Source organism: Nitrospira sp., assembly GCA_035968315.1.
In the GTDB taxonomy this organism is placed as follows: domain Bacteria; phylum Nitrospirota; class Nitrospiria; order Nitrospirales; family Nitrospiraceae; genus Nitrospira_D.
In genome coordinates, this window is record JAVYIN010000009.1 from 114,335 (window position 1) to 227,423 (window position 113,089).

119 protein-coding genes, 5 tRNA genes and 1 other RNA gene (2 of these 125 cut by a window edge) are annotated in these 113,089 nt (G+C 59.0%); 47 read left to right on the forward strand and 78 right to left on the reverse strand.

The window, feature by feature from the left end; genetic code table 11:
- The 8 genes from dapB to RI101_13865 form a co-directional block, all read right to left on the reverse strand.
- Positions 1–585, reverse strand: the 5' portion of a protein-coding gene (gene dapB / locus RI101_13830) for a 4-hydroxy-tetrahydrodipicolinate reductase (GenBank protein MEC4891130.1). 219 nt of this gene lie to the left of the window's left edge; only the first 585 of its 804 coding nucleotides appear in the window; the start codon lies at positions 583–585; its stop codon lies off the left edge, out of view.
- A gap of 29 nt (positions 586–614) precedes the next feature.
- The gene (gene dapA / locus RI101_13835; GenBank protein ID MEC4891131.1) at positions 615–1,487 is read right to left on the reverse strand and encodes a 4-hydroxy-tetrahydrodipicolinate synthase; all 873 of its coding nucleotides are present in this window, start codon (positions 1,485–1,487) and stop codon (positions 615–617) included.
- A 50-nt stretch (positions 1,488–1,537) separates the two neighbouring features.
- Positions 1,538–2,800, reverse strand: a complete 1,263-nt coding sequence (gene lysA / locus RI101_13840; GenBank protein MEC4891132.1) for a diaminopimelate decarboxylase — start codon at positions 2,798–2,800, stop codon at positions 1,538–1,540.
- A 148-nt stretch (positions 2,801–2,948) separates the two neighbouring features.
- On the reverse strand, positions 2,949–3,212 hold the full coding sequence (locus RI101_13845; GenBank protein ID MEC4891133.1) for a hypothetical protein: 264 nt from the start codon (positions 3,210–3,212) through the stop codon (positions 2,949–2,951).
- Positions 3,209–4,621 (reverse strand): argininosuccinate lyase, encoded by a 1,413-nt coding sequence (argH, locus tag RI101_13850; protein ID MEC4891134.1) that lies wholly within the window; start codon positions 4,619–4,621, stop codon positions 3,209–3,211. Before argH ends, RI101_13845 begins: the two co-directional genes overlap by 4 nt.
- Entirely contained in the window at positions 4,621–5,835 is a 1,215-nt protein-coding gene (locus RI101_13855) for an argininosuccinate synthase (protein MEC4891135.1), read from the reverse strand. The genes argH and RI101_13855 overlap by 1 nt, the downstream gene beginning before the upstream one ends.
- 9 nt (positions 5,836–5,844) lie before the next feature.
- On the reverse strand, positions 5,845–6,822 hold the full coding sequence (argF, locus tag RI101_13860) for an ornithine carbamoyltransferase (protein MEC4891136.1): 978 nt from the start codon (positions 6,820–6,822) through the stop codon (positions 5,845–5,847).
- A gap of 1 nt (position 6,823) precedes the next feature.
- The gene (locus RI101_13865; GenBank protein ID MEC4891137.1) at positions 6,824–8,041 is read right to left on the reverse strand and encodes an acetylornithine transaminase; all 1,218 of its coding nucleotides are present in this window, start codon (positions 8,039–8,041) and stop codon (positions 6,824–6,826) included.
- A 272-nt stretch (positions 8,042–8,313) separates the two neighbouring features.
- Between RI101_13865 and RI101_13870 the strand changes: the two genes are divergently transcribed.
- Positions 8,314–8,883, forward strand: coding sequence for a DUF2628 domain-containing protein (locus RI101_13870; GenBank protein MEC4891138.1), 570 nt, complete (start codon positions 8,314–8,316; stop codon positions 8,881–8,883).
- Positions 8,884–8,901: 18 nt separating this feature from the next.
- On the opposite strand, the gene RI101_13875 is transcribed toward RI101_13870, so the two are convergent.
- The gene (locus tag RI101_13875) at positions 8,902–9,729 is read right to left on the reverse strand and encodes a hypothetical protein (protein ID MEC4891139.1); all 828 of its coding nucleotides are present in this window, start codon (positions 9,727–9,729) and stop codon (positions 8,902–8,904) included.
- A gap of 140 nt (positions 9,730–9,869) precedes the next feature.
- On the opposite strand from RI101_13875, the gene RI101_13880 reads away from it, so the two are divergent.
- Entirely contained in the window at positions 9,870–10,475 is a 606-nt protein-coding gene (locus RI101_13880; protein ID MEC4891140.1) for a 2,3-bisphosphoglycerate-dependent phosphoglycerate mutase, read from the forward strand.
- 39 nt (positions 10,476–10,514) lie between these two features.
- Here RI101_13880 and RI101_13885 read toward each other — a convergent pair whose 3' ends face one another.
- Positions 10,515–10,991: a hypothetical protein gene (locus tag RI101_13885; GenBank protein MEC4891141.1), complete on the reverse strand. Its 477-nt coding sequence runs from the start codon at positions 10,989–10,991 to the stop codon at positions 10,515–10,517.
- A gap of 113 nt (positions 10,992–11,104) precedes the next feature.
- Here RI101_13885 and RI101_13890 point away from each other — a divergent pair, with 113 nt between their 5' ends.
- Entirely contained in the window at positions 11,105–11,674 is a 570-nt protein-coding gene (locus tag RI101_13890; GenBank protein ID MEC4891142.1) for a hypothetical protein, read from the forward strand.
- 61 nt (positions 11,675–11,735) lie between these two features.
- Here the strand turns inward: RI101_13890 and RI101_13895 are convergent, their stop codons facing one another.
- Both RI101_13895 and RI101_13900 read right to left on the reverse strand, forming a co-directional pair.
- The gene (locus RI101_13895) at positions 11,736–12,758 is read right to left on the reverse strand and encodes an ATP-grasp domain-containing protein (GenBank protein MEC4891143.1); all 1,023 of its coding nucleotides are present in this window, start codon (positions 12,756–12,758) and stop codon (positions 11,736–11,738) included.
- On the reverse strand, positions 12,755–13,816 hold the full coding sequence (locus RI101_13900) for a putative zinc-binding metallopeptidase (GenBank protein ID MEC4891144.1): 1,062 nt from the start codon (positions 13,814–13,816) through the stop codon (positions 12,755–12,757). The genes RI101_13895 and RI101_13900 overlap by 4 nt, the downstream gene beginning before the upstream one ends.
- 239 nt (positions 13,817–14,055) lie before the next feature.
- Between RI101_13900 and ttcA the strand changes: the two genes are divergently transcribed.
- Positions 14,056–14,928 carry a tRNA 2-thiocytidine(32) synthetase TtcA gene (ttcA, locus tag RI101_13905; protein MEC4891145.1) on the forward strand — a complete coding sequence of 291 codons (873 nt, stop codon included), beginning with the start codon at positions 14,056–14,058 and terminating at the stop codon, positions 14,926–14,928.
- A gap of 57 nt (positions 14,929–14,985) precedes the next feature.
- The gene (locus RI101_13910; protein ID MEC4891146.1) at positions 14,986–15,420 is read left to right on the forward strand and encodes a hypothetical protein; all 435 of its coding nucleotides are present in this window, start codon (positions 14,986–14,988) and stop codon (positions 15,418–15,420) included.
- A 17-nt stretch (positions 15,421–15,437) separates the two neighbouring features.
- Here RI101_13910 and msrA read toward each other — a convergent pair whose 3' ends face one another.
- From msrA to RI101_13965, 11 genes are all read right to left on the reverse strand, one after another.
- Positions 15,438–15,983 carry a peptide-methionine (S)-S-oxide reductase MsrA gene (msrA, locus tag RI101_13915; GenBank protein ID MEC4891147.1) on the reverse strand — a complete coding sequence of 182 codons (546 nt, stop codon included), beginning with the start codon at positions 15,981–15,983 and terminating at the stop codon, positions 15,438–15,440.
- 78 nt (positions 15,984–16,061) lie between these two features.
- The gene (locus tag RI101_13920) at positions 16,062–16,223 is read right to left on the reverse strand and encodes a hypothetical protein (GenBank protein ID MEC4891148.1); all 162 of its coding nucleotides are present in this window, start codon (positions 16,221–16,223) and stop codon (positions 16,062–16,064) included.
- Between the two features lie 270 nt (positions 16,224–16,493).
- Positions 16,494–16,886, reverse strand: coding sequence for a PilZ domain-containing protein (locus RI101_13925; protein ID MEC4891149.1), 393 nt, complete (start codon positions 16,884–16,886; stop codon positions 16,494–16,496).
- 99 nt (positions 16,887–16,985) lie between these two features.
- A complete protein-coding gene (locus RI101_13930) occupies positions 16,986–17,672 on the reverse strand; it encodes an OmpA family protein (GenBank protein MEC4891150.1) in 687 nt (228 codons plus the stop codon).
- A 360-nt stretch (positions 17,673–18,032) separates the two neighbouring features.
- Positions 18,033–18,176 carry a hypothetical protein gene (locus RI101_13935; GenBank protein ID MEC4891151.1) on the reverse strand — a complete coding sequence of 48 codons (144 nt, stop codon included), beginning with the start codon at positions 18,174–18,176 and terminating at the stop codon, positions 18,033–18,035.
- Between the two features lie 282 nt (positions 18,177–18,458).
- Positions 18,459–18,535, reverse strand: a tRNA-Arg gene (locus tag RI101_13940).
- Between the two features lie 66 nt (positions 18,536–18,601).
- Positions 18,602–19,102: a shikimate kinase gene (locus RI101_13945; protein MEC4891152.1), complete on the reverse strand. Its 501-nt coding sequence runs from the start codon at positions 19,100–19,102 to the stop codon at positions 18,602–18,604.
- The gene (locus RI101_13950; GenBank protein MEC4891153.1) at positions 19,099–19,953 is read right to left on the reverse strand and encodes a shikimate dehydrogenase; all 855 of its coding nucleotides are present in this window, start codon (positions 19,951–19,953) and stop codon (positions 19,099–19,101) included. Before RI101_13950 ends, RI101_13945 begins: the two co-directional genes overlap by 4 nt.
- A 38-nt stretch (positions 19,954–19,991) precedes the next feature.
- A complete protein-coding gene (locus tag RI101_13955; GenBank protein ID MEC4891154.1) occupies positions 19,992–20,747 on the reverse strand; it encodes an SDR family oxidoreductase in 756 nt (251 codons plus the stop codon).
- Complete coding sequence (locus tag RI101_13960; protein ID MEC4891155.1) at positions 20,744–21,622, reverse strand: tRNA (adenine-N1)-methyltransferase; 879 nt, start codon at positions 21,620–21,622, stop codon at positions 20,744–20,746. Before RI101_13960 ends, RI101_13955 begins: the two co-directional genes overlap by 4 nt.
- Before the next feature lie 11 nt (positions 21,623–21,633).
- Positions 21,634–21,888, reverse strand: coding sequence for a hypothetical protein (locus tag RI101_13965; GenBank protein MEC4891156.1), 255 nt, complete (start codon positions 21,886–21,888; stop codon positions 21,634–21,636).
- 145 nt (positions 21,889–22,033) lie between these two features.
- On the opposite strand from RI101_13965, the gene RI101_13970 reads away from it, so the two are divergent.
- The 6 genes from RI101_13970 to RI101_13995 all read left to right on the forward strand — a co-directional run bounded on the left by RI101_13970 (position 22,034) and on the right by RI101_13995 (position 27,238).
- A complete protein-coding gene (locus tag RI101_13970; GenBank protein ID MEC4891157.1) occupies positions 22,034–23,293 on the forward strand; it encodes a sigma-70 family RNA polymerase sigma factor in 1,260 nt (419 codons plus the stop codon).
- A 132-nt stretch (positions 23,294–23,425) separates the two neighbouring features.
- Positions 23,426–24,472 carry a trypsin-like peptidase domain-containing protein gene (locus RI101_13975; GenBank protein MEC4891158.1) on the forward strand — a complete coding sequence of 349 codons (1,047 nt, stop codon included), beginning with the start codon at positions 23,426–23,428 and terminating at the stop codon, positions 24,470–24,472.
- A 59-nt stretch (positions 24,473–24,531) separates the two neighbouring features.
- Positions 24,532–25,224 (forward strand): lipoyl(octanoyl) transferase LipB, encoded by a 693-nt coding sequence (gene lipB / locus RI101_13980; GenBank protein ID MEC4891159.1) that lies wholly within the window; start codon positions 24,532–24,534, stop codon positions 25,222–25,224.
- Positions 25,225–25,231: 7 nt separating this feature from the next.
- The gene (locus RI101_13985) at positions 25,232–26,488 is read left to right on the forward strand and encodes a Glu/Leu/Phe/Val dehydrogenase (GenBank protein ID MEC4891160.1); all 1,257 of its coding nucleotides are present in this window, start codon (positions 25,232–25,234) and stop codon (positions 26,486–26,488) included.
- A gap of 40 nt (positions 26,489–26,528) precedes the next feature.
- A complete protein-coding gene (locus RI101_13990; protein ID MEC4891161.1) occupies positions 26,529–26,918 on the forward strand; it encodes a hypothetical protein in 390 nt (129 codons plus the stop codon).
- A 23-nt stretch (positions 26,919–26,941) separates the two neighbouring features.
- Positions 26,942–27,238, forward strand: coding sequence for a hypothetical protein (locus RI101_13995; protein ID MEC4891162.1), 297 nt, complete (start codon positions 26,942–26,944; stop codon positions 27,236–27,238).
- A 57-nt stretch (positions 27,239–27,295) separates the two neighbouring features.
- Here RI101_13995 and RI101_14000 read toward each other — a convergent pair whose 3' ends face one another.
- Entirely contained in the window at positions 27,296–27,742 is a 447-nt protein-coding gene (locus RI101_14000) for a group 1 truncated hemoglobin (GenBank protein ID MEC4891163.1), read from the reverse strand.
- Positions 27,743–27,944: 202 nt separating this feature from the next.
- Here RI101_14000 and RI101_14005 point away from each other — a divergent pair, with 202 nt between their 5' ends.
- Both RI101_14005 and RI101_14010 read left to right on the forward strand, forming a co-directional pair.
- The gene (locus tag RI101_14005; protein ID MEC4891164.1) at positions 27,945–28,883 is read left to right on the forward strand and encodes a LysR substrate-binding domain-containing protein; all 939 of its coding nucleotides are present in this window, start codon (positions 27,945–27,947) and stop codon (positions 28,881–28,883) included.
- Between the two features lie 137 nt (positions 28,884–29,020).
- Complete coding sequence (locus tag RI101_14010) at positions 29,021–29,554, forward strand: hypothetical protein (protein MEC4891165.1); 534 nt, start codon at positions 29,021–29,023, stop codon at positions 29,552–29,554.
- A gap of 245 nt (positions 29,555–29,799) precedes the next feature.
- On the opposite strand, the gene RI101_14015 is transcribed toward RI101_14010, so the two are convergent.
- From RI101_14015 to RI101_14030, 4 genes are all read right to left on the reverse strand, one after another.
- The gene (locus RI101_14015; GenBank protein ID MEC4891166.1) at positions 29,800–30,684 is read right to left on the reverse strand and encodes a D-alanyl-D-alanine carboxypeptidase family protein; all 885 of its coding nucleotides are present in this window, start codon (positions 30,682–30,684) and stop codon (positions 29,800–29,802) included.
- Positions 30,685–30,742: 58 nt separating this feature from the next.
- On the reverse strand, positions 30,743–30,931 hold the full coding sequence (locus tag RI101_14020; GenBank protein MEC4891167.1) for a hypothetical protein: 189 nt from the start codon (positions 30,929–30,931) through the stop codon (positions 30,743–30,745).
- Between the two features lie 19 nt (positions 30,932–30,950).
- Positions 30,951–31,115 (reverse strand): hypothetical protein, encoded by a 165-nt coding sequence (locus tag RI101_14025; protein MEC4891168.1) that lies wholly within the window; start codon positions 31,113–31,115, stop codon positions 30,951–30,953.
- 150 nt (positions 31,116–31,265) lie between these two features.
- On the reverse strand, positions 31,266–32,447 hold the full coding sequence (locus RI101_14030; protein ID MEC4891169.1) for a VCBS repeat-containing protein: 1,182 nt from the start codon (positions 32,445–32,447) through the stop codon (positions 31,266–31,268).
- Between the two features lie 238 nt (positions 32,448–32,685).
- Between RI101_14030 and RI101_14035 the strand changes: the two genes are divergently transcribed.
- A complete protein-coding gene (locus RI101_14035; protein ID MEC4891170.1) occupies positions 32,686–33,006 on the forward strand; it encodes a hypothetical protein in 321 nt (106 codons plus the stop codon).
- 139 nt (positions 33,007–33,145) lie between these two features.
- Here RI101_14035 and RI101_14040 read toward each other — a convergent pair whose 3' ends face one another.
- From RI101_14040 to RI101_14155, 24 genes are all read right to left on the reverse strand, one after another.
- Positions 33,146–34,147, reverse strand: a complete 1,002-nt coding sequence (locus tag RI101_14040) for a PCP reductase family protein (GenBank protein ID MEC4891171.1) — start codon at positions 34,145–34,147, stop codon at positions 33,146–33,148.
- An 18-nt stretch (positions 34,148–34,165) separates the two neighbouring features.
- Positions 34,166–34,513: an HU family DNA-binding protein gene (locus RI101_14045; GenBank protein MEC4891172.1), complete on the reverse strand. Its 348-nt coding sequence runs from the start codon at positions 34,511–34,513 to the stop codon at positions 34,166–34,168.
- Positions 34,509–35,405, reverse strand: coding sequence for a signal peptide peptidase SppA (gene sppA / locus RI101_14050; protein ID MEC4891173.1), 897 nt, complete (start codon positions 35,403–35,405; stop codon positions 34,509–34,511). Before sppA ends, RI101_14045 begins: the two co-directional genes overlap by 5 nt.
- A 42-nt stretch (positions 35,406–35,447) precedes the next feature.
- Positions 35,448–37,157, reverse strand: coding sequence for a 30S ribosomal protein S1 (locus tag RI101_14055; GenBank protein MEC4891174.1), 1,710 nt, complete (start codon positions 37,155–37,157; stop codon positions 35,448–35,450).
- A gap of 54 nt (positions 37,158–37,211) precedes the next feature.
- Positions 37,212–37,910 carry a lysophospholipid acyltransferase family protein gene (locus tag RI101_14060; protein ID MEC4891175.1) on the reverse strand — a complete coding sequence of 233 codons (699 nt, stop codon included), beginning with the start codon at positions 37,908–37,910 and terminating at the stop codon, positions 37,212–37,214.
- Positions 37,907–38,566, reverse strand: a complete 660-nt coding sequence (cmk, locus tag RI101_14065; GenBank protein MEC4891176.1) for a (d)CMP kinase — start codon at positions 38,564–38,566, stop codon at positions 37,907–37,909. Before cmk ends, RI101_14060 begins: the two co-directional genes overlap by 4 nt.
- Positions 38,567–38,614: 48 nt before the next feature.
- Positions 38,615–39,937 carry a 3-phosphoshikimate 1-carboxyvinyltransferase gene (gene aroA, locus RI101_14070; GenBank protein MEC4891177.1) on the reverse strand — a complete coding sequence of 441 codons (1,323 nt, stop codon included), beginning with the start codon at positions 39,935–39,937 and terminating at the stop codon, positions 38,615–38,617.
- Positions 39,938–39,944: 7 nt separating this feature from the next.
- Entirely contained in the window at positions 39,945–40,838 is an 894-nt protein-coding gene (locus RI101_14075; protein MEC4891178.1) for a prephenate dehydrogenase/arogenate dehydrogenase family protein, read from the reverse strand.
- Positions 40,839–40,855: 17 nt separating this feature from the next.
- Complete coding sequence (gene aroF, locus RI101_14080) at positions 40,856–41,869, reverse strand: 3-deoxy-7-phosphoheptulonate synthase (protein ID MEC4891179.1); 1,014 nt, start codon at positions 41,867–41,869, stop codon at positions 40,856–40,858.
- Between the two features lie 21 nt (positions 41,870–41,890).
- Positions 41,891–42,970, reverse strand: a complete 1,080-nt coding sequence (gene hisC, locus RI101_14085) for a histidinol-phosphate transaminase (protein MEC4891180.1) — start codon at positions 42,968–42,970, stop codon at positions 41,891–41,893.
- A 4-nt stretch (positions 42,971–42,974) separates the two neighbouring features.
- On the reverse strand, positions 42,975–44,051 hold the full coding sequence (gene pheA, locus RI101_14090; protein ID MEC4891181.1) for a prephenate dehydratase: 1,077 nt from the start codon (positions 44,049–44,051) through the stop codon (positions 42,975–42,977).
- A gap of 288 nt (positions 44,052–44,339) precedes the next feature.
- Positions 44,340–45,344, reverse strand: a complete 1,005-nt coding sequence (gene ruvB, locus RI101_14095) for a Holliday junction branch migration DNA helicase RuvB (GenBank protein MEC4891182.1) — start codon at positions 45,342–45,344, stop codon at positions 44,340–44,342.
- 24 nt (positions 45,345–45,368) lie between these two features.
- Entirely contained in the window at positions 45,369–45,854 is a 486-nt protein-coding gene (locus RI101_14100) for a hypothetical protein (GenBank protein MEC4891183.1), read from the reverse strand.
- A gap of 3 nt (positions 45,855–45,857) precedes the next feature.
- A complete protein-coding gene (gene ruvA / locus RI101_14105; protein ID MEC4891184.1) occupies positions 45,858–46,466 on the reverse strand; it encodes a Holliday junction branch migration protein RuvA in 609 nt (202 codons plus the stop codon).
- Positions 46,467–46,505: 39 nt separating this feature from the next.
- Positions 46,506–47,264 carry a YebC/PmpR family DNA-binding transcriptional regulator gene (locus tag RI101_14110; GenBank protein MEC4891185.1) on the reverse strand — a complete coding sequence of 253 codons (759 nt, stop codon included), beginning with the start codon at positions 47,262–47,264 and terminating at the stop codon, positions 46,506–46,508.
- A 136-nt stretch (positions 47,265–47,400) separates the two neighbouring features.
- The gene (locus RI101_14115; protein ID MEC4891186.1) at positions 47,401–48,120 is read right to left on the reverse strand and encodes a hypothetical protein; all 720 of its coding nucleotides are present in this window, start codon (positions 48,118–48,120) and stop codon (positions 47,401–47,403) included.
- A gap of 136 nt (positions 48,121–48,256) precedes the next feature.
- Positions 48,257–49,012: a PCP reductase family protein gene (locus tag RI101_14120; protein MEC4891187.1), complete on the reverse strand. Its 756-nt coding sequence runs from the start codon at positions 49,010–49,012 to the stop codon at positions 48,257–48,259.
- 25 nt (positions 49,013–49,037) lie between these two features.
- The gene (locus tag RI101_14125) at positions 49,038–49,958 is read right to left on the reverse strand and encodes an Mrp/NBP35 family ATP-binding protein (GenBank protein ID MEC4891188.1); all 921 of its coding nucleotides are present in this window, start codon (positions 49,956–49,958) and stop codon (positions 49,038–49,040) included.
- A gap of 137 nt (positions 49,959–50,095) precedes the next feature.
- Positions 50,096–51,946 (reverse strand): GTP-binding protein, encoded by a 1,851-nt coding sequence (locus tag RI101_14130; GenBank protein ID MEC4891189.1) that lies wholly within the window; start codon positions 51,944–51,946, stop codon positions 50,096–50,098.
- A gap of 2 nt (positions 51,947–51,948) precedes the next feature.
- Positions 51,949–52,746, reverse strand: a complete 798-nt coding sequence (gene cysD / locus RI101_14135; GenBank protein ID MEC4891190.1) for a sulfate adenylyltransferase subunit CysD — start codon at positions 52,744–52,746, stop codon at positions 51,949–51,951.
- 19 nt (positions 52,747–52,765) lie between these two features.
- Complete coding sequence (locus tag RI101_14140) at positions 52,766–53,818, reverse strand: anthranilate phosphoribosyltransferase (protein MEC4891191.1); 1,053 nt, start codon at positions 53,816–53,818, stop codon at positions 52,766–52,768.
- Position 53,819: 1 nt separating this feature from the next.
- Positions 53,820–54,536, reverse strand: coding sequence for a phosphoadenylyl-sulfate reductase (locus RI101_14145; GenBank protein MEC4891192.1), 717 nt, complete (start codon positions 54,534–54,536; stop codon positions 53,820–53,822).
- A gap of 18 nt (positions 54,537–54,554) precedes the next feature.
- Positions 54,555–57,062, reverse strand: coding sequence for a sulfurtransferase TusA family protein (locus tag RI101_14150; GenBank protein MEC4891193.1), 2,508 nt, complete (start codon positions 57,060–57,062; stop codon positions 54,555–54,557).
- Between the two features lie 76 nt (positions 57,063–57,138).
- Complete coding sequence (locus RI101_14155; GenBank protein MEC4891194.1) at positions 57,139–57,588, reverse strand: Rrf2 family transcriptional regulator; 450 nt, start codon at positions 57,586–57,588, stop codon at positions 57,139–57,141.
- A gap of 101 nt (positions 57,589–57,689) precedes the next feature.
- Here RI101_14155 and RI101_14160 point away from each other — a divergent pair, with 101 nt between their 5' ends.
- The 7 genes from RI101_14160 (at position 57,690) to rplT (ending at position 62,141) form a co-directional block, all read left to right on the forward strand.
- Positions 57,690–58,388: a helix-turn-helix domain-containing protein gene (locus RI101_14160; protein ID MEC4891195.1), complete on the forward strand. Its 699-nt coding sequence runs from the start codon at positions 57,690–57,692 to the stop codon at positions 58,386–58,388.
- Positions 58,389–58,471: 83 nt separating this feature from the next.
- Positions 58,472–58,744: an HU family DNA-binding protein gene (locus RI101_14165; GenBank protein ID MEC4891196.1), complete on the forward strand. Its 273-nt coding sequence runs from the start codon at positions 58,472–58,474 to the stop codon at positions 58,742–58,744.
- Between the two features lie 130 nt (positions 58,745–58,874).
- Positions 58,875–58,949 (forward strand) — tRNA-Val (locus tag RI101_14170).
- A gap of 77 nt (positions 58,950–59,026) precedes the next feature.
- Complete coding sequence (gene thrS, locus RI101_14175; protein MEC4891197.1) at positions 59,027–60,961, forward strand: threonine--tRNA ligase; 1,935 nt, start codon at positions 59,027–59,029, stop codon at positions 60,959–60,961.
- The gene (gene infC, locus RI101_14180) at positions 60,921–61,481 is read left to right on the forward strand and encodes a translation initiation factor IF-3 (protein MEC4891198.1); all 561 of its coding nucleotides are present in this window, start codon (positions 60,921–60,923) and stop codon (positions 61,479–61,481) included. The genes thrS and infC overlap by 41 nt, the downstream gene beginning before the upstream one ends.
- A gap of 40 nt (positions 61,482–61,521) precedes the next feature.
- On the forward strand, positions 61,522–61,731 hold the full coding sequence (gene rpmI / locus RI101_14185) for a 50S ribosomal protein L35 (protein MEC4891199.1): 210 nt from the start codon (positions 61,522–61,524) through the stop codon (positions 61,729–61,731).
- A gap of 41 nt (positions 61,732–61,772) precedes the next feature.
- Positions 61,773–62,141, forward strand: coding sequence for a 50S ribosomal protein L20 (gene rplT / locus RI101_14190; protein MEC4891200.1), 369 nt, complete (start codon positions 61,773–61,775; stop codon positions 62,139–62,141).
- A gap of 73 nt (positions 62,142–62,214) precedes the next feature.
- On the opposite strand, the gene pheT is transcribed toward rplT, so the two are convergent.
- The 5 genes from pheT to fmt are packed head-to-tail and all read right to left on the reverse strand — an operon-like array spanning position 62,215 to position 68,646.
- On the reverse strand, positions 62,215–63,936 hold the full coding sequence (pheT, locus tag RI101_14195) for a phenylalanine--tRNA ligase subunit beta (GenBank protein MEC4891201.1): 1,722 nt from the start codon (positions 63,934–63,936) through the stop codon (positions 62,215–62,217).
- An 8-nt stretch (positions 63,937–63,944) separates the two neighbouring features.
- On the reverse strand, positions 63,945–65,510 hold the full coding sequence (locus RI101_14200; GenBank protein ID MEC4891202.1) for a phenylalanine--tRNA ligase subunit alpha: 1,566 nt from the start codon (positions 65,508–65,510) through the stop codon (positions 63,945–63,947).
- 10 nt (positions 65,511–65,520) lie between these two features.
- A complete protein-coding gene (gene rpe / locus RI101_14205) occupies positions 65,521–66,222 on the reverse strand; it encodes a ribulose-phosphate 3-epimerase (protein ID MEC4891203.1) in 702 nt (233 codons plus the stop codon).
- Entirely contained in the window at positions 66,215–67,639 is a 1,425-nt protein-coding gene (gene rsmB / locus RI101_14210) for a 16S rRNA (cytosine(967)-C(5))-methyltransferase RsmB (protein ID MEC4891204.1), read from the reverse strand. Before rsmB ends, rpe begins: the two co-directional genes overlap by 8 nt.
- Positions 67,640–67,674: 35 nt before the next feature.
- Complete coding sequence (gene fmt / locus RI101_14215; GenBank protein ID MEC4891205.1) at positions 67,675–68,646, reverse strand: methionyl-tRNA formyltransferase; 972 nt, start codon at positions 68,644–68,646, stop codon at positions 67,675–67,677.
- Between the two features lie 87 nt (positions 68,647–68,733).
- Between fmt and RI101_14220 the strand changes: the two genes are divergently transcribed.
- Positions 68,734–68,810: transfer RNA gene (locus tag RI101_14220), tRNA-Met, on the forward strand.
- A gap of 290 nt (positions 68,811–69,100) precedes the next feature.
- Here the strand turns inward: RI101_14220 and RI101_14225 are convergent.
- The gene (locus RI101_14225) at positions 69,101–69,805 is read right to left on the reverse strand and encodes a hypothetical protein (GenBank protein MEC4891206.1); all 705 of its coding nucleotides are present in this window, start codon (positions 69,803–69,805) and stop codon (positions 69,101–69,103) included.
- A gap of 427 nt (positions 69,806–70,232) precedes the next feature.
- Between RI101_14225 and RI101_14230 the strand changes: the two genes are divergently transcribed.
- The 4 genes from RI101_14230 to ybgF all read left to right on the forward strand — a co-directional run bounded on the left by RI101_14230 (position 70,233) and on the right by ybgF (position 72,792).
- On the forward strand, positions 70,233–70,430 hold the full coding sequence (locus RI101_14230; protein ID MEC4891207.1) for a hypothetical protein: 198 nt from the start codon (positions 70,233–70,235) through the stop codon (positions 70,428–70,430).
- Between the two features lie 119 nt (positions 70,431–70,549).
- A complete protein-coding gene (locus RI101_14235; GenBank protein MEC4891208.1) occupies positions 70,550–70,897 on the forward strand; it encodes a hypothetical protein in 348 nt (115 codons plus the stop codon).
- 207 nt (positions 70,898–71,104) lie between these two features.
- Positions 71,105–72,043 (forward strand): GGDEF domain-containing response regulator, encoded by a 939-nt coding sequence (locus RI101_14240; GenBank protein ID MEC4891209.1) that lies wholly within the window; start codon positions 71,105–71,107, stop codon positions 72,041–72,043.
- Positions 72,044–72,294: 251 nt separating this feature from the next.
- On the forward strand, positions 72,295–72,792 hold the full coding sequence (ybgF, locus tag RI101_14245; protein MEC4891210.1) for a tol-pal system protein YbgF: 498 nt from the start codon (positions 72,295–72,297) through the stop codon (positions 72,790–72,792).
- A gap of 40 nt (positions 72,793–72,832) precedes the next feature.
- On the opposite strand, the gene RI101_14250 is transcribed toward ybgF, so the two are convergent.
- Together RI101_14250 and RI101_14255 are read right to left on the reverse strand one after the other, a co-directional pair.
- Positions 72,833–73,348 carry a DUF2726 domain-containing protein gene (locus RI101_14250; GenBank protein MEC4891211.1) on the reverse strand — a complete coding sequence of 172 codons (516 nt, stop codon included), beginning with the start codon at positions 73,346–73,348 and terminating at the stop codon, positions 72,833–72,835.
- 9 nt (positions 73,349–73,357) lie between these two features.
- The gene (locus tag RI101_14255; protein ID MEC4891212.1) at positions 73,358–74,551 is read right to left on the reverse strand and encodes an anhydro-N-acetylmuramic acid kinase; all 1,194 of its coding nucleotides are present in this window, start codon (positions 74,549–74,551) and stop codon (positions 73,358–73,360) included.
- Positions 74,552–74,693: 142 nt separating this feature from the next.
- Here RI101_14255 and RI101_14260 point away from each other — a divergent pair, with 142 nt between their 5' ends.
- The 4 genes from RI101_14260 (at position 74,694) to RI101_14275 (ending at position 78,213) form a co-directional block, all read left to right on the forward strand.
- On the forward strand, positions 74,694–75,626 hold the full coding sequence (locus RI101_14260; GenBank protein MEC4891213.1) for a metal ABC transporter substrate-binding protein: 933 nt from the start codon (positions 74,694–74,696) through the stop codon (positions 75,624–75,626).
- Positions 75,627–75,679: 53 nt separating this feature from the next.
- Positions 75,680–76,471, forward strand: a complete 792-nt coding sequence (locus tag RI101_14265; protein MEC4891214.1) for a metal ABC transporter ATP-binding protein — start codon at positions 75,680–75,682, stop codon at positions 76,469–76,471.
- Positions 76,472–76,484: 13 nt separating this feature from the next.
- Positions 76,485–77,330 carry a metal ABC transporter permease gene (locus RI101_14270; protein ID MEC4891215.1) on the forward strand — a complete coding sequence of 282 codons (846 nt, stop codon included), beginning with the start codon at positions 76,485–76,487 and terminating at the stop codon, positions 77,328–77,330.
- Positions 77,331–77,571: 241 nt separating this feature from the next.
- Complete coding sequence (locus RI101_14275; protein ID MEC4891216.1) at positions 77,572–78,213, forward strand: outer membrane beta-barrel protein; 642 nt, start codon at positions 77,572–77,574, stop codon at positions 78,211–78,213.
- Positions 78,214–78,344: 131 nt separating this feature from the next.
- Here the strand turns inward: RI101_14275 and RI101_14280 are convergent, their stop codons facing one another.
- The 10 genes from RI101_14280 to RI101_14325 form a co-directional block, all read right to left on the reverse strand.
- Positions 78,345–78,776: a GNAT family N-acetyltransferase gene (locus tag RI101_14280; protein MEC4891217.1), complete on the reverse strand. Its 432-nt coding sequence runs from the start codon at positions 78,774–78,776 to the stop codon at positions 78,345–78,347.
- A gap of 324 nt (positions 78,777–79,100) precedes the next feature.
- A complete protein-coding gene (locus tag RI101_14285) occupies positions 79,101–79,523 on the reverse strand; it encodes a hypothetical protein (GenBank protein ID MEC4891218.1) in 423 nt (140 codons plus the stop codon).
- A 31-nt stretch (positions 79,524–79,554) separates the two neighbouring features.
- On the reverse strand, positions 79,555–80,520 hold the full coding sequence (locus RI101_14290) for an RluA family pseudouridine synthase (protein MEC4891219.1): 966 nt from the start codon (positions 80,518–80,520) through the stop codon (positions 79,555–79,557).
- Positions 80,521–80,610: 90 nt separating this feature from the next.
- The gene (locus RI101_14295) at positions 80,611–81,468 is read right to left on the reverse strand and encodes a hypothetical protein (protein MEC4891220.1); all 858 of its coding nucleotides are present in this window, start codon (positions 81,466–81,468) and stop codon (positions 80,611–80,613) included.
- An 89-nt stretch (positions 81,469–81,557) separates the two neighbouring features.
- Entirely contained in the window at positions 81,558–81,980 is a 423-nt protein-coding gene (locus RI101_14300; GenBank protein ID MEC4891221.1) for a F0F1 ATP synthase subunit epsilon, read from the reverse strand.
- A 125-nt stretch (positions 81,981–82,105) separates the two neighbouring features.
- A complete protein-coding gene (gene atpD, locus RI101_14305; GenBank protein MEC4891222.1) occupies positions 82,106–83,548 on the reverse strand; it encodes a F0F1 ATP synthase subunit beta in 1,443 nt (480 codons plus the stop codon).
- A gap of 88 nt (positions 83,549–83,636) precedes the next feature.
- The gene (atpG, locus tag RI101_14310) at positions 83,637–84,515 is read right to left on the reverse strand and encodes an ATP synthase F1 subunit gamma (GenBank protein MEC4891223.1); all 879 of its coding nucleotides are present in this window, start codon (positions 84,513–84,515) and stop codon (positions 83,637–83,639) included.
- 45 nt (positions 84,516–84,560) lie between these two features.
- Entirely contained in the window at positions 84,561–86,078 is a 1,518-nt protein-coding gene (atpA, locus tag RI101_14315; GenBank protein MEC4891224.1) for a F0F1 ATP synthase subunit alpha, read from the reverse strand.
- 2 nt (positions 86,079–86,080) lie between these two features.
- Positions 86,081–86,620 carry an ATP synthase F1 subunit delta gene (gene atpH, locus RI101_14320; GenBank protein MEC4891225.1) on the reverse strand — a complete coding sequence of 180 codons (540 nt, stop codon included), beginning with the start codon at positions 86,618–86,620 and terminating at the stop codon, positions 86,081–86,083.
- A 198-nt stretch (positions 86,621–86,818) separates the two neighbouring features.
- Complete coding sequence (locus tag RI101_14325; protein MEC4891226.1) at positions 86,819–88,468, reverse strand: AsmA family protein; 1,650 nt, start codon at positions 88,466–88,468, stop codon at positions 86,819–86,821.
- Positions 88,469–88,598: 130 nt separating this feature from the next.
- Here RI101_14325 and RI101_14330 point away from each other — a divergent pair.
- The 6 genes from RI101_14330 to dksA all read left to right on the forward strand — a co-directional run bounded on the left by RI101_14330 (position 88,599) and on the right by dksA (position 92,498).
- Positions 88,599–88,688 (forward strand) — tRNA-Ser (locus tag RI101_14330).
- Positions 88,689–88,965: 277 nt separating this feature from the next.
- Positions 88,966–89,065, forward strand: an RNA gene (gene ffs / locus RI101_14335) — signal recognition particle sRNA small type.
- A gap of 106 nt (positions 89,066–89,171) precedes the next feature.
- Positions 89,172–91,022: a DNA polymerase III subunit gamma/tau gene (gene dnaX / locus RI101_14340; GenBank protein MEC4891227.1), complete on the forward strand. Its 1,851-nt coding sequence runs from the start codon at positions 89,172–89,174 to the stop codon at positions 91,020–91,022.
- Positions 91,019–91,342: a YbaB/EbfC family nucleoid-associated protein gene (locus RI101_14345; GenBank protein ID MEC4891228.1), complete on the forward strand. Its 324-nt coding sequence runs from the start codon at positions 91,019–91,021 to the stop codon at positions 91,340–91,342. The genes dnaX and RI101_14345 overlap by 4 nt, the downstream gene beginning before the upstream one ends.
- Before the next feature lie 8 nt (positions 91,343–91,350).
- Positions 91,351–91,953: a recombination mediator RecR gene (recR, locus tag RI101_14350; protein ID MEC4891229.1), complete on the forward strand. Its 603-nt coding sequence runs from the start codon at positions 91,351–91,353 to the stop codon at positions 91,951–91,953.
- Positions 91,954–92,042: 89 nt separating this feature from the next.
- Positions 92,043–92,498 carry an RNA polymerase-binding protein DksA gene (gene dksA / locus RI101_14355; protein ID MEC4891230.1) on the forward strand — a complete coding sequence of 152 codons (456 nt, stop codon included), beginning with the start codon at positions 92,043–92,045 and terminating at the stop codon, positions 92,496–92,498.
- A gap of 23 nt (positions 92,499–92,521) precedes the next feature.
- On the opposite strand, the gene RI101_14360 is transcribed toward dksA, so the two are convergent.
- The 3 genes from RI101_14360 to RI101_14370 all read right to left on the reverse strand — a co-directional run bounded on the left by RI101_14360 (position 92,522) and on the right by RI101_14370 (position 94,399).
- Positions 92,522–93,676, reverse strand: coding sequence for a tetratricopeptide repeat protein (locus tag RI101_14360; protein MEC4891231.1), 1,155 nt, complete (start codon positions 93,674–93,676; stop codon positions 92,522–92,524).
- 141 nt (positions 93,677–93,817) lie between these two features.
- Positions 93,818–94,138, reverse strand: a complete 321-nt coding sequence (locus RI101_14365) for a hypothetical protein (GenBank protein MEC4891232.1) — start codon at positions 94,136–94,138, stop codon at positions 93,818–93,820.
- Between the two features lie 186 nt (positions 94,139–94,324).
- Positions 94,325–94,399, reverse strand: a tRNA-Val gene (locus tag RI101_14370).
- A gap of 211 nt (positions 94,400–94,610) precedes the next feature.
- On the opposite strand from RI101_14370, the gene trmFO reads away from it, so the two are divergent.
- Genes trmFO through RI101_14405 form a run of 7 tightly spaced genes read left to right on the forward strand, consistent with a single transcriptional unit; the run spans position 94,611 to position 101,247 of the window.
- Complete coding sequence (gene trmFO / locus RI101_14375) at positions 94,611–95,927, forward strand: methylenetetrahydrofolate--tRNA-(uracil(54)-C(5))-methyltransferase (FADH(2)-oxidizing) TrmFO (GenBank protein ID MEC4891233.1); 1,317 nt, start codon at positions 94,611–94,613, stop codon at positions 95,925–95,927.
- Positions 95,900–96,838 (forward strand): tyrosine recombinase XerC, encoded by a 939-nt coding sequence (gene xerC, locus RI101_14380; GenBank protein MEC4891234.1) that lies wholly within the window; start codon positions 95,900–95,902, stop codon positions 96,836–96,838. The genes trmFO and xerC overlap by 28 nt, the downstream gene beginning before the upstream one ends.
- On the forward strand, positions 96,835–97,371 hold the full coding sequence (hslV, locus tag RI101_14385; GenBank protein ID MEC4891235.1) for an ATP-dependent protease subunit HslV: 537 nt from the start codon (positions 96,835–96,837) through the stop codon (positions 97,369–97,371). The genes xerC and hslV overlap by 4 nt, the downstream gene beginning before the upstream one ends.
- Positions 97,372–97,380: 9 nt before the next feature.
- Complete coding sequence (hslU, locus tag RI101_14390; protein MEC4891236.1) at positions 97,381–98,778, forward strand: ATP-dependent protease ATPase subunit HslU; 1,398 nt, start codon at positions 97,381–97,383, stop codon at positions 98,776–98,778.
- Between the two features lie 20 nt (positions 98,779–98,798).
- The gene (gene argB / locus RI101_14395) at positions 98,799–99,692 is read left to right on the forward strand and encodes an acetylglutamate kinase (protein ID MEC4891237.1); all 894 of its coding nucleotides are present in this window, start codon (positions 98,799–98,801) and stop codon (positions 99,690–99,692) included.
- Between the two features lie 11 nt (positions 99,693–99,703).
- Positions 99,704–100,546, forward strand: a complete 843-nt coding sequence (locus RI101_14400) for a M28 family peptidase (GenBank protein ID MEC4891238.1) — start codon at positions 99,704–99,706, stop codon at positions 100,544–100,546.
- 11 nt (positions 100,547–100,557) lie between these two features.
- Complete coding sequence (locus RI101_14405; GenBank protein MEC4891239.1) at positions 100,558–101,247, forward strand: hypothetical protein; 690 nt, start codon at positions 100,558–100,560, stop codon at positions 101,245–101,247.
- A gap of 25 nt (positions 101,248–101,272) precedes the next feature.
- Here RI101_14405 and RI101_14410 read toward each other — a convergent pair whose 3' ends face one another.
- A complete protein-coding gene (locus RI101_14410; protein ID MEC4891240.1) occupies positions 101,273–101,809 on the reverse strand; it encodes a gamma carbonic anhydrase family protein in 537 nt (178 codons plus the stop codon).
- Between the two features lie 83 nt (positions 101,810–101,892).
- Between RI101_14410 and rimO the strand changes: the two genes are divergently transcribed.
- Together rimO and purU are read left to right on the forward strand one after the other, a co-directional pair.
- Positions 101,893–103,311, forward strand: coding sequence for a 30S ribosomal protein S12 methylthiotransferase RimO (rimO, locus tag RI101_14415; protein ID MEC4891241.1), 1,419 nt, complete (start codon positions 101,893–101,895; stop codon positions 103,309–103,311).
- Between the two features lie 52 nt (positions 103,312–103,363).
- Positions 103,364–104,230: a formyltetrahydrofolate deformylase gene (gene purU, locus RI101_14420; protein MEC4891242.1), complete on the forward strand. Its 867-nt coding sequence runs from the start codon at positions 103,364–103,366 to the stop codon at positions 104,228–104,230.
- 52 nt (positions 104,231–104,282) lie between these two features.
- Here purU and RI101_14425 read toward each other — a convergent pair whose 3' ends face one another.
- From RI101_14425 to RI101_14440, 4 genes are all read right to left on the reverse strand, one after another.
- Positions 104,283–105,779 carry a DegQ family serine endoprotease gene (locus RI101_14425; protein ID MEC4891243.1) on the reverse strand — a complete coding sequence of 499 codons (1,497 nt, stop codon included), beginning with the start codon at positions 105,777–105,779 and terminating at the stop codon, positions 104,283–104,285.
- Between the two features lie 125 nt (positions 105,780–105,904).
- A complete protein-coding gene (locus RI101_14430; protein ID MEC4891244.1) occupies positions 105,905–107,308 on the reverse strand; it encodes a heavy metal sensor histidine kinase in 1,404 nt (467 codons plus the stop codon).
- Positions 107,308–107,982, reverse strand: coding sequence for a response regulator transcription factor (locus RI101_14435; protein MEC4891245.1), 675 nt, complete (start codon positions 107,980–107,982; stop codon positions 107,308–107,310). Before RI101_14435 ends, RI101_14430 begins: the two co-directional genes overlap by 1 nt.
- Before the next feature lie 72 nt (positions 107,983–108,054).
- Positions 108,055–109,725 carry an FAD-binding protein gene (locus tag RI101_14440; GenBank protein MEC4891246.1) on the reverse strand — a complete coding sequence of 557 codons (1,671 nt, stop codon included), beginning with the start codon at positions 109,723–109,725 and terminating at the stop codon, positions 108,055–108,057.
- 181 nt (positions 109,726–109,906) lie between these two features.
- Here RI101_14440 and gcvP point away from each other — a divergent pair, with 181 nt between their 5' ends.
- The gene (gene gcvP / locus RI101_14445) at positions 109,907–112,801 is read left to right on the forward strand and encodes an aminomethyl-transferring glycine dehydrogenase (GenBank protein ID MEC4891247.1); all 2,895 of its coding nucleotides are present in this window, start codon (positions 109,907–109,909) and stop codon (positions 112,799–112,801) included.
- A gap of 41 nt (positions 112,802–112,842) precedes the next feature.
- Positions 112,843–113,089: the 5' portion of a hypothetical protein gene (locus RI101_14450; GenBank protein ID MEC4891248.1), read on the forward strand. The gene runs 335 nt beyond the window's last position; the window shows 247 of its 582 coding nt (coding positions 1–247); its start codon is at positions 112,843–112,845; its stop codon lies off the right edge, out of view.

Consider the following 113,089-nt stretch of genomic DNA (forward strand, 5'->3'; position numbering starts at 1 on the left):
CCCAATCAGGCCCTTCCTGGCATAAACTCCGACTTTGCCGAGATCCCGATTGACGGCACTGGCCAGCACTTCGGCAATCTTCAGGGCCGTGCCGCTGGGCGCATCTTTCTTCAGGCGGTGATGGGCCTCGATCACTTCGATATCGTAGTCGTCGCCCAACGTCTTCGCCATCTCGCCGATCACCTTGCAGATCAGATTCACGCCCACGCTCATATTGGGGGAAAGCACACAAGGCACCTGGCGCGCCAGCGCCTTGATCTCGTCGAGTTCAGCAGGAGAAAACCCGGTCGTGCCAATCACCATCGCCCGCCGGTGCTGGGCCATAATGCGAAAATGTTCGAGCGTCGCTTCGGGGGCTGAAAAGTCGATCAAGACCTCGCCGCGATCCATCAAGGCTCCCAGGTCGTCGGTAATCGCGACCCCGGCCCGTCCGGAGCCGGCCGTCTCTCCGGCATCCTTCCCCAACGCGTGATGGCCTCGGCCTTCAATGGCCCCGGCCAGCATCAATCCGGCCGAATCCCGCACCAGCGACACCAACCGGCACCCCATTCGACCCGCTGCCCCTGCGACAATGACTTTGACCATGACGTCGTCGGTTCCTTTTTCTTCACCCGCTAAATTAAGCCGCTATCCTTCATGACACACGTCAACTTTTCGCGATTCTCCTGAGCCATCGGACAGAGCGGCAGCCGGAGTTCCGGATCGATCTTGCCCATCATCCCCAAGGCCTCTTTGACGGGAATGGGATTCGTTTCAAGAAACAACGCGGAGAAGAGCGGCGAGAGCTTGAAATGGATCCGCCTCGCTTCCTCGACCTGTCCTGCCGCAAAAGACTTGACCAACTTCGCCATATCGGCAGGGAGGAGATTGGCGGTGACGGTAATGACCCCCTTGGCGCCGACCGCCATCATCGGGAGCGTGAGAGCATCATCACCGGCCAGCACCGTCAGGCGATCGCCACACGTCTGCACGATCTCCGACGCCTGTTGGACCGATCCGCTCCCTTCTTTGACCCCGACGATATTCTGAATGGCCGCCAGACGGGCAATGGTCGCCGGAAGCATATTGACGCCCGTTCGCCCAGGGATGTTGTAGAGCACGATGGGAATCTCGACGGCTTCCGCAATGGCCTTGTAGTGGCGATATAACCCCTCTTGCGTAGGCTTGTTGTAGTAGGGCGTAATGAGCAATGCGCCGTCGGCCCCGGCCTCTTTGGCATGTTTCGTCAGAGAAATCGCTTCGTCAGTGCTGTTCGATCCAGTTCCTGCGATCACCGGCACCCGCCGATTGACGACCTCGACCGTCAACTCGATCACCCGGCTGTGCTCTTCATGCGACAGCGTCGCCGATTCCCCGGTGGTTCCGCAGGGCACAATTCCGTCTGTGCCTTGGGCGATCTGCCATTCGATGAGATCGCCAAAAGCCCGTTCGTCGAATTTTCCCTTCCGAAAAGGCGTGACTATCGCAATGTGAGAGCCGGCAAACATGGGTGCTCCTTCTGAAACCACGGAGAGCCGCCCGCCCTCCGGGTACATGGTTACCTCAAAAATCCCGGGATCGCCTCGCCCTTGACCAAATCGTCAAACGTTTCCCGCTTCCGGATGACATGAATCTCCCCATCTTTCACTAACACTTCCGGCACGCGTGGCCTGGAATTGTAATTGGAGGACATGACAAATCCGTACGCACCCGCGCTCATCACCGCCAGCGCCTCGCCCGGCTTGATTTCGGCCAGTGAACGATCCTTCGCCAGAAAATCGCCGGACTCGCAGACCGGCCCGACGATATCCACCTGGTGCTTCGGCCGGTGGCCGGCTGCTTCAAGAACGGGACGAATTTCATGATAGGCCCCGTACAGGCTGGGGCGGATCAGGTCGTTCATCGCCGCATCCACGATGACGAAGCTCTTGGATTCCCCCTCCTTCAGATAGAGGGCCTTTGTCACCAGGATGCCCGCATTCCCGACGATGACCCGGCCCGGCTCCATAATGAGCGTCACCTTGAGATCGCGAACATGCGGGAAAATCGCGTCGGCTAAATCTTGCGGCAGCGGCGGCGTCTCATCCGAATAGGTGATGCCCAAGCCGCCGCCGATATTGAGATACTGAATATTAATGCCGGATTCCTTGAGCGTTTCGACCAGCTTGAGCACTTTCTTCAACGCTTCGACGAACGGCGTCACATCGGTCAACTGCGAACCGATGTGTTTATGAACCCCCACCACCTCGATGTGCTTCAATGATGCCGCGAGCTTGAACTCTTCCAGCGCCCGATCGGCGGCAATCCCGAACTTGCTCTTCTTCAGGCCGGTGGAGATATACGGATGCGTCTTCGGGTCGATGTCCGGATTGATGCGGAGCGCGACGCGCGCACGGCATCCCACGGACGCGGCCACATCGTTGATCGCCCGCAACTCGGCCGACGACTCGACGTTGAACATGAGAATGTCGGCCTTCAAGGCATCCCGAATTTCATCGGGATTCTTGCCGACCCCCGCGAACACGATTTTGGACGTCGGCACCCCCGCCTTCAGTGCCCGATAGAGTTCACCGCCGGACACGATATCGACCCCGCTGCCTTCCTTGGCCATCAAGCTCAACACGGCCAAGTTGGAGTTCGACTTCATGGCAAAGGCAATGATGTGCGGAATATTTTTGAACGCGCCGTCGTAGGCCCGGAAATGCCGCACCAGCGTGGAATAGCTATAGACATAACAGGGGGTGCCGACCTCCTTGACGATCCGGCTGACCGGAACCTGTTCGCAGTACAGCTCCCCCTCCCGATAGACAAAATCATTCATCGTGCACATCCTCGTTGAGTAACTCGACGCCGGGCAACTCGCACACACCTCGAAACACCCGGAATCGAACGGTGATATAAGATACAGCCGTCTTCACGGCCTCGCGCTTCATCATCAACCCTGCGGCCTTCAATCGTCTCCCTCGACCCTACCTGGTCCCGACCGGCCGTAACGGCGGCAACTCTTGGTCTTGCCCCACCGGGGCCAGCGGGGTGCCCTCCCCCGTCACCGGCTCCTCAATCTTTCGTTTTTGGCCTGCCGCCTCGCGCTCATGCTGTTTTTTCTGCTGAGCGATCGTCCGGGCCACTCCCACATCCTCCGGTGGAATGGGCGGACCGACAATCCCGCAGCCCATCAGCGTTCCCAGCGCAAGAAGGCCTGACAGCAGAACGATCGAACCAGCGTAGGTCATGCCAGCGTCTTCATCCATGCCTGAATACGGCGGGCCACCTGTTTTCGCGCGGTGCCGCCGATCTGCGCCTTTCGATCAATCGCCCCCTGCACCGTCAATCGTTGCAACACCGACGGATCGAAGCGGGGAGAAAACGGGCGCAAGTCTTCGACCGAGAGATCCGACAACTCCCGGCCCTCATCAAGCGCCCAGCGGACCACACGGCCGGTGATCGCATGGGCCTCTCTGAATGGTACTCCCTTGATCACCAAATAATCCGCGATCTCCGTGGCCAGCATGCCGCCGCCCGTCAGCGCCCTCGTCAGCGCGTCCCGATCCACCGTCAACCGGCGCATCAACTCCGTCATGACCGCCACGGAATCCTGCGTCGTATCGAGCGCGTCGAAGAGCGCGGGCTTGTCTTCTTGCAGATCACGGTTATAGCTGAGCGGCAAGGCCTTCAAGGTCGTCAAGAGACTCATCAGATGGCCGTACACACGGCCGGTCTTCCCGCGCACCAATTCTGGCACATCAGGATTTTTCTTCTGCGGCATCATGCTGCTGCCCGTGCAGAACCCGTCCGGCAAGTCGACGAAATGAAACTCTTGCGTGGCCCAAATGATCAGCTCCTCGCTCATCCGCGAGAGATGCATCATGATCACGGCCAGCGCCGACGACACTTCGATCATGAAATCCCGATCCGACACCGCATCGAGACTGTTGTGCGTTACAGCGGGGAAATCCAGCAGCGACGCCGTATAGAGCCGATCCACCGGGTAATTGGACCCGGCCAATGCGCCGGACCCCAGCGGCATGACATTCAATCGCGTGCGCGCGTCTCCAAGCCGCCCCTTGTCGCGGTCGAACATTTCGACATAGGCGAGCAAATGATGGGCGAATAACACCGGTTGGGCGCGCTGCAAGTGCGTATAGCCCGGCATCGGGACATCGCCATGAGCCTGCGCCTGCGCGACCAGGACCCGCTGGAATTCGGTCAACCGCCCGATGAGCCTCGCGACCTCATCCCGCAGGTATAAACGGACGTCCAAGGCGACCTGATCGTTCCGGCTCCGCCCCGTATGGAGCTTGCCGCCCAGCGGTCCGATCACTTCGGTCAGCCGCCGCTCGATCGCCATGTGAATATCTTCATCCTCCGGAAGAAACCGGAACCGGTTCTGTTCCAGCTCGCGCAGCACCGACTGCAAGCCTTTGACGATGGCCGCCGTTTCCTTCTTGGTGAGCACCCCGGCCTTTTCGAGGGTACGGCAATGGGCGAGGCTCCCTTGAATGTCGTGCGCGTACAGCCGCCGATCAACCGCCACCGAGCGCGAGAAGTCTTCGACCAGCCGGTTCGTCTGCTCGCGAAACCGGCCGGCCCACGCCTTGTTCGGCTTGCCCTTTCGGGCCCTGTCAGGTGTCCGACTGGCCATTAGGACTTCGCTTTCCGCCTCTGCGCCCGGATCTTGAGCCGCAACGCGTTCAACCGGATAAATCCCTCGGCGTCTTTTTGGTTATAGACGTCGTCTTCCTCAAAGGTCGCGATATCCAGCCGATACAGCGAATTCTTGGACTTGCGGCCCGCGAGCGTGCAGCTGCCCTTGTACAGCTTGACGCGCGCCGTGCCCGACACATCCTTTTGGGCTTCGTCGATCGCCGTCTGAATCATTTCCCGCTCCGGGCTGAACCAGTAGCCGTTGTAAATCAGGTCAGCGAAGCGTGGAATCAAGCTGTCGCGGAAATGCAGCACTTCGCGATCCATCGTCAACGATTCAAGCCCGCGATGCGCCACGTGCAGGATCGTCCCGCCCGGTGTTTCATAGACGCCCCGCGACTTCATCCCGACATAGCGGTTCTCGACCAGATCCACGCGGCCCACTCCGTGCGCGCCGCCCAGTTGATTGAGATGCGCCAGCAGTTTGGCCGGGCTCATCTTCTTGCCGTCCACGGCAACCGGGTTGCCCTGCTCGTACTCGATTTCCACTTCCAGCGGCTTGTTCGGCGCTTTCTCCGGAGACACCGTCATCTGGAAGATTTCATCCGGCGGCGACTTCCAGGGATCTTCGAGAATGCCGCCCTCGTAGCTCACGTGGAAGAGGTTCAGGTCCATGCTGTAGGGCTTCGCCTTCGTCGCCGTCACGGGAATGCCATGCTTGTCGGCATATTCGATACATTCACGCCGCGACCGCAGGGTCCATTCGCGCCACGGGGCGATAATCTTCAGGCCGGGAGCCAGCGCCATATAGGTCAGCTCGAACCGCACCTGATCGTTGCCCTTTCCTGTGGCGCCATGCGATACCGCCTCAGCGCCTTCCTTCAGGGCGATCTCGGCCTGGCGGCGGGCAATCAGCGGACGGGCGATCGACGTCCCCAGCAAGTAGCAGCCTTCGTACATCGCGTTGCCGCGCAGCATTGGAAACACATAGTCCTTCACAAAGGTCTCGCGCAGGTCCTCGACATAGACCTTCTTCACGCCAAGATTCTTCGCTTTCGCCTTGATGGCCTGAAGATCTTCCCCCTGGCCGAGGTCGGCGCAAAAGGCGATCACTTCCGCCTGATAGGTTTCCTGCAGCCACTTCAAAATGACCGAGGTATCGAGCCCGCCGGAATACGCGAGAACTATTTTCTTGATCGATGTCTGTTTCATGATGACCGCTTACGCCCTGCCTTTCTGCTGCCGCAGCAACTGAACCAAAATGGCCTTCTGCATATGGAGCCGGTTTTCCGCTTGATCGATGACGACGGACTGCGGCCCATCCAGCACCTCGGCCGTGATTTCTTCTCCGCGATGCGCCGGCAAACAATGCATCACGATGGCATCCGGCTTGGCCTTCTGGAGCAGCCGCCCGTTCAACTGATAGGGAGACAGCGCGCGCAAGCGCCGGGCTTGCTCCCGCTCGCGGCCCATGCTGATCCACACATCGGTATAGACGACATCGGCTTCTTTCACGGCAATTTGCGGATCGACGCACACCTCGATGGCGCCGCCGGTGCGCGCGGCTTCGAGCCGGGCCCGGTCCACCACATGCTGGTCCGGTTGATAGCCGGCAGGACAGCCGAGCGCGATCTGCATCCCCACCTTGGCGGCCGCTTCGATCAGCGAGTTCGCCACATTGTTGCCATCTCCCACATAGGCGATTTTTATTCCTTTCAGGCGCCGCTTCTGTTCCTTGATCGTCATCAAGTCCGAGAGGGCCTGGCAGGGATGGCTTAAATCGGTGAGTCCGTTGATGACGGGCATCGTGGCCTCGGCTGCCCACTCCTGCACGATGGCATGGTCATAGGTGCGAATGACGATCCCGTCGAGATAGCGCGACAACACCCGTGCCGTATCCGCCACGCTTTCTCCGCGCGACAGCTGAATTTCCGCCATTGGCAAGACCATGGCATGACCGCCCAGCTGATTCATCCCGGCTTCAAACGAGACCCGCGTCCGTGTGGAGGGCTTCTGAAAGAGCAGCCCCAGGGTCTTCCCCGCCAGCAACGAATGCGCCGTGCCGCGCTGCTGCTTGACCTTCAAGGCCGCCGCTAGGCGCAACAACTCCTCGACCTGCGTCCGTGGCATAGTCGCCACATCCAACAGATCCTTGGCATAGGCAGAGGACCGCTTCTGGGAGGGCCGCTTGGTTGCCATATCAGTGATGCGCGTCCTTTTCAGCCAGCGCCCGCTGATTGAAAATGGCCGAGAGGATCTCCAACACCCGGTCAATTTCCTGCTGGGTGATGATCAACGGCGGCACAAAGCGCAGCACCCGCTCGCTGGTCGCATTCACCAGCACGCCCCGGGACAGGCAATCCGCGACGACGGCCTTGGCGTCGATATCCAACTCCAAACATTGCAGCAACCCGATCCCCCGCACATCCCGAACAATCCGATGGCGATCTTTGAGATCCAGCAGGCCTTTCTGAAGATATTCCCCCATGCGGCGCGCCTGATCGAGCACACGTCCTTCGAGCAGCACCCGGCACACGGCTAATCCAGCCGCGCAGGCCAATGGATTGCCCCCGAACGTCGAAGCATGCGTCCCCGCGGTAAAGACCGCGGCCACTGAGTCCTTCGCCAAGCAGGCCCCAATGGGCATCCCGCCCCCGAGTCCCTTCGCCAAGGTCATAATGTCCGGCGCCACCCCCAATTGCTCGTATGCAAAGAGCGTCCCGGTGCGCCCCATGCCGGTCTGCACTTCATCGAAGATGAGCAGAATGTCTTTTTGCGTGCAGAATTCTCTCAGGCTCTGGAGATAGCCTTTTTCGGCGACATGTACGCCCCCTTCGCCCTGAATCGGCTCCAGCATGATTGCCGCAGTCTTCTCGGTCACCAGGCTCTCGATCGCGGCAAAATCATTGAACGGGGCATACACAAACCCCGGCACCAGCGGCTCGAAGCCCTTTTGCACCTTCTCCTGACCGGTGGCCGTGAGGGTCGCCATGGTTCGGCCATGGAAGGAATTCTTCATGGTGATGATCTCAAAGCGGCCGGCTCCATGCTTCTCGTGGCCATAACGCCGGGCGAGCTTGATCGCCGCTTCATTGGCCTCGGCCCCGCTGTTGCAGAAAAAGACTCGGTCGGCAAAGGAATGGTCGACCAGCATCTGCGCCAGCTTCACTTGGGGCTCGGTGTAATAGAGATTCGACACATGGATGAGCTGCGCGGCCTGCCGCTGGATAGCCTGGACCAGATCCGGGTGGCCATGGCCGAGGATATTGACCGCAATCCCACCGACACAGTCGATGTATTCCCGGCCCTCCATATCATAGACTTTGGAGCCACGGCCCCGCACGATAGAAATCGGCTGACGCGCATAGGTTTGCATCAGGTATTTGGCGGCACCATCTTTGAGTTCTTCAGTTGGCATGACAGACGTATCCCCTTAAGAAAGAAGGGGAAAGTTAGCATAGGGATAGCTCGAAAGCAATAAGGAGCGCGGGTGAAACAGGCCTGCGGCCATCGGTCCATTCCGGATCCGGCCATCAGTCATATGGTATTCGCCACGTGCTCCGACTCCCAAATGTGGTAAGCTCTTTCGTCATGCCGTCTTGCAGTCAATGCCAACAGCCCAACTCCGACGACGCGAACTTTTGCGCGCAATGCGGCACGGCTCTCGGATCCGCCGCAACGGCCAGCCCAGTGGAACAGACCACCGCGTCGACGACGATCGACAGTCCGGTCTATGCCCCCGCATCCGACCAGGATCTGTGGCGGCAATTTATCGGCCCCCATGCGGATTATTATCTGGGGCAGTTCAAGAAATTCTCCTCGAACGGCCAGCCGAAATTCGCGCTCAGCTGGAATTGGCCGGCGTTCCTCTATATTTCGTTTCTCTGGTTTCTCTACCGCAAGATGTATCTCCATGCCTTTGTCTATGCCATTGGGCCGATGGTCTCCAGCTATCTCACCGGGGATATCAGCGGGAGCTTGGTCTGGAGCATCATGGCCGGAGCGACGGCCAACTACCTGTACTATTGGCACTGCAAAGAAGGCATTGCGGAGATTAAGAAAGCCGGGCCATTGAATCCGGCGGCGCAGGAAGAGGCGATCAAAGAATCCGGCGGCGTGCAACCCTACGTCATCTATGTCGGCATTGCCCTCTACGTGCTCGCGCTCGCCGGCCTGGTGAAGATGATCCAGGACGGCCCACCGGAGGGAGACAAGACGCTTCCCCGGCCCGCAAAACCAGCCTCAATGATCTCAACATAGGCGCACCCGAGATGCGAACTAGCTTCGCTGCCTCTGCCAGCCAATCCAGGCCTGGAACCACTGAAAGTCCTGTTCGTATGCGGCGCCGCCCGAATCGGCGGCTTCTTGCTTCTGCCCCAATTGTTGATAGGTGCGCGGCCAATTTTTCTGCCACCAGGACTTGAGCTCGTCCGGCGGATAGGGCTGCCCGTTGGCTTGCAGAATGCCCGCCGCGGCGCACACCGGCGCCACGAGCGGCCAATAGCGGTCTTTCCCCAGCCCAAGGCTGCGGAGATGCTCCCGCAGCAGAAACACGACCCACAATTCGGCGCTGTGTTTCTTGTTGTGCTTGAACGGCTGCGTCTGCCGTAACGGAACGGGATCGAACTGCTTCACGATAGAGGTATAGTCCGGGCCTCCGTACGTTCCAGCCGCTTCGGCCAGTCCTTCGATCATGTTGGCCAATTCCACTTCGACCACCGGCGAAGTCCCGATTCGCTTGCCGGACTCTGGATCGGACAGCGGCCCAGGGGTCGTCAGCAGTTCGATCAAAGGCCTCAACTCGCGCAGCCGCTTTGCGGCCGCTTTCAAGATCTGCTCGGACTCCAGCCAGTAATCCGGATCGCTTTTGGTCAGCCGTTCACGCCCCGGCGGCGGGAGCACCGTCGGCACCCAATAGCGCATGAGCACGAAGAGGACGTAGTCCACCTGCCCGCCAACCTGCGCGATACGCTCCAACAGGTTTCCGGATTGCATCGCCTTGAAAAATTCCTGGGCGCGGTCGAGCACGGCCAATCGCGCGGCCATCCGGCACCACCAGGCTTCCAGCAAAGGCCAATCGGTGTCAGAGGCTGAAGACGTCGTCATGAGCTGTTGATTTCCGCATGGAGGGACTCGCGCGACATGGTACTGCCGAGGGCAGACGAAAGCAACCGCTTGACTTGGTGAATCATTCCAGTATTCTTGGGCCAGCTTCAGCCTGTGGCATCGAGAAGAAGGAGAGACTCATGGCTCGCTTGGTCCTGCTGCGTCATGGCGAATCGCAATGGAATCTGGAAAACCGCTTTACCGGGTGGGTCGATGTGCCCCTCTCCCCCCGGGGAATTGAGGAAGCCACGAAAGCCGGTGAGAAATTACGCGGCTTCACCTTCAACCGGGCCTTCACCTCCGTCCTGACGCGGGCGAATGAAACCCTGCGGCTGGCGCTGGAAGTCATCGGGCAAACCAGCATCCCCATCGAAAAAGACAAGGCGCTGAACGAGCGCATGTATGGGGAACTCCAAGGCCTCAACAAAGCGGAAACGGCCAAGAAGTACGGCGAGGATCAGGTCAAGATCTGGCGGCGCAGTTATGACGTCCGCCCGCCGGGGGGGGAGAGCTTGAAGGATACGGCCGAGCGGGTCCTGCCCTACTATGAAAGCAAGATTAAGCCCTTTCTCCTGAAGGACGAGACTATTCTCATCGCCGCGCACGGCAACAGCTTGCGCGCCCTGGTGATGCAGCTGGAACAACTCTCCCGTGAGCAGGTACTAGAGCTGAATATTCCGACCGGCGCGCCGTTGCTCTATGAGCTCGACACGGCGGGAAAAGTGTTGTCGCACAAGTATCTGTAAGCGTTGCGGGTTCAGCTGGCGGTCTTTTTCAACAGCCTGTTAGCGCGTGTCGTCGAGCAAGGCCGCATATTGATCGACCGGCACATAGTCGATAAGCAGCACCAGCAGCTTTTGACGGTCGTCGGAGGACACGGCCCGCTGGTCCTCCACAATGGTCGCGGCCTCCGCGCAGAGCGCCAGCGGACTGAGCCGGTCCTCCATAAGCCGGCAATAATGGCCCAACCGGTCGTCCAGCTCGGCGCGATACTCCGCCCAGGCTCCCAGTCCGAACGTCCCCGCCGTCCACTTCGCCGTCACGGAATCAAAGAGCAATTCCCCGATGACACCCCGGTATTTCTTCAAGATGTGGGCATCGACCGCCGCAAGAATCCAGTAGAGATTCAGCGACAGGATTTCCCGCGCGAGCTGCCGGGCTTGGGCCTCGGTGGCGTCGATGCCATACTCCTGCATCTGGTCCACGGTAACAGGCGGCGGCATCGCATGGAACAGGGCGGTGGCCGCTTCTTTCGGTGTCATGGGCAATCTCCTCGTGGCCGCGATTCAGCGTCGAGAGTGCGAGGATACTGCACCGGCAATTCGACACTCAAGCGCCTTGTTCAACTCATCCGGCTGTGCTAGATTCCCGCCCCATGATCAGACTCGTTAAAACCAGTTCCCAACGCTGTGGCCGCTTCCTCACCGGACTCGTGACCGGCTTGCTTGTGCTGGCAACCCTGATTGCCCCAGCCCAGGCAGAAGACAATCGCTGGGGATTCGGCTCCGATCTCGGGCTGACCACCGGAACGGTGGACGGCACCGTCTTCACGCTGGGCTTCAACCTCGACTACTATGTGGATCGAAACTTTTCGTTCGGACCGATGATGCAGATCAGCCCGACCGGCAATCTGTTTCAATTCGCCTTTGCCGGCGTCGGGAAATACCACGTGCGCTTAAGCAATGGCATCAACCTCGTGCCCTTTACCGGCATCGGATTGATCCACGCGGACCTTGATCGCGGCACCGGAGCCGCCCGCATCGACCGGAACGATACCAGTTGGTATATCCCGATCGGCCTCTCCCTTGAATACCAGGTGATTCACAATATCGCCATCTCCTCCACGCTGATCGTCAATCTGCACGACATCAATCTCTCGCCCTCGCTCCCGGAGAAAGACCGGAACAGCGTGGCGCTCATGTTTGGGTTCCGCTGGGGCCCATAGCAGGCCACCGGCACAGCTCACCACTCGCACTCAGGAAAAGAATAGACGAAAGAGCCAGAGGCTACGCCGCCTTGGCTGGCTGCCAGCGAAGCCCGACGTTGAGGAGTTCCTGGAGCAGATCCTTGTAGCGGTAGTGGGCTTTTTCCGCGGAGTCGGCGAAATCTTCGTCATGGGCAATCTGCGGGTTGGGATTCGCCTCCAGAACATAGACCTGGCCGGCGGCATCCATGCGCAGGTCAATCCGCGCATAGCCGCTGAGCCCAAGAGCGCGGTAGACACGCTTCGCCAGATGCTGGATTTCCTGCGCCTTCCCATCAGGAAGATTCTTCGCCTGCTCTGAACGAATCCCGTATTTCTCCTGATATTTCCGGCTCCACTTCACCCGCTGCGTGGCGATCCGCTTGGCATCCTCCGGCAGCTTGTCCATGATGAGTTCCCATACCGGCAGGACTTGCAAATGCCCGTTGCCCATCACTCCCACATAGAATTCACGCCCCGCGATATACTGTTCGATCAAGGCTCCGGTGCCGACGCTCTGGTGAATAAACGCCACCCGTTCTTTGAGCTTGTCATCGTCTTCGACGATCGACGCTTGCGAAATCCCGAGGGACGCTTCCTCGCTGATCGATTTCACGATCAGCGGAAATTCCAAGCTCTTTGGACGCTTCAGGCTCCGGCCTTGCGGCACGACCATGAAATCGGGATAGGGAATCCGATGGAAAGAGAGCACCTTCTTCGTCAAAGCCTTATCCCGCGCCAGCATCAGCCCGCGCGGATTGCAGCCGGTATAGGGCATGTGCAGCAGCTCCAGATACGACACGACATTCTGGTCATAAATCGCGACCCCGTCGAATTCCTCCAACAGGTTGAAGGCAATGTGCGGATGCCATTCTTCAATCGCCGTCCGAATGACACCTAAATCGCTTTTCACCCCGAGCGGCCGCACCTCATGGCCCAGCTTCCTCAGGGTCGAGACCACATCGTACTCGGTCTTCCACTCGGCCTTGGCGAGGTCCTGGCCGTTCAGGTCATCCGGCGGAACCAGATCCTCATGCATCAGAACCAGAATCCTAAGCCGTCTCATAGCGCCACCCGATGCCGGCCACTGCGCAGATAGTTCATCGTGTGGACGGTCAGCAGAATGGTGAAATCCAGCTTGGCCTGTTCTTCAGGCAGCGTCAAATGCAGATTCAACTGACTGCAACGCCGGATCATATCTTCCAGCACCTGATTGATGGTGTATTGATACTCCCCGGTCCAGCTGGCCACCTTGCGCCGGACTTCGCGCCGGAAGCGGTTTAAGAAGGTCACCGCACTGAGCTTCCCGGCATGGGCCGGCGCGTCTGAAAATAGCCGCTTCAGGTCAGGGTCATAAAACGACGACCGCGCCACGCCATAGTGATTGCGCTTGTGCTCATAATGCTCGCGCAGCGTCGTTTTCAAGCTGGGCAGCGGATCGATCTCTTCTCGTGTCACAACCTTAGGTGACACTCCAGCCAGTTCCTGCATCAACGCATCCACATACCTCAGTTTTTTGAGCACTGGCCAGCCGCGGTACCGGTCTTCCCAAAGGGAGTCGGGTGTCAGCCAGACTGCGAACGTTTCCGCAAAATCTTCATCGGGATGGCTTTGTGCATACCAGACATCAAGATGACGGACAAAGCTCCGGCTATAGGGCCTGGGCGTATAATATTTGGGATAGGCCTGAGACGATTTGCCGAAAATGGCTTGTCTGGTACGGCGGCGGCGGATGCCGTAGGCGTTCTCGATCGCGTGGCCGGCCTCATGGCGCAGAATGCGGAGACACCACTCCGGCGTTCCCCCTTCCACTTCAAGCATCTGGGCCAGCTCCAGTTTCGCCAGCCGGGGATGCACCAAATAGAACGGAATGGCGATGCCGGGAATCCCGTCAGGCGTAAACCATTCGTTCGACAGCCAGTAGTGGGGACGGAACAGCAGTTTGCGATTGTCGAGTTCTCGGTCCAGCTCGGCAATCGGTCCCTCAAGAAAGCTCCCCTTGATGTCCAGATTGAGCTGGGACATCGGCAAGTCGAGCAACTGGTCGTCAGACCAATCAGCCCACTCAGGATCGAGCTGGCCGGATGGCTGGTGTTTGATAATGTCAGACAGTAATCGCTGCATCGGATAATCGCTTACTCTCTTGTCGTCATGTTCAACCTATTTCTTAAGAAACTATAGCAGCAGCCGGGGAATTTTCAGGCCTCCGATGGCGCAGATGTCTGCCTTGTCATGAAAAGAGGACAAGTTTGTCACAGACAGTTCAAGAATGAACCGCGCGAGAGTTCGCTGATCGCTCTCGATCCACAGTCTCGCGAGCAATCCATCGACAGGTATGCGACCGAGCGGGTACAATCGCCGCCATGCAACCAATTCCCTTGCAGGCTTCGCCGTCCGCCAAGCTGGACGACGAAACAGAAAAGCTTCAGACTCGGCTCTGCCGCCTGGTCGGGCAAGCCATTGCCGACTACCGCCTGATCGAGGAGGGCGACAAGGTCATGGTTTGCCTCTCTGGCGGGAAGGACAGTTATGGCCTGCTCGATATCCTGCTTCTGCTCCAGCAGCGCGCCCCGATTCACTTCGACCTCGTGGCAGTGAATCTGGACCAGAAACAACCGGGCTTTCCTGCGCATGTGCTGCCCGACTATCTGACCAGCCGCGGCATCCCGTTTCATATTGAGACCCGCGATACCTATTCGATCGTGAAACGCCTGATTCCCGAAGGCCAGACCACCTGTTCACTCTGCTCACGGCTCCGACGCGGCCATCTCTACCGCATCGCCACGGACCTGGGCGCGACCAAAATTGCGCTTGGCCACCACCGCGACGACATTAACGAAACGCTCTTTTTGAATCTGTTCTTCACCGGCAAACTGAAAGCCATGCCGCCGAAGCTCCGCTCAAAGGATGGGCGCCATCTCGTGATCCGGCCGTTGGCCTATGTGAAGGAAACGGATCTGGCACGGTATGCCGGTCTGCGCTCGTTCCCCATCATTCCCTGCGACCTCTGCGGCTCACAGGAAGACCTCAAGCGAAAAGAGGTAAAGACCTGGCTCCGACAGTGGGAGACACGGGCACCCGGCAGCTCGGACAGCGTGGCCGCCGCCATTGCCAATGTGGCGCCCTCTCTGTTGATGGATCAGCGCCTCTTTGATTTTCAGCACCTGCAGGCCTCTCCTGAACATGCCGGAGAGGGAGATGCCTGGCTGGACGCCGATCACCCCGCGCCACAATAGTCTGCGACCTCCCGGTCGAATTCACGAGCCCCAGGTCACCGACGCCAGAGATGGCCCATGCGCGATTCGCCCCTCTCAGATGATGCGAACCGAACAACACCCTCCTGGTGGCCGATCGGGATTACGATACTCGCCATCCTTGTGGTTCCGCTTGCGCTCTACTCACTCGCGCCGTCAGGCCCGCTTCGTGAGGGGGACACGATTTTCTCCGATGGCCAGCAGCACGTCGTTCAGGCGCTCCGGCCGCCGTCACTCACGGCCGCCCACGAGACCACCTGTCTCCTCGATCCTGGCGCTCCGCTGATTATCGTGCAGCGTCCGAGCGATCGCCAGGATGGGACCATTCTCGCTCTGGTGCAAGGAAACCCTGCCAGTGCGTGGCCCTTCTGCCTCCCCCAGACCGAAGTCGTTCTGAAACCGCATCAGATTGTTCAAAAAACCGAACCGCTTGAAGAGATACGGAAGAGGCTGGCCGGATTGATGGGACGATGACGAGAAGGCCGGATCGACTAGGACTTCAATTGTGTCGCAAACTGCTTTCTGAATTTCGCCACTTTGGGCCCCACCACAAATTGACAGTAGCCCTGAAACGGGTTTCTAGCGAAATACTCTTGATGATACCGCTCCGCCTCATACCACGTGGACGCCGGCACAATCTCCGTCACCAGCGGATTGGCAAATAGGCCCGCCTGCGTAACCTGGGCCTTCACCGCTTCCGCCTCCTGTTGCTGTTCAAGAGAATGAAAGAAGATGGCTGAACGGTATTGCGTCCCCTCATCATTGCCTTGGCGATTCAGCGTCGTGGGGTCATGAATCGCAAAGAAGATCTCCAGCAATTGGCGGTATGTCACGACCTTGGGATCATAGGTGACACGGACCGCCTCGGCATGCCCCGTCCGTCCATCACAAACGGCGTCGTAGGATGGATGCTCGACCGACCCGCCGATATAACCGGATTCGACCGAGAGCACCCCCTTCACCTGATCATACACCGCCTCCAGACACCAGAAGCAGCCGCCGGCAAGGGTTGCGATTTCAGTGATGGCATTGACCAAGACCTGTTGCCTCCTTGCATTGGTTGACTCTCGATGACCGGTCCCACATCCGTCACGGGCAGGCATGCCCCCGTCGGTCTATTCCTCTTCCTCTTCTTCGATATCTTCAATGCCCTCGTAGCTCATTTCAGGGAATGACGCGGTAGCCTTTTCACAAGCCGTTTCGATCATTTCCTCTGCATCTTCCGCTGAATCGGCATTGACCAAAAATTTCACCGTAATGGCATAGCGTTGCTCCACTGCAGACTCCTTTCACACATCGTTGGGATATAGTACCGCGGGAAGTGTTCACTTGATTTGAACGCTGGCTTCCACTTTCGACTGCGCGGGGCTACTTTGAAACACCGAGAGTCGCGCTGTCAATCGGTAGTCCCCCTCAAAGATCTGATCGCGTCCATATTCAGTTGACGAATGGCGTCGCGCCAGGCTGTCCTTTGGCGCCTGAATCATGGGCCTCTAGTGTCACGAGCACGGATTTAGGGGGAGACCGAGAGAGGGGCGGGAGGATGATTATTCTTCTTCGAGTCTTTCGAGCAGCTGCTTGAGCTTCGTTTTCTCCTCCGGACGCATGCGGGTAAAGGCCAGGCCAAACGTCTTACCTTCGACCCATCGAACCGTCGCCTCATCAATGCGCAGAGGCCAATCGAGATCCGGAATATGGAGCCGGCATTCAAACTTGGCCCCTTGCATCGCACCGGTCTCACTTTCGATCTTGCAGCCCCCGATCGAAAGATCGAGGGTCCGCCCCTGTCCCTCCTGTTGATCCTTTGAGAACGTGCTTCTGAATTGGGTCGTAAATCGGGGCTGCACCCTCCGCTCTTCGGACGGAGCGGATACAGGGCTCTCCGCTTGAGCCTCTGCTTTCAAGAACGTTGCGAGTTTCTTCAGTGCAGGAGCAGCCATATCTTCCCTCAATCAGATCGGAAATGGTGAAACACGAGGGCGTCCGGCTCCCTCTTGCGCCGCTCGGGGGAGCCGGATGTCGCACAAGCGTCTCACTGGCTATTGCGTGACGGTCAACAGCATGTGTCCGCGCCGATTCTGCTGATAGCAGGATTCCGCGTGATCGAAACAGAACGGTCGCTCCTTTCCGAATGACACAATCGCCACCTGCTTCGGACTGACCCCGGTCTCCAACAGATAGGTCTGTGCGGCTTTGGCCCGTTTATCTCCGAGGACTATGTTGTAATCCGTCGTGCCACGCTCATCGCAATGTCCCTCGATTTTCAGCACGGCCCCGGGATGGTCCTTGAGCCAGCCGGCATCCCGATTGAGCGCATCCATCCCCGCATCGGAGACATTCCATTGATCGTAGCCAAAATACACATCTTGCAGGCCGGCTTCGATAGCCGCCTTTTCTTCTTTGGTCAGTTCAGCCCGGCGCCTCGCATTGAAATCAGACGGAGACAAGGACGCCCTATACCCGCCCTGCGAGAGACGCTCCTCAGAGGGGTTCTGCGAAAATCCGCTCAACTCTCCGTTTGAATTTCCCTGTCCCACGCCGGGGAAGTTCGGATTGACCCCTTGGCCATTCCAATTATTCGCATCAGTCCGAGCTGACGATCCGGTCGTCGAGTCCGCTGCCGCATCTCCGTTGGACTGCAACGATTTCAAGCTGCATCCCTGACTGACCATCATGGCCAAACCCATGACGACGACTCCGCTTGCGTACATGATTCTTCTACTCATGGCGCTCTCCCCTATGTATTGACCTTCCGGCCACTTTGCTGTCGCTTCCCTCACCCACACGCGAACGAACGTTCGCGTGAACACAGGTGGCCGCATCCATGCAACGCGACAGGCCCCAACATATTGACTGATTTAACTATAGCAGGAGGTACGAAATTGGCTCGAAATCTGATGAAATTTTACACCAGAATAAATTAGCGATGTAAAATCAATGCCTTACGATCGCGTATCGGTTGAAATCGCCTGCTAAACAAGCAGGCAGAGCCATGATGAGCAGAAGATTATTCGAGAGGGAAACCACACAACGGACCTCGACGGTCGTTGGTAAAAAACCTTCGAAATGTGACGGACCGGCCATTCCTAATAGCCGTGTCCTTTTCGTTCCGACCAACGGACAGGACGCATGACCGTTCCCAGCCCCGCCACTGCGCAAATAAACGCGAGCATGGCAAGACCGACAACGAGAAAGAACCCGGCTCTCACATCGTGAAGTACAGGGATCATGATTCCTCCTCTTCACTGGCCCATTTAAAACCGACCAGGCCCAGACATCTCTCACAAGTCAATTTTAGCGAATTTGCCTTGCGACTGTCACTCTTTCGGCATAATCAATTCGTGAGACAAGCTTGACCTTTTTTTATTCTATGACAAGAACAAAGCAAACGCCATGCTGCTTTTGCGGGGGGAGAGGGGGGGGAAATTGCCGGGAGAATGGGGGTTACAAGCGACTTATCGACGTTATTGATCGTTCTACGGATCAACTCTTCACGGCATGAGGAAACCGAGTGGTGCGCCCGGAGGGACTTGAACCCCCAACCCTCGGATCCGAAGTCCGATGCTCTATCCAATTGAGCTACGGGCGCACGAGAGGTATTTCAAACACTTCGCGCAAGGCCATGTCAAGGAAACCCCGCGCCAACCCGGTCGGACTAGAGGCAGGATTGAATGGCATCGACAATCTGCCCAATGGAACGTCCGTCGGTGGGCACGATGTGATCCGCGGCCGCCTGATATTTGGGCGTCCGCTCGGCCAGGACTTCCTGAATTTCTTCGACGAAGGACTTGGTTCCCGTCAGCGAGGGCCGCTGGGTATCTCCGCCGATGCGCATCGCAATCGTCCCGACGGAAGCGGTCAGCCAGAACAGCGTCCCGGTCTTCTTGAGACTCTCCACATTCTGAGGTCTGAGAATTGCGCCGCCGCCTGTGTCAATCACCAATCCCTCTCGCGCGGCGAGTTCCTGGCACACCGTGGATTCGAGGTCGCGGAAATAATCCCAGCCATGCTTCGCGACAATCTCCGGGATCGTCTGTCCGGCGCGCCGCACAATTTCGGCATCGGTGGATACCACCGTTCGGCCGAGCCGCCCGGCCAGAACTTTGCCGACCGTGCTTTTCCCGGTTCCACGATAACCGATCAAGACGATGTTCATTGGAAACGCGACTCCAGGACCGCGCGCATCACGTCGGCCGGCGCCGGCTGATTCGTCCACAATTCAAATTGCGCCACGGCCTGATGGAGGAACATTTCGAGGCCGGGAATCGTCACACAGCCCGCCCGCTTCGCATCTTTGAGCAAGCGAGTTTCGCGTGGATTGTACACAATATCCATGACCGCCAGCCCGGAGTGGAGCAACGCCGGAGGCACACAGCTCGCCTCCACGTTGGGAGACATGCCGATGGGCGTGCAGTGGATGAGCACCTGTGCACCGGCAAGCTCACGCGCCAGCGAGGCGTCGTCCAACAACGCCTCGTGCACCGCCAACGGCGTTTTCGCACGCAGATCCGCCGCCAATGCCGACCGTTCCTTGTCATCCACACCCAGCAGGGACAGTCCGGCCACTCCAGGCTCCGCTGCCAAGGCAAAGGCGATCGCCCGCGCAGCCCCTCCGGATCCGAGCATGAGGATTCGCTTGCCGTTCAGCGAGCCGGCCCCCTCGCGCAGCGCGCGCAACGCGCCGGTCGCATCCGTGTTGTAGCCGGTCAGCTTCCCGTTCTCCGCCACGATCGTGTTGATGGCGCCGATATGCCGGGCGGTCGGCTCGACCTCGTCCAAAAACGGAATCGCCGCCACCTTGTGCGGAATCGTCACGCTCGCCCCGCGAAAGCTCCCTAAGGCGCGCAACCCCTTGATCGCATCGCCGATGGCTTCCACACGGAAGGCGAGATAGACAAAGTTCAGCCCAAGTTTTTGGAAGGCCGCATTGTGGATGGCCGGAGAAAGAGAATGCTCGACCGGATTACCAATCACTCCGCAGAATCGAGTATGCGCGTCAATGTCCATGCGTCGTATTCACCGTCACGCCGAAAAGATAAACTGGCTCACCAGACTGTCATGCCGCCATCGATCGGGAACGTGCCGCCGGTGACCCAAGCCGCTTCGTCGGAAGCCAGGTACAACACCATGCCCGCTACTTCCTCCGGTTGCCCCGGACGCCTGATCGGGTAATGGCTGAGAATCGGATCAAGCTGTTCGGGATTGCTCATCAACGGCGCCGCCATCGGCGTGGCCACCAGCCCAGGATTGACCACATTGCAGCGGATCCCGTCCTTCGCATAATCGATAGCAATCGAGCGCGTGAGCGCGTCAAGCGCCCCTTTCGAGGCGGCATAGGCCGGGAGCAAGGGAATTCCCACCAGGCTGGCAATGGAGGAAATATTCACGATCGACCCTTTCCCCTGCGCCAGCATCGTGGGGACCACGGCCCGCGTCATGCGGAACACGCCCGTCACATTGACATCGATCACGCGCGCCCAGGTCTCGTCATCGGTTTCGTGGAGGCGTTGGCCAAAGGCGCCGATGCCAGCGTTATTGATGAGGATGTCGATCCGCTTGAATTGCCGAAGAGCCTGCTCCACAACCGCCCGAGCGTGCGACTCATCTGTCACCGAGCCCGCAACGGCAAGCACGGTGCCCTGAGCCGTTCGGATGTCTGCCGCGACGCGGTCCAGTTCGTCTTGCCGCCGGCCGGTAATCACGACCGACGCGCCCTCACGGGCAAAGCGCTTCGCCACCGCTTCCCCGATCCCGGCGTTGCCGCCAGTAATCAGAGCCACTTTCCCAGCCAGACGGCTCATTGCGGCGGCTCCTCCGGCTCATCGCCAACAGCCTCTTCGGCCATGGCCTCAGCCGCTCGCTCACGCTCACGCCCGAGGCTTAACAGCCCCGGCTCAACTTTTCTCGCGACGGTGAGAAATCCCGAATGCGCCACCATCCGATGATCCGGGCGCACACTGCGGCCTTGTATCGACCAGGTCCGAATCAACGATTCGAAGGTCTCGATCATGCCGAAGACCGTTGCCTGCTCCAGCGCCTGGACCGTCTGCATGACTTGTGGCACCGTCGGCACGAAGCTCAAATAAATCCCCCCGGATCGCAGCGCCTTCGCCGCATGAGGCACGACCTGCCAGGGCTCAGGCAAGTCGAGCACCACTCGATCGAACGGCACGCCATCCTCTAAGAGATCGATCCCTTCATACGCACTCTTCTGAAAGGATTGCAGTGTCGGCATCGGCCCCATATAGCGGTCGATATTGGTGCGGGCCGTTTTCGCAAAGTCTTCCCGCTTCTCATAGGTCACCACGAGACCCTGCGGCCCCACCGCTCGTAGGAGCGCCATGGTGAGCGCCCCGGACCCCGTTCCGGCTTCAAAGACGCGCGCACCCGGGTAGACATCCGCCCACATGGGAATCAGCGCCAAATCTTTGGGATATAACACCTGCGCGCCACGCGGCATCTTCAGCACATACTCGCCAAACGTGGGCCGCAGCGCGAGCATCTGCCTCCCGCCCGACAACGTCACAATCGTCCCGTCAGGGCGGCCGATCATGTCGTCATGGGGGATCTTCTGCCCGCTGAAGTGATAGGTATCCCCAGCTTTTAAGGTCAGGGCATACTGACGCCCTTTCTTATCGACGAGGTGAATGCGTTCACCGCTTTTCAGTTGCGACATGGGGCGGCATTCTAGGTGGTTCGTTCCACCGTTTGCAACCGAGACCCAATCCTACGCGTGACGAAAAACTGATCGGCCACACCGCTGATCGTCTGCCTGACGTAGACCGCTGAACCATTCTTGCCGCCGGCATTCAGGCTGGTGTGGCAATTCAGCTTCTCCTGAGTGCTCCGACATACAGAGCCGCCGCACTCTTCTGGAGCCGAGACCTCCTCTTTCTCATTAAGCCTCCCTAATCTTCCAGCAATATCCTTGATATTGATCATCCTCGTTCTTATCTCCAATCCAGCATCGGTCTTGCTACGTAGAGAAACGCAACCGGTCGATGATGACAACGAATCTTCTTGGTCCCAAGCTGCTCTAACAGGAGTGGAGGGTGTGATGAGAAACCAGGACGCAAGGGGTGATGCAATGGAACACAACGATCTTCGGTCGACGGACAACGGCGAAGGCACCAATACCGTGATGGCGGATGTGGATACTGACGACTCCGAGGCCAGCGACGTGCTGGAGGTGATCGGACGGGAGGCCGAGCCGGACATCTCGCCGGCGGCGAAAGCTCCTGGCGTCTTGCGCACGAGCCAGGGTGCCAGTCCCTTCCTGCTGGAATCGCTCTATTTCCGTTCGTTCGGAGCACATGCCCTTCTGACACGCGATGAAGAAATCGCGCTGGCCAAACTTGTGGATGAGGGCACACGCCGCATTCGTACAGCCTTGCGCCACACACTCAAAGTCTTGGCCCAATCCAAACGCACACCGGTGCTGGAGGAGTCCATCAGCGCGCTTCAGCTAGGGCGCCAATTGAGCGGCTATTCGGCCACCGCCCTGGACCATGCCGAGCAAACCCTCACGAATCTTCTCACCCCAGCGACGCGAGAGGCGAAGCTCGCCGCCACAACCGCGAAACAGATCAACGCATTGCTCGATGAACTCCGGGCCGCCCGCCTGGTGTTGGAGAAAGGGAAAGACGAACTCGTGCGCTGCAACCTCCGCCTCGTCGTCGATGTCGCCAAACGCTATACGGGACGAGGGCTGACACTCCTGGATCTCGTGCAGGAAGGCAATATCGGCTTGATGAAAGCCGCCGAACGCTACCAATATCGCAAAGGCTTCAAATTCAGCACCTACGCCACCTGGTGGATCAGGCAGGGGATTACGCGAGCACTGGCTGATCAATCGCGCACGATTCGCATTCCCGTTCACCAGACCGAAGCCTCGAGCAGGATTCTTCGCATCACACGCCGTCTCGGCCAACAGTTCGGCCGCCCGGCACGCCTCGAAGAAATCGCCGATGTGCTCCGCATGAGACCGGAACGGCTGCATGAAACTTTACAGGCCTTTCAGGAGCCAGTGGCGCTCGAACGTCCGATCGGCGACGGCGACACGGAATTCGGCGAAATGATTCCCGACCAGCAAACAGCGCCGCCTGATGCCCATGTGCATCAGGCGGAGTTAACCCAGCAACTGGACCGCATTCTTGGCACACTGACCCCGCGGGAGCAGACCGTGATCCGCCTCCGGTTCGGCATCGGGCACGATGAGCCCTGCACGCTGGAACAGGTGGGACAAAGCCTGTCCGTCACCCGTGAGCGGATCCGGCAAATCGAGGCCAAAGCGCTCAAAAAACTGAAGACCCCGCAGATCAAAGAAATGTTTGCCGCAATCAAGTAGCCCGCCTTCGCTTCTCCACTCGGGAGCGCGGGGACTGCCCCGCGCTCCACATCCGGCTTTCCCCTCCCCTTCAGGTATGAGAGAATAGGCGCGCCGCCGGGATCGTCCATCCCGACATATAAAGGCTCAACGATGCCATCCGCTTTCACCATGACCGACCGCCGCAGCCGCTCCACTCTGAGGCTCTGCCTGAGCGTCTGCCTGCTCACCCTCGCCTATACCGGGTTCGCATCGGCTGATGAGAAAACTCTCTCAATTCCCGCCGTGGTGGCGAAGGTCCGGCCATCGGTGGTGACGATCCTGACGCGGGGCATGCCTGCCGTGCCTTCTCAGCACGGGACTCAATCAGGGTCCGGTTCAGGCATTATTATCGACCCCACCGGCTATGTGCTGACAAACAACCACCTCGTCGAAGGGGTCAAGAGCCTGGTGGTGGGATTGCCGACCGGACGGCTCACGCCCGGCCGCGTCGTCGCGCGGGATTTCTTATTGGATCTGGCGTTGGTGAAAATTAATGCGCAAGACCTCGTGCCTGCCACGCTCAAACAGACCGCCTCTTTGGAGATCGGCGAAACCGTCGTGGCGATCGGCAATCCTCTCGCGCTGAAAGGCGGGTCCACCGTGACCGTCGGCGTCGTGAGCGCGCTGGATCGATCGGTCCTGACCCCGAACGGGGAAACCCTCTACGATCTGATCCAGACCGATGCCGCCATCAATCCCGGAAACAGCGGCGGTCCGCTGGTCGATCTCGCGGGAGAGGTCGTCGGCATCAATGTCGCCATCGCTCCATCAGCCCAGGCCATCAGTTACGCCATTGCACTCGAAGCGGTCTACCCTCACATCCACACCATGATGATGCAGGGCTCCGTCAGCCGGCCTGATTTCGGGTTTACGCCGGTAACCGTGACGCCCAGTATCGCGGCCAGCTTCGGATTGGATGCCGAACGCGGCATTCTTGCGCTGAACGTGGACCCGTCAAAACTGGCCGGCACGGCCGGTTTGCAGACGGGTGATGTGATCACCGCGCTCGATCAACACCAGCTCTACAACATGGGCGACTTCTGGCACAGTGTCATGCGGGAAGGCGACCAGCCAGCGATTCAATTCACCATCCAGGGGCACGGTGGGCAGACGCTGCTGACAGTTCCTCGTCCGCCTGGGCAGAAGGTCTCCCCGTGATTCCCACAATGACGACGTCAGAACGTGTGCGGCGCGGTTCTGCGAGAGAAGGAGCACAGGTGAGGGAGGCAGAGCTGCGCCTTCTGCACGCACCGATTTCCTATGCCGCCGCATGGGACCTGCAAACGCGCCTGCATCACGAGCGAGTGGCAGATACACGGCACGACACGGTGCTGATTCTTGAACACCTGCCGGTCTATACGTTGGGACGCAGCACGACGCCTTCCGACTGGGGCGGCGATCCTGTCCTCTTGCAGGCGGAAGGCGCGCATGTCCAGCATGTGAATCGAGGCGGGTCTGTCACCTATCATGGCCCGGGGCAAGTCATCGTCTACCCTATTCTTCGATTAACGGACTACGCCAGAGGCGTGAAGCAGTATGTCCGGCAATTGGAGGACGTCATCATCCACTGTCTGCGAGCCTATGGGATTGAGGGCCAGCGAAGGGACAAGACGCCGGGCGTATGGATCACGGCTCCTCATGAAGCCAAGATCGCCTCGATCGGCATTCGCGTGGAACATGGGGTGACGATGCACGGCATCGCGCTCAATGTGCAGATGGATCTCTCTCCCTTTGATCGCATTACCCCCTGCGGATTGACCAACTGCCGCATCACGTCCATGGCGGAAGTCCTCGGGCGGATGGTGTCCGTCGCAGACGTGAAACGCGATCTCGCCGGTCGATTGAGTTCGCTGCTGGGCATCACCTGGCTTCCGCCCTCTCTCAACACTGAACCCTCACAGGCGCAATGAGGCCAACATGAAAGAACTGGATACCCACACCTACCGGCTGGCCGTGGCCCAATTCGATCAAGCCGCCGAATCCATGGAGCTGGATGGGAACCTGCGGGAACGATTGAAGCTGCCCCAGCGATCCCTGATCGTCAGTGTGCCCGTGCGCATGGACGATGGCCGCGTCGAGGTCTTCACCGGTTATCGCGTCCAGCACGACTCGTCTCGCGGTCCGTCCAAGGGCGGCATCCGCTATCATCCCGACGTCAACCTGGGCGAAGTCGCCGCGCTGGCCATGTGGATGACGTGGAAGTGTGCCTTGGCCGGATTGCCCTATGGAGGCGCAAAGGGCGGGGTCACGGTCGCTCCCAAGCAGCTCTCGCGCGCTGAACTGCAGCGGCTGACGCGGCGCTACGCGGCGGAGATTTTCCCGCTCATTGGGCCGGATCAGGATGTCCCGGCCCCGGATGTCGGCACTGATGCACAAACGATGGCCTGGATCATGGACACCTATAGCCAGCAGGTCGGATACGCCGTTCCCGGTGTCGTCACGGGAAAGCCGGTCTCGATCGGCGGGAGTCTCGGTCGGGAAGAAGCCACGGGACGCGGAGTCGTCTACGTCACCTTGGAAGCGCTCCGGCACCTGAATCTGACGATCGGAAACTCGACCGTGGCCGTTCAGGGATTCGGCAATGTGGGATCGCATACCGCGCGCATCATGCACGAGCAAGGGGCACGGGTGATCGCGGTGAGTGATGTCAACGGCGGAATCCATAATGCCCGCGGGCTCGATATTCCCGAACTCCTCGACCGCTATAAAGCCAAGGGCCAATCGCTACGAGAGACCAAGATGGGAGACTGGATCAGTAACGAGGAGCTCCTCCGGCTGGATTGTACGGTGCTGGTTCCAGCGGCCCTGTCCGAACAGATTACCGAACAGAATGCGGCGTCCCTGCGTTGCCGGATTCTGGCCGAAGGCGCCAACGGTCCGACCACACTGGAAGCCGACCGGATTCTGGAAGACAAGGGGATCTTCATCATCCCGGACATCCTGGCCAACTCTGGAGGAGTGATCGTGTCCTACTTCGAATGGGTGCAAGACCTCCAGCGGTTCTTCTGGAGCGAGACGGATATTCGCAATCGCCTGCAAGAAATCATCACGTCGGCGTTTCACCGGACCCATCAGTTTGCCACCGAGCGGCGTGTCTCCATGCGCATGGCGGCCCTCATGAGCGGAATCGACAAGGTCGCCCAGGCCCACCTCCAACGGGGCTTGTATCCGTGACTCCTCCATCCCCCCGCCATTCCAGGCCCTTCGTGACGGCATGAACCACTATGTCCTGGCAGCCATTGCCGGAATCTGGCTGGCCGATGGGCTTTCCCTCCTGATCGCACCGCGCTTCGTGATTGAACGGGTGAGGGAAGCCCTCCAGATGAATCCCTCTCTCCGATTCTGGCAGCTCCTGTCTGCCGCGGCAGGAATCGCCTTACTGCTGGGCACACGCGAATTCCCCTACCAACCGCTTTGGACGCTCACCGCAACGGTCATGATGATCAAGGGAGCGTTTCTCGCCTGGGGCTCGCCGGCATGGCGATCACTCGTGATCGAGTGGTGCGTGCGGCGTGAGGATGTGGACTATCGATTCGTGGGAATCGGGCTCTGCACGCTTGCCGTGCTCCTCCTCCATGCGCTAGGGTGGCTGGGACACGAGTAGGCCACAGCATTCGGGAGACCGTTATGAATCGTTCCACCATCGCCACGGCCTGGGAAACTCATTGCGGGGAAGGCTGGCCTCACTTTGCCAGTCCGAACGAAGGGCAGTTGATGACCCTCGATACCGTGATTAGCGGCTGCGTGGTGTTTTTTCTGGACAGCCCGGAGGGGCTGGATGCCCAACGTATCGCAATCGTGAAAGATTGCCTGGCTGATTTGGATGATTTGACCGGAGAGCTCGACGCAGACTGCCGCCCCTACTTTCTCCGGCTTCGGCGACTCGGTGAGCTCCTGATCGCCACCGTACCCATATCGTCATAAATCGAACCCTGGCAGCCGGGTGCCTTTGGGACACCCGGCTGCCGAATCCGCTCTTGGCTATTCGACAATATCCTTTTTCAACGGGCCCAAGATCCCCAGGAGCTCGCTCTTTTCCTGAGCCGGCACCTTAAACTTATCCAGCGCAGCAACCAAGTCTCCCACCAGCGCAGAAAAATCCGCGTCGGTGATCTTCATCCCGGCATGCAGCGGCTTCATCGCCCGGCCCGTGTACGTGCAGGGACCGCCTGTCGCCATGCACACCTGATCGACGATATGCCCCTTCATTTTGGGAATATCTGTGGTGGCAAACCGGCCATTGATCCGCGTGTCATTCGCGACATTGGCCACGAACTGATCCACGACAGCGGTAATAGCTGGTTTCCCACCGAGGCGGTCATAGAGCGATTTGCCGGGCGGCGCCGTCTCTACCCCGGAACAACCGGTCATCATCAGGGCCAATCCAATACCTGCGAGAACTAGGGTCTGCCGAATACCGTGGTACATCGCGAGCCTCCCGGATAAAGATGATAAATGATCATCGTGGCGCCCTGCCCGCTTCGTCCACACTGTTCAGCCCACAGCGAGCAGCCACGATTGATCCGTTTCGTTGACAAGGCACTATAGGACAGCTATCATCATTCGTAAAATATATAGTTTTCATACCATCCATAGCTATAGACTATAGCTTTTGACCGGGACGCCAATTATGGAACTTCGCCAGCTTCGGTATTTTCTGGCCGTGGCCGCCACGCAAAACTTCACGCGCGCGGCCGAAACCGTTCACGTGTCACAGCCGTCGCTCTCCATCCAGATCGCTGCGCTCGAAGAGGAATTGGGCACAAAACTGTTCGACCGTCTGGGCCGCAAAGTAGCCTTGACACAAGCCGGTGAGCTGTTTCGCGAGCATGCCGGACGCGTGCTCCGCGAATTGGAACAGGCGGTTCAAGTCGTTCAGGAGCTTCAAGGCGCGCAGCGGGGACGCTTGGTCGTCGGCACCGTCGCAACCGTCAATTCCTACTTGATCCCCCCGCTGGTCTCTCGTTTCAAACAGCGCTTTCCGGGCATCCACTTGCAAGTGCACGCACAGCCTTCAACCGAGATCGTCGCCGGGCTCCTCGCCAATCGTCTCGATGTCGGCATCTGCCTGCTTCCGGTGACGCATGACCGGCTGACCGTCGTTCCTCTCTTCGATGAACGGCTCGTCCTCGTCGCGCCGGCGAATGCACCACTGAAAAAATCCCGCCTCCACATGCGCGACCTGGCCGGACTCCCGCTGGTCCTCATGCCTGTGGATTATTGTCTGCGAAAGATGGTGGAAGCAGAATGTGCCGAGGCCAGGATTCAGCCCCAAGTGGTCCTGGAAATGACCTCGCCGGAAGGGATTCTTCAAGCCGTGGCAGGCGGAGCCGGGTTCACGATCCTGCCGGAGCTGTATGTCCGCATGCGCCCGCCGGGGCTTTCACTTCGCACCATTGATCTGTACGATCCGGTCCCCCACCATTCCGTCGGACTGGTATTCCCGTCAGACCGGTACCAGAATCTGGCGGCCAAGGAATTCGGCAATCTCTGCCGAGACGCCATGAAATTGATTCTGGACATGAGCACCCCGGCGGCCGGCAATCGCCGGGCCGGCACAGGAGCCTGACAACCGCCGCTCCCCATTTCTTGCAAGTTCGCCACCCCTTGGATAAAATGATCGGCATGCGCTGATCCCGCCAACGCATCTGTAGATCTCAACGCACAACAACATTCATTTTTAAGCTCGACGTGAAGGAGGATTCGATGAGGGTGAAATACGGGTTAATCGCGCTAGCCTGGGCACTCGTCGCGCTCCTCACGAGCCTCCCCGCTTCTCTGCACGCTGAACCCTATGAGTTAAGCAAGCATGACGTCATGGATCCGAAAAATATCTCCGGCGATTCCATCTCCCTGTTCGGCGTCAAGCTGGGGGATTCTGAGGCCAAAGCACTGGATATGCTGGTGAACGAGAAGATCTCCGGGATCAAGGCCGAACAGGAAGCAACGTTCATTTTCCTGATCGACCAACGCAAGCCCACCGGCCCGATGGCCGGCGTGCGGATACAGGACGGGAAAGTGGACCTCATGTTTATCAATAACCGGTTTTCACACAAGACACGGGGCCTCTTCCGCAACGTCCTCAATTGTGAAAGCCCCGAAGAAATCCGGAAAATTTTAGGCAAAGAAGAATACGGCGATGAGAATGTCATGGGCGCCGTCATGGCCTACGACAAGCAAGGCTTTCAGGTCAATTACCTCGGCAAGGACATCAACATCGAATTTTCTCTCCCACACTGACGGTCCTTCGAGAACCATCTCCGGCCTTCACTGGCCGTTGCCACAATCCAGACAATCGGCCATCCACCCGGTGAGGCAGCTGCGAATGCAGCCTCACCGGATTACGCGTATGGCGCACGCCATTTCATCTTCCACATACAGAATCGCACGGGAAGGTCCACAGCCCCTAACCCAGGGCGGCGCGGAACACGGCATCAATCGTGGGAGCACACTGCCTGGCCTGACAGGACGAAAAGCGGCGGGAGTTATTGGACTTCTGTGGCCTTGAGTCCGTAATCGATCAGACTCTTGGCGGTATTCCAGCGGCGGTTGGAATTCAGGATAACGAGCAGCAAGTCGCTGCCGTTTTGCGACACCTTGGCAATAAGACAACGGCCGGCCTTGGAGGTAAATCCGGTCTTGACCCCCTCCACCCCGGGAATGCGGCCGAGCAGCCGGTTGGTATTGTGCAACACGTACGTCTGATGTCCGCTCACCGGAGTAATGATTTCCCGTTCCTCGCGGACTAATCCCCGAAAGATGGGGTTCTGCAACGCGATCTCGCTGAGCTTGGCCAGATCCTCCGCCGTGGAGTAATGTTCGGGCCCGTCAAAGCCACACCCGTTGCTGAAATGCGTATTGGCAAGACCCAGCGCCGCGGCCTTGGCATTCATCAGCGCGACGAACTGCTCTTCGTCGCCTCCGACATGTTCGACAGCGGCCAGACAGGCATCATTGGCCGACACGATGAGCATGGCCTTCAGCAAGTCTTCCAGTCTGAAGACCTCTCCCGCTCGCACACGCAAATGCGTCTTCGGAGCACGGGCCGCATTGGGACTTATGGTCGCCAGATCGTCCAGTTTGCCTTTTTCCAGAATAACCAGTGCCGACATGATCTTGGTGAGGCTGGCCGGCGAAAGCCGGCGAAGTGAATCGTGCTCGTAGAGCACACGCCCTGACCGCATTTCCTTGAGAAGGATACTGTGTGCCGGAGCGATTCTCCAGGGAAGGTGATGCGTCACCGACGTCACGGGGCGGACATGCGGCTTGGGCTTGGCCGTGTATTCGGCTCGGACCGGCGGCGACGTTCCAACCAGCGTGGAGACGACGATCGAACACACCATGGATGCCATATAGACCGTTCGCTTCATGCTGGCAGGGCTCCTTAATCCGTCGCGGGCTCGCATGTGTGCGGGGCTCGCCGTCACACTATAAGGTGTAGGACTCTCGAACTTTTCTTCCCCGCACACCGCTATCGATCACTTTGTGAAAAAATCTGAGCACATCCGCGAGATCGATCCAGAACCCGCAGTTCAGGCACCGGGCGTAGAGTCGTTTGTTCATGAGGGTGTAATGCCGTTCCACCATCATGAAGCCTTTGCATTTGAGGCACTGCATGCCGTCCCTGTCTCACTCACTACTGACGCAATCGATTCATGACGAGGGCCAAACATCCGGCCAGCAAACCGCCGCCGAGAATCGTGGTCCCAAACGACACCAGCGCCGTCGCGCCGGCGACAGGTTGCGTTCCCTCCAGCAAATCCCGAATACCGCCCTGCACCATAAGCACAGCAAGGGTCATGATCGCACCCATCGCAAACCACCAGCTAAATATTCTCAGGGGCATGGGGGCCACACAGACAGGAAAATGGCGTGTAATCGCGCTTCTCGGCCACTGTAGCCGAGGGTCTCCACCCTGTCAAGAAGAGGAGCATTCCCCGTCCCCCTCTCGCTACGGCGTACCGGCCGAGACGGCGGAAACACTCGTTTTCAATCCACGATGAAGAAAAATCGAGACGGTGCCATCACCATTGTCCGCCGTCACCAGTCCCGGCTCTTCGACCTGCTTGGACGTCACCCAGAACAACGCCACCGCGAAAGGACCGGCCTTGGTGCGATAGTTTCTCGGCGGATAGTTAAACGTCCCATCACCCTTGCCAAAGAGGATCGACAGATCATTCGACTGGAGATTCGCGATGGCCACATCCAACACATGGTCTCCGTTAAAATCCCGCGTTATGCCTGAAATGGGCCCGGCATCGGCGCCGGAGTCTTGTCCCGGCTGAAAGGTAGCGTTGCCATTTCCGAGAAAGGTCGTAAAGCTGTCGCGCTCGCCATTGATCACGAGTAGATCGCGGCGGTGATCATTGTTAAAGTCGGCAAAACTGACGCCCAGCGGACGCTTCCCGGTTGGATAGTCTTTGGGGTCGAGAAACGTGCCATCGCCCTTTCCAATCCAAATCGACACGGCGTTGGACATCGGCCCTCCGTTTGTCACCACCATATCGACCTTCCCGTCTCCGTTGAGGTCGGCCAGTGCGACGGATGTCGGCGTGTCGCCATACTGGTATTGCGCGCCGTGCGTAAATTCCGGCGTTCCCGTTCCGAGGAAGATCTTGATCTTGTCGTTCCGTAATGCCACGACCACATCCGGATTGCCATCTCCATTGAGGTCGTCTGTCGCCAAGGCCACGGGCGTCCGATGGACGGGATAATGCGGCCCATCTTCAAACTTCCCGTTCCCCCGGCCAATTAACAGGGCAATTTCATCACCGCCCGAGCAAGCCAATACGACATCTGAATGGGCGTCACGGTTGAAATCCCCCAGCACGAGAGCCCGCGGCTCTTGACAGACTTTCACTTGCAGTTGCTCTTGGAAACTTCCGTCGCCGTTCCCCAGTAAGATCGACAGCGTATTGCTGGAGATGTTCGTCGTCACTAAATCAGTATTGGCATCGTGATTGAGATCCGCCGTCGTGATCGTGGTCGGATTTTTCCCGACCTTATAACTGGCGTAGTAATAAAACAGATCGGGAGGTGTGTAGGGATCAGCTTTGGAACAAGAGAGACCGGCCATTGCCAGAAAGCAAATCAGCAGCACGATTGACCGCACACGACTCTGAGGAGGCTGCATGATGGTGCCTTCGTTGATCGCCGTCTCTTGTACTCGAAGTAGGCCAATAGACCTATGAGCATGGCTCGATTGGTCTCAGCATGCCATACAACTGGCCCGCCGCGGAGTATACAGACCCCGTCTTTCTCCTGGCAATCAAGAGATTAGGTCTTTTGACAAACCCTGTCATCCGCCGAAAGAACCTTGTCGTGCTGGAGGGAAGTGCGCTAGAATGCGCTCTCAATTTGAGGAGGATCCAATGAGCAATCGTGTGAAGATCGACCTGACGATGTACGGCATCGCCGAGGTCTTGAACTGGTGCCATACTCGCAACAAGGGCCGCATCCCCGGAGTCGATACAGAAGGATTCCAGAAGATGAAGGCCCTGCTCGAGGAAAAGCCGCAATCGGCCGACTACTTTACGCTCGACCAATTTTGGAAAAAGAATGTCACGCTCGATCTGACGGAAGAGGAAGTGGCGCTCATCGACCGCTGCCTCTACGACATTCCCAACTTCGATAACGAGCCGCTGCCACAAATTCGGCACAAGTTCTGGCCGAAACCCGTCGCGGCCCACTAAGGCGATCCCCGGAATTGCGCGGGCGATTCCGGGGCATAGGCCACCCCCTCCTACACACGACACAGCGAATCATCCTCCGCATGCGGAGAGGCGTCCTCATGTCCAGGATCTATCGCGAAGAGGATGAGCGAAGAGAGCCCTAGAGCGTCCCTTCGCCCTTGAGATACTTGCGAAACCGTCCCATCAGATCAGCCCCGAGCGTGCCGCCCTCAGGCTTCTTGGTATTGGGATCGGCAAAATGGGTGCGGATTTCTTCCAGGCGCTTTTCCGCCTGATCGTTCCCTTGCAGACGCTTGGTTTTCGTGAGGGCCGTATCGAACGCATCGAACGTCAACTCATTGTACCCGAACGAACGAATCCGCTTGACCGCCTTCATCATGGCTTGATTGCGAAAGGTGGTGAGATGATCGGAGTCGATCTCGGCCAAGCCGAGCTTTCTGGCGCGCCGTTCGGCGGCTTTCCTGATGCCGCTTCGGACAAAATCCGGCGAGGTTTGCAGCCGCTTCCACGCCTCGTCCGACCAGGCCACCCGCTGTTGCGGCGCATCCCATAACTGCCGGACATTCTCTTCGTCAATGCGGGTGAACCCCCTCTCCCTGGCGGCTTCTTCGGTGTCGTGCCGGATCATATCGCTGACAAATTCCAGCGCGATCGGGGGAGAGTCTTTGATCTTCCGCTGGAGCAACGCCAACGCCCCTTCGCTCCACTCCAATGGCGGCAGGTCTCGTTCCCGCAGATCCCCCATCGACTCGACACGATCGAGGAGATCGATATTGACCTCCATATGCCCGCCTTCACGCGCCAATTCTTCGGCAATCTGCTTGATCATCCCGCGCATGAAATCCGGCACCGCGTCGAGACGCGCCTTGGCGGCGGCCGTCCAGGGCAGCTGGCCCTTTTCCATCGCATCGGCGGCGGAGGCCATCCCCTCCTCACCGCCCATCCGGCCCATCATCTGCCCCTTGAACTGGTCCAGCTTGACCTCATCGATCTCGTCGTACCCCAGTTCCCGGGCCTTTTTCTCGGCCAAACGGCGCACCATGCCCCGCAAGAAAATGGGCGCGCGTTCCATCCGCTTGAGCGCGCCGTCGGTCCAGCGAATCTCCGTGGTGGCTGACTCGGATGCATCGGGGGATGACATGGGAGGACTCCTTCTGCCTTATTGCTGATTCAACAGCTCTTTGAGTTCTTTGCCCGCTTTAAAAAACGGCACGCGTTTGGCAGGCACCGCCACCGTCGCGCCGGTCTTGGGGTTGCGCCCCTCTTTCATGCGCCTCGCGCGGAGCCGGAAGCTGCCGAATCCGCGGATCTCGGTCTTGTCGCCATTCTTCAGCGAATCCCGGATACAGTCGAAAATGGTATTCACCACCACCTCGGCCTGCCGCTTCGTCAGCGTCGTCACCTTCTCGGAAATCTGCTCGATGATTTGCGCCTTCGTCATGTCCGATCCCCTTTCGCACCGTTGATGGACGAATGCCCCCGCGCGTCGCCGCGCCCCGATACTAATAGGCCATCAGATACTTGAGACTCACCCCGGAATGAAAATCCAGCTTGGGTAACATAGCCGACAGTCTGGACTCCAGCAACTCGCGGATCGAAAACCGGTGCCGGGGCTCCACCACTTTCGGCTCCCCCTCGATGCCCGCCACATCGGCCGCGAGCTGAATGGCATCGTCCAAATTGCCGAGTTCATCGACCAGCTTGGCCTCTTTCGCCTGGCGGCCCGTGAAAATCCGCCCGTCCGCGAGCGCCTGGACGTCGCTGATCTCGAGTGCACGGCCCTCGGCCACCGCCTCGATGAATTGCTTGTGCACATCGTCCATCACGTTCTGCAGCAAGCCGTGCTCTTCGTCCGTCATTTTCCTGAGCGGAGACCCGACATCCTTGTATTTGCCGCTCTTGACGACGACCCCTTCGACGCCGATCTTCTGGAGCAGCCCTTCGATATTAGCCGTCTCCATAATCACCCCAATACTGCCGGTCAGCGTCCCGGGATTGGCCACGATCCGATCTGTCCCCGCCGCGATGTAATACCCGCCCGAGGCGGCGACGCTCCCCATCGACGTAATGACCGCCTTGCTGCTTTTATTGCGCACCCGCCGCACCGCATCGTAAATTTCCTGCGACGGTACGACTCCGCCGCCAGGGCTGTCGATGCGCAACACGATCGCCTTGACCGTCGGGTTTTCGCTGAACCGCTTCAACTCGTCGATCGTCACCTGCGAATCCATGATCACCCCCTCGACACGAATCAGGGCAATCCGGTCTTCGCCGGAAAAATCAACGTCGGGGAAAAAGATATTGATCAAGAGCAACAACCCCAAGCCGGCGCCCGCGACCTTCAAGAAGGTACGGAACGGGCGCCGTTTGGAACTGGGCTCTACGCGTTCATCGGCCATAGTGCCTCATACGAAGAACGTATACACTCCACGTCTCCGCGATTAGTCGTCCGACTGGGACTTCTTCCGGCTCTGCTTGGCAGCCCGTCCGAGGCTCTGATCCAAGCCGCCCTGGGAGGCATGGTACTCGTCCACCTGCCGGCGATCGGCATCCGACTGATGCTCCCGCAAGCTGAGCGCGATTTTCCGCTCTTCGCGATCGACCTTGATGATCTTGGCCGTCACGTCATCCTGCAATTTATACTTTTCTTCCAGCTTCGCCGCGCCTTCGAGCGCCGCCTCGCTGACATGGATCAACCCTTCGACCCCGCCTTCGAGCTCGATGAAGATTCCGAAATCGGCGATCTTGCTGACCTTGCCGGTCACCGAATCGCCCACATGGTAGCGGGCCGGAATCTCATCATCCCAGGGATCGCGGGACAGCTGCTTATACCCCAAGGACAACCGTTCCTTTTCCTTATCGATGCGCAACACCACCGCGTCCACCTTTTGCGCCTTCTTGAACAGCTCGGACGGGTGCTTGATGTGCTTCGTCCAGGACATGTCGGAAATATGGATCAATCCGTCGATGCCCTCTTCCAAGCCGATAAACGCGCCGAAATCGGTCAGGCTCTTCACCTTGCCCTCGATCTTGGTGCCGACCGGATACTTGCTCTCGATCATGTCCCAGGGATTGGGGGCCGTCTGCTTCATCCCCAACGAAATCTTCCGGCTGCCCGGATCGACATTCAACACCGCCGCCTCGACCTGATCGCCCACCGCGACGACACGCGACGGATGCCGCACTTCGTGGGTCCAGGACATTTCAGAGACGTGCACCAGCCCTTCGACACCCGGTTCGAGCTCGATAAAGGCGCCGTAGTCCGTGAGGCTCACCACGCGGCCGCGCACGCGGGTGCCGATCGGATACTTGCCCGCCACGTTGGTCCAGGGATCCGCGCTCTTCTGCTTCAAGCCCAGCGAAATACGGCCGGTCTCCCGGTCGTACTTCAACACGGTAACTTCGACGCGATCGCCCACCGTGAACATTTCCGAAGGATGGCCCACGCGTCCCCACGACATGTCGGTGATATGGAGCAAACCGTCGATGCCGCCGAGGTCGATAAACGCCCCGTAGTCGGTGATGTTCTTGACCATGCCCTGAATCAGCTGCCCTTCCTTCAGGTTGGCCAGCGTCGTCTGCCGCTTCTTGTCGCGGGTCTCTTCGAGCAAGACCCGGCGCGAGACCACGACGTTGCCGCGGCGGTGATTGATCTTGATGATCTTCAGAGGGAACGTCTTGCCGACGAGGCCGTCCAAATCCCGGACGGGATGGAGATCGATCTGCGAACCGGGCAAGAACGCCTTCACGCCGATATCGACCATCATGCCGCCCTTGATGCGCGAAATGATTTTTCCGTCGATGCTCTTTTCATCCTTGAAGAGCTTCTCCAGCTCTTCCCAGATCTTCATCTTGTCCGCTTTTTCTTTGGACAAGACGAGATTGCCGTCCGCGTCTTCACATTCTTCGATGTAGACTTGGAGCGCATCTCCAACCTTGATGTTCTGGAGATCCTCGGGCGAGAACTGATCGCTGGGGATCATGCCCTCGGACTTGTAGCCGATATCGACCACCACCTTGTCTTTTGTCAGCGCGACCACGCGGCCTTCGGTAATCGTGCCTTCTTCAAGATTCTTGAAGGTCTCTTCATAGAGGGCGGCCAAGGCCGCGCGATCCAACTGTGCGTCACTCCCTGTCGATGCGGTACTCATAGCGAGTCCTAATCCTCCGGCTTGCGCCGGGTGCTGATGGTGAAGAAACCGCGCTCACTCAGCGTTGCGAGCGTCGGCAGCCGGCCGCTCCGGTACCACGGGATCGCCCTCGTGTCCCACCATCGGAGGTGGCACATTTCCGAGAGCGGCGATCTGTGTGATTACCGTGCGGCTGACCAGTTGATAAAACCGTTTTGCGTCTCCCTTATCGTGCTCTTTGGGATGCCCCTTTTCAAATGTCAGGGGAGCCCCCAGCTTGACCGTCACAGGCCGAAAGCGCAGCCACTTGGCCCCCGTCGGCAACACATCGAACGTCCCCTTGAGATAGGCCGGCACTACGGGGCACCCGGTCTGCGAGACGATAATCCCGATCCCGGCCTTCGGCTGCCTGAGATGGCCGTCCAGCGTCCGGCCCCCCTCGGGGAAAATCACCACCACCTTGCCAGCCTGAATCAGGCTGATCGCCTTCCCGAAGGCCTCTCGATCCAACCGTCCCAGCCGGAGCGGGATCCAGCCCAACGCCTGCAACAGCTGATTCAGCACCGGAACGGGAAACAGATCGCTGCGCCCCAGATACCAGGCCCGCCGTGTCATCCCGCATCCTAACAACGGGATATCCACATAGCTGGCGTGGTTGGCGGCAACCAGCACCCCGCCGGTCTTCGGCAACTCGCCTTCGACCCGATACCGAAACAAGACCCGCGCCACCGACCTGACCAGGACCCAGAGGATCCCGTACAGAGCCCCGCTCACGATGCGGCTGCCACCACGGCCAGCATCTGCTCCACCACATCCTCGATCCGCAATGAGGAGGTATCAATCAGCCGCGCATCGGGAGCCGGCATCAACGGCGCCACGGCGCGAGTCCGATCCCGCTCATCACGTCCGGACAGATCCTGATAGGTTTTCTCCATCGGCCCGCCATGTCCCGCGGCGACCAGCTCACGATGGCGGCGCTCAGCCCGCACGGTCGCATCGGCCTCCAGAAAAAACTTCACGGGCGCGGAGGGGAAAATCCTGGTCCCGATATCCCGGCCTTCCGCCACCACCGACCCGCGCTGCCCGATTTGGCGTTGCACCGGCAACAACCATTCTCTGACTTCCGGAATGGCCGATACCACGGACGCGGCGGCAGTGACTTCCGGCGTGCGCAATTCACCGGTCACATCCGCATCATTGACCAATACCCGCATCGACCCGTTATGAAACAGCATCTGAACCGACAGCGTCGGAAGAGACGCAGTCACCTGCTCCCGATCGGACGGGTCGATCCCGTGACGCAGGACATGCCAGGCAATCGCCCGATACAGCGCTCCGGTATCAAGATAGAGATAACCCAGGCGGGCCGCTAACAATTTGGCCACCGTGCTCTTGCCGACTCCGGCTGGTCCATCAATAGCGATAATCACACGCGAGCCCCTTTACCGCGGTATCGAAATCCTGGTGCATTATAGTCTTCACGCTCCCGCCGTCAATAATGCGGCCAACGTCCGATCGAAGTTGGGGAACGAGGTATCGACGCACCCCGTGTCCTCGATGCTGGTGGGAGTTGAAGCCGTCAACCCGCCAATGGCCAGGGACATCGCCACGCGATGATCGCCATGACTCCGGCCTTGGGTCGTGCCGGTCAGATGTCCGTTCTGCCCCGCTTGCCCCAGCCCGCGAATCACCATGCCATCGGGTTTCTCGATGATCTGCGCCCCCATGGCCCGCAGTTCGACGCTCATCGTCGCAATGCGATCACTTTCCTTCACCCGCAATTCTTCCGCGCCCGAAATCGTCGTCTCTCCCTCGGCCACCGCTGCGGCCACGCAGAGAATCGGGAACTCGTCGATGGTTTGCGGAATCAGCTCGGGACCGACCGCCACGCCTTTCAGCGGCGCGGAGGTGACACGCAAATCCGCCACCGGCTCGCCCGCTTGATCCCGGCGGTTGAGAATCTGGATCTTGGCTCCCATGGCCGTCAACACGTCGAGCAAGCCGGTCCTCGTCGGATTCATGCCGACATTACAAATCGTCACATCGGAGCCTGGGACAATCGTCGCCCCGACCAGGAAAAATGCCGCGGCGGAGAAATCGCCGGGAATCACAATGTCCCGTCCGGTCCAGCCCACCGACGGACGGCCTTGCAAGACCAAGGTCCCCGCCTCCTGCCGCAAGGGAATCCCGAAAAACTGAAACATCCGCTCCGTATGGTCGCGCGACAGCCGGGGCTCCCGAAATCTGGTGACCCCATCGGCAAAGAGGCCCGCAAAGAGGAGCGAGGATTTGATTTGCGCACTGGCGACCGGCGAGGTGTACTCAATCCCGTGCAAGCGCGTGCCGGTAATCGCCAACGGCGCCAATTCCCCGCCCTTGCGCCCGGCAATGATCGCCCCCATTTCCCGCAACGGCTTTACGACACGCCCCATCGGCCGGCGGCGAATCGATTCGTCGCCCGTGAGAATCGTGAAGAAATCCTGTCCGGCCAGCAGGCCGGTCAACAGCCTCGTCCCGGTTCCTGAATTGCCGCAATCGATCGGCGCACCGGCCTCGCGCAATCCCCAGAACCCTTTTCCGTGAACCGTGAGCACGTCGGGCTGCTCATCAATCTGAATGCCCAGAGCTTGAAATGCGCGCATGGTATTCAGACAATCTTCGCCACGGCAGTAACTGGAAACCCGGCTTTCGCCTTCCGCAAGCGACGTCAAAATGATCGCGCGATGCGTGACAGACTTATCGCCGGGCACCGTGATAGTGCCGGAGAGCGCAGCCCCTGGTGTGATCGTCAACGATGCCATAACCCTCTTATGCCGACACGGGCGGACGGGGATTGAGTTTCTCCCGTTCACCTTTTGCCCGTTCGATCGCCTTCTCAATCCCAGCTGCATCACGGGCTTGGACCAAACACTTAAACTCCTGAAGCGCCCGTTGATAGGCGTCAATGAAATGCACCACGTTGTCGCGGTTCCACAAAAAAATATCCCGCCACATTTCCGGAGAACTGGCCGCAATGCGCGTTGTATCCCGCAAGCCCCCGCCGGAATGGGCGGCCAGATCGAGGGAGGTGATTTCACGGTCACGCAAATCCGCCAATGCCGTGATGAGCGCAAAGGCCGCCACATGGGGCAGATGGCTGACCGCGCCCAGAATCTGATCGTGCAAGTGCGGATCCATCATCAACACCACAGATCCCGTCTCCTGCCACAACGCCCGCACTCGCGCCAATGCCTGCGCATCGGTCTTGGACGTGGGGGTCACAATGCAGCGGGCGCCTGTGAACAGCTGATCCGTCCCCGCCGCCACGCCGGTTTTTTCTTTCCCTGCGATAGGATGCGCGCCGACAAAATGCACACCGGCCGGCATGCTGGCTTCCGACTGTTCGACCAGCGTCCCTTTCACACTTCCGACATCGCTCACGATAGCACCGGGCAACAAACAGCCAGCCCACTCTTTCAGATGCCGGTCGTAGGTATCCACCGGCGTCGCCAAGATCACGAGGTCCGCGTCGCGCACGCCCTCTTTCGGATCGGCGACATAGCGATCGATAGCGCCCAGCTCGACGGCGGTCTTCAGATTCTCCACCCGCCGTCCCACGCCGACCACCTGATCGGCCAATCCCTTGCGGCGCAGGATCATGCCTAGCGACCCGCCGATGAGCCCGACCCCGATGATGGCCACCTGTTTGAAATGAACGGTCATAGCCAGTCCGCCGCGACCTAGACTTCCCGCCCGACGGCCGTTCCAATTTTTCGCAAATCCTGCATCAGCTCCTTGAATTTCGACGGCCTGATCGATTCTTCTCCGTCGCAGAGGGCGCATTCCGGATTGGAGTGGACTTCGATCAGCAGGCCATCGGCCCCTGCCGCCACGGCCGCTTTTGACATGGGCGCCACAAGATTCCACTTGCCGGTCGCATGGCTGGGATCCACGATCACGGGGAGATGCGACAGCTCTTTCAATGTCGGAATCGCCGCGAGATCCAGAGTGTTGCGATACTGGGTTTCAAATGTCCGAATGCCGCGTTCGCAGAGCATCACATTGCGATTGCCCCGCGACATGATGTACTCCGCCGAAAGCAGAAACTCTTTAATGGTCGCGGAAAGGCCCCGTTTGAGCAGCACCGGCTTGTCGTACGCACCGACCTCTTTCAAGAGTTCAAAGTTCTGCATATTGCGGGCACCGATCTGGATGATGTCGGCTTTTTCAAGAAAGAGCTCGATATCCCGCGTGTCGAGAATTTCGCTGACCACCGGCAAGCCCGTTTGTTTTTTCGCCTCCAGCAGGTAATCGAGGCCTTCGCGGCCGAGCCCTTGGAACGAATAGGGCGACGTGCGCGGCTTGTAGGCGCCGCCGCGGAGGATCGATGCGCCGGACGCTTTGACCTCGTGCGCGATCCCGACCGTCAGTTCCAGCCGCTCCACGGCGCAAGGCCCCGCCATGATCACGACTTTATTGCCGCCAATCTTCACGCCGCCAACGTCGATGATCGTCCCTTCCCGCTTGAACTCCCGGCTCACCAGTTTCCACGGCGCCAGGATCGGCAACACACTCTCGACACCGGGCAGCGCCGTCAACGGCTGGTTCTGGAGAATCCGGTCGTCGCCGATGACGCCGATGATCGTCCGCTCTTGCCCTGTGGAGAGTTGCGACTTTAGCCCTAATTCACGCAGGCGATCGATAATGCGATCGACTTCCCGTTCAGACGCCTCAGGCTTCAAGACGATAATCATGGTGCCCTCTCTGTCCCGCCGCTACGGCTGCACGACCTGTTTCAACGCGCCCAGGAATGCGTCGTTCTCATCCGGCTGCCCGATCGTCACGCGCAACATCGTGCCCTCAATATGCCGCACAATGACGCCTTCGCGCAGCAAGGCGTCGAACACACCCCGGCCGTCACGTTTGACATCAAAATAGAGAAAATTGGCCTGGCTGGGGATCGTCGTAAACCCGAGCCCCCGCAACCCGCGCTCCAACTGCTGCATGCCCGCGGTATTCACCGCGCGGCTCTTTGCTACATGGTCGTCATCAGCCAGCGCCGCCAGCGCCGCGCGCTGCGCGAGCGTATTGGCATTGAACGGCGGGCGAACCCGATTCAAGCAATTGGTGATCTCCGGCGTCGTCAGGCCATAGCCAATCCGCAGTCCGGCCAATCCATAGATCTTCGAGAAGGTCCTGAGCACAATCGCGTTCCGCCCTTGCGTTACGTACTGCAGGCTATCAGGAAAATGTGGGTCGCGCACATACTCGAAATAGGCCTCGTCAAACACGACAACCACATCCTCTGGAACCCGTGCCATGAACCGGGCGACGGAATCGGCAGATACCATCGTCCCCGTCGGGTTATTGGGATTGCAGAGAAACACCAGCCTCGTCTTGGGGGTGATGGCCTTCGCCATGCTGTCAAGATCGTGCGTCCAGTTAACCAATGGAACGATCACCGCCTTGCCATGGGCCGCCGTCACTTCCATCTTGTAGATGACGAATGTCTGATCGGCCATGACGGCTTCATCGCCCGGCGCAAGGAAAGTCCTGGCCAGCAACCCAAGGATTTCGTCTGAGCCATTGCCGAGAATGATGTGATCCAGGGTGAGCTTCCAGCGATCGGCCAGCGCCTGCCGCAAGCGATATGCCCCGCCATCCGGATAGCGATGCAAACTATCATGCCCCCCGACGAGCGCAGTCAGCGCTTTCGGCGAGGGCCCCAGCGGATTTTCATTCGAGGCCAACTTGATGACCCGTGCCAGGCCCATCTCCCGCTGCAGCTCTTCAATCGGCTTGCCCGGAACGTACGGGTTGAGCGAGGCAATGTCTGGATGAATACGAAGTGCCATAGGCCTAACTGTGTGCTGGATAGGAGCCCAAGATCTTCATAAAGAGACAGCGGCTTTTGATTTCTTCAATAGCCCGGCTTACGCGCTCTTCTTCCATGTGGCCCTCCACATCGACGAAGAAAATATACTCCCACGCTTTGCGTCGGGACGGCCGCGACTCGATCTTCGTCATGCTGATCCCATGCGAGGCAAAGGGCCTGAGCAAGTCATACAGTGCGCCAACTTTATCCTTGATCGAGAGCATCAACGACGTCTTGTCTTTCCCGGTGCGCTGTGGTGGCTTTTGAGACAGGACGAGGAACCGGGTGAAATTGTTCATGTTGTCTTCGATGCGAGCCTTGATGACTTTCAAGCCATAGAGCTGGGCCGCCAGTTCCGAAGCAATGGCAGCAATGGTGCCATCCTCCTGACACATTTCCGCCGCGCGGGCTGTGCTCGCGACTTCCGACACGGATACATGCGGCATGTGGGTTTCAAGCCAGTTGCGGCATTGCGCGATCGCCTGCGGATGCGAACAGATCTTCTTGACCTCTTCAGCCACCCCGGTCTTCGACATCAGATGATGAGAAACTTCCTGCAAGACTTCCCCGTAAATGACGAGGTTCGAGTCAACGAACATGTCGAGCGTATGGTTCACCACACCCTCCGTCGTGTTCTCGATCGGGACGACGCCAAAATTCGCACGGCCTCGCTCCACCTCGTTGAACACTTCCTTGATGCTGTGGACCGGGATGTATTGCGCCGATGATCCGAATTTTTGCATGCAGGCCATGTGCGTGAAGGTCGCGCGGGGGCCCAGATAGGCGACCTTCTGCGGGCCTTCCAGCGAGAGCGAGGCGGACATGATTTCCCGATACACGGGACGGATGGCTTCAGAGGGAAATGGGCCGGTATTCTGACCGACCAATCGCTCGATGATCGCGGCTTCGCGGGCCGGGGTATGGAGGTTGGCGTCCGCGTCCTGCGCTTTTTTGATACGACCGATTTCAATGACACTCTTCGACCGCTCGTTGAGCAGACGAAGAATCTCATCGTCGATACGATCAATCTCTTTCCGATAGTCGGAAAGGTCACCAGGCATGAACGAACCCCCTCCACTCGTGCCCCATGAGTTGGACGACCGTCCAGAGGCAGGACGAGTGCGAGCAAGCAGTGAATGATACAGGAACCGAACCGGCTATTGCAAGAAGACTCCCTGGTCTTTCAAGAACTTGCGTCTTCTCACTGTAATCACTTCATCCAGCACTCTCACGACAAGTCGGCTGATTGGCACGGAACGATGTGATGGATATGAATGGAAGAGGATCAAGAACACGAGTCCGTCTTGGAGGCCCCTATCGCAAACCGCCCAGTACAGAACGTCCGGTCGCTAGAACAGCTGCCTTGTCGGCTTGTTGAAATGCTCGAGGGCCGCTTTGGTGACTTGGCGGCCTCGCCCGGTGCGGTCGAGATAGCCGGCTTGGATCAGATAGGGCTCATGCACATCTTCGAGGGTGCTGCGATCTTCCTGCACCGCCGCCGCCAACGATTCCACTCCCACCGGCCCTCCGCCGAACTTCTCGATGATCGTGAGGAGAATTTTGCGATCCATCTCATCAAACCCGGCTGAATCCACACCGAGCCAGGCCAAGGCCTGATGGGCGACCGTTTGCGTGATCCGGCCCTCGGCTTTCACCTGGGCAAAGTCGCGGACCCGTTTGATCAGCCGATTGACGATGCGGGGCGTGCCTCGGGCGCGGCAGGCGATTTCATGGGCGCCTTCGGGGTCGATAGGAATATTGAGCAGCCCGGCGGACCGCATGACAATCACTTGCAGCTCCTCCGGCGAATAGAACTCCAGCCGATAGACCAATCCAAACCGATCCCGCAACGGCGACGTGAGAGCCCCGGCTTTGGTCGTGGCCCCGACCAGGGTAAAACGGGGGAGGTCGAGTTTTACGGTTCTGGCGGCAGGCCCCTGCCCCACGACGAGGTCGAGTTGAAAATCCTCCATCGCGGGATAGAGCGCCTCTTCAACCGAGGCTGGCAACCGATGGATTTCGTCGATAAACAGCACGTCATGCTCTTGCAGATTGGTGAGGATTGCCGCGAGATCGCCCGCATGCGCCAGCACCAGTCCGGAAGTGGCCCGCAAGGTTCCGCCCATTTCACGGGCAATAATATGGGCGATGGTGGTTTTCCCCAGCCCTGGGGGACCATAGAAAATCGTATGGTCGAGGGTTTCGCCTCGCTGCGTGGCGGCGTCGATGCAGACCCGCAGCGATTCTTTCATGCGCGCCTGGCCGATGTATTCGTCGAGCGTCTGCGGACGCAGCGTCTGTTCGAGGCTGCGTTCGTCATCGGTCAACTGGGCGTTCACGATCCGGTCGCTCATGGTTTCTCGTCGCGCGGCGGCGGGCTATTTCTTTTCCGCCGGTGGAATGTACTGATATTTCGGAGGAGGCGGCAACGCGCCCTGGCCCGGCGTCGCCGTGCTGCCACAATCAGGCGGACAGATTTTCCCGCCCGCTGTGGCATCGGGAAAACCCGACTCCATCCGCTCCAGCTGGCATTGTGAGAGACGACCGCCATCCTGAGTCCCGCAACGGGCTGGAACGGACGAACTGCCGACCTCCCGATATCCCTCAGGGCACGATCCGCACACCGGTAACATATTCGCGCCGAGCGGCACACATTGCACCAATGTCGGATCCCCGTCTTTACAAATGGCTGGAGCCTCGGTGACTCCCGTCATGGCATAGCCCTCGGGGCATTTCCCGCAGGTCTTGCGAATGCTTTTTGGCTCGGCCGACGCGTCATCTGCCAATACAAGATGCGGCGAGAACATGAGCCACGCGCCGAACATGAACAAGACGGTGCCCGTGCGCCACGATGTCACGATCATGCATTACCCCCTTGCTAGATCTTTCAAGGTCTCACGGATCAGCTCCTGCAAGCTGTGCGATTCCACGCTCGATTTCCGCACCCGCTTCAACGCGTCTTTGGCATCCTGAGCCCGGTATCCGAGATTCGTCAATGCAGAGAGGGCATCGTCAAATGTAGGATCTTGACCGGCAGGCACAACCTCGGAGGCGGCCGCCAAGGCGGGGTGCAGCTTCAACGCTTTGTCTTTGAGCTCCAGCACAATCCGGCCCGCAGTTTTTTTCCCGACCCCCGGCACGGTTTCCAGCTTGTCGACGTCCCCTGATTGAATCGCTGAGACAAGATCGGCCACAGGAAGCGCTGAAAGGATGCCCAAGGCCGACTTCGGACCGATCCCGGATACGCTTGTCAGCAGGACGAAGGCGTCTTTTTCCTGTTGCGTGACAAACCCGAACAACTGGATGGCATCCTCACGGACATGCGTGTGGATGCTCAGCGAGACGGTCTGATTGAGATCGGGCAGGTTATAAAAGGTGCTGAGAGGAACGAAGACTTCGTAGCCGACTCCCTGGACATCAAGGGCCAGGTGCGTCGGCGCCTTAAAGGCCAGTCGGCCTGTCAATAAGGCGATCATGTGTCGATCGTGGGGACTCCTGAATCTGGTGGACGGCCGTTATCCTGCTACTGCTGCCGCGATCTTTTCCATTATCTCGTCGGAAATGTCGAAGTTCGCGTGAACCTTTTGCACATCGTCATGTTCGTCCATGACTTCCATCAGCCGGAGCATTTGCTCGGCATCTTTCTCTTCCAGATGGACCGTGTTCTGCGGAATATAGGTGATTTCCGCCGATGACGACTCGATCTTGGCATCGGTCAGCGCTTTCTTGACGGCTTCAAAATCGTGCGAATCGGTGATCACTTCAAAGTTCTTTTCACCGACTTTCACATCTTCGGCCCCCGCATCAAGCGCCAGGGTCAGAAGGGTGTCCTCATCCACCTTGCCCTTCTCGATCGTAATCAGACCCTTCTTGTGGAATTGCCAGGCCACCGCCCCCGCTTCGGCCATGTTCCCATGATTCTTGGTAAAGAGGCTGCGAATCTCGGCTACGGTCCGGTTCCGGTTGTCACTGGTGATTTCCAAAAAGACGGCTGTGCCGCCGGGCCCATAGCCTTCGAGCGCGAATTCTTCATAGGTCACGCCGGGAAGCTCTCCCGTGCCGCGCTGGATGGCCTTCTTCATCGTATCGCCCGGCATATTGGCTTCTTTAGCCTTGGCAATGGCCAGCCGCAGGCGAGGATTCCCGTCGGGGTCGCCGCCGGAGCGGGAAGCAATGGTCAGCTCTCGAATAATGCGCGTGAAAATCTTTCCGCGCTTGGCGTCTTGCGCGCCTTTGTGCCGCTTAATCGTCGCCCAATGACTATGGCCACCCATATGAACTCCTCCTCTAAGTCAGCGACAATCTGGCTGATTAGAGCTCATCCTACTGCCTCAATCGCCGCAATGCGTTAGACCTAGCATAGGGCTTTCTAGGGTGTCAATCGGCGCGGCAAGGCGGAGAAGACTGAGACTATTCGGAGTACAACAGGAGCTGCAGGCCGATCGCGAGTATGAATACCGCCCAGACAATTTCCCCTCTAGCGCGCGACCAGCTGAGGATTGAATCCAACCAGACAGAAACCAGCTTAGTCGAACCGGCCGAGATGGCCAACGTTCCCATGATTGCATGATCCAGCGCAATCTTCTGCGCGGACGGATGGGCTCCATGCGAATGGGCAAACAACATCAGCCCTCCGAGAATGGCAAAGGCAGGCAGTGGGGCCATCCATCCGGCATGCACGACACGGTCGAGCCGTCGAAAGACCTCAATGAGCCCGACGGTCAATGACAACATCCCATACAGTTTATGCTGGAGAATTTCAGGGTCGTCTCCCCAAAATGTTTGCGCAAACGTCATAGGGCCGACCGGCCACGCCTGGTGATCGCTCCACACCAAGAGAAACACCCCCATCAGAATAAGTGCCCCGGGCAGCAGCATACGCGCCCAGTTACCCGACGAAATCCGAAGGGCCGGTACCAATTCAGAAAGGCCGATCAGCAGGACAAAAAATCCCGCCAGATGATGGTTAAATTCCGAATAGGCGATACCTTCTTTTGATCCCTCCCAGCCATCGGAGGAAGAAGCCGAATCATGACCGTGGTGGGGTGCGGACTCACCAGTGACGTCCGGCGTCGGCTCATGATCTTGAGCGCCCAGCGGCGCCACGCACAGCAGGACAAACGCAGCCATGCATGACAGGCCACGCAGCCAAAGGGAGGCCATCCTCTGTTGCCGGAATCGCCGAAAGAATGCGTATAAAGGAAAGGCCCATCCGGACTGCCGGATGGGCCTTGGCAAGGCTTGGTCTCTATCGCCCATATTGTTTTTACATAAACTTCATGAACTTGTCTTTGGTCTCGTCCATCACTTGGGCCGTAATCGTAGCCAAGCCACGCTCTTTAGCCACCCGTTCGATTTCCTTTCGGGCCATCGGCCGGATGAAATCGGGGATGTTGTCCAACCGCTGTTCCGCCTCGCGAGACCAGGTCATCCCGTTGGGCGAATCGTTCTTGGAGTCATCCATGACCTGGAGCGTGATGGACGTGAATCCGTTCTTCCTGGCATAGGCTTCGACGCTGCTCTGCACCATCGGCTTCACAAAGGCCGGCAACCGGTCGAGCTTTTCTTTCGCGTCGGCGGTCCAGGTAAACTCCGACGAGGCTGGAGCGGCCGCGCCTGGCTTGCCGCCGGTCGTCAGCCCCATTTCCGCAACCATGGCGGAGAAGGGACAGCCGCCGCTGGCTTTCTCGCCCGGCTTGGCAGCCGTCGGAGCGGCCGCTGAAGCTACCGGCTGCCCCCCTTGAATCTTCTCGTTCAGATAGGCGCCCATCTGCCCGGCACCGGCCAAAGCTTCATCCTTGAGTGTTCCTCTGGTCATCTCGAAGGGTTCGGCGGCAACCGTCCGCCCGCCCAACTTCACACCCAGCGAACTGACCATTTGCGTTTCGCCCGGATTGGTTACCATGGAAAACTTGGCATTGCAGGACGGGCAGCCGAAAAAGACGCCAAGGGAGCCTTCACCGGGCTTCTCGACCTTTTCAAAATTCATATAGGTTTCACAGTTCAAACAGACAAATTTCATAGTAACTCCTCCCGCATCCCTCTCATTACAGCTTATCCGCTAACACCTTCTTGTAATCGAGCAAGGTGCGGATACGACCGGCGATTTCTTGATACCGTTGAATGGTCGGATAGGTTTCGTCGAGCAGCGGCTGGCCCTTGTCAAACGTGCGGGCGAGTTTCCGATCGAACGGAACCCTCCCGAGGAGCGGAAGGTCGAGCGCCTCGCACATCGCTTCGGTATTGCCTTCAAACAGCTCGTTGACTTCACCACAGGACGGACAGCGGTACTCGCTCATATTTTCGACGATGCCGAGGACCTTGATCCCCATGTCACGGGCATACGTCACCGATTTCTGCACCACGTCGGACGCCACTTCCGACGGCGTCGTCACGACAATCGCCCCAGCCAAGTCCGGGATAAATCCCGCAATCACCGGCGGCTTATCCGCGGCGGCGCCAGGAGGCAGGTCGGCCAGCAGGTAATCCAGCTCGCCCCAGATCACGTCGGCGAGAAACTCCCGGATAACATTCATTTCCATCAGCCCGAGCCAGACCGGACTGACGTCCATTGGCCCCTTCCACCGGACCGGCGACGCGTCGCCGAGAAAGAAGTCCATCGACGCCACTTTCAAGCCCAGCGGACCAACGGGAGGAATAGCTCCGGCAGGCGTCATGGTCAGGGTTTGGCCGTGCAGGCCCAGCATGCGAGGCACACAGGGACCGTTCAAATCCACATCGAGCAGTCCGACCCTGCCTCCCTGGCGGGCAAAGGCCAGGGCCAGGTTGACGGTCGTCATACTCTTGCCAACGCCGCCCTTCCCGCTCATCACGGCGATCTTGTATTTAATGCCCGCCATACGGGCATGCACCTGCTTGGTTTGCTCGGTAATCTGCTGAACGACCTTGGCGTCGTCCGAATATTTGAGCTTGCCGAGGATGGCTTTGAGGTCCTTTTCAGGAGCCATAATACGTCCTTTTTGTGCAGGCTAAACCGATGAAACGGTACCGTAACACAGCGGTTTCTGGGGAGTCAAACCAAGCAAAAGAGGGGGGTCCAGGAGGAACAGGAACCGACGGCTCCTCTCTCCCGGAGACTCCCTGACTAAATCGAGTATTGGAAGGTCGGCTTGGCGCCGATCGCCTGAGCCAGCACTCCCCGCTTCTTGAGCTCGTCCATAATTTGTTTCGTGGCCGCATCGAAATCGGTCGGTCCGCTCAAAACGATGTCGGTGTTCGGTGGCGGCTCTTCGTTCGTTTTGGTCATGTGAACGGCAATCACGGGAGCCGGGTGAACCAGCGTTCTGATCGCTTGGGCCGCATCTTTATATGCAAGACCGAACGGATTGGTGGTCGACACCACGATCAACCCGGTGTCGATCAAGAGACGGGCCACCTCGCCGTAGCGCCGTGCCATCTCGTCGGTCTGCCCACGCTCTTCCTCGGACAGGTCGGCATCGAGCCCGCGCCGTAGATTTTCCCCGTCGAGCAAGTAGGCGTGGCGCCCATCCGCGACCAGCCGCGTTTCCAGCTTTTTGGCGAGGAAGGATTTCCCCGTATGCCGCCCTCCGGTAAACAGCACAATCGCGGGGCGGTGGCCATACTGCTGCGCACGATCTTCCACGCCGACCTCGCCCTTCACCCAGGCAAAGTCTCTGCGGCGGGCCTCTTCACGGAGCGATTCCTGATCGTCATGCACCAGCTCCGTCACAATACCGCCGCCGGCAATGTCATACTCGTCAACCAAGACAAACCGGCCGGTGGCTTCAAACGAGGCGGAGAGATCAAACGCCACCGGCGCCTTCGTGCGCAAGGTGAGCTCTGCCACCTGGTTCTTATTGACGGTCGCGCTCCCTTGCTGTTGGGCCAAGTCCATCGTATCGATGATGCGGTGGATCGCCGAGACTTCGCAGTCCACCTCTTTGGTCGCCACGCGCAATTGATACTTCCGGCCCCGTTCCAGCGGACGCTTCCCCAGCCAAAACACATTCGCGCGGAACGCGGTGGACACCAGCGGCAGCGTCTCCTGATGCGTAGCCACTTCTCCACGCTCCACAAAGATCTGCTCATCGAGCGTAATCCCGACCGATTGCCCGGCGTGCGACTCCGTGAGAGGCGGATCGACATTGAAGGCTTCTATGGAACTGATATTGGCGCGCTTGTTCGAGGGAGAAAACACGAGATGGTCGCCAACCCTCAAGGTGCCGGCCGTAATACGGCCCGTGATGATCCGTCGGGCATCGAACTTATAGACGTCTTGCACCGGCAGCCGCAGCGGCTGCTGCGACCGTGGCGGCTCTTTCTTGAAAAGGCTCAATGTGTCCAGCACCGTCGGGCCGGTGTACCAAGGCATCTTGTCGCTGCGATTGGCGATGTTGTCGCCCATCTTGGCGCTGACCGGGATGATCCGCTCCGGCACCGCCTTGAACTGCCCGAGAAACTCCCGGTACTCTTTTTCGATCCCGTCAAAGACATCCTGCCGATACCCGACGAGATCCATCTTATTGACGACCACGGCGAACTGGCGCACGCCGAGCAAGGAGAGCAGATACCCGTGCTTCTTCGACTGCTCCTTCACTCCCTCAAGGGCATCGATCAAGAGCAGCGCCGCTTCCGCCCGCGCCGCTCCGGAGATCATGTTCTTGAGAAACTCTTTATGGCCCGGGGCATCGATGATGATGTACTGGCGCCCCTTCCAGATGAAGAACGTCCGCGCGGTATCGATTGTAATGCCTTGTTCCTGCTCTTCAAGGAAGGCATCAAACAAAAAGGCGTACTCAAATTCCTTGCCTTGCTGGCGGCAGATGGCCTGCACCTTCTCCAATTTGCCGTCGGGCAATGAGCCGGTGTCGGCATAGAGCCGGCCCAACAGCGTGGACTTGCCATGATCGACATGCCCGACAATGACGATGTTTAGATTTTCAGATGGCTTCGAGGGAACATTTTCTAAACTCATGGCTACATGTACCCGTCCTTCCGCAGTAACTCCATCCCGCGCCCTTCGTCCTGCGCGCGGCCTGACCGCTCAGCCACCGTCGTGCGGCGCAATTCGTCGATGATGTCGTCCACCGTCTTCGCCGTCGACTTGATCGGGGTCGTGCAGGGAGCACAGCCGAGGCTGCGATAGCGCGTCCCGTCGCCCTTGTCGAGATACAAGTCGATGAACGGAATGTTCTCGTACTTGATGTATTCCCAGATGTTGATCTCGGTCCAATCCAGCAACGGATGGATGCGGATATGCGTGCCGGGTGGGAACGAGGTCTTGTACTGATCCCAGAGCTCCGGCGGCTGATCGCGGAAATCCCAGTCGCCATGCTTGTCGCGTGGCGAGAAATACCGTTCTTTCGCCCGCGTCCCTTCTTCGTCGGCCCGCACCCCGAGGATGATCCCGGTATAGCCCTTCTGTTCGATCAGCTGCTTCAACCCGTTCGTCTTGAGCGCCGTGCAGCAGGCCACCCGTCCCATCGACGGGTTCATTCCCGCCGCCAAGGCTTCCTTGTTTTGCCCGACGACCAGATCCAGCCGCCACTCACGCGCCAGCCGGTCGCGATATTCGATCATGGCGGGAATTTTGTAGCTCGTGTCGACATGCAGCAAGGGGAAGGGCACATGCCCGAAAAACGCCTTGCGCGCGAGCCAGAGCAGGACCGTGGAATCCTTGCCCATCGACCAGAGCATCCCCAGATTGTCGAAATGTTTGTAGGCTTCTCGAAGAATGTAGACGCTTTGATCTTCCAATTGCCGAAGATGTTTCACGACTGCCGACCCTTTCCGTTTATGCCCGCTTGCCTGCCGCAAGCGGCGCCTGCACCAGCTCATCCAGCTTGCGCGCCGCCGCGCCGCCTTCGAGGGCCGCGCGGGCGATCGGCAAGCAAGCCGGCAGCGACGTCCCCTTTCCGGCGGCATAGAGCAGCATCGCCGCGTTCATGAGCACCCAATCTTTTTGTCCACCCGGCACCTGATTCTGAATCAACCGCCGCAAAAGATCCGCTTCCTTGTCCCGCTGATCCGGCGGGAACCCGGCCATCTCGCGGGAGGTACAGAGGCCCATGCCGAAATCCTTCGGGGTAATGCCCAGCGGGGTGATGCGCTCATCACGCAATTCCAGCACCCGGGTCGCCGCGGCGCCGGACAATTCCGGATCTCCCTCGACCCCGCGGATCACGAATCCGCGCGGACAGGCCAGCATGCGGAGCACCTCGGCGGTCTTTTCGAAATGCGGCGGATGGGACAATCCGACCACTTGCGCGGACGCGCGTCCCGGATTGAGCAGCCGCGCGATGGGATGAAACATATTGCGCACGCCCAATTCCTGACGCATTTCCAAAAACCGGTAGATCGGCGGATGGTAGAGGCCAATGTCGAGATAGGCGAAGCCCTTCTTCGTCAATTCCTCCGCCGCCACTTTGGGCTCCAGATCGATAGGGACGCCCATGGCTTTCAACACCCCGGCGCTCCCGGGACGGCCGGGGATGCCATCGTAGCCATGCATCAACACCGCCGCCCCGCTGGCTGTCGCGACAATGGCCGCCGCAATGAGCGCGTGAAACGTATCCTGTTTGCCGGCATAGGTCGGCACATCCACCAACGCCAACGACTTCGGAATCGACAGAGGCGGCACATATTGGCGCGCGGTCGCGGTAAACGCCGCCAGCTCCGTGACCGACTCCATTTTGAACCGCATGGCAATCAGAAAAGCCCCGACCTGAGCCGGAGTCACCCCGCCCTCGATGAGAAGCTTCATGGCCTGTTTGGATTCGTCCCACGTCAGATCCTTCGAAACCTTGGGGCCTTGAGCAATTTTTGCGAGATAGTCTTGAATTGGCATATTACGTTTTGTGTAGTCCGCACTCCGTTTTTGTAAAATTCTTCCACCGGCCGGCACGCGGATCTTCACCCGGCGCCACAGGCGCCGTGCAATACGTACATCCGATGCTGGGATAATTCTGATCGTGCAAGGGATTGTACGGCACTTCATAGACCTTGATGTACGTCCAGACCTCGGCCCAGGTCCAGCGAGCCAAGGGATTCACCTTCACCAATTGAAATTTGCTGTCCCACTCGATCACCGCCGCATTCGCCCTTGTCGGGGATTGATCCCGACGGATGCCGGTGATCCAGGCATCGAAGCCTTTGAGCACGCGCGTGAGCGGCTCCACTTTCCGCAACTGGCAACAGCGATCCGGCTCTGTGGACCAGAGCGCCTGGCCATATTGCGCCGCCTGCTGCTCCGGCGTCAGCAGCGACTTCACCTGAATCACCTGCTCGGGCTTGAGCCCATACCGTTCAACGATCCGGTCCCGCGTCGCATAGGTTTCAGGAAAGAGAAAATCCGTATCCAAGTAGAACAGCGGGATCGATGGATCGATGCGATGCACCATATCGACCAGCACCACATCCTCTGCGCCAAAACTGCAGGCCACAACGATCTTCGGCGCAAACCGCTTGACCGCTTCCGCCAACAGGTCTTGCGGCTGCCGGGACTCGAACGCGTCGCTCACGCGTTTCAATTCCGCAATCATCTCCGGACTTCCAAGCCTAGTCATCGTGTTCCCGTCATTTCCTCAGCCTTCAACCTTTTCGACCAATACACGGTAATGGGCGGCCTCCGGCTCCAGCGCTTCCTGCAGCAATACCTTGTGCCCATCGTTTTTCAGACTCATTGGCACGTTCTTGATCGGTTCACCCGCATCCAGCCACACTTCCAGCTTCTCACCGGCGTCCATCATTTCGAGCTTCAGCTTCGTCTTCACGTAGTTCAACGGACAGGCCACCCCACGGAGGTCATAGACCGGCGCGCCGGTAGGCACGGAAGCCACGGGTGCGACGGCAGCCTGCACAGGAGCCGCGGGCACAACCGTCTCCTTCTGAGAATCCGGCGCTTCTGTCACTGGCGCAAGCTTCAAATCTTTCCCCATCTGCTCGGTCGCGGCCCGGCAGGCCTCGACAAATCCCTTGGCAAATTCCATCTTGGCCAGAGCAGATTGCGCCGTCGTATCCTTGGGGCCTAAATCTCCAACCTGCTTCCCCAGACTCCGATAGATGGCCGGCACCACGCCTTTGGCGGCCAGCCGTTGCTCGAACTCCAGGAAGATTTCCGAGTCCGTCGAGGGATCCAGGCCTTCGGTCACCAACATGGCCTTCGCCGCCGCCAACACCGCCCGATAGGATTTATTGACCGACACGGAATATTGATGCTTTTCGACCAGTATTTTGGCCTGATACAGTTCCTGATCCGCTTCGAGGATCCCGTTCTCGATCATTTCCAGCGCACCGCCTGCGCACTCGCCAGGCCCTAAATCCTCCAAGATGAATTCCGACTCCCCCTCCCAGTCATAGTAAAAGGTGGGATCGTCTTGAAAGGCTGGGACGATGGTGTAGGGAATCAGTTCATCCTTCAGCTTGATCTTCCCCGCTCGCGCAATGAAAGCGGACAGATTTTCGTTCGGGAGCCGGTCACGCCGATACACCGTGACGAGGTGCGACAGCGCCGCCGGAACGGCTTTCGCCGGCAGCTTGACGGTCATCTGTCCGATCTTGGGCGTGCCATCGACCTGGCCGCCAAGATGCAATTCATAATGCGGCGCAACATGGTCGCCCAGCCGTTTCCCGACCCCATGGAGTCCAATGGTCGAGATATGGTGCTGCGCACAGGAATTGTGGCAGCCGCTAATCTTAATGCTGACATCCGACAGGTCTTCAGGTACGCGGCCCGCCGGAAACACTTCGCCCAAGGCGCGCGCAAGCCCCTTGGATGAGGTAATGCCCAGGCCACAGGTATCGGTGCCGGGGCAGGCAATGATGTCTTCGACGAGCTCGGCGCCCGGATCGGACAAGCCCTGCGCGGCAAGGTCCATATACAGTGATTCAATCTGCGTCTCAGGAATCCACCGGATCACCATATTCTGATTGATCGTGGTGCGGATATTCCCATTGGCGTAGCGATCGGCAAGATCCGCAACGCAGAGCATTTGCTCCGACGTCAGGTCTCCCATAAAGAGCTTGATCGCCGCCGTGACATAACCAGACTGCCGTTGCTTGACCACGTTCGTGCGCTTCCACATCTGAAACGGCGTCTCATGCCCAATGCCATTGGCATGACCATTCCCGTTTGCCGTGGCAGGCCCGGATCCGTTGCGAGTCGGCATGATCAAAGGCGTCGGCTCATCGGCATAGGAAAGCAGTTTGATCGGCTCGTGCGACGGCTTCTTATAGCCCATCGATTCATAGGCCGCTTCCCAGCGCCGCTTGAACTCGTCGAAGCCGAGCTTCTCGATCACGAATTTCATACGGGCTTTATTGCGATTCTTCCGGTTCCCCAGCGTGTCGAATACCTTAATGACCGCTTCGATGCTCGGGAGCAGTTCTTCCATCGGAGTAAATTCCCGCAGGACTTGCGCCATCCGGGGAGCTGATCCCAACCCGCCGCCCGCCACCATGCGGAAACCGATCACACCATCGGCCCGCTTGGCCGCGAGCAAGCCCACATCGTGAATCGGCGTGAGCGCGCAATCCTGCTTGCATCCAGACAAGGCGATTTTGAATTTCCTCGGCAGACTTTGATTCAGCGGATTGCGGAGCAGATGGTATGCGACAGTTTTGGCATAAGGCGTCACGTCGAACACCTCCCCCTGGCACACCCCGGCCAGATGGCAGGCCGTGACGTTTCTCACGGTGTTCGCGCAGGCTTCGCGGGTGGTCAGGCCCACTTCGGCAAGGCTGCGCATGATCGTGGGAACGTCCTTCAATTCGACAAAGTGCATCTGAATGTCCTGGCGCGTGGTCACATGACCGACCCCGGTCGCATAGCGGTCCGCCAGTTCGGCAACCCGCCGCAATTGATTCGCGGAGATTCCGCCGAAGGGGATCTTGATCCGGACCATCTGCACACCGGGCTGTCGCTGACCGTATATCCCGTACTGCAGCCGGAATGGCTTGAAGAGATCATTAGAGACCTCGCCGGCCAAGGTCTTCATCGCCTCGTTCTCAAACGTTTCGATTTCTTCGAGAATGGCCGCCGGAATTGGAATCGTCTTAATCTCCGGCACGATCAATTGTTCCTGAGGGCTCATGGCGATGTGCTCCCTATCTGTGGCTGCCCCATTCCCTGCCGGAACATTGGGCAACCTGCATAGAATCCATTGGTGACTAAATGTGGTACATCGGGTTTTGCTGCTGATCGAGTGCCCGTTGCCGCTCAACCAGTTGCTCTACCGTAATCGCTTCCAGCACCGCACGTTCCGCCTGCTCCACTTGCTCCCAGACCTGTCCGAGCAATAGATGCTGCCGGCTCTCCCGTTTTTGCGGAACATGTCCGTCGAGCCCCCCTCCATGGAGTACCGGCCCGTCGAGCGCTTCAAGAATGTCGGCCACGGACAACTCGGCAGGATTTTTTAATAACAGGTACCCGCCCTGCGCGCCGCGAATGCTGTCCACAAGACCGGCCTTTTTCATCGCGTGCAGAACCTGCTCAAGAAATCGGACGGGAATCGATTGCCGTTTTGCAATCGACCGCGCCTGAATCGGCTCACTGCTCCCGTTCATAGCCAGGTCAACAGCTGCCAAAATTCCGTAGGTTGTGCGATGCGAGACCCTCATTCTTGAATATTCCGATGGGAATTAAGACTCATACATATACCGCTCGATTCTTGATCCTGTCAAGGCTCGCGCAGCGGCCATGCAGCCAGGTCGGCAAGATTATGTCCGCGACGAAAGGACCGATACGGCGAGCCCTCGCAGGACATGGTGGATTTGACATCCCTGGAGCGCTGGGCAATAATCGCGCTCTCTTCTTCGCGTGGTGCCGCATGTCTGTCCCTTTATCCGCCTTTTCACTCCTGTTGCTGACAACAGATCCTGACGTCCAGGCACAATTCACCTTGGCGTTTCCCCTGGCCACAATCACCATCAGTTCGGATGGCCAATCACTCCCCGCCAACCCTCCAAACCCTCCCTTCGATGCCGTGGTAATAGAGCTTTCTGCCGATCAGAGTCACACCATGACACTCCCGGCCTGTGTCGACCCAGCGAAAACCTTGGTGATTGCCGGTTCCCATGCCGTGCTCAGCCAAACATCGAAGCTGTTCCAACAGATGAACCGGTCGAACGAGGCAATGCCCATTGGGAAAAGCCGCGATCTCTCGCTGGAAGATTATCTCGACTTAAAAATGGGGGATTTCGTCAGGGGAATGCGCAACGGCGCAGCGAAGAACCTCCACCCCATGCTAATTTCCGCGATGGAGCGGCCGCTTATTTCTTCCGCGCTCCGCGAAACACAAGGCAATCAAATTCAAGCCGCCGAACTCTTGGGCCTCAATCGAAACACCTTGAGAAAAAAGATCACCGACTTGCATATTCCCTTGAAGCGCAAGCGAGCCAAGGCTGTGCACAACACCTAGCGCGGATGTTTGGGAATCACTAGAGGGGGTGGGCGTGAGATCACTCTGCGCCCCACATTCATTCTCACACAAGGAGGGGACTGATGACCAAGGAAGAAATCATTGCGAAGATGGCCGCCTCTGCGGGAATCACCAAAGTTGCGGCGGGAACGGCGCTGGAAGCCTTTACCGGAGCCGTTACCTCATCCCTCAAAAAGGGCAAGCGCGTCTCGCTCGTCAACTTTGGCACCTTCACGATCTCCAAGAGAAAGGCTCGAATGGGTCGAAACCCAAGAACCGGCGAATCTCTCAAGATTCCCGCTGCAAAGGTGCCCAAATTCTCTGCTGGCAAAGAACTGCGCTCCGCGGTCAAGTAATCTACCGGGACCGTTCTGACGGCTCAATAGGGGAAACGGCCCCGTTCTGATGATCGGAACGGAGTTGCCTACTCTTTTGCTTTTCTTGACACTATAGGCAAGCCTATATTAGCATGCGCACCCGGACTATGGGCGCGTAGCTCAGGGGGAGAGCGCTACCTTGACACGGTAGAGGTCGACGGTTCAAGACCGTCCGCGCCTACCATTTCGGCTGAGGGCATCCGCTTGCCTTTCGGTGGCGGAGTGCCTTTGTTATTTTTTGGGATCGGGCAAATCATCCACGTGATCACTGTAACGTTACGAGACGGAAAGAGCCAGGCGGTCGAACAAGGACACACCGTTGGCACCGCGCTGAAGGCCTGCGGCGTGAAGGTCGGTACTGACGTCCTTGCCGCCAAAGTTAACGGAAAGGTAGTCGATCTGTCTTGTCCGCTGACTGGCGATGCGACAGTTGAACCGATTACCTTTGCCAGTGACGAAGGCCGCGAGGTCTACCGCCATAGCAGCACCCATATCATGGCGCAAGCCGTTAAAGAAGTCTTCCCCACGGCCCAAATGACGATTGGCCCGGCGCTTGAAGACGGCTTCTTCTACGATTTCGCCTTCGACCGCCCCTTTACACCGGAAGACTTGGAAAAGATCGAAGAGCGCGCGCGGGACATCATCAAGCGGAACCTGCCGGTCACACGGACCGAATTTTCGAAGCAGGAGGCCATCGACTTTTTCCAATCGCGCGGTGAAGGCTATAAAGTTGAATTGATCCAGGGCTTCCCGGATGGCGAGCCGATCTCCGCTTACAGCCAAGGGGAATTTGTTGATCTCTGCCGGGGTCCGCACCTCCCGGCTACCGGCCATGTCGGCGCGTTTAAGCTCCTCACGACGGCCGGCGCCTACTGGCGTGGAGACGAACGCAACCCGATGTTGCAGCGGATCTATGGCACCTCCTTCCCCACGCAAAAAGAACTCGATGCCCATCTCGCCAGGCTGGAAGAAATCAAACGGCGCGACCACCGCAAAGTCGGCAAAGAACTGGACCTCATCACGATCCAGGACGAAATCGGCCCTGGACTGGTTTTGTGGCACCCGAAGGGGGCCTTGGTCCGGCTGCTGATTGAAAACTTCTGGCGCGAGCAGCACCTCAAAGACGGATATGAGCTGGTCTACTCTCCTCATGTCGCACGGCTCGATCTCTGGAAAACCAGCGGCCATGTCGATTACTACAAGGACAACATGTTCGCCCCCATGAAGCTGGAGGGCAGCGAGTACCAGCTCAAGCCGATGAATTGCCCGTACCATATTATGATTTACAAGTCGCACCTGCGGAGCTATCGGGATCTCCCCATCCGGTATGGGGAACTCGGCACCGTCTACCGGTATGAACGGACCGGCGTGCTCCATGGCCTGCTGCGCGTGCGCGGATTTACTCAGGACGACGCCCACCTGTTCTGCCGTCCGGATCAGATCCAGGACGAAGTCAGCCGCGTTATCGACTTCACTTTCTTCATCTTGAAGACCTTCGGCTTTGCCGAATTTGAAATTTTCCTCTCGACCAGGCCGAAGGAATCCGTCGGATCGGACGAAAACTGGACGCTGGCGACCGATTCGCTGGAGGCCGCACTGAAGTCGCGCAACCTCAATTTCCACGTGGACGAAGGCGGCGGGGCATTTTACGGCCCGAAAATCGATATCAAAATCAAGGACGCCCTCGGACGCTCCTGGCAATGCTCCACGATCCAAGTGGACTTCAACAACCCGGAACGATTCGACCTGAGCTATATCGGTGAAGACGGAAAGTCCCATCAGCCCATCATGATCCATCGGGCATTGATGGGGTCGATCGAGCGGTTCTTTGGAATCCTGGTGGAGCATTACGGCGGCGCGTTCCCCTCCTGGCTCGCCCCGGTCCAGGCCGTGGTCATTGCAATCACCGAGAGCCAGCGCGAGTATGTCACCTCCTTCGTAGCGCAGTTAAAAGCCGCGGGCTTTCGGGCCGAAGCGGACCTGCGCAATGAAAAGATCGGCTTTAAAATCCGTGAGGCCGAAAAGGCCAAGATTCCGTTCATGCTGGTGGCAGGCGACCGCGAAGTGCAGAGCGGCACCCTTTCTGTCAGAGGGCGGAGCGGGGCCAATCTCGGCAATATGACAGGGGCTGCGGTGATCGAGATGCTCAGAAATGATGTCACTCGCGTGCAGCCCGACCTTCAACCTACACACTAAGAGGTGGATTATCGTTCCCAAACTGCGCGTAAACCGTGAAATCCGAGTTCGAGAAGTTCGGGTGATTGGCCCGGAAGGAGAGCAGCTCGGCATTCTCCCGACCGCGGATGCATTCCGGCAGGCACAAGAAGGGGGCTACGATCTCGTCGAGGTCGCCCCGACTTCAGCGCCACCGGTCTGCCGGATCATGGACTATGGCAAATACAAGTACGAGCTCAGCAAGAAAGATCACCAGAGCCGTCGCCATCAGAAGTCCACGCAGGTAAAGGAAATCAAGCTCCGCCCACGGACCGATAAGCACGACTTGGAGATTAAGATCCGTCAGATCAAGGAATTCCTGGCCGATGGGAACAAGACCAAAGTGACCCTGACCTATCGCGGACGCGAAATGGCCAACCAGGAAATGGGCCGCACCGTGATGAATTCCGTGATCGCCGAATTAACGGAAACCGGCACGATTGAATATGCCCCGCGCATGGAAGGCCGCAGCCTTATCATGATCGTGGCTCCGAAGAATTAACCGCACAGAACCGTTGCCATTAACCAAGAGGACGCAGCTCATGAAAGCCAAAGCTCAAAAAGCCAAGACACACAAAGGTGCCAGCAAGCGATTCAAGCGGACAGGCACAGGGAAATTGGTTCGGAAGAGCGCCGGAAAGCGCCATTTATTGACACATAAGAAGAGCGACCAAAAGCGCCGGCTAAGCGGAAACAAGGCGGTGGATCAGACGGCAACCTTGTCTTTGAACCGCATCTTGCCGTATAACTAACGTCCTGAAAGCGTGCCTCACGAGTAAAAGGAGACGGAATCATGCCTCGCGCAAAAGGTGGATTTAAAACTAGACAGCGGAGAAAGAAGCGGATCAAGCTGGCATCGGGCCAGTACGGCGGAAAGAGCCGGCTGTTCCGCTCGGCGACAGAGAGTGTAGACAAGGGGCTCGTCTACGCGTACACGGGCCGCAAGAATCGGAAGCGGGACTTCCGGCAGTTGTGGATTGCGCGCATCAGCGCCGCAGTCCGCGCACAGGGCCTTACCTATGGCCGGTTTATCAATGCGCTCAAGAAGGCGAATATCTTGCTGGACCGCAAAGTCCTCTCGGACATGGCCATCAAGGACGCCGCTGGGTTTGAGAAGTTGGTCGGCCTCGCCAAGCAGCATCTGACCCCTGTCGCGGCCTAATCTCGCCACGGCATAGACTTCGTCATCAGCCTGCCAGATTTTCGTATGGGAGGGCGACGCATCGTCGCTCTCCCTATGAGGCCAGCCCTGCCAATTGGGAGAGATTCACTTCGAACGCGACGACAGGCACGGCGATCTGCCAGCGCTCCAGAACTTCTGGATGGACTTCGCCGATCACGCCCAGCGGCTTCCCCGCAACGACGATCCGGCCGGCACGTCCTTCCAGGAATGAGGGATGTTGGACCGGCTCCAGGCTGTAGTCTTTTCCGACGTAGTAAAACAAGACATCGAGGCACGAGTGAAGCTCTGAGAAATGGGCGCCCGCATGGGCGATGACGGAACCGAGCACCACCTCTGTGCGCGATCCCAGTTCGTGCGTGCTGTCGGGAATCGCCACTTCACCGGCTTCGAACAGGCGATGCGGATAGAAGGCCCGGCTTGATGCGGCTTCGACGCGCAACAGCGACGGCAACATCCACTGGCGCAGGCAGGAGAAGGTCAAGGCCATCGCATTGTCGACTTCGACCATCCGCCCCCAGTCTGTCCCATCCAGGCGCATCGCGCCACGATAGTTGTCCGGCGACCCCAGAATGTTGGAAATGATCTCCTGAAACCCCAGCCCGACCATTAATTCCCGCGCCCGGTCTGACGTCTGCTCGATGCGCGACAATCCGCCGACGGTAAACTGCGCCGGCATGACCGGAACAAATTCCCCATAGCCCCTGCTGACCGCCACATCTTCAACGACGTCCATCGCGTGCATCAGGTCTTGCCGATAGGGCGGCAACTTTGCCTTGACCGTGCCCTTTCCGGCCGAAACATCATACCCATACACTTCCAGGGCTTGCTTCACGGTTTTGACGCCGAGTTCCTGGCCCAGCGCCTGTTCGATCGTCTTCAGCTGAATCGTCCGGGGCTTGCCCAAATCTTGCGGCGTGACAACACGCTTCCCCAGCGGCGTGCTCTTCGGATACTGCACTTCGATCGGCTCGATGGCCGCGCCACGATCGGCGAGGTTGGCGGCGAAGATGTTCAACGTGAGCACGACCATCGGCAAATCTGTCCCCGTCACCTCCACAAACAACTCATCGTCGCCCACCCGTACTTCGCCGACTTCCCGGCTATTGATGATCGGCGGGAACGACAGCGGCTGGTGCGTCGCGTCACGCAGAAGAGGCAGCCGACTTTGCCCCGCCAGAATATGCCCATGCTCCAATCCTTTGGGATGGACCATGAGGATTTCCGACAAGGTCATCACCGTCTCCATGCCCAGCGGCGTGAACCGTGCCTCGTCCGGCTTGACCAATTCGTAGGTCACGGGAAACTGGATTTTCGACAGCTGATAAATCCCGATCGAAACCGTCTTTCGCTTATGCCCAAAAATATCCGCAAGCTTTTCTTGCGTCTGAATCAACTGGGCCAGCCCTTCTTCCGTCACCCGATAGCCCTTGGCCGTGCAGGCGGCCACATAGGGGCGAACCTGTTCCAAGCCTGGCCCGACGATGAGCCGCTGCGAGGACTTCGGCTTTTTGCCGAAAAAGGCATAGGGCTTGAGCTTGCCCTGTTGCTTGATGCGGATCTGCCGCGCGATCCCTTCGCAGCACCAGAGATCAGGCCGGTTGCTGTCTTGCAGCTCAACCCGCAGCTCGCCGGTCTCGGCATTGTGCCCCTTGAGTTCGCCCTTCACGAGCATGAGCCACTCTTCCACCTGTTCGATGGACACCGAGCGCTTCGCACGGCCGGTGGAGGCCAGGAGCGACTCGAAATCGTCTTTATAAATAGAAATCGTGGGCATGGTCGCAGCTAAAAGATTCCCCGCGTCGTGCGGATCAAGTCCAAATTATCGGTGAACAGCTCACGGATATCGTGAATGCCGAGCGCCACCATGGCCATCCGGTCCAGCCCAAGCCCCCAGGCAATCACCGGGACATTCACCCCTAATGGCAAGGTGACCTCCGGGCGAAACAGCCCGGCCCCGCCGAGTTCCATCCACCCTAAGCGCGGATGGCGCACGTGCATTTCCACCGACGGTTCGGTGAACGGGAAATAGGCCGGCAGAAACTTTACTTCCTTTGCCTGGGCCACTTCCCGTGCGAAGAGATTCAGCAGGCCTAAGAGCGTGCGGAAATTGATGTCTTCGCCCAGCACAATGCCCTCGACCTGAAAAAAATCGGTGGCGTGCGTCGCATCGACCTGATCGTAGCGGAAACAGCGTGCGATGGAGAAATACTTCCCCGGCACAGCCGGAACCGACGCCAGCGTCCTGGCCGAGACTGCCGTGCCCTGGCTGCGGAGCACCAGCCGCTTGGCCCGTTCGCCATTGAAGGCGTACTTCCATCCCGTGGAGCCGGTCTTGCCGCCATTCTCGTGGGCCTTCGTCACCTGCGTCAGGAACGGCTCGTCGATTTTCGTGGCATGGGTGGGATCTTTCACAAAATAGACGTCGTGAATGTCCCGCGCCGGGTGAAACTGCGGCATGAAGAGCGCGTCCATATTCCAAAACTCTGTTTCGACCAGCGACCCGCGCATTTCCTGAAAACCCATGCTCACGAGTTTTGTCTTCACGGTGTCGAGAAACTCGCGATAGGGATGTTTCTTTCCTGTGCCGATTCGTGGCGCCCGCAGGCTGATCGTGTATTTGCGGAACCGCTTGCCTCGCCAACTGCCGTCCTTCAACAATTCCGGCGTGAGCTGGGAGACTTCTTCCGCGACGCCTTCGCGCAGAAGGTGCTCCGCTGCGGTTGCCCCATTGGGTGAGAGCGTGAACGATCGCGTGACACGGTCATCCACGCGGAACGGTTCTTTGGCATTGCCGCGCTTCACGGCATAATCTTCGATGATCTGGCGATGTGGTTCCGAGAAGCTCGTCAAGTCTCTGGCAGACTCGTGGACTTCCTTAAGCAAGGTGCGAATCGCCTCAATGGTCGGACTGGAACGTCCGGTCGCTTCGATACAGCCGCCCTGGACAATCAGCAGCACGCCTTCCTTTTTCAGGCGGCCGACGGCCTTGCTGACATCGGAGGGATCCAACCCGTCCTGCGCCTGCAAGTCGGGGATCGTCAGCCGCTTGCCCGTGCTGGCGACTTCTCGCGCGGCCGCGAACACCCGCTCGATCGGGGAAGCGGTGGCAAAATATTGCTCGCCGAGTTTCGTCAGCGACACCACCGGCGTGACCGTCTCGGCATGCACCATGAGCAGCGACTTGGCCAGCAACCACTCGATGGCCATGCTCAGCTGGGAGGGCTCCAATTCGGCTGCGGCGGCCAGCTGCTCGGTTCCCAGCACCGATCCGAACGGGCGCGCGCCAAAGGCCGTGAGGACTTTGATTTCGAGGGGGTGCAGGCTGTCGATGAGTCCGGAAATATCCACCCTGAATGGCCTATCGATGGAGTGCGGCGTGCGCCATGGTTGAGGAAGCCGGCTGACCGGCTGACCGTAATGCGGCAATAGTCCCGGCATAGTCCCGGCTGGAGAAAATGGCCGACCCGGCGACGAGCACATCGGCCCCGGCCGCCAATACCTGAGCGGCATTGTCGACTTTTACGCCGCCATCCACTTCGAGCAACGCCGGGCTGTGGAGACGATCCAGCATCTCGCGGACGGCGGTAATCTTCTGCAGCGCGGATGGAATAAACTTCTGCCCGCCGAATCCGGGGTTCACCGACATGATCAGCACCAGATCAACCTCAGGCAAAATTTCTTGCAGCAAACTGACCGGCGTTGCGGGATTCAGCGTGACCCCGGCCTTCGCACCTCGTTCTTTGATCAACTGAATCGTGCGATGCAGATGGGGACAGGCCTCCACGTGCACCGTGACGTAGTCCGCCCCGGCCGCAACAAATTCTGGAATGAACGCATCGGCGTTGGTAATCATCAGATGCACGTCGAGCGGCAGCTTGGCGACTTTCTTAATCGATTCAACCACCGGCGGCCCGATGGTGAGATTCGGCACAAAATGGCCATCCATAACATCAATGTGCAGGAGATCCGCGCCGCCCCGTTCAACCGCGGCGATTTCATCGGCAAGCCGGACGAAATCCGCGGCAAGGATAGAGGGGGCAATCTGCACTCGATTACTCATGCTCGGCCTTTCGCAACCTGGCGGCGTAAAATCCGTCCATCCCGGCCTCGTTTCCCAAGGTAGACAACGCCCCCTGAGCGGTAACGAAGGGAAGGGCGTCGGCAGGGAGCCACGGCGCCACAGATTCGCGCATACACGCTGAATGATCCCGGCAGAAACGGTCGATCACCTCTTCCGTCTCTTCCGGTTCAGTTGAGCAGGTACTATAGACCAGCACCCCGCCGGGCCGCAAGACAGAGGCCGCCTGCTCGAGGATCTCGCGTTGCAACACCTGATGTCTTGCAAACATGCCGGTGTCTTTGCTCCATTTCGCGTCAGGATGCCGGCGGAGCACGCCGATCCCGCTGCACGGCGCATCCACGAGAATGCGATCGAATATCCCCAGCGAGCCTGCCCGTTGCCCCCCGGGTCCTGGTGATGCCAGCGCACCGATATGCCGCGCATCTCCTACGAGCGGAGTCACGATCGTTGCCCCAAGCCTGTGGCAATTCTCGGCCAACAGTTTCAGGCGCGCGGGCTGCCGGTCCAAGGCCACCACTTCGCCTCGGTTCGCCATCAGATCGGCAAGATGTGTGGCTTTGCCTCCCGGCGCCGCACAGGCATCAAGGATCCGTTCGCCCGGCTGCGGATCAAGCACGAGTGGAATGAGTTGCGCCGCTTCATCCTCGACATAAAACCACCCCTCGCGAAACCCAGGGAGCGCCGTCACGGACTGCCCTCCCTCCACAACAATTCCAGCGGGGCTGACAATGGTCGGCCGCGACCCGATGCCGGCTTTTCCCAACTGTTCAAGAAAAGCCTCCCGTGTCGTTTTCTGTCGATTCACACGCAGCGTAAGAGCAGGAACGGTACTCACGGTCTTGCAGGCCGCTTCAGCCCCCTCATACCCGAGTCGGTTCACCCATCGCTCACACAACCAGAGCGGCACGGCATAGCAAAGCGACAAAGCCTGGGCGGGATCCTGACCAAGATCCGGCAAGGGCGGTTCAGAAGAGCGCATCAGCGCACGTAATACCGCGTTCACCAACCCTCCCCAATCACGCCCGAGTTTGGCCGCATGAGACTTCGCCAAGTTCACCGATTCATTGACCGCTGCGGATTCCGGCACCCGATCCATATAGAGCAGCTGATACGCGCCCATCCGCAGCACGACTTGAATGACCAGTGGAAGACGCGCCAGCGGCTTGCTCAGCACAGGCGCCAATCGCCAATCAAGGGTTTCCTGCCGCCGCAAAACTCCATAGATCAATTCCATTGCGAATGCCCGATCGCGGGGCTCTCCCGCCTCACCGGTCCACATCCGATCAAGGATCTCATCGATCGCATCACCGGACTTCTGGAAGGCCAGCAGCACCGACAAGGCCCGGTGCCGGGCGAAGATGGCGGATTTTCTCTGAGCAGGTTGGATCGATGACATAGCTGTTACATCCGGCGGGAATGCACTACGCGGACTTAGAGCCTCGCCGCCTCGCGATCGTTCGGCAGGGAAGGTCCGGCATCGAAGCGCTGCCCTGCGGCAACGTGATGACCGGCAAGAAACTGTGCCACAGTGAGCCGCTTGCTGTTCGCCGGTTGAACCTCTGTCACTTCAAGAACGCCCTCGCCAGTCGCAACCTGAATCACCTGTTTGGTCACCCCGACGATCGTACCCGGCGCCCCCTGCTTATCCATTGCCCGATGTGAGGCCTTCCAAATCATCCAGCGTTCACCATCGAGAAATGTGTAGGCTCCCGGCCAGGGTGATAGTCCTCTCACGCGATTGGACAGTTGGCTGGCGCTCATCGTCCAATCGATCAGGCCATCTTCCTTCTTCAAAATCGGCGCCATGGTCGCCCGTGAATGGTCCTGAGGAAGAGGTGTAATCGTGCCGGCCTTGAGCTGTCTGATCGTTTCGACCAGCAACCGCCCCCCAATGGCCGCCAGTCTCGGAGCTATCGTTCCCGCAGTGTCGTCGGGATCGATCGCCAGGCTTTCTTGCAGCAGCATCGCCCCGGTATCCATCCCTTCGTCCATCAACATCGTCGTAATACCAGTTTCGCGTTCGCCATTGATCACCGCCCATTGCACCGGCGCAGCCCCCCGATATTTCGGAAGCAGCGACCCATGCACATTCACGCAACCCATGGGGGGCAACGTGAGCACTGAGCCGGGCAAGATTCTGCCGAAGGCGGTCACGGCAATGAGGTCGGGTTTCCAGGCCGCCAAGGCCTCGAGAAATTCTGGCGCTTTGATTTTAAGCGGCTGCAGTAACGGAAGATGTTCCCGCTGCGCGATTACTTTGATCGGTGACGGCGTCAGTACTTGGCCGCGCCCCTTCGGCCGATCCGGCTGCGTGACGATCCCCACCACCTGGTCGTCCGATGCGAGCAGCGCTTCGAGCGAGGGAACGGCAAATTCAGGAGTGCCCATGAAGACAATACGCATGCTATCGCTTTAGCACTGCCCTCGCGCGAATGCAACGGTGGCGCTGGTTCGCTTGACTTGCCGTCTAACCGTTTGTTACTCTCCCTCTGCGGGGTGGAGCAGCCTGGTAGCTCGTTGGGCTCATAACCCAAAGGTCAGAGGTTCAAATCCTCTCCCCGCAACCAATCAGTTCACCCCTATTCTTTTCCTAGCTCATATGCGAAATATCCGGCAGGTGACGTAACGGCATAATCAGCCGTTTGTGCTACTACCTCCTTCGGATCCGCCCCGAACTCTTGATACCTACGTGGCAACAATTAATTTCGGCTTTCAGAAGATTTCTCAGTCTAAAGGCATCGAAGAATAGTCAGTTCGACGGGTCAAATCGAACTCGCCTCGTTGGGTCTACAACTTGAAGAGCGGGCCCCACCCTTGCGAATGGGGCTCGCTCCGCCTTACTGCTCAGGTGAGGAACTTAGAAGCCGGCAGAACCACTAGTCGTACCGCCCTGGCAACGAAGATAGAGCTGGAAAAATCCCTGCCGGTCGCTAAACGCCGCGTTGGAATGTGATCCAACAACAAACCCCGTCGTAAGGGACGGGTATGCCACCTGATTGATAGTGACATAGGCGCTGGAACTATAGCCGACATTTGACACGACATAACCGGATGGGCAGCTCATCGCATAGGAGACGGATTGCCCGAACGACACCGTCTGCACCGGCCCTATTTTAGTAACGAATTTCCCCGTGCCCGTACCGGACGAAGAGTCTTCCTGACAGATCACGGATCCATCGGGATTGATTTGCCTGATCGAGCTACCGCTGGGGCAGGAACCGGTAATCAGTCCCTGCTTGGCATTCAAGGCGTTCTGTAGAAAGTTGAGTTGCGTCTGGACCATGTCGATTTGGGCTTGAACCGTTGATAACTGCTCTTGCAGTGTAGAAACATTGGTAACTGAGGAGGCGATCTGCGCCTGTAACTGCTGGGCCAACTGTTGCAACTCCGTAAGCTGCTGCGTGAACGTGTTCATTTCCGATTGGAGATCCGCAATGTATTGGGTTAAGGCCTGAAAAGGCCGCCCATTGGCCCCTGGAAATGCTTGCTTGCTCGCAGCATAGAGCGGTGGGGATGAAACCAGAATGGCAGCAAGAAACGATACTGTGACCTTTATCCACATGGTAAGTACCTCCAGTATGGGACAACGGCTACCCATGCCGAGTAGTTGGACCTGAGTGGAGCAAGTCCAATGCCCTCACCCCCGCAGCTCTTGATAGGAATGTCGGATAATGTTCGTTGAGGTAACGCGCTGATAATCCGACCTATTCCCTGCATCAATCCTGTGGTTCGTGACGAGACAGGCGATTCTGTCGCACCCCCACTGTACGCAAATTTTCTCCCGCCAAGACATCTCTGGCCAGATCGCCAGACCGCAGCCACATACTGACGTAGAAAGACCAAAAAGACCCGCCGGTCATTGAACGAATCACACACAAACAGCCACATACGGCCATCCATGCCTGATCAGAAATGCGCAAGTTACTTTGTCAAACTCCGCCCTTGTTGTAGCATCAAGCCACCGTCACTGAGTCGGAAGGAGTCGGCTGATGCACTTCGTTCGAATCGGAAACCGCGCGCTGAATCTGGACAGTATTACCCACTGCGAGGTGCAGGTCTGGCACGATGCCATGTCGGTAAAAATCTATCTGACCGGCATGGCGAACAATACGCCGGTGGTCCTCAACGAAGAAGAAGCGAAGGAGTTCTGGAAGTACATCGAATATGTGGCGGAAAAACCCGTCTAGGTGGTTTTCGCCCTCAGGCCCCGTTGCCCTTGATTCCCATCCAGTCCTTCCTACAGAAGCACCTTTGCAATCCCCGTCACATGCGCTACACTTCCCCTCAGAAGGGGAGGGCATTCTTTATGACACGAACCGTCTCTGCCACCCACATTGGCATGCTCATGATGTGGCTATCGCTGGCGGCCGGCTGCGCCGACGAATACGTCGCCTATCATAAAGTCACCGGCGAGCCTCTCATCCTGACACGCCGGGCCTATACACAGGAGGCCTGTCTCAAACAGATCCAGCAAGACTCCGATGAACTCGGCGTGACGTTGCGATATGTGCATATGAAGGGATCGCTGTTCGGGCAATCGCTCTTGTGGCCATTTGAGCCGGGCTACGCCTGCGAAGCCGCCATTGGCCCGCCAGATATTCGCCGGGGCATTTATCCGCGCGAAGAAGGGCGCGTGCTGTCACAGTTACAATAACCGACGCTCTTCATCTTCCCCGCCTGAAATATGGTGCCGCGCACTGGATCTCTCGCAGTTCTCCTCCCCCCATCGAAATATCGAGAAATCCTTGTATGCCCAACATGTTGCGTTATACTCACACCCATGGACTCCTGACCGAATTGCCATCGCAGGAGTCGAGTTTTTCAAGATCTGAAATAGCCACGACTGAGGACGTGACGCTCAATGATCAAGTTATTGTTGGTCGAAGATGACAATGTCGATGCGCACCTCACCCAGGATATTCTGGCTGAGTGGAGCATTGAGCAATTCGACATCACGCACGTGACCAGGCTCAGCGAGGCCTTTGATTGCCTTGGGCGCAGTCACTACGATGCCATACTGCTGGATCTCTCATTGCCTGACGCCTACGGAATCCCGACCCTGAAACAAGTTCAAGCCACCAGTCCGACGATTCCGATCATCGTGCTGAGCACGGTCAACGATCAAACGCTGTCCATCCAAGCGGTCCAGCAAGGCGCGCAGGATTATCTGGTCAAAGGCCAGGGCCACCCCGATCTGCTCGCCCGCTCCATCCGGTATGCCATCGAACGCAAGCGCGCGGAAGAGCGAATGACCTACCTGGCGCAATACGATCAATTGACCGGCTTGGTCAATCGAACCCTGTTTCGCGACCGGCTGATTCAAGCCATGGCCCGCAGCAAGCGCCTCCAGCGCCCGCTGGGCCTCATGCTGCTCGACCTCGACCGGTTCAAATCGGTGAACGATACGATGGGGCACAGCGTGGGCGATCTCCTCCTCAAATTGGTGGCGGATCGGCTGCGAACCTGCGTGCGGGAGATCGACACGGTCGCGCGAATGGGCGGCGACGAATTCACGATCATTCTGGAAGGCTGTGCGTCCGAAGAGGACATGGCCGTCGTGGCGCAGCGGATAACGGATGCGATTGCGGAGCCGTTCGATCTCGGCCATCATCATGCGTCAATCGGTGTCAGCATCGGCATCACCGTCTACCCGTCCGACGACCACGATGTGGACGACCTCTTAAAACATGCCGACGCCGCGATGTACCAGGCCAAACAAAAAGGCGGCTGCTCGTTTCATTTCCACGTTCATACTCCCACGACACCGGCCACCGGCCACGCCATTCGCCGCACGGCATAACTCTGTCCTGTGCCCGGTGACGCGGCAAAAACATCACAGGTGTCTCGATCTTGCCGTACAAATCTGTCGCTGAGAACCGCTTATACCAGAACGGCTCCAGATCTCTGCCGTTTCACAGTCGGAAACGTTCCGTTTCTCGCCGTTTGAGATGCCTCTTCACAGCCGCCTAATGGCACAACGATTGCGATACTCATCTCATCATGTTCCGCACGAATCTTGTCCGGCTGACTCGTTTGTTACTGAGGGGGACTATGAAGAAACTGAACACCATCGGATTGATCCTCGCCGCCACACTGCTTCTCTCCGCAACTCCATCTCTGGCCACCCCTGGCCAGCTCCAAGACACATCGCGCCGGCTCTACGACCGGGTAATGGAAGAGTTCAAGCATCGCGATTATGAGGCGGCGCTGGCCGGATTCCGATTTTTCATCGAAGTCCACAGCCACTCCGCCCTCGCCGCAAATGCGCAATACTGGATGGGGGAATGCCAATACCGGATGGGCCGCTACAAAGATGCGCTCACATCTTTCTATAATGTGGTGTCCTACTATCCGCTCAGCCAGAAACTCGCCGCCTCGACTCTGAAAATCGGCCAGACCTATTCGAAATTAGGGGATCAGGACAAAGCCCGTACGATGTATGAGCGTGTGGTGGATCAATACCCGGATAGCGCGGAAGCCGAACTCGCGCGAAAGGCCCTCGACACATCCATCGCCAAAATAGATCCGGCCCCTCATCCGGCCGAGTAAGCTCCGATGCGTGAATTTCTCGTCACGATCCGGCGATCCTTCATGCGTCCTCAGGATCAAGCCCGAACAACGAGGTCAGCGCCGGCACCGTATAGGCCTGCTTCGATCGCAATGTGACCAGCTTGATGCCGGCTGCATCGAGAATCTCTTTGACGATCCGCTGACGGTCGGCCTCCGGGCCACGGCGTGTTCCATCCTCGACCTGGACCACCTGCGCCACCTGCCTCGTGCCGGGATGAACCAGCACAAAATCGACCGGTTTGAGGGCAATCTCACGAAAAATCTGTGTCCGCTCCTTCCCTACCGCATCGACCGTGACGAACGCCCACAGAGGAACCTGGGAAAAGACCAGATAATAGTCCTGCACCGCGAGGCGCATCAGGTTATAGAGCACCACCTCCTGCTCCGTCAGCAACGGAGCCGGGGCCAGCGTGACACCGGCGGGAAGGACTGGGGCTGGAGCTTTTGCGGGAGCCGGAGATGGGTCCCGCTGCCAAAACACCAGCAGCAATACACCCGCCGCTACCACCCCGATGAGAATTGCGTCCAACGTCATGGGTTTCGTCTATGCGGACATGCGGCGATTCAACCGGCGGAGCCATCCTAGCCCACTGGGCACAATACAGCCCAACAGGGCCGGATGTGTCGCGCCGGTCACCGCCGGAACATTGCCGTACTGTTCCATGATGGTCTGATAGCCAAGTATCCCAAACGCCACCGCTTCCAAAGCCTTGCTATCCCACCCCAAGGCATCGAATGTCGTGACTGGAGCGGGAGAGAAGACGTCCGACAGATGCGCCATAATCGCGCGGTTGCGCACACCGCCACCGCCGACCACGACTTCGTCGATTCCACCGCCGTCAATCCATCGTCGGGCCGTGCCGACTGCCTCGGCGGTCCATCGGCTGCAGGTGGCGAGCAGGTCTTCGATCGACAGTTGCCGCGCCGCTTGAACAGCCAGCAACTCATCGACCATCGGCGCGCCAAAGGCTTCTCGGCCCGTGGATTTGGGCGGCTGCTTCGAAAGATAGGGATGGGCCAAGAGCTTCGCCAGCAGGCGCCCGTCAGGACGTCCGCGTAAAGCCAGCCGCCCGTCCCGGTCCATCGATACACGGCCTTCCGTGATCCGATCAATAAGCCCGTCCAACACCATATTGGCCGGTCCCGTATCGAAGGCGCGGATGCCGCCCACCCCTTTCCCGCGCGGGAGATAGGTCACGTTGCTGATACCGCCGAGATTCACGACCAGCCTTGCCCGCCTGGGATGGCGGAACAGGAGCGCATGGACACCGGGCGTGAGCGGCGCCCCCTGGCCGCCGGCGGCCATATCGCGCGGACGGAAATTGGCGACCGTCGTGATGCCGGTCCGCTCGGCGATGACCGCCGGCTCGGCAATTTGCAAGGTTGAGCGGATCGACCCAACCCCGGCATCCTTGATGCCATGCGGCAAATGATGCACCGTTTGGCCGTGAGAGCCGATCAAGTCCACATGTTTCGGCTGCAACCCCGCCTTCCGAATGACCCCCAGTGCCGCATTCGCAAACCACTCGCCGAGCAACGCATTCAAATGACACAGTTCGGAAACGCTTCCCGACACTGATGCCGTCAAGACCCGCTGCTGAAGCGACCGTGGATAGGGCATCGGGTGAAAGGCGAGCATCTCCACCTGAAGCCCCGATTTCTTTTTGGTGATCTCGATCAGCGCGGCATCGACCCCGTCACCGGATGTTCCGGACATCAGCCCGACCACTTTCATCATCCCGCTTCCCTTTCGATCACACGCAACTCCTGCTCGGTCCGCGCTACGCTAATGGAAGTCACGATCCGGGTCAAGCAGGCCGGCCATTCACCAGCGCGCGGCGCGTTGACATCACGCACCCTCGATGTTACCGTCCCCGCCCATGCTCGTACACATTCGCAAAATCTACTGGCCCATCCTGGCCATGGCCCTCTGCAGCCTTCTTTCTGTTGCATCCCAGGCACAGGCCTCATCGGCAGCCCCTCTAAATGTCGTCGTCACCATTCCCGTGCTCAAGGATCTGACGGAACAGATCGGCGGCCGCCAGGTACGCGTCACCTCGCTCCTGAGCGGATATGAAAACGAGCATACGTACTCGCCGAAGCCCAGCGATCTGATCGCGGTCCGCAAAGCCACGGTGCTCTTCGAAGTCGGCCTCGGTCTCGAAGTGTGGGTTTCATCGCTGGTGAAAAACGCGGGCAGCCCCTCGTTACTGGTCGTCACCACCTCCACAGGCATTGCCATAATCCGCGATCACTCGGAACCCAACGGCTCGCCGGCTGGCCACCATCACGAGGGAGGCGGCAACCCGCACGTGTGGATGGATCCGCAGAGCGTCTTGACCATGCTTCACCACATCACCGAAACGCTGTGCAAGCTCGATCCGGCGCATGCCACGGAGTTTCGCCAGAATCACACGGCCTATGCACAGAAATTGGAGGCGCTGCAAAAGGAACTTGCGGATCGCGTCAACCGCCTGCCGGATCGCCGCTTCGTCGCCCATCACCCCGCCTGGCCCTACCTGGCGAGACGGTTTGGTTTTGATATTGCCGCCACGATCCAAACGCAATCTGGCACGGAGCCGTCGGCCCTGCAACTGCAATCGCTCATCTCGAAAATCAAACATGACCGGATCAAAGTCATCGCCTCTGAAATTCAACTGAGCCAGCGGATTCCAGACCTGCTAGCCAGGGAAGGGGCTGCGCGTGTCGTCATCTTGACCACGCTTCCGGGAGGCCTCCCCGGGACCGAGACCTACCTCGACATGCTCCGCTATAATGTGCTCCAATTGGTGAACGCGCTTGAGGCGGCCTAATCGCCTATTCTCATCACGCTGACTCCTCAGCGCCGGAAGGAGCCCGGTTCCTCGTGTCGATTCAGAAAGAGCCCATCATCCATTTCGACCATGCCTCCTTCGGTTTTCCCGGTGTCCTGGCATTACAGGATATCTCCCTCACTATTTCCGCCGGCGAATTTGTCGGCGTCATCGGCCCCAACGGCTCGGGGAAAACCACCCTTTGCCGCGCCATGCTCGGCCTGATGGCGCCACTCGAAGGGCATTTGCGGATTTTCGATTGCGCCTGCGGCGAACTGCGCTGCTCCCATCGCGCCCAAATCGGCTACCTGCCGCAAAAAGGCGTCGTGGATCGGAACTTCCCCGTGACAGTCTTGGAAACCGTCATGATGGGCCGATACGGCGCGCTCGGCCTCTTCAAACGCGCCGGCCGGCAGGATCGGAAGATTGCCCTCGAAGCCCTGGCCCACGTCGGCATGGACAATCATCAAAATACGGCACTGGGCCACCTTTCAGGCGGCCAGCAACAACGCGTGTTTATCGCCAGAGCCTTGGCCCAGCAGCCGAAAGTGCTGCTCCTCGACGAGCCGACCACCGGGCTGGACATCACCACCCAGCACAATGTCATTGAACTGGTCGCGCAACTGCATAAAGAGCTGGGCCTGACGGTGCTCTTGATCACCCATGATATCAACATGATCCGCTCGCGAGTCGATCGCCTGGTCCTACTCAAAACCAGACTGTTTGCTTCAGGCCCTCCAGCCGAGGTCCTAAAGCCAGAAATCCTTCGCCAGGTCTATGGCAAGGAATTGGTCATCACCGAGAAGGATCTCGTGATCGTTGAGGATTACCACCACCATCACTAACTGTTGGCGACTCATGCTTGAACTATTGGCCTACGACTTCATGCAACGCTCCCTCCTCGCCGCTGCGATGGTGGGAGGGCTCTGCTCTGTGATCGGCGTGTTCGTGGTCTTACGAGGGCTGGCGTTCGTCGGGGCCGGCACGTCGCATGCGGCCTTTGCCGGCGTGGCCTTGGGCTATCTGATGGGCTGGCCGCCGTTGGCCCTGGCGATTCTGTTCGGGCTGGCGACGGTTTGGATCACCGGCTGGGTGGAAGAAAAAGGCCGGATGAAGCTGGATGTCTCAATTGGCATCCTCTACACCACCACCATGGCCCTGGCGATTCTGTTTCTCGGCCTGATGAAATCCTACAATGCGGAAGTCTATGGCTACCTGTTCGGCAGCGTCCTTTCTGTCACCAGCGAAGAGCTGCGGGTGATTGGCGGGCTGGGCATCCTGGTACTGGGACTGATACTGCTCTTTTCGAAAGAGCTCTATTTCATCGCCTTCGATCAGGAGATGGCCGAGGCCTCCGGCGTCCCGGCACGGCGCATCTTCTTCTTGCTCCTCACCCTCGTGGCCCTCACCGTCGTGGTCTCGCTCAAAACCGTGGGCGCCATCCTGGTCTTCGCGATGATTCTCATTCCGGCTTCAACCGCCTACCAGCTCACCCATAGCCTCACCACCCTCACTTGGTACTCTGTGATCATTGGCGTCTCCACCGCCGTGGCTGGTGTCTTGATCTCGGCAACCTGGGATATTCCCTCCGGACCGGCCATTGTCCTCCTCGCCACGACAATCTTTTTTCTGGCCGTTCTGTTTTCCCCGAAGCGTCAGCCACGCGTGGCAGCAAGCCTCTGCCAGGAATCTCATCACCACTGATAGTCTTGGCACTCATCCCTTGGATCATCTCTCCTGTAGGCCAACCACTACAGGACTGTATGATTATTGAATCACTTTTCTCGGTCACTCGTATTCTCTGAAATCTATTCAGTGTAAAAGTCTCATCTTTTTGACAAGATTTGGCTGTTTGCTCTAGATCCTTTTCCTGGGCTGTTCGGTACAGGACTTGCCATCCTTTGCTCTATTGTCACATATCACACATTTACCTTGGAGGCACCGCATGCAGAAGAAACCGTATTGGTGGGGTACAGCCACCCTCACTGTAGCTTTTATCACCTTATTACTCATCCCGGCAGTCCCGGCGCTCGCCCAGGATGGGAAACAGGAATTCGGCGGGATCGAGCCAGGGAAGTGGGTGCTCGGAATGCGCGCTGGATTTGCGCCAATCACGCAAGAACTCTCTGCAAACCGTTCTACCGACGTCGGTTCACTGGTCAACTTTCAGGCTATGTACAGCCTAAATAAATGGCTGCTGGTCGGTATGATGCTGGAGTGGGAACGTCATGCCGTCGATCAGGAACGGCCGCTGCGTGATTTGGGTCACCAAGACACTGTGTCGGTGTTGCCGACCCTTGAACTGCGTCCCACCAACTTCGGACCGGTCAGCCCCTATGTCAATATGAGCTTTGGCGTGAACGTGAACAGCTTTGGAGAAAATACCAGCACCAGGATCAGCCCAAGCAACACATTCGCCTGGCGGTTAGGCTGGGGAGCGGACTACATGATCACCAAGCAAGTTGCCCTGAATGCGGAAATGGCCTACAAGCGGAATGACGGGCACGCCACTGTGAACAGCACACGAATCGATGACTGGAATGCGTCATCGTTCGGCTTCCTGTTCGGCGGAAAGATGTATTTCTAAACTTCTGGACGCGCGGTTGGAAGAAGAGGCAGGATATCCTAGCATGCCGGGTATCCTGCCTTTTCTTTTTTAGTCAGAACCTATACCTGGAGGAACCGCCCCTCCCTACGAGGAGATGAGAGAGCGATGCGTTATTCGTGCGAAGCATTCTTACTGCGGCTCCAGACCATGCCGGTCTGCTCGCCTGAGCTGAATCCCAGTTTTTCGTAAAACCCTGGCCGTCTGGTGCACAGCCAAAACAGTTCCACTTTTTTGAGCCGGGGATGCTGCAGGATGCGCTGAACGAGCTCCGCGCCGATCCCTTGTTTTTGATAGGCCTGATCGACGATGACATCCCAGATCGTCGCCCGATAGACAAAATCGGTCAGCACACGGGCGAAACCCACAAGTTGTTCACCATCCCAGGCACAGAGTGCGAGGTCGGTATGGCGCAGCATCTCCCTCGCGTCCTCCAATGCCCGCCCTTTCGCCCAAGGCGCCTGCTGAAAGAGTCTGAGCAACTGCTGGGGATCGAGCGTCTTTTTATCGGAAAACGTGAGGGTAGTCTTGAGGGTGGGGGGCATTGTGTACTAAAGTATCTCCCGCTGACTGCTCCAGTAAACGGGTCAAAGTGTACGAGGAAACCGATGTCAACGCAAGTACGTAGCTGCCCCAAATGCTTTCAGCTGATGTGGCTCAAGCCGGATCAGTACGAGGTCTTGGACGACGTTTTTGTCCGCGCCAAATGCCCCCACTGCTCATCGACCGTGCGGTTTCGGCTGGTTTCTGAAGGAGCCAATGCCGCCGGACCAAAAATGGGGCACTGATCGCCAGTGTGACGTATGAAAGACGAACTGTGAATTAAATTGGGCCCGCCAGCCTCGCCCCTCAATCATCACCATTGATTATTAGATCCCGCGTCCTGAGCCATCTAATTCCGGTTTATTTCCCGGCATGATCTTGTGGAGGGCGGCTCGGTACTCCACCACACGCTTCTCATCGATGCGCCCCACTTCTATCTCCTGATCACGCTGCATCCGCTCGATATGATCGAGAACCGCGAGTAAGGGCTGTACGGAGCCGAGCAACTTGCCCACTTCAAAGGCCTCCAGGGACTCGATGAACAAGTCGTTCAACCCTTTGTATGCCGTCCCGCTGCTCTGCTGCCGAAACCGCGACACAATCTCCTCATACTCTTCAATGGCCTCCAGCTTGGGCTTGACGCCGGTCGGCACAGCCGTCAGGTGCACAATGGGCGGCAGCTTCGCCGCATAGAGCTTGAGTTGAGAAGTTAATCCGCCGATCGCGTCGAGTACATCTGACGTGTGCATACTTTCGTCCTATTCGACTTCACCAGACGCATCAAATATCCTGCGTCGATTTTCTGGGAACCAGTCTTTCGAGTGCCTGCATCACCTCGTCCATATCCGGCGGGAGCGGCCTGGTGAATTCATGTCTCTCCCCGGTGGCCGGATGTTGAAACCCTAGCGTCCTGGCGTGAAGCATGACTCGCGGAATTTCGATGCCTTCGATTTCGCTGACCTTCCTCCCTCCGTAGGTGGGATCACCGAGAATGGGGTGGCCCAGGGCGGTCAAATGCACCCGCAGCTGATGGGTTCGTCCCGTTTTCGGGTAGAGCAACACATGGGCGGCCAGCTTTCCAAACCGCCGGTCCACCTTGTATTCCGTGACGGATTCTTTGGGATTCGTCGTGCGGGCCGAAAACTTCTTGCGCTCCTTGGTGTCCCTGCCAATCGCCAGTTCGATGAGGCCATGCCCCTTTTTCGGCACCCCCCAGATCAAGGCTTCATACACCCGCGTGATCGTGTGATGCTTGAATTGCGCCGCCAGATGCCGGTGCGCCTGGTCCTGCTTCGCAATCACCATCACCCCGGACGTTTGCTTATCAAGCCGGTGCACCAATCCTGGGCGTTCTTTCCCCCCAATGGTGGACACTGTTCCGCCTGACGTCTGGAAGTGATGGAGGAGCGCGTTGACCAACGTTCCGGCCCAATTCCCCGGCGCTGGATGCACGACGATGCCGCAAGGCTTATTGAGCACCAAGAGGTGCTCATCTTCGTACAAGATTTCGAGTGGGATCGCCTCCCCTTTCAGCTCCAGAGGCTCGGCTTTGGGTATGTCAAAGGCAATGAGATCGCCGGGTTTTATTTTCTGGCTGGGCTTGGCCACTTGCCCGTTCATCTTGACCCGGCCCTGTTCGATCAGGCGCTGAATGGCCGAGCGCGACAGATTGGGCTCGCGGTTCACGAGAAAGACGTCGAGGCGCTTCGGCTGTTCCCCAGACGTGATGACAAACTCTGTTTGCATGGGGGAAAGCTACTGGAGGAAGGAGAGAAAAGCAATCTCCTCAACAGTCTTGCTGCGGATCCACGCTATCAGCATGTTAAGAATTCCTGCCTAACGATGTCTCTGGAGCCGGGCAATCTCCGCCTCCTGCTCAGCCACGATCCGCTTCAGACGCTCGATTTCTTCGCGCAATTGGAGAATGACTGTCTGGGGCTCTGTTTCTGATCCGGACACTCCAGCGCTTATTGATGGAGGTCCTACGCCAGTCTTAAGCGGCTTTGGTGGCGTGGCAATCGCTCTCGTCCGCTCGAGGATTGAAAAAAACCCCCGGTGATCCAACACCAGTTCGCTGGCTGACGCCCGGTGCCCACCAGACCAATTGGCCTGCCGGCGCACCACATAGCGGGACGACTCGAAGGTTAAGGCCCCATCGCTCCCTCTGACGGAGTGGAAGGGATTCTCTCGCACTGCCCTGAAATCGGCTGATTCCCTGGCTAACAGAGTCCGATGGTTGGCCACAACAATATGTAATAGCGATTCACTCACAAATATTCCACCGGATGTGACGGCCAAATCAGATCCATGCGGGATCGTGGTGCAGTAGGCAATCCACTCATGCGGGGCGGCGCTTTGAAAGGACTCTTTAATCGCTGGGGCCAGAAGCGCGATCTCCTCTAACGAAAAGACCGCGCGCGGCGGTTGAGCGCTGTCCATTAACCCGACGCGATCTTCAAGGAGCAGGCGGCCGAGAATGGCTGTTATTTCTTCTGACGTCCAGATAGAGGGATGATCGTAGCGAGGGGCTGTGCTGGCAATCCCGTATGAATCCAGTCTCACGAACCACGAGGGTTCTTCCTGAACGACACGACTCGTCAACGTGGGCCCGGCACATCCGGCGCAAAAGACCAGCATCCAGAGGACAAGTCCAGCCGCCTTCATTTTGGCCTGAGAGAGGATAGGGTATCGCAAGGGGGAAGCCTCCGCCGGTAGAACCTGACAGAGCGGCTCGCTGGAAGAGCACGCGAGCATAGCATCTCGAACGGGGCGAACGAAGGAGTTTACGCGAGGCCGGTCTTACGGGTGCGTTCAGCGATCTTCTTGCGAAGGCGGGCCTTTTCAAGACTGATCTCGGCCTCTTTCACTTCGGACGGCAAGCCTCCGACTTTGAGCCGTTGTTCAGCTTCAGCGACTTTGGCCGCAGCCCGTTCGACATCGATATCCTCGGCCTTCTCCGCAATCTCGGCCATGATGGTCACCTTGCTCGGCGTGACTTCGGCATAGCCCCAGAGAATCGCCATGTGGTTCGTCTGATCGCCGACACGATACCGCAGCTCGCCGATGCGCAGCGTCGAGAGGAAATGGCAATGGCCTGGCAACACGCCGAACTCGCCTTCCGAGCCAGGGGCAATCACTTCATCCACCTGCTGGCTCAGCAGCTGCTTCTCGGGCGTCACCACTTCTAATAGAATCTTTCCTGCCATTGCCTCTTCCTCTTCTCACTCACTCATGCACAGTCGGCAGGGCGCATCTCGATTGCGCGCATTGACCGAGCACGGTTTTATCGTGCGCGGGCAGCGAGCAGGAGATGCGTCCTGCCGATTCGCGCTTATACCTTCACGCCCATCTTCTCGGCCTTCGCAATCACTTCCTCGATCGGACCGACCATGTAGAAGGCCTGCTCCGGGAGGTGATCGTATTTGCCATCCAGAATTTCCTTGAAGCTCCGAACCGTATCCTTCAGCTTCACGTACTTGCCTGGCGAGCCCGTGAAGGCTTCGGCAACGTGGAACGGCTGCGAGAGGAACCGTTGGATCTTCCGCGCGCGGGCCACGACCATCTTATCGTCTTCGGACAATTCGTCCATGCCGAGAATCGCGATGATGTCCTGCAAGTCTTTGTAGCGCTGCAGCACGGACTGCACACCGCGCGCGACCTTGTAATGCTCTTCCCCGATGACTTGCGGATCGAGAATACGCGAGGTGGAGTCCAGCGGATCGACCGCCGGATAAATGCCCAACTCGGCCAGCTGGCGCGACAACACCGTCGTGGCGTCCAGGTGGGCGAACGCGGTGGCCGGAGCCGGGTCGGTCAAGTCGTCGGCCGGCACATAGATGGCCTGCACCGACGTAATCGAACCGCGCTTGGTCGAGGTAATACGCTCTTGCAGCTGCCCCATTTCCGTCGAAAGCGTCGGCTGATAACCGACCGCCGACGGCATACGGCCGAGCAAGGCGGACACTTCGGAACCGGCTTGCGTGAACCGGAAAATATTGTCGACGAAGAGCAGCACATCCTGATTTTCTTCGTCGCGGAAATACTCGGCGACGGCCAAACCGGTCAGCGCCACACGAAGACGGGCTCCGGGCGGCTCGTTCATCTGGCCGTAGACCAAGGCCGCTTTGGACTTGGTAAAATCATCGGGATCGATGACTTTGGAGTCCTTCATTTCATGCCAGAGATCGTTGCCTTCGCGGGTTCGCTCACCGACACCGGCGAACACGGAGAATCCGCCATGGTGCAATGCGATATTGTTGATGAGCTCCATGATGATGACGGTCTTGCCGACGCCGGCGCCGCCGAAGAGCCCGACTTTTCCACCCTTGCTGTACGGCTCAAGCAGGTCCACCACCTTGATGCCCGTCTCGAGCACTTCCGTCTTGGTGTCCTGATCTTCCAGCTTCGGCGCCGGGCGGTGAATCGGATAGGTCTTCTTTGTCTTGATCGGCCCCTTTTCGTCGACCGGCTCACCCAGCACATTGATAAGGCGTCCCAGTGTTTCACGCCCGACCGGCACCGAGATCGGCGCCCCGGTGTCCGCGACATCCATGCCTCTGGTCAAACCGTCCGTCGTCGACATCGCGATGCTGCGGACGCGATTTTCACCAAGATGCGACGCCACTTCCAGGGTAATATTCACGGCCGGCTTGCCCGCCGCCTCATTGGCTTCCTGGGTGACCTTCAATGCGTTGTAGATATTCGGCAGCTGACCGGGAGGAAACTCCGCGTCCACAACCGGTCCGATGACTTGGATCACTTTACCTGTGCTCATCTTTTACCCCTTTTGCTCAAATGCTCAATGCTGAGAGGCCCTACTGCCAGGATGTCTCAGCATGCATCGCTCCGCACTCGGCACGGCGTTACTTGAGTGCTTCCGCGCCGCCGACAATATCCATCAGTTCCTTGGTGATCGCCGCTTGCCTAGTCTTGTTGTAGTAGAGCGTCACCTTCTTGATCAGCTGACCGGCATTTCTCGTCGCACCGTCCATCGCCGCCATGCGGGCGCCATGCTCGGCGGCCGCCGACTCCAGGAGAATGCGGTAGGTCTGAATCTGGAAATGTTTGGGCACCAGCGCATTCAGCAAGTCCGCTTCATCCGGCTCGTACAGATAGCTGCCGCCCGTCGTGCCCTCGGCCTGCGCCGCGCCGAACTCGGCGGCGGCATCGACCGGGAACAGCTTTTCGACGATCACGCGCTGCTGGATGGCCGACTTGAATTCGTTGTAGACGACATAGAGTTCGTCGAAGGTGCCCTTCACGAAATTATCCGTGAGATCCCCGCCGATATCGATGGCGTGCTCATAGCTCAGCTTGTCGAACACCCCGGTCCATTCTTGCCGGATCGGCCAGGTGCGCCGCCGGAAATAATCGCGGCCCTTGCGTCCGACGATGCTCACATTGACCTGCAACCCGCGTGCTTCGCACTGCCGGACGAAGTCGGCGCTCTTCCGGACAATGTTGCCGTTGAACCCGCCGCAGAGACCGCGATCGCTCGTGACGACGAGCACCTCGATCTTCTTGCCCTCCCGCTTCTGGAGCAGCGGGTGCGCCGCGCGATTGACGCGCTGGCTCAGATTGCTCAAGACCCCGCGCATCTTGTGCGCATAGGGGCGGGCGGCCAGAATGCGGTCCTGCGAGCGCTTAAGCTTCGCCGCCGCCACCATCTTCATGGCCTTGGTAATCTTCTGCGTATTCTTGAACGCCGCAATCTTGCGGCGCAGGCTTTGTAAACTGGGCATGGTTTCGAGCTTTCAGCCGTCAGCGATCAGCAGGGGTGCTGATGGCTACTTTGCGCCGTATCCCATCTTCTGCTTAAAGGTCGCAATGATTTCCTTGATGCGCGGAGCCACCTTGTCGTCGATCTTCCCGATGCTGGTCACTTCTTTTTTCAGTTCGGGATGGTGCTGCTGGATGTAATGCAGCAAATCGGCTTCGAACTGCTGCACCTTGTCAACCGGCACATCGTCGAGGAATCCGTTGACGCCCGCGTAAATCGACAAGACCTGATCCGCCACCGGCATCGGCTTGTATTGGCCTTGCTTCAACAGCTCCACCATGCGCACACCTCGCGCGAGCTGCATCTGCGTAGCCTTGTCGAGTTCGCTGCCGAACTGCGCGAAGGCCGCCATTTCACGGTATTGAGCCAGATCCAGGCGCAGCGTACCGGCCACCTGTTTCATCGTCTTGATCTGGGCCGATCCGCCGACGCGGGACACGGACAGACCGACGTTGATCGCCGGACGGATACCGGAATAGAACAAATCGCTGCCGAGATAAATCTGCCCGTCCGTGATCGAGATCACGTTCGTCGGAATGTAGGCGGACACGTCGCCGGCTTGCGTTTCAATGATCGGCAACGCCGTAAGACTGCCTCCGCCGAGCTTTTCACTCAGCTTGGCCGCGCGCTCCAGCAACCGGGAATGCAGATAGAACACGTCGCCGGGATAGGCTTCGCGGCCCGGCGGCCTGCGAAGCAGCAGCGACAGCTGCCGATAGGCCACTGCGTGCTTGGACAAGTCGTCGTACACGATCAAGGCATGCTTGCCGTTATCACGGAAATACTCACCGATCGCGGCGCCCGCGAAGGGGGCCAAGAACTGCATCGGAGCCGGATCGCTGGCGCTGGCCGACACGACCATGCTGTATTCCATCGCATGATTTTCTTCGAGCGTCTTGACGACGCGCGCGACGGTCGAACGCTTCTGCCCGACCGCGACATAGATACAAAACACCCCGAGGCCTTTTTGGTTGATGATCGTATCGACGGCAATGGCCGTCTTGCCGGTCTGCCGGTCGCCGATGATCAACTCGCGCTGGCCGCGGCCGATGGGAATCATGGCGTCGATGGCCTTGATGCCGGTCTGCAACGGTTCATGAACGGATTGGCGCGTATTCACGCCGGGGGCCACGACTTCGATGCGGGATTTGTGCGGCGAATTGATCGGGCCCTTGCCGTCGATTGGCTGGCCGATGGCATTCACGACACGTCCGACGAGCGCTTCACCGACCGGAATTTCCGCGATGCGGCCCGTGCGCTTGACGGGATCGCCTTCCTTGATGCCGACATCGTCGCCCATCAACACGGCGCCGACGTTGTCCTCTTCAAGGTTCAGCGCAATGCCGTAGAGGCCGCCGGGGAATTCGAGCATTTCGCCGGCCATGGCACCGTCGAGCCCGTAGATCTTGGCGATACCGTCGCCGACCTGGATGACGGATCCGGTTTCCTTGACATCGACCTGCTTGTCGAAGCCCTTGATTTTTTCTTTGATGATCGCACTGATTTCTTCTGCCTTGATCTGCATGGCTACTCCTTAGTCAACAGGCTCTGCATCGCCCGCAAGCGCCCGCGGACGGTGCTATCGACAACGGCGCTGCCGATATGAATTTGCACGCCAGCCAGGTGGCTTGCATCAACCTGAAACGTGACATCGACTTCGCGCTTCAGCGTCTCGCGAAGGCGGGTTTTCATTCGATCTTGTTCGGCGGACGACAAGGCGGCAGCGGACGAGACCGTCACCGGCTGCGTGCCCTTCGAGGCATCGACCAGCTTGGCAAATGCCTCGGCGATTTCCGGCAAGAACCCGACACGATTTTTTTTCACCAACTGGCCGAGGAATGTCTTGCCGATAGGAGGGCACCCGAGGCGGGAGCCGATCTCACCAAGAACTGCAATCTTGTCTTCCACTCCAAAAGCCGGTGAGGCCACGACATGGCGGAGGGGCGCCGAATCCTTGACGGCGGCGCCAAGGCCGTTGAGGGCCGTGCGAGTGGCTTCGATATTCGATTGGTCGAGCAGCTCAAAGAGTGCTTGTGCGTAACGTCGCGCAACTGCTGTCTTAATCACTGTCTGCGTTCACTCACTTCTACTTTGGGCACACGAAATAGTTTCGCGCAATGCGCACGAAAAATAGCGCGCCAAGGTACCACTGGAACCGCAGGACTGTCAACCTGAACAATTCGGGCAATCAGGCAGCCGTCCCATTGACCGGGGGCGCGGGAAATTCTCTCAGGGCTGCACAGAACTACACCACAACGCGTTGCCTTACCGGCCGAGCAAACCTTTCAGCAAATCCCGCCCCTGCTGTTCGAGATCTTGCGGCTTGGCCGTGCCTTTGAGCAGACCGCCTACCGTTTCTTCCACTTTCTTCTGAATCTGCTCTTGGGCCTTGCCGGTAAGCCCTTTCATATCAAGCCCATAGGTCGGCGCTTCCAAGGTCCCGCCGATCAACAGCGGTAACGCAAGCCGCCCTTCCTTCATCGCCAGCCGTGCGACCGGTGAAGCCCCGGCAATCTGCCGGCTCAGGGCTTCAGAGAGGCGCAGATTCACGGTCAGGCTCACCACATGGTCGAATCCAATCGTGCCGCTTCCCGTAGCTTGAAAATCGTGGCTATCCATCAGCAGGTTTTGAAGCGCCACGACGCCTTGCTTGATGGCCAGATCCGTTTCGATCGTGGAAAACGCAGTGGCTTTGGCTTCCCCGATTGAAATCCCGGCCACCTTTAGAATCGAGACGGCTTCTTGAAGCAAATTCACTCCCTCGATCTTGCCGTCTTTCACCGCAACATGGCCACCGCCTTCCAACATGTTGGTCAAATCCGGAATGCCAAACCCCTGCCCTTTTACTGAGACATCCGCCCCGGCGGTTCCGCTGACCGATATCGGCGTCTCGGCGACTGCGTCGATGGCCGGGCCAAGTTGCAACCCCTGCAAGGATAGTTTCCCGTTGAATGGGGGCGCCACGCTTCCAGAGACGAGACCACCTTGCATCGCAAGGGTCCCACCGAACAGTTCGAGGGAAAGATCGCGGAGGGCGAGGGCCTGGCCCTTCGTCTCCACCACCAATTTCACATTTTTCGCCTCAACCGGCTTCTTCACGGGAAGGGTCATCGGCAGGTTGGCCGTGTTGATGACCGGAGAAGTCACCGTGATCGAGGCCTGAGGACCGGCTGTGTTGCCCGTGATGGTCAGCGCCGTTTCCCCCAGTAAAAGCCGAAGATTGATCGCATCGAGCTCCGTCGCCTCTTTCAGCGGGCCGAATGTGCCATCGAGCGAAACCGGGAGATTCAGTGGCTGAACTTGCGTTGCAAAGTGCAGCGTCGGCGATTCACCCAAGTGGACCGACTGTAGTAAAAGCTCTATATCCTGCAATACATATTCAACCGGTTGGGGCTGAGACCCATCGCGATACGTCACCTTGCCGCCCACAATGGACACACGATCCACGGCCAGTAGCGCGAGGATCTTCAGCGGTCCATCCGGTGACGGCACCGGTGCGCGCGACGGTTTCTCTGGTACGGCCACACCCCTGCGTCCCAGCGTGGAGGCGTTGAGGACACCGTTCTTATTCTTGGTGACCGTGATCAACGGCTCGCGCAGGGTGATCTCTTCGACCTCCACCTTTCCGCTCAACAGCGGCATCAGCTTCACCCCAACTTCCACCGACGCAAGCGAGGCAAACGGCCCGGCCCCAAAGGCCGGATCCTCCACCACCATGAATCCCGCCACACGGGCACCGAGCCTCGGCCAAATGGTCAAACGGATATCCTCAAGAGTAACCTTGCGATTCAGCGCCTCTTCTATAAGAGGACGATACTGGTCTTGATACTTGTTGAGATCGACCATGAAGGGGAGAAGCAACACCAGGCCAACGAGCAGAACAACGGCCACGCCGAGACCGAAGAGAATTTTCATGCGGCACCTCCCATTCTCCTCGCAGTATAGGAAAGCCCCCCTAGGGGGTCAAATGCGGCATCACTAGCATCCGGCCTTGCCTTGCCGCTCACAGGGCCGCATGTTACAATCCCGCCTCTCGTATGGGCGCGGAGAGGTGCGAGAGTGGACGAATCGACATGCTTGGAAAGCATGCGTCGGGGCAACCCGACCGTGGGTTCGAATCCCACCCTCTCCGCCATACAGTAAGCTAGTGTTGGTCTCCCAAATCTCCACCGGGATACACACGGCAAGAAAAGATTTCGGAAGGGTGGGAGTCGAACAGGGGGATCGCGGGGGATGTGTCCCTCGCGTGGGGAGCGTACGAGGGGGCAGGCCCCTTCGTAGGAGCGCGTGCGAAGCACCTTAGCGCGACTTCGAATGCCCACCCTCTCCGCCATACAGAGCTAGCTCGACCGCGAGCCACCATGATGATTCTTGGCGAGCGGATAATCCCACTCGCATGCTCATGCTTAAGGGGCTGGGCCCTGTGCAACAGAACCCTGTGAACCCCGCCAGGTCCGGAAGGAAGCAACGGTAAGCGGTCAGTTCTGTGTGCCGCAGGATCACCTGGCCCCACTTGTATAGGCTAAGGGCAAGGGGTACGAGGCAAGGGGGATGAGATTGCATTGCGCTCATTTTGAACGCTCTCGCCCCTAGCCCCGAACCCCTCGCCAATTAAACCATGGATTACCAAGTCTCCGCGCGCAAATACCGGCCGGGCACGTTCGACGAAGTCGTAGGACAGTCGCACGTCGTTCAGACGCTCATGAACGCGGTCGATACCAAGCGCATCGCGCACGCCTATCTCTTTTCCGGCACGCGCGGCGTCGGCAAAACCACGATCGCCCGTATTTTGGCCAAGGCGTTGAATTGCGAGCAGGGTCCGACCGGACATCCCTGCAACACCTGCATCAATTGTGTCGAAATCACGCAGGGCACCTCCGTCGATGTGATGGAGATCGACGGCGCCTCGAATACCAGCGTCGACGACGTGCGCGAGATCCGCGAAAATGTGAAGTTCTCCCCCTTTCGCGGACATTACCGTGTCTACATCATCGACGAAGTCCACATGCTCTCCAATTCGGCGTTCAATGCGCTCCTGAAGACGCTGGAAGAGCCGCCGGCCCATGTGGTGTTTATTTTTGCCACGACGGAAATTCACAAAATTCCCGCCACCATCCTCTCGCGCTGCCAACATTATAATTTCCGTCGGATCGCCCGGCAGGAGATTATCGACCGCCTCCGCCACGTGGCCAAAGAAGATGGCCTGAATATCGAGGACCGCAGTTTCACGGCGCTCGCCCGCGCCAGTGAAGGCAGCATGCGGGACGGGTTGAGCCTGCTCGATCAGGCGATTGCGTTCGGGGGGAAGACCATCGCCCATGCGGATCTGGAAGTCTTGCTGGGCGCGGTGCCGCAAGAACTCGTTCAGGGACTCATCGCCGCGATTCTCGCTCAAGACAGCCCGGCGGCGCTGGCCGTCGTGGCAAACCTCCTGGACCAGGGCCACGACCTCAAGGCATTTTGCGCCGATGTCGTGGAACACCTCCGCAATCTGCTGGTCTCGTCCGTCGTGCCGGCTGCAACGGACTTGCGCGGGCTGATCGAAGCCTCCGAAGAAGACATTCAGCACCTTGTCACGGAAGCCAAGCGAGTGACGCCGGAACAGCTGCAGGAATTGCTGACCATGTTCACCCAGGCCGAGGATTCCCTGCGCTTCACCGCTCACCCACGTTTTGTGCTGGAGGCGACGGCGGTGCGGGCCACACGCCTCTTGCGGCAACCGGAGATTCGAGCGCACGTACCGCCGCCGGCAGCCAGCACTCCATCCCTGCCGAAGACCGTTGCAACACCACCACCAGGAAGACCTGCGCCGGCGCCAACGACGGCTTCGACAAAGCCATCGGCCATGGCCACTCCTACCGCCGTCCGGCAGGCACCTCCGGTCGAAACACAAGCCAGGCCGACGCCTGAGGCCGCCCCCAAGCCATCACCTTCGCCATCTGCCCAACAGACAGCGCGGCCACCAGCTGCTCCTAGGCCTGGCGTTGAAACAGGTGGACTAACCCCTGTTCCTATACCGAAGGCCGACGACGCTCCTGTCAACCAATCGTCCTCCTCGCTTAAATGGGAGCTGGTGCAAGAGGAAGTGGCGGCCTCTTTTCCCAACTTTGCGCCCTTTCTCGAAACAGGCCGGTACATCGGCCTGGAAGGCAGCCAGGTCACCATCGGCTTTGGGAAACAATCGACGCTGGCCCGGTCAATGCTGGAGAAAGAAGACAACCTCCGCTCCCTCGCGTCGTTGTGTGAAAAGCAGGTGGGCCGGCCGATCAAAATTCGCGTCGTGGAACTGTCCGAAGCCGATCCCCCCGGACCGACGATGGCGCAACTGCGCGCCGCGAAGGAGCAGGAGCAGCGAGTAGTCTTATTTGAGCAGGCACGGGCCAACCCCATTGTGAAGCAGGCCCTTGAAATATTCGGCACAGATTTAGCCGACGTGAGAACCCTGGCGCACAAGGAGGCAAGCGAATGAAAAATCCCTTTGGCAATATGTCAAATATTCTGAAGCAGGCCCAAGCCATGCAGGAGCAAATGGCGAAGCTGCAAGAACAGGCTGCGACAAAGACCGCCAGCGGCACGGCCGGCGGCGGCATCGTCACCGTGACGGCCAACGGCGCCATGCAGATCGTGAGCGTCGTGATCGACCCCGAAGTCGGCAAAGGCGGCGATGTGGAGATGATTCAGGACCTCGTTCTGGCCGCCACGAATGAGGCGCTCCGAAAGGCGAAGGACGTGATGGAGCAGGAAATGAAAGCGGTGACCGGCGGACTCAAAATGCCGGGCCTTTTCTAAACCACGCCATGGCTATCGACCAACAAGGCTTGCTCGCCCGGCTCGTCAAAGAACTCGTCCGCCTGCCCGGAGTGGGCCAAAAAAGCGCCCAACGGCTGGCGTTTCATCTGCTTAAAACCGAGCGGGAAGAGGCGCTCCGCTTGGCGGACGCCATTCGCGCCGTCAAAGACGGGCTGGCCTTTTGCCGTCAATGCCGGAATATCGCCGAAGGCGAGCTGTGCGAATTTTGCCGCGACCCCAAGCGTGACCGCACCAAAATCCTCGTCGTGGAAGAGCCCAGCACGATTTACGCTATCGAGCGGGCGGCAGGCTATCGCGGCCTCTACCACGTCCTGTTGGGATCGCTCTCTCCGCTCGATGGCGTCGGGCCGAGCGATATTCGCGCCGAAGAATTGGTAGAGCGCGTGAAGTCCGGCGGAGTTGATGAGATTATCCTCGCCACGAGTCCCACCATCGAAGGGGAAGCCACAGCCATCTACCTCACCAGGCTGCTGAAACCCCACGGCGTGCGAGTCTCTCGAATTGCCTACGGTATCCCGGTCGGTATGGATATCGAGTATGCCGATGAAGTGACGCTGCTGAAGTCGATCGAGGGCCGGCGCGATCTGTAGCAGGACCCTTCCCGCTCCCGTTGACCGCCTCTTCATCAGACTGTTATAGTCCCGGCTCGTTTACTCGCTTCTCTTTGCTGGTGAGGCATATGAAGGCACGTCCTTCCGCCAAACAAGCCCCTTCGTCAAAGTCACCGAAATCGTCGGCTTCCGCACGCGCCTCAAAATCCAACGCGTCACAATCCTCCCCCCCCAAGGCAAAATATCCCGACATCCGCCGATCGCTGGAACACCAACGGGCCAGTTTATTAGGCGAAGTCAGCGAGGTGCTCGCGCAACACCAAGACCTGGAAGCATTTCCGGATGTCAGCGATCAAGCCTCGGCGGAAGTCGATCAGAACTTCTCAATGCGGATCCGCGATCGGGAACAGAAGCTCCTCAAAAAAATCGATGAGGCTTTGGACCGGATGAAAGCGGGGATCTACGGACTCTGCGAGCGCTGCGGCGAAGATATTCCCTACAAGCGGCTCAAAGCCCGTCCCGTGACCACCCTGTGCATTGAGTGCAAAACGCTGCAAGAACAAGAAGAACAAGCCCGCCGCTGACCGCTCTTCCGCCCAACTCAGATTTAAGGTTTTTTCAGGGCCTTCAACCGCTCCGTGACGCGCGCAATCCGCCCCTCTTCCTCAGGAATGCCTTCGACCAGGGCCAGGAACGTTTCGTACTCGACAATCGCGCGTTTGGGATTGACCGGCTCATAGGCCTCAGCGAGATTGTACCGGGCCATGGCATAGTTCGGACGCAGAACCACCGCTTTTTCGAATAGGCTCATGGCAGCGGCTTTATCACCGAGTTTGCGATGGAGAGTACCCAGATTGTTGAGCACCTCGGGAATGTTGGGCCGGATCGCGAGCGATTGCAGCATCTCCGCCTTCGCCTTCTCCACCTGTCCCTTCGCATCCAACGCCACTCCCAGACGATGATGGGCTTCAGCCAACCAGACCTTGTTGGCAAACCCACCCGCGATTGCCTTTTGATACGCATCGGCCGCAATGTCGTAGTTCTTCTCCTGACAATACGCGAGTTGTGCCGTCTGCCCGCGGGCGAACTGCTGTAAAGAAGCAAAGGGGTCTTTGTCCTCACTGCCCTGAATTTCTGTCTTCATGCCCGCCTTCCCGTCGGCAGGGCGCTTGAGTCGGCTCAGAAACTCCTGCCGATAGGGCGAAAATAGCCGCGCATAGGGATCGATCGTGAAAGAGGCCATCAGCAACACCGGCCGGTTTTGATCGCCCGTAACCAGGTATTCAAAGGTCGTCTTTTCATCTCCCGTCTCATAGATGGCACTACTGTCCATGGTGCCCTTCGTCGCCAGTTGCGCCGCATTGAAATAAAACTCGAGCGAGGGCTTGAGTAGCGAGAGCGTGCGCCGCAAGACCGGGTAGGGCTGAAGATCAAGCCCGGATGGGAAACTGAAAACCGCTCCAACCAGCAGGCCATCCTCGTCAAAGAAATAGGATTCGTCCCCGTGCGATGGACTCTGAGTTCCGGGATAAACCACCTCCTGGCCGCTTCCCCACGAGCGTGTCGCCAACGCGGTCTGGGGCAGTTTCTTGAGAAGGTCCGCCTTGCGGTCGCAGAGCGCCGCCGACGTCAGAAGCACCAGATCGCTTTCAGATGGGGGAAGGTTGGGCCTGACCGGCGGAGGCGCGCCCCCGCAGCCCTGCATCAGCCCGAGGAGAAGAGCAACGCCAATGAGAAGACTGTGCCGCTGAAGAAACCGCACAACACCTCCTCTATATGTATTTCATGTGCAGGCGGTAGGGAATCTTACACGATTGTCCATGAGCTGCGAAGAGGCCCCCAAAAGAAGAGGCCCGTTCCCCTAGAAGAGAACGGGCCTCATAAACTCAACCGGGAACAGGTCTTAACGACGCTGTGCGTCCACCATCGCATCTTCCTGGGTATAGCCCGTGGCGTAGGGGAACAGCCCGGCCAGCATATAAATCGGCCGGTTTACCGCATAATCGAGTGCCTGACCGATAGGATGCAGCAAGAACCCCAGCCACCGAAGAGGATTGTCATTAATGGCGGATCCCGCCGCAGGGTCCGAGTAGATCATCGCCGTGCTATCGAGAATGTTATAAATACTGGTCGGAGGCACGTACTCTTGCTCGGCGCTCGCCCTGCCCGACTGATTCGTCGAGCTGCATCCGGTCGCCAGAATGGCCATCATCATGAGTCCCATAACACAAGTCCGTACTCTCATACCTAACCTCACTTTGTTCGACAAGATGATCGCTCGTGCCTCGATTCCACTCGCTACAGTAAAAAGTGTAGCCGACAATCCCCATTCTGTCCAGAAACAGAGCTGGTTTCGCAGGCCTATAAAAGCAAGGACTTATAAGGGGGTATGTGCGCAGGAACGAAAAGATGGTGGGCGATACAGGTATCGAACCTGTGGCCTCTTCCGTGTGAAGGAAGCGCTCTACCACTGAGCTAATCGCCCAACCGGCCAGGAGTCTAACATGGCCCCCCGCGTTCGATCAATGATGGGGAAGAAGAATACGATCCATAAATTCACCCTACGAGTAAGCAGCCTCGAGTCGCTAGCGGCCATCCAGAGAGGGCAGACTCGCACGGTCTTTCCTTGACAGATCTAAAACTCGGTTTCTAGAATAGGGTCTTCCCTTTTTCTCCCGTAAGGAGCACACGTGAGCATGCGAGATGACATCGTCATCATAGGGGGTGGTCTGGCCGGTTCAGAAGCAGCCTGGCAGGCAGCCAATCGCGGCGCGAAAGTGACGCTGTACGAGATGCGCCCCAAGGAAATGACGAAGGCGCATAAAACGGGAGGCTTGGCTGAACTCGTCTGTTCCAATTCGCTCGGGTCAACCGATCCGGCCAATGCGCCGGGGATACTCAAGGAAGAAATGCGGCGGCTCAACTCGCTGGTCATTGCCTCGGCCGAACAGGCAAAAGTTCCGGCGGGATCGGCGCTGGCGGTCGATCGCGATCAATTCTCCCTCAAGATCACCCAGGCGCTCGAAGGCCATCCCAACGTCAGAATTCTGCATGAAGAAATCGCGGAGATCCCGACCGACTGCCTCTGCATCATCGCAACCGGGCCGCTCACGTCGGATAAATTGTCGCAAGCCATCCGCGCCGTGACCCAGTCGCAGCATCTCTATTTCTTCGATGCCATCTCTCCGATTATCGACGCCGACTCGATCAATATGGACATCGTCTTCGCAGCCTCCCGCTATGATAAAGGCGGGGACGACTACCTGAACTGCCCGATGGACAACGCGCAGTACAATGCCTTTTACGATGCCCTGATGGCCGCCGAAAAAGTGCAGCCGAAAGAATTTGAAAAGACCCCTTACTTCGAAGCCTGCGTCCCCATCGAAGTCTTGGCGGAGCGGGGCCGGCAGACGCTCGCCTTCGGCCCCATGAAACCGGTGGGACTCACCGATCCGCGCACCGGCAGCCGCCCGGCGGCGGTCGTCCAGCTCCGGACGGAAAACGTGCACCGCACCTGCTACAACCTTGTCGGGTTTCAGACGAAACTCACCTATCCGGAGCAGAAGCGCGTCTTCCGCATGATTCCGGGGCTGGAACAGGCCGAGTTTTTGCGCTATGGCAGCTTGCATCGCAACACATTTATCAACTCTCCGCAGCTGCTCTTGAACACCTTGCAATTCAAAGCACGGGGCACGCTGTTCTTCGCCGGACAATTGGTCGGCGTCGAGGGCTATACGGAATCGGCGGCCATGGGGGGATTCGCCGGTATCAATGCGGCCCGCGCGCTGGCCGGCCTTCCACTCGTCACACCGCCGCCGACCACGGCGCACGGCTGTCTGGTGGGCCACGTGTCCGCATCGGACCCCAAGCATTTTCAGCCGATGAACACCAATTTCGGCCTCTTTCCCCCGCTCGCGCAAACGCCGAGAGATAAGGACAAGAAACGGCAACTCATTGCCCAACGGGCCCGTGAGGATTTCGATCGATGGATGACGCAATCCGCGCTTTCATGAGATTCCTCGCCGTCGAGCGCAATGCCTCGCCGGAGACCATTCGCAACTACCAGTCAGACCTGACCCAATTGACGGCGTTCCTCACGCAGACACAGCAGCCGCCCCGGCAGATTCGCGCCGGCGAGATCACCGCCGAATCCATTCGCGCTTATCTTCATTGGCTGGACCGGAAGGGCGAAAAAGCCTCCTCGCTGTCGCGCAAGCTCGCCTGCCTGCGCAGTTTCTACCGGTTTCACGTGCGGGAAGGCACGGTCGCCGCGAATCCGGCCGAAGAGATTCGCAGCCCCAAACTCCCCAAGCCGTTACCGCGAGTCCTGACCAAAGACGACGCGAATGTCTTGATGGAATGCCCCGAGGGCACATCGGCGCTGGCGTTGCGCGATCGGGCACTGCTTGAAACGCTCTATTCGACCGGCGCACGCGTCAGCGAAGCCGTGGGGCTCAATCTGGGCGATATCAATCATGACGAAGGGCTCGTCCACCTGCGCGGGAAAGGGCGCAAGGAGCGGATCGTCCCCATCGGCGACCTCGCGCTCCACGCCATCCGGACCTATCGCGCTTCGTTGAATATCTCCGCGCCCGCACAACAGCCGTCGGCGCCCCTGTTCCTCAATCACCGCGGCGGCCGCCTGACCACTCGCAGCGTCGCCCGCGTGGTCTCCCGCTACTCAAGCCGTCTCGCGGGTGGAGCCGTCAGCCCCCATGCCCTGCGCCATTCCTACGCGACGCATCTGTTGGATGAAGGCGCCGACCTGCGTTCCATTCAAGAAATGCTGGGGCATGCGTCGCTGAACACCACCCAGAAATACACCCATCTGGCCACGGACCAGCTCCTCGCCGTCTATGACCGGGCCCATCCCCGTGCGAAGGGAGCACGCACTTCTCCCCGAAAGGATGACACTGGATCATGAGAATCCGCTCGACGACCATTCTCTGCGTCCGGCGCGATGGCCGGGTGGCCATGGGCTGCGACGGGCAAGTAACCGTGGGCACGACGGTGATGAAACAGAACGCCAAAAAGCTCCGCCGCCTGCACCATGACCAAGTCCTGGCGGGATTTGCCGGAGCCACCGCCGACGCCTTTACCCTGTTTGAAAAGTTTGAAAGCAAACTCGAGGAGTATCGCGGCAACCTCACCAGGGCCGCCGTGGAATTGGCCAAGGATTGGCGCACAGATCGCGTGCTCCGCCGCCTGGAGGCGCTGCTGGCCGTCGCGGGCCGTGAGCAATCCTTCATCATCTCGGGAACCGGCGATGTCGTGGAGCCGGAAGACGGCATTTTAGCTATCGGCTCCGGCGGCCCCTATGCCCTGTCGGCAGCCAGAGCGCTCCTCGGCCATTCGCCGCTGGATGCCGCAACCCTTGTGAAAGAATCCATGATGATCGCCGGCGCCATCGACATTTATACGAACCAGCAAATCATCGTTGAGGAACTGCGAGGATAGATCACGACCGTGACACAGACGAAGACCGAGACCGCACCCGTCAATGTAAACAGCCTGACCCCGCGCCAGATCGTCGAGGAGCTGAACCGGTACGTCATCGGCCAGAAAGACGCCAAACGGATGGTCGCCATCGCGCTGCGGAACCGCTGGCGGCGGCAACAACTGGCACCGGATCTGCGCGACGAGGTCATGCCCAAGAATATCATCATGATCGGCCCGACCGGCGTCGGAAAAACCGAAATTGCGCGCCGGCTGGCCAAATTGGCGCAGGCGCCGTTCATCAAAGTCGAAGCGTCGAAATTTACTGAGGTCGGCTACGTCGGCCGTGACGTGGAGTCGATCATTCGCGATCTGACCGAACTGGCCATCAACATGGTGAAAAGCAGGCACCTCGAAGACGTGCAACAGAAGGCTGAGCAACATGGGGAAGACCGGTTGCTGGACCTCTTGCTTCCGCCGCCGCCATCACGACCGAGCAGTATCGACAGCACCACCGACGCCCCCGCCACGGCCGGACACGACTCCTACGAGACAACCCGCTCCAAGCTCAGGCTGCAGCTGCGCGAAGGCAAGCTCGATGAACGCACGGTCGAGCTGGAGGTGAAAGAACGGGGCCTCCCCGTGGGAGTCATCTCGAATATCGGCGGCCTGGACGACTTGCAAAGCAACCTCCAGGACATGCTCGGCGGAATGATGCCGGGAAAGAAAAAGAACCGGCGCATGAAAGTGGCGGAGGCGCTCAAGCATCTGACCCAGGAGGAAGCCCAGAAACTTATCGACATGGACGAGGTGGTGCGCGAGGCCATCGCCAAAGTCCAGCAGACCGGCATTGTGTTTCTGGACGAAATTGATAAGATCGCGGGCCGGGAGCGGACCTCGGGGCCTGATGTCTCGCGCGAAGGCGTGCAACGCGACCTGCTCCCGATCGTGGAAGGCTGCACCGTGAACACCAAACACGGCCCGGTGCTCACCGATCATATTTTATTTATTGCCGCGGGCGCGTTCCATGTGGCAAAACCATCGGACTTGATCCCCGAGCTCCAGGGCCGGTTTCCGATCCGCGTCGAACTGAGTCCGCTGACCAAGGACGATTTCGTGCGGATCCTCACCGAACCCAAAGGCGCCTTGGTCCGGCAATACCACGCCCTCCTCGCCACGGAGGGATTGACCGTCGAGTTTGCGCAGGACGGACTCGAAGAAATCGCCGAACTCGCGGTCCAGGTCAACGAGAGGACGGAAAATATCGGCGCCCGCCGGCTCTTTACCATTATGGAGCGGCTGCTGGAACAGATTTCGTTTGCCGGACCGGAGTGGCCTGAGAAAACCGTTTCCATCACCGCCAACTACGTGCGCGAACGTCTGAAAGACATCGTGAAGGACCAGGACTTGAGCCGGTACATTCTGTAAGCTCGCAACGGGAGTGACCCATGAATCGATTGATTAAAAAAGCCAACGTGCTGATCGAGGCGCTGCCCTACATCCGGACTTTCCGGGGCAAAACCGTCGTCGTCAAGTACGGCGGCCATGCCATGACGGAAACCGCGCTGAAGGAACGTTTCGCCGAAGACGTCGTCCTGCTGAAATACGTTGGGCTCAATCCCGTGATCGTGCATGGCGGAGGGCCGCAGATCGACAAGATGCTCACCAGGCTCGGAATCCAAGCCAAGTTTCGCCATGGCGTCCGGGTAACCGACGAAGCCACGATGGAAATCGTCGAGATGGTCCTGGCCGGGAAAATCAACATGGAGATTGTGGAACTCCTCAATCGCCACGGCGGCCGGGCCGTCGGACTCAGTGGGAAAGACGGGGGGCTGATCATGGCGCGCCCGCTCACCGCCAAAGCCTGGGCGGAAAGCCTGGGCAAAGACCTTGAAGGCGACGATCAGGGCGACTTCGGACTCGTCGGGGAAGTGCAAACCGTCGATCCCAGCCTGGTCTTGAAACTCCAGCAAGACCATTACATCCCCGTCATCGCGCCCATCGGAACGGACCGGGAGGGCAATACCTACAACATCAATGCCGACCTCGTCGCCGGCGCCATCGCGGCCTCGCTCCATGCCGAAAAGCTGGTGATGATGACGGACGTGAAAGGCATCCGCGACGCCAACAGCCGCCACCTCTCGACCGTCTCGCGGAAAGATGTGCAGCGCATGGTGAAAAAGGGGGTCATCGGCGAGGGCATGTTGCCCAAGGTGCAAGCCTGCCTCGACGCGCTGGTCGGTGGCGCCGGGAAAGCCCATATCATCGACGGCCGCATTCCCCATGCCCTGCTGCTGGAAATCTTCACCCGCAAAGGCATCGGCACCGAGATCGTGTCATAGGCGCCCCTCACGTGGCCGGCAACCTCCTGACGCATCTCACCACACTCGCGCGGGAACGCCATCCCCGCACATCGCCGGAGGCCCTGCGAGAAACGGGCGACTGCCTCGCGCAACTATTCACAGACGCGGGGCTCGCCGTCGCGCGGCATCCGTTTGATGCGTGGGGACAGACCTACGACAATGTGGTCGCGACCGTGCCGGCCTCAACCGGCACCAGCGCGCCCCCGCTCATCGTGGCGGCTCACTACGATACCGTTGAAGAATCCCCGGGCGCGGATGACAACGCCAGCGGCCTGGTCGTGCTCCTTGACGTCGCCCACCGGCTGGCCCAGACTCCACTGGCTCGCCCGGTACAATTCATCGCCTTTTGCCTGGAAGAAGAGCATCTCTTGGGAAGCCGGGCCTATACCGCACAGCTGACCGCCACCGGACAATCCATTTATGGCGCCATCGTGCTGGAATGCGTCGGTTATGCCAGCGACCTAGACGGTTCGCAGAAAACCCCGCCGGGCATTCCCGTCGCGGTCCCTACCATTGGCAACTTTCTTGCGGTCATCGGTAACGAGGCCTCGGCGTCATTCACCGGCGCAGTCGCGCAGGCCATGAGCCATTCGGTCCCGATCGTGCCCTTGATCGTGCCTGGCAACGGCGAATTGCTCCCCGATACCAGGAGAAGCGACCACACGGCCTTTTGGGAACGGGGGGTTCCCGCCGTCATGGTCACCGACACGGCGAATTTCAGAAATCCCCATTACCATCGGCCCACCGATACCATCGACACGCTCAATCTCGATTTTCTTTCATCCGTGGCCCAGGCCGTGACCGCTACCGTCGTCGCCTTGGCCACCCATTAGCCTGAGGAATCATGCCCACGACACTGCACCCCTCCATTCGCCGCGTCATCCGTGAAGTCTTTACTCGCCTGGATTACAAGACCCTGGGCCCGGTGTATTGCTATGAAGGAGGCGAGGAGTTTTGGCAGGCTAAACGCGGGCCCTGCCAACGGCTTGGCGCACAGATCGCGCAGGCTCTCTGCCGGCGCCTCCCCCCACAAGGCCGCAGCCTCTATGTGGGCGCCGGTGTCGCGGAACTGCCCCCGCTATTGGCCGAAGCGCTGGAGCTGGGCCGCACGGTCGAGCCCTACAATCTGCGGCGGACCGAAGTAGCTGCATTGAATCGCGCCTGCCGCACGCTGCCCGTGCGATTTCATTGCCAAGACGCAGCCACCGCCAAGGACCGCTTCGACCATCTCTGGATGGTCAGTGTGTTAAACGATCCGGAGCGATTTCCCGACTTATCGCCACTGTCCTATGGCAACGCCGACCCTGTTTCCTTCGACCCGCGTAAGTTTGAACAACAGCGGAAAATTGTACGCTCGATCGTGGATCGCTGTTTGCCGAAGCTCAGCCTGCCGGGATTCGTCACCACCTCGACGGAAGAAGTGGTGTGGATCGCCGACTGGTGCCACCGCAAGCAGATCCCCTACCGCGTCGAGCGACAGCAATACTCCACCGCCCTCGTGGGGGATCCGATCTGTTTGATGAAATTGGGCTAACGGCACCCGGGAAAGACGAAACGGATTACGGACGAAATCCCGTCGGCTTTGAGGAGTCACTCATGTACTGGCGGGAATACTTCACATAGTTCTCTGCCGACTCTTTGACCCAGGCCAATTCCTGCTCGGTCACTCCTCGCTTCACCTTCGCCGGTGATCCCAGGATCAGGCTTTTTGGCGGCACAATCGTGCCCTCCACTACCAGTGCCCCCGCGCCGACGACCGAATCTTCTCCGATCACCGCGCCGTCCATGATAATGGCGCCCATGCCGACCAGCACACGATCCTTGATCGTGCAGCCGTGCAGCACGACATTATGGCCGATGGTCACCTCGTTCCCAATGATGAGCGGATGGGTGTCATGGGTCACATGGAGCATGCAGAGATCCTGGACGTTCGTCCGGTTTCCGATACGGATATAGTGGACATCTCCCCGAATGACGGCGTTGAACCAGACGCTGCAGGCCTCGCCCATGACGACGTCGCCGATCACAACGGCGGTGTCTTCGATAAAGCAGGAATCCGGAATGGACGGCTTGATGCCTTGAAAGGTGCGAATCATGACCGCACTCTACGGGAGGCGAGGGCCAGTGGGCAAGAGGCACGAAGTTGACAGGATTTTTCACCGTCCCGTAGACTGCCTGAATGTCTACACCACTGATCCAGCTTGACCGGAAGAAGCCCGCCAAAAAATCGCCGCCAGCCAAGAAGGCTGTGGCCATCAAAAAAACAACCATCGGGTTCGTCAACCTGGGGTGCTCAAAAAATCAGGTGGACTCGGAGCTGATGCTCGGCACGCTCGTGAGCGACGGCTTTGTCTTAACCGACAATCCGAAGAAAGCCGAGGTCGTCATCATCAATACCTGCGGCTTTATCGAGGAAGCGAAACAAGAATCGATCAATACCATCCTCGAACATGGCAAGCTGAAGAAGAAAGGCGCCTGCCGGGTGCTCATTGCCGCAGGCTGTCTGGCACAGCGCTATCAGGGCGACCTCTTGAAAGAACTGCCGGAATTGGACGGCGTGGTCGGCACCGGTGAATTCGGCAAGATCGCCACGATCTGCCGGGACCTGCTGGCTCCCAAGAAACGGCAGCAACGGCTCTGGATCAGCGAGCCTCCCTATCTCTACGATGCGGACGCCCCGCGCCTGCGCCTCGGGAAAGCGCACAGCGCCTACGTGAAGATCGCCGAGGGGTGCAATCGCAACTGCGCCTTCTGCGCCATTCCCATCATGCGGGGCAAACAACGCAGCCGCCCAGTGGAATCGATCGTGGCCGAAGCCGAACGCCTCGCCGCGGAAGGCGTGAAAGAAATCAATCTCATCTCTCAGGATACGATCAACTACGGCGTTGATCTGGGGATTCGAGGCGGATTGACCACGCTGCTGCGCGAACTCGTGAAGGTGAAGGACCTCCGATGGATCCGGCCCTTCTATCTCTACCCGCAGCACGTCACCGATGACCTGCTCGATCTCTATGCCGGCGAGGAAAAGATTACCAAATACATCGACATGCCGCTCCAGCACATCAACGACCGGATGCTGAAGCGCATGCATCGTCTTGGCACTCGCGCCGCCATTGACAAGCTGGTGGACCGCATTCGCACCCGTATTCCCGGAGTGGCCTTCCGGACAGCCTTCATCGTGGGTTTCCCCGGTGAAACCGACAAGGCCTACCAAGAGCTGAAGACCTATGTGACGGAGCGGGAATTCGACCGGGTGGCGGTCTTCCTTTACTCGGACGAAGAGGATACGACCGCCCTGTCGCTCGATGAGAAGATTGAACGAGCCGTGATGGACGAACGGCGGAACGAACTGCTGGCGATCCAGGAAGGCATCGCCGCCGCGCAGGGGCAGGCACGCATCGGCTCGGTCATGGAAGTCCTGGTCGATGGCCCATCGGAGGAAACTCCGCTGCTGCTGGAAGGCCGCCATGAAGGGCTGGCCCCCGAGATCGACGGCGTCGTCTATATCAATGACGGCACAGCGAACCCGGGCGATCTCGTGAACGTCGAGATCACGGATGCCGCCACCTATGATCTTGTCGGCCACATCGTATCGTAGCCATTCCATCATCGGCTCAAGACTGTCCCTCGAATGAAAGGAACGACTCCGCATGGCAGCGAATCGCAAAGAATCCATCGTCATCCTGATCCACTGCAAGGATCGCAAAGGCATTGTCGCCCGGGTGTCCGGATTCATCCATGAATTTGGCGGCAACATCCTCGACTCGGACCATCACACGGACGAGGAAACCAACGACTTTTTGATGCGCATGGAGTTTTCGACGGACGGGTTGCAGATGGCGCCGGAAGAGATACCCGCCGCTTTCGCCCCAATCGCCAAAGTCTTCGACATGCGCTACGAGGTCCACTATTCCAGCCATCGCATCCGGGTCGGCATGCTGGTGTCGAAACAGGATCATTGTCTCGCCGATCTGCTCCAGCGGCATCGGCGCGATGAGCTGCGCATCGATGTGCCCGTCATCATCTCCAACCACGACACCTGCGCCAGCTGGGCCGAACTGTTCAAAATCCCGTTTACGGTGTATCCCGTCACGAAAGAGACCAAGCCGCAACAGGAGGAACAGGTCGTCGCACGGCTGAAGGAACATCGTGTGGAACTGGTGGTGATGGCCCGGTACATGCAAATTCTCAGCGCCAACTTTCTCGCGAACGTGGGCTGCCCCGTCATCAACATCCACCACTCCTTCCTCCCGGCCTTCATCGGGGCAAACCCCTACCGCCAGGCCTACGAGCGAGGCGTGAAAATCATCGGCGCAACCGCTCATTATGCGACGGAGGATCTGGACGAAGGGCCGATCATCGAGCAAGACGTCATCCGCGTCGGACATCGTGATACGGTTGACGATCTGGTGAGGAAGGGACGCGATCTGGAGGAAATTGTGCTGGCCCGCGCGGTGCGCCGCCACATCGAACATCGGGTATTGGTCTACGGCAGAAAGACGGTCGTCTTCGATTAGCAGGATGCTGACGTTGAGGGTGAGGCACGCGCCTCACCCTCGAATGGCATGACTAGACTTTCGCCGTCAGGAACAATGAACTGCCCCGGCGATTGATCAGAATCAACACGTTCTCACCCTTCTTCACGGCGGACGACACCTTTTCAAATTCCCTCACTGATTTTACCGGCTGACGATTGATCTCCCGGATCACGTCGCCCGGCATCAGCCCGGCCTTTTCCCCGCCGCTGTCCGGCTCGACGCCGGTAACCACCACCCCCTGCGCCTTGCCCTTGATCCCCAACTCCTTGGCCGTCTCCCGATCGAGGTCCTGCACCGCCACGCCGGCAAACGCATAGTCCGCTTCAGGCTTCTCGGCTTTGGCGATTTTCATCGTATCCGGTTGTTCGGCGATCGTCACCGTCAGCTCCTTCTCACGGCCATCACGTATGACCGTGACCGGCACCTTCGCCCCCACGGCTGTCCTGGTAACTAACCGCTGGAGCGCCACCGCATCCTCAACCGGCGTTCCTTGATAGGATTGAATGATATCCCCTTGCTTCAGACCGGCATGATCGGCCGGACTCTCCTCCTTCACATCGCTCACCAGCGCACCCTTGGCGTCTTTGATGCCAAAGGATTTGGCCAGATCCTGGCTGAGGTCTTGAATCCCGACGCCCAAATATCCGCGCACCACTTTCCCGGTCTTGATCAAACTTTCGTAGATCGGCTTCCCCATGCTGGTCGGCACCGCAAACCCGACACCCTGATACCCGCCGGTCTGTGAGAAGATCGCCGTGTTGATCCCGACCAGTTCGCCGCGCGTGTTCACCAGCGCGCCCCCGGAATTGCCCGGATTGATGGCGGCATCGGTCTGAATGAAATCTTCGTACTGCGTGATCCCCATGCGGCCACGCCCCAGCGCGCTGACAATACCCAGCGTCACCGTCGAGTTGAGGCCGAAGGGATTTCCGACCGCCAGCACATATTCCCCGACTTGCAGCTTGGTGGCATCTCCCCACAGCACCGTCGGAAGATTCTGCCCGTCGATTTTCACGACCGCCAAATCCGTTTTCGGGTCGGCCCCAACAATCCTGCCCTTGAATTCCCGTTTATCGGGAAGGGTCACTGTCACCTCGCGCGCACCCTCGATGACATGATTGTTGGTCAGCACATAGCCATCGGCCGACACAATCACTCCTGAGCCCTGGCCGCCACCACGATGCTCCCGCGGCTCGCCGGGCCCCTGAGGCCCACGGAATCCGCGCGGGCCTGACGGACCTCCCGGTCCGCCAAAAAACTCCTCCATGCGTTCCCGCAATTCATCCGGCACAGTCCGCCCTTCAGAAATTTTCTCGCCCGTCACAGTGGTAATGTTCACGACGGCCGGCGTGACCGCCTTGGCCACCTCGGCAAACCCATTGGACGCCGGCGCCACTGACAAGGCACCCTGGTTCACACTGACCGGCGGTCCACTGGACGCAAGAGAAGAAGGCAATGAGTGGCCGCCCCACAGTAACACCGCACCCACTGCCGTCAGAGCCACAATGGAGCCGACTGTGTTTCGCATACGTGGTCTCATAAATTCTCCCCTCCACTTTAAAAGATGAAATGAGTGCACCACACGATCAGACAAGAATACGAAGAGGCTACCAGTCGGCGATGAGAGGAGGATTAAGGGCGAATTAGAAGTCGCTAAGCAGCCTGGGGCGCCAGCGGGAGCGTGACGGTAAACGTGGAGCCGGCGCCCGGCTGGCTCGTGACGTCGATCCGGCCCTTGTGCGATTCCGCAATCCAGGTGCAGATCGCCAGCCCAAGGCCCGTGCCTTTCTTCGTATGGCCTCGGGCGGCATCGGTCCGGAAGAACCGATTGAAGATGCGCCGCTGGTCCTCGGGAGCGATCCCGATTCCTTGGTCGCTGACCGACAACCGGGCCTGTGCGCCCTCCGTGACCAAGGAGACCTGCACTTTCCCGCCGGGGTGGGAATACTTGATGGCGTTCTCCACTAAATTGAGCAGCAGTTCGCGCAGCCGCAATTCGTCGCCCTGCACGGCGGCCGGCATCACCGTGCCCAACACCACGTCGATCTGGCGGTCCTGCCCCAGCAAATTCGCCTGGCGATGGATGTCCTCCACCAGCGATTCCAGATCGACCGGCACGGCGTCCATTTTCACTTCCCCCATGTCGGCCCGAGAGAGAAAGAGCAATTCATCGACGATGTGCGTCATCCGGTCGATTTCTTCCAGATTGCTTTCGAGCACCGCCTGATAGTCGCCGAGCGGGCGGGGCCGGCGCAGCACCAGCTCCGTCTCGCCCTTCATGACCGTGAGCGGCGTGCGAAGTTCGTGCGAGGCATCGCTGCTGAATTGGCGAATCTGCCGGAACGAGACATCGAGGCGCCCAATCATGTCGTTGAAAGTATGCACCAGCCGGCCGATCTCGTCCGGCGACGTCGAGACCGTCAAGCGCTGGCTGAGATCCCCTGCGGCAATGCGCTGCGCCGCCAGCGTGATCGCATCCACGGGACGCAACGCCCGGCCGGCCAAAAACCAGCCGCTGGCCAGGGATGCCGCCAGGGCAATGGGCATCGTCACGACGAGCACCAGCAGCAGGCGCTGCAAGGTATCCTCGATCGATTTCATCGACGTGCCGACTTGCACGATGTAGAGCAGGCTCCCGCGGTACATGATCGGCATCGAGATGAGCCGGAGCGGAGGCTCCTTGGGATAGCGAGCTGACTCGAAGATCGTCTTCCCGGTAATGCTGGCATCGAGCGCCAAGCGGCTCAGCGGCAATTCATGCTGCTTGATATTGGGGGAGCGAATCGTGATCGTGCCGGACGGGCTGAAGATCTGAAAGAACTTGTCGATGCGGGCCAGTTCGGGAAACTGCGAGAGCAGCGATTCTTCATCGAGCAGTGGCAGAAACCCCCGCTCTTCCAGAGAGCGGACGGCGGCGGTCGCCGTTTCCTCCAGCGCCTGATCGATTTCGTCGCGGAGACTCCGTGCGGTGACGCTGTACAAAACCACGGAGAAGATGATGAGCACGAGCGCTAGCGTACTGCCGTACCAGAGAGTGAGCCGAACACGCAGCGGCATTATTCCGCCTTTAGCATATATCCGCTGCCGCGGATCGTATGGATGAGTTTCTTTGCCCGGCCCCGGTCGATTTTGTTGCGCAGATAGTTGACGTAGACGTCGATCACGTTGGTGAACGTATCGAAGTCCTGATTCCACACATGTTCGGAAATCATCGGCCGCGTGAGCACACGCCCGGTGTGCCGCATGAGATATTCGAGCAGGGCGTATTCCTTCAACGTGAGGTCGATCCGCTGTCCTCCGCGCGTGACTTCCCGAGTAGCCGGGTTCAACACCAGATCGTCGATCTGCAGAATGCCGGGACTTTCGGTGGAGCCCCGGCGAAGGAGCGCGCGCACCCGCGCCAGCAACTCATCGATCGCAAAGGGCTTGGTCAGGTAGTCGTCGGCGCCGGCATCGAGCCCTTTCACGCGCTGGTCCACCTGGGACTGGGCCGTGAGAATCATCATCGGCGTTTGAATCCGCTCGCGGCGAATGGCTTTCAGAATCTCCATGCCCGACATCGACGGCAGCATGAGATCGACGATGATCAAATCGTAGTTCGTCGCCAGCGCCATCTCCAGCCCCTTGGCCCCGTCCTCGCAGAGATCGACGGCGTAGCTCTCCTCCTCAAGCGCCCGCTTGATGAAACAGCCGACTTTGGTTTCGTCTTCAATCACCAGCACTCGCATCATCACCCCGCTAGGCGCTGATTATACCAAACCTGTGGACGGCAATCTCGGTCTGGCCGTTGGGGCAGGGGCTCGTTATTTCGGCTGAAAACGCGTGATCGTCACCGGGGCGTACGACAGGGCCGGGCCATCCGGAGTTCGGGAGGCCATCGTGTGTTTCAGCCATGCCGCATCGTTGCGCGCAGGAAAGTCGGACCGGTAGTGCGCCCCCCGGCTTTCTTCCCGGGCCAGCGCCCCGGCCACAATCGTCCCAGCCAGCTCGACCAAGCATTGCAGCTCCAGCGCCTGAATGAGTTCGCTGTTGAATACCCGCCCCTTATCCTCCACAGAGACCTGTGCCGCGCGCTGCTGGAGCGCACGCACCTGCTCCCGCGCCGCCGTCATCGAGTCCTTGGTGCGAAAGATGCCGAGATTCGTGCTCAGCACCTGGCCAAGCGCATCGCGAATCTGCCAAGACCGCTCACGCCCCGGCTGAGAGAGCAGCGTCTGCACACGGCGTTCTTCGCCGGCCAGGTGCGAGGCGGAGAGCGGCACCTGATCGATCCCCCTCAGATATTCCCCCGCCTTTACTCCGGCCCGTCTGCCAAACACAATGGTTTCCAAGAGCGAATTGCCGCCCAGCCGGTTGGCGCCGTGCACACTCACACAGGCGCATTCGCCTGCGGCGAACAGGCCTGGCACGGACGTCTCGCCCCACGCATTCGTCCGAACCCCGCCCATCTGATAATGCGCGCCCGGTCTAATCGGAATCGGCGTTTCCACCGGATCGAGCCCGGCAAACTCGATCGACAACTGCCGGATTTGGGGCAGCCGCTCAAGAATCTTCGCCCGGCCGAGATGCCGGAGATCCAAGAGCACGCAACCCTCGACGCCACGGCCTTCGAGAATCTCCTGCCCGATCGCCAGCGACACGGTCGAGCGGGTGGCCAGTTCCATCTGCTCCGGCGCATAGCGTTTCATGAACCGCTCCCCGAGCGTATTTAGCAGATAGCCGCCTTCCCCGCGCGCGCCTTCGGTGATGAGAATCCCGGTATCCCTCAGCGTGGTCGGATGAAACTGCACAAACTCCATATCCATCAAGGGCACACCGGCCCGATAGGCCAGGGCCATCCCATCGCCGGTATTGATCACCGCGTTCGTGCTGGTGAGAAACACCCGCCCACTTCCTCCCGTGGCCAGAATGACCGCTCTGGCCTGAATTTGCTGCAATCCGCCGCGGAGCAGATCCCAGGCAATCACGCCACGGCAGACGCCATCCTCGACAATAAGCGCGGTGACATACCATTCTTCGTAGACCGCGATCCGCCGCTTGAGGATCTGCTCATAGAGTGCGTGCAGGAGCGCATGCCCGGTGCGATCGGCGGCATAGCAGGTGCGCGGAAAGCCGGCTCCCCCGAACGGACGCTGGGCAATGCGGCCCTGCGCGTCACGGCTGAATATCACCCCCATCCGTTCCAGTTCGAGGATATCCTCCGGCGCCTCGCGGCACATGGCTTCAATGGCATCTTGATCCCCGAGATAGAGGCCGCCCTTGGCCGTATCGAACGCGTGCGCTTCCCAGGAGTCGTTCTCCCCGAGCGCCGCATTGATGCCCCCTTGAGCGGCCACGGAATGGCTCCGGACGGGGTGGACTTTCGAGATGAGCGCGACATCGAGATGAGCCGGTGCCGCCAAGGCGGCGCGCATGCCGGCCAAGCCGGCCCCGACGATCAGCAGGTCATGCATGTGGGGTCTCTGAACGGCCATCCGATCTGCTTTCATAAGACCGAGGACTTCCGCCAAGCACAGTACTTACCGGACTCTCTGAGGGAGCGCAAGGTCATCCGGCACGGGGGAAGAACATCTTGGAAATAGGGCAACAGCATGGTACTCTGCCGCCCAATCAAAATCGCTTCCAGGCCACCCACATGATCAAGAGGGCACGAGGATGACACCGCCCGAGCCGGATGTTCTTCAATCGACAGATCACTTTCTTCACCGGCACTTGGGCCCGACAGAAGCCGACATCCAGGACATGCTGGCCACGATAGGGCTGCCCTCCATGAGGGCCCTCTGCGACGTGACCGTTCCCAAAGATATCCAGCTCCATACGCCGCTCAATCTCCCGCCGCATCGGGGAGAGCAGGCCGTCCTGGCGGATCTGAAGCACATCGCATCCCATAATCGGGTCTACCGCTCCCTGATTGGCATGGGCTACTACAATTGCGTAACCCCCGGCGTGATCCAACGCAATATCCTGGAAAACCCCGGCTGGTACACCCAATACACGCCCTATCAGGCAGAGATCTCCCAAGGCCGGCTCGAAGCGTTGGTCAATTTCCAAACCATGGTCGGCGACCTCACCGGCCTTCCACTGGCGAACGCTTCCCTGCTGGATGAGGCCACAGCCGCCGCCGAGGCGATGGCCATGTGCCTGAGCATCGCGCGGGCGAGGGGCCAGGAACGGAAGGAGTTTTTCGTTTCGCAGGACTGTCATCCGCAGACGATCGCCGTCCTCCGAACCAGAGCGGAACCGCTGGGCATGGTGATTCACACGGGCCCCACCGCCTCGATCGACGTGGCCAACCCCAATCTGTGCGGCCTGCTGCTCCAATACCCGACGACCGACGGCTACGTGGGCGATGTGGGTGACCTCGTTGTGCGCGCGCATGGCGCGGGCGTGCTGGTCGTCATGGCCACTGACCTGCTGGCCCTGACCCTGCTGCGCTCGCCGGGAGAGATCGGCGCGGATATTGCCGTCGGGTCCACCCAGCGCTTCGGGGTTCCGGTCGGTTTCGGCGGGCCGCATGCCGCATTTCTGACGACCACGGATGAATTTAAGCGCCAAATGCCGGGCCGCATCGTCGGCGTGTCGAAAGACGTGTCCGGCAAACCCGCCTATCGGCTCTCCCTCCAAACCCGCGAACAGCATATTCGCCGGGAGAAGGCGACCAGCAACATCTGCACAGCCCAAGTCCTGCTGGCGATTATGGCCAGCATGTACGCGGTCTATCATGGGCCTGAGGGGCTGCGCCGGATTGCCAGACGCATCCATGGATTGACGCTCCTCCTGGCGGACGGATTACGCCGCCTCGGATTCGATGTCGGCCCGGAGATCTTCTTCGACACTCTCCGTGTCCGTCTCCCGCATAGTCACAGCCAATCCATTCTCACGAGAGCGCATGAACGCGGCTTCAATTTCCGCCCCTATGAGGACGGCGCCATCGGCCTCTCGCTGGATGAGGTCAGCACCGAAGAAGAGGTGCGCACTCTGCTGGAGATCTTTGCGGGCCAGGAACGGCTCCCGTTCACGATCGCCGATCTGTCTCAGGGGCTCACGGTCAGCTATCCGCCCAAGCTGGCAAGAACCAGCCCCTACCTGACGCATGAGATCTTCCACCGGTATCATTCGGAACATGAAATGCTCCGGTACCTGCACCGATTGCAGGCCAAAGACCTCTCCCTCACCCATTCCATGATTCCACTGGGCTCCTGCACGATGAAACTGAACGCCACAGCGGAAATGCTGCCCGTGACCTGGCCGGAATTCGCGCAGCTGCATCCCTTTGCCCCAGCCGACCAGACCAAGGGCTACCAGAAGCTCTTTCATCAACTGGAAGCCTGGCTAGCTGAAATCACTGGCTTTGATGCCGTCTCGCTCCAACCGAATGCCGGCTCCCAGGGCGAATATGCCGGGCTCATGGTGATTCGCGCCTACCACCACGCACAGGGCGAGCCGCATCGCGACGTCTGCTTGATCCCCGTCTCAGCCCACGGGACAAACCCGGCCAGCGCCGCGATGGTCGGCATGACCGTCGTCGTCGTGGCCTGCGACAAGCAGGGGAATATTGACGTCGCCGATCTCGAATCCAAAGCCGCCGCGCATCGCGCAAAACTGGCGGCGCTCATGCTCACCTATCCTTCGACCCACGGCGTGTTCGAGGCTGATGTGCGGCGCATCTGCCAGATCGTCCACACCCACGGCGGCCAGGTCTACATGGATGGGGCCAACATGAATGCCCAGGTGGGACTCTGCCGGCCTGGCGATATCGGCGCGGATGTCTGCCACCTCAATTTACACAAGACCTTTTGCATCCCCCATGGCGGAGGCGGACCGGGCATGGGCCCGATCGGCGTCGCCCGCCATCTGGCCCCGTTTCTCCCCGGCCATCCCGTTACAGGATTGGGGGGGCCTGGCTCAATCGGACCGGTTTCCGCGGCGCCCTACGGAAGCGCGAGCATTCTGCCGATTTCCTGGGTCTATATTGCCCTGATGGGCCGCGACGGGTTGAAAACCGCCACGCAGGTCGCCATTCTCAATGCGAACTACATGGCCAAACGATTAGAGAAACACTATCCTATCGTCTACACCGGCGTCACCGGACACGTAGCCCATGAGTTCATCCTCGACCTCCGCCCCTTCAAAGAATCCTCCGGAGTCGAAGCCATGGATGTGGCCAAACGGCTGATGGACTATGGCTTCCACGCGCCGACCGTGTCATTCCCGGTGGCCGGCACGCTCATGATCGAGCCGACCGAAAGCGAATCGAAAGCGGAACTGGATCGCTTCTGCGAGGCGATGATCGCTATCCGGGCGGAAATCCAAGACATCATCGATGGGCGGCAGCCCCGCACGAACAATCTGCTCAAAAATGCCCCCCACACCGCGGCTACCGTCGTCGCCACCGAATGGACTCGACCCTATACCAGAGAGCAGGCGGCGTTCCCGACGCCATGGGTGAAGGGCAATAAATTCTGGCCGAGCGTCGGTCGCATCGATGAGGCCTATGGCGACCGCCATTTGGTCTGCACCTGTCCGCCGACTGAGAGCTATCAATCGTAACCAGTCACCATCCAGATCGGTCTCGAGCTCCAGGTGCAACGATGATGACTCACCCCCTCAGGCTGTTGACACTTCTCACCCTCGTCATTGCCATGAGCGGACACGACCTTTTTGCCGAGTCTGTGGCGCCGAAGAGTGGCAGCGGTCCCTCCGTCACAGAACCGGCGGCGGGACACACCTACAAAGCCGGCATGCGCGTCCGCGCTCCCGGTGGCACCGCCTCATTTCCAATTCCTCAGGGTTGGCGCGGCGAAGAGCTCGATGAAATGGCAGCCATTCTCCTGGTCT

What these genes read in the sequence shown, in the direction of transcription:
- ruvB (MEC4891182.1), bottom strand. Translation starts at nt 45,344, where the DNA reads ATGAGCGACCGGATCGTGAACGCCCAGTTGACCGATGACGAACGCAGC.
- RI101_13955 (MEC4891154.1), bottom strand. Translation starts at nt 20,747, where the DNA reads ATGAGCCGTCTGGCTGGGAAAGTGGCTCTGATTACTGGCGGCAACGCC.
- RI101_14040 (MEC4891171.1), bottom strand. Translation starts at nt 34,147, where the DNA reads ATGTCATCCCCCGATGCATCCGAGTCAGCCACCACGGAGATTCGCTGG.
- dapA (MEC4891131.1), bottom strand. Translation starts at nt 1,487, where the DNA reads ATGTTTGCCGGCTCTCACATTGCGATAGTCACGCCTTTTCGGAAGGGA.
- aroA (MEC4891177.1), bottom strand. Translation starts at nt 39,937, where the DNA reads ATGGCATCGTTGACGATCACACCAGGGGCTGCGCTCTCCGGCACTATC.
- RI101_14030 (MEC4891169.1), bottom strand. Translation starts at nt 32,447, where the DNA reads ATGCAGCCTCCTCAGAGTCGTGTGCGGTCAATCGTGCTGCTGATTTGC.
- RI101_14165 (MEC4891196.1), top strand. Translation starts at nt 58,472, where the DNA reads ATGACCAAGGAAGAAATCATTGCGAAGATGGCCGCCTCTGCGGGAATC.
- RI101_14325 (MEC4891226.1), bottom strand. Translation starts at nt 88,468, where the DNA reads ATGAAAATTCTCTTCGGTCTCGGCGTGGCCGTTGTTCTGCTCGTTGGC.
- RI101_14430 (MEC4891244.1), bottom strand. Translation starts at nt 107,308, where the DNA reads ATGCCGCTGCGTGTTCGGCTCACTCTCTGGTACGGCAGTACGCTAGCG.
- RI101_14155 (MEC4891194.1), bottom strand. Translation starts at nt 57,588, where the DNA reads ATGAGGGTCTCGCATCGCACAACCTACGGAATTTTGGCAGCTGTTGAC.
- ybgF (MEC4891210.1), top strand. Translation starts at nt 72,295, where the DNA reads ATGAAGAAACTGAACACCATCGGATTGATCCTCGCCGCCACACTGCTT.
- RI101_14345 (MEC4891228.1), top strand. Translation starts at nt 91,019, where the DNA reads ATGAAAAATCCCTTTGGCAATATGTCAAATATTCTGAAGCAGGCCCAA.
- RI101_13930 (MEC4891150.1), bottom strand. Translation starts at nt 17,672, where the DNA reads ATGAGTAGAAGAATCATGTACGCAAGCGGAGTCGTCGTCATGGGTTTG.
- argB (MEC4891237.1), top strand. Translation starts at nt 98,799, where the DNA reads ATGAATCGATTGATTAAAAAAGCCAACGTGCTGATCGAGGCGCTGCCC.
- RI101_13925 (MEC4891149.1), bottom strand. Translation starts at nt 16,886, where the DNA reads ATGGCTGCTCCTGCACTGAAGAAACTCGCAACGTTCTTGAAAGCAGAG.
- RI101_14410 (MEC4891240.1), bottom strand. Translation starts at nt 101,809, where the DNA reads ATGATTCGCACCTTTCAAGGCATCAAGCCGTCCATTCCGGATTCCTGC.
- RI101_14130 (MEC4891189.1), bottom strand. Translation starts at nt 51,946, where the DNA reads ATGAGTTTAGAAAATGTTCCCTCGAAGCCATCTGAAAATCTAAACATC.
- RI101_14010 (MEC4891165.1), top strand. Translation starts at nt 29,021, where the DNA reads ATGAGGGTGAAATACGGGTTAATCGCGCTAGCCTGGGCACTCGTCGCG.
- RI101_14225 (MEC4891206.1), bottom strand. Translation starts at nt 69,805, where the DNA reads ATGTGGATAAAGGTCACAGTATCGTTTCTTGCTGCCATTCTGGTTTCA.
- rpe (MEC4891203.1), bottom strand. Translation starts at nt 66,222, where the DNA reads ATGAGTAATCGAGTGCAGATTGCCCCCTCTATCCTTGCCGCGGATTTC.
- atpD (MEC4891222.1), bottom strand. Translation starts at nt 83,548, where the DNA reads ATGAGCACAGGTAAAGTGATCCAAGTCATCGGACCGGTTGTGGACGCG.
- RI101_13875 (MEC4891139.1), bottom strand. Translation starts at nt 9,729, where the DNA reads ATGACGACGTCTTCAGCCTCTGACACCGATTGGCCTTTGCTGGAAGCC.
- RI101_13975 (MEC4891158.1), top strand. Translation starts at nt 23,426, where the DNA reads ATGCCATCCGCTTTCACCATGACCGACCGCCGCAGCCGCTCCACTCTG.
- RI101_14250 (MEC4891211.1), bottom strand. Translation starts at nt 73,348, where the DNA reads ATGACGTTGGACGCAATTCTCATCGGGGTGGTAGCGGCGGGTGTATTG.
- RI101_14290 (MEC4891219.1), bottom strand. Translation starts at nt 80,520, where the DNA reads ATGCAAACAGAGTTTGTCATCACGTCTGGGGAACAGCCGAAGCGCCTC.
- RI101_14110 (MEC4891185.1), bottom strand. Translation starts at nt 47,264, where the DNA reads ATGGGTGGCCATAGTCATTGGGCGACGATTAAGCGGCACAAAGGCGCG.
- trmFO (MEC4891233.1), top strand. Translation starts at nt 94,611, where the DNA reads ATGCGAGATGACATCGTCATCATAGGGGGTGGTCTGGCCGGTTCAGAA.
- atpG (MEC4891223.1), bottom strand. Translation starts at nt 84,515, where the DNA reads ATGCCCAGTTTACAAAGCCTGCGCCGCAAGATTGCGGCGTTCAAGAAT.
- rpmI (MEC4891199.1), top strand. Translation starts at nt 61,522, where the DNA reads ATGAAAGCCAAAGCTCAAAAAGCCAAGACACACAAAGGTGCCAGCAAG.
- RI101_14235 (MEC4891208.1), top strand. Translation starts at nt 70,550, where the DNA reads ATGACACGAACCGTCTCTGCCACCCACATTGGCATGCTCATGATGTGG.
- xerC (MEC4891234.1), top strand. Translation starts at nt 95,900, where the DNA reads ATGGATGACGCAATCCGCGCTTTCATGAGATTCCTCGCCGTCGAGCGC.
- RI101_14150 (MEC4891193.1), bottom strand. Translation starts at nt 57,062, where the DNA reads ATGAGCCCTCAGGAACAATTGATCGTGCCGGAGATTAAGACGATTCCA.
- RI101_14115 (MEC4891186.1), bottom strand. Translation starts at nt 48,120, where the DNA reads ATGGCTGCGTTTGTCCTGCTGTGCGTGGCGCCGCTGGGCGCTCAAGAT.
- aroF (MEC4891179.1), bottom strand. Translation starts at nt 41,869, where the DNA reads ATGATTATCGTCTTGAAGCCTGAGGCGTCTGAACGGGAAGTCGATCGC.
- RI101_14270 (MEC4891215.1), top strand. Translation starts at nt 76,485, where the DNA reads ATGCTTGAACTATTGGCCTACGACTTCATGCAACGCTCCCTCCTCGCC.
- pheA (MEC4891181.1), bottom strand. Translation starts at nt 44,051, where the DNA reads ATGCCTGGTGACCTTTCCGACTATCGGAAAGAGATTGATCGTATCGAC.
- RI101_14140 (MEC4891191.1), bottom strand. Translation starts at nt 53,818, where the DNA reads ATGCCAATTCAAGACTATCTCGCAAAAATTGCTCAAGGCCCCAAGGTT.
- RI101_13900 (MEC4891144.1), bottom strand. Translation starts at nt 13,816, where the DNA reads ATGCAGCGATTACTGTCTGACATTATCAAACACCAGCCATCCGGCCAG.
- ruvA (MEC4891184.1), bottom strand. Translation starts at nt 46,466, where the DNA reads ATGATCGCCTTATTGACAGGCCGACTGGCCTTTAAGGCGCCGACGCAC.
- RI101_14435 (MEC4891245.1), bottom strand. Translation starts at nt 107,982, where the DNA reads ATGATGCGAGTGCTGGTGATTGAAGACGAAACCAAAGTCGGCTGTTTC.
- RI101_14025 (MEC4891168.1), bottom strand. Translation starts at nt 31,115, where the DNA reads ATGACCCTTGCTGTGCTTATGGTGCAGGGCGGTATTCGGGATTTGCTG.
- RI101_13985 (MEC4891160.1), top strand. Translation starts at nt 25,232, where the DNA reads ATGAAAGAACTGGATACCCACACCTACCGGCTGGCCGTGGCCCAATTC.
- RI101_14055 (MEC4891174.1), bottom strand. Translation starts at nt 37,157, where the DNA reads ATGAGTACCGCATCGACAGGGAGTGACGCACAGTTGGATCGCGCGGCC.
- gcvP (MEC4891247.1), top strand. Translation starts at nt 109,907, where the DNA reads ATGACACCGCCCGAGCCGGATGTTCTTCAATCGACAGATCACTTTCTT.
- infC (MEC4891198.1), top strand. Translation starts at nt 60,921, where the DNA reads ATGTCACTCGCGTGCAGCCCGACCTTCAACCTACACACTAAGAGGTGG.
- ttcA (MEC4891145.1), top strand. Translation starts at nt 14,056, where the DNA reads ATGCAACCAATTCCCTTGCAGGCTTCGCCGTCCGCCAAGCTGGACGAC.
- RI101_13970 (MEC4891157.1), top strand. Translation starts at nt 22,034, where the DNA reads ATGGAACACAACGATCTTCGGTCGACGGACAACGGCGAAGGCACCAAT.
- RI101_14160 (MEC4891195.1), top strand. Translation starts at nt 57,690, where the DNA reads ATGTCCGCGACGAAAGGACCGATACGGCGAGCCCTCGCAGGACATGGT.
- RI101_14275 (MEC4891216.1), top strand. Translation starts at nt 77,572, where the DNA reads ATGCAGAAGAAACCGTATTGGTGGGGTACAGCCACCCTCACTGTAGCT.
- RI101_13960 (MEC4891155.1), bottom strand. Translation starts at nt 21,622, where the DNA reads ATGTCGCAACTGAAAAGCGGTGAACGCATTCACCTCGTCGATAAGAAA.
- RI101_13990 (MEC4891161.1), top strand. Translation starts at nt 26,529, where the DNA reads ATGAACCACTATGTCCTGGCAGCCATTGCCGGAATCTGGCTGGCCGAT.
- RI101_14015 (MEC4891166.1), bottom strand. Translation starts at nt 30,684, where the DNA reads ATGAAGCGAACGGTCTATATGGCATCCATGGTGTGTTCGATCGTCGTC.
- rimO (MEC4891241.1), top strand. Translation starts at nt 101,893, where the DNA reads ATGTCTACACCACTGATCCAGCTTGACCGGAAGAAGCCCGCCAAAAAA.
- RI101_13995 (MEC4891162.1), top strand. Translation starts at nt 26,942, where the DNA reads ATGAATCGTTCCACCATCGCCACGGCCTGGGAAACTCATTGCGGGGAA.
- argH (MEC4891134.1), bottom strand. Translation starts at nt 4,621, where the DNA reads ATGGCCAGTCGGACACCTGACAGGGCCCGAAAGGGCAAGCCGAACAAG.
- RI101_14285 (MEC4891218.1), bottom strand. Translation starts at nt 79,523, where the DNA reads ATGCACACGTCAGATGTACTCGACGCGATCGGCGGATTAACTTCTCAA.
- RI101_13950 (MEC4891153.1), bottom strand. Translation starts at nt 19,953, where the DNA reads ATGGACATTGACGCGCATACTCGATTCTGCGGAGTGATTGGTAATCCG.
- sppA (MEC4891173.1), bottom strand. Translation starts at nt 35,405, where the DNA reads ATGGCCGATGAACGCGTAGAGCCCAGTTCCAAACGGCGCCCGTTCCGT.
- RI101_14280 (MEC4891217.1), bottom strand. Translation starts at nt 78,776, where the DNA reads ATGCCCCCCACCCTCAAGACTACCCTCACGTTTTCCGATAAAAAGACG.
- RI101_14260 (MEC4891213.1), top strand. Translation starts at nt 74,694, where the DNA reads ATGCTCGTACACATTCGCAAAATCTACTGGCCCATCCTGGCCATGGCC.
- RI101_13890 (MEC4891142.1), top strand. Translation starts at nt 11,105, where the DNA reads ATGATCAGACTCGTTAAAACCAGTTCCCAACGCTGTGGCCGCTTCCTC.
- RI101_14125 (MEC4891188.1), bottom strand. Translation starts at nt 49,958, where the DNA reads ATGGCTCCTGAAAAGGACCTCAAAGCCATCCTCGGCAAGCTCAAATAT.
- rplT (MEC4891200.1), top strand. Translation starts at nt 61,773, where the DNA reads ATGCCTCGCGCAAAAGGTGGATTTAAAACTAGACAGCGGAGAAAGAAG.
- RI101_14440 (MEC4891246.1), bottom strand. Translation starts at nt 109,725, where the DNA reads ATGGCCGTTCAGAGACCCCACATGCATGACCTGCTGATCGTCGGGGCC.
- RI101_13965 (MEC4891156.1), bottom strand. Translation starts at nt 21,888, where the DNA reads ATGATCAATATCAAGGATATTGCTGGAAGATTAGGGAGGCTTAATGAG.
- rsmB (MEC4891204.1), bottom strand. Translation starts at nt 67,639, where the DNA reads ATGTCATCGATCCAACCTGCTCAGAGAAAATCCGCCATCTTCGCCCGG.
- lysA (MEC4891132.1), bottom strand. Translation starts at nt 2,800, where the DNA reads ATGAATGATTTTGTCTATCGGGAGGGGGAGCTGTACTGCGAACAGGTT.
- RI101_14000 (MEC4891163.1), bottom strand. Translation starts at nt 27,742, where the DNA reads ATGTACCACGGTATTCGGCAGACCCTAGTTCTCGCAGGTATTGGATTG.
- RI101_14075 (MEC4891178.1), bottom strand. Translation starts at nt 40,838, where the DNA reads ATGACCGTTCATTTCAAACAGGTGGCCATCATCGGGGTCGGGCTCATC.
- RI101_14240 (MEC4891209.1), top strand. Translation starts at nt 71,105, where the DNA reads ATGATCAAGTTATTGTTGGTCGAAGATGACAATGTCGATGCGCACCTC.
- RI101_13855 (MEC4891135.1), bottom strand. Translation starts at nt 5,835, where the DNA reads ATGAAACAGACATCGATCAAGAAAATAGTTCTCGCGTATTCCGGCGGG.
- RI101_13935 (MEC4891151.1), bottom strand. Translation starts at nt 18,176, where the DNA reads ATGATCCCTGTACTTCACGATGTGAGAGCCGGGTTCTTTCTCGTTGTC.
- dksA (MEC4891230.1), top strand. Translation starts at nt 92,043, where the DNA reads ATGAAGGCACGTCCTTCCGCCAAACAAGCCCCTTCGTCAAAGTCACCG.
- hisC (MEC4891180.1), bottom strand. Translation starts at nt 42,970, where the DNA reads ATGGCACTTCGTATTCATCCAGACATTGCCTCGCTCAACCCGTACGTT.
- RI101_13885 (MEC4891141.1), bottom strand. Translation starts at nt 10,991, where the DNA reads ATGACACCGAAAGAAGCGGCCACCGCCCTGTTCCATGCGATGCCGCCG.
- pheT (MEC4891201.1), bottom strand. Translation starts at nt 63,936, where the DNA reads ATGCCCACGATTTCTATTTATAAAGACGATTTCGAGTCGCTCCTGGCC.
- RI101_14005 (MEC4891164.1), top strand. Translation starts at nt 27,945, where the DNA reads ATGGAACTTCGCCAGCTTCGGTATTTTCTGGCCGTGGCCGCCACGCAA.
- RI101_14425 (MEC4891243.1), bottom strand. Translation starts at nt 105,779, where the DNA reads ATGCGAAACACAGTCGGCTCCATTGTGGCTCTGACGGCAGTGGGTGCG.
- RI101_14120 (MEC4891187.1), bottom strand. Translation starts at nt 49,012, where the DNA reads ATGAAATTTGTCTGTTTGAACTGTGAAACCTATATGAATTTTGAAAAG.
- RI101_14405 (MEC4891239.1), top strand. Translation starts at nt 100,558, where the DNA reads ATGCCCACGACACTGCACCCCTCCATTCGCCGCGTCATCCGTGAAGTC.
- atpA (MEC4891224.1), bottom strand. Translation starts at nt 86,078, where the DNA reads ATGCAGATCAAGGCAGAAGAAATCAGTGCGATCATCAAAGAAAAAATC.
- RI101_14365 (MEC4891232.1), bottom strand. Translation starts at nt 94,138, where the DNA reads ATGGGACTCATGATGATGGCCATTCTGGCGACCGGATGCAGCTCGACG.
- RI101_14230 (MEC4891207.1), top strand. Translation starts at nt 70,233, where the DNA reads ATGCACTTCGTTCGAATCGGAAACCGCGCGCTGAATCTGGACAGTATT.
- RI101_13910 (MEC4891146.1), top strand. Translation starts at nt 14,986, where the DNA reads ATGCGCGATTCGCCCCTCTCAGATGATGCGAACCGAACAACACCCTCC.
- fmt (MEC4891205.1), bottom strand. Translation starts at nt 68,646, where the DNA reads ATGCGTATTGTCTTCATGGGCACTCCTGAATTTGCCGTTCCCTCGCTC.
- RI101_13845 (MEC4891133.1), bottom strand. Translation starts at nt 3,212, where the DNA reads ATGACCTACGCTGGTTCGATCGTTCTGCTGTCAGGCCTTCTTGCGCTG.
- argF (MEC4891136.1), bottom strand. Translation starts at nt 6,822, where the DNA reads ATGGCAACCAAGCGGCCCTCCCAGAAGCGGTCCTCTGCCTATGCCAAG.
- RI101_14035 (MEC4891170.1), top strand. Translation starts at nt 32,686, where the DNA reads ATGAGCAATCGTGTGAAGATCGACCTGACGATGTACGGCATCGCCGAG.
- hslV (MEC4891235.1), top strand. Translation starts at nt 96,835, where the DNA reads ATGAGAATCCGCTCGACGACCATTCTCTGCGTCCGGCGCGATGGCCGG.
- RI101_13895 (MEC4891143.1), bottom strand. Translation starts at nt 12,758, where the DNA reads ATGAGACGGCTTAGGATTCTGGTTCTGATGCATGAGGATCTGGTTCCG.
- RI101_13945 (MEC4891152.1), bottom strand. Translation starts at nt 19,102, where the DNA reads ATGAACATCGTCTTGATCGGTTATCGTGGAACCGGGAAAAGCACGGTC.
- RI101_14020 (MEC4891167.1), bottom strand. Translation starts at nt 30,931, where the DNA reads ATGCAGTGCCTCAAATGCAAAGGCTTCATGATGGTGGAACGGCATTAC.
- recR (MEC4891229.1), top strand. Translation starts at nt 91,351, where the DNA reads ATGGCTATCGACCAACAAGGCTTGCTCGCCCGGCTCGTCAAAGAACTC.
- dnaX (MEC4891227.1), top strand. Translation starts at nt 89,172, where the DNA reads ATGGATTACCAAGTCTCCGCGCGCAAATACCGGCCGGGCACGTTCGAC.
- RI101_13865 (MEC4891137.1), bottom strand. Translation starts at nt 8,041, where the DNA reads ATGCCAACTGAAGAACTCAAAGATGGTGCCGCCAAATACCTGATGCAA.
- RI101_14145 (MEC4891192.1), bottom strand. Translation starts at nt 54,536, where the DNA reads ATGACTAGGCTTGGAAGTCCGGAGATGATTGCGGAATTGAAACGCGTG.
- RI101_14300 (MEC4891221.1), bottom strand. Translation starts at nt 81,980, where the DNA reads ATGGCAGGAAAGATTCTATTAGAAGTGGTGACGCCCGAGAAGCAGCTG.
- RI101_14255 (MEC4891212.1), bottom strand. Translation starts at nt 74,551, where the DNA reads ATGATGAAAGTGGTCGGGCTGATGTCCGGAACATCCGGTGACGGGGTC.
- RI101_13880 (MEC4891140.1), top strand. Translation starts at nt 9,870, where the DNA reads ATGGCTCGCTTGGTCCTGCTGCGTCATGGCGAATCGCAATGGAATCTG.
- RI101_14100 (MEC4891183.1), bottom strand. Translation starts at nt 45,854, where the DNA reads ATGATCGTGACATCGTGGCGCACGGGCACCGTCTTGTTCATGTTCGGC.
- purU (MEC4891242.1), top strand. Translation starts at nt 103,364, where the DNA reads ATGGCAGCGAATCGCAAAGAATCCATCGTCATCCTGATCCACTGCAAG.